130 protein-coding genes, 2 tRNA genes, 1 other RNA gene and 3 pseudogenes (1 of these 136 cut by a window edge) are annotated in these 109873 nt (G+C 54.9%); 25 read left to right on the plus strand and 111 right to left on the minus strand.

Annotation, left to right across the window (positions count from 1 at the left end):
- Positions 1-120: 120 nt before the first annotated feature.
- A pseudogene (locus NQ012_RS01880) lies at positions 121-297 on the plus strand (IS110 family transposase); the annotation flags it as partial.
- Positions 298-352: 55 nt separating this feature from the next.
- Here NQ012_RS01880 and NQ012_RS01885 read toward each other — a convergent pair.
- Together NQ012_RS01885 and uvrB are read right to left on the minus strand one after the other, a co-directional pair.
- A complete protein-coding gene (locus tag NQ012_RS01885) occupies positions 353-1387 on the minus strand; it encodes an FRG domain-containing protein (protein WP_257065813.1) in 1035 nt (344 codons plus the stop codon).
- Positions 1388-1417: 30 nt separating this feature from the next.
- Positions 1418-3448: an excinuclease ABC subunit UvrB gene (gene uvrB, locus NQ012_RS01890; RefSeq protein ID WP_257065815.1), complete on the minus strand. Its 2031-nt coding sequence runs from the start codon at positions 3446-3448 to the stop codon at positions 1418-1420.
- Between the two features lie 125 nt (positions 3449-3573).
- Here uvrB and NQ012_RS01895 point away from each other — a divergent pair, with 125 nt between their 5' ends.
- Complete coding sequence (locus NQ012_RS01895) at positions 3574-3909, plus strand: general secretion pathway protein GspG (protein ID WP_257065816.1); 336 nt, start codon at positions 3574-3576, stop codon at positions 3907-3909.
- Positions 3910-3975: 66 nt separating this feature from the next.
- A complete protein-coding gene (locus NQ012_RS01900) occupies positions 3976-4179 on the plus strand; it encodes a stress responsive alpha-beta barrel (RefSeq protein WP_373566624.1) in 204 nt (67 codons plus the stop codon).
- A 506-nt stretch (positions 4180-4685) separates the two neighbouring features.
- Here the strand turns inward: NQ012_RS01900 and NQ012_RS01905 are convergent.
- The 34 genes and pseudogenes from NQ012_RS01905 to NQ012_RS02070 form a co-directional block, all read right to left on the minus strand.
- A complete protein-coding gene (locus NQ012_RS01905; protein ID WP_257065817.1) occupies positions 4686-5216 on the minus strand; it encodes a hypothetical protein in 531 nt (176 codons plus the stop codon).
- 96 nt (positions 5217-5312) lie between these two features.
- Positions 5313-5477 (minus strand): hypothetical protein, encoded by a 165-nt coding sequence (locus NQ012_RS01910; RefSeq protein ID WP_257065819.1) that lies wholly within the window; start codon positions 5475-5477, stop codon positions 5313-5315.
- 58 nt (positions 5478-5535) lie between these two features.
- A complete protein-coding gene (locus tag NQ012_RS01915) occupies positions 5536-7461 on the minus strand; it encodes an ATP-binding cassette domain-containing protein (RefSeq protein WP_257065820.1) in 1926 nt (641 codons plus the stop codon).
- A gap of 124 nt (positions 7462-7585) precedes the next feature.
- Positions 7586-9067, minus strand: coding sequence for an anion permease (locus NQ012_RS01920; RefSeq protein ID WP_257065822.1), 1482 nt, complete (start codon positions 9065-9067; stop codon positions 7586-7588).
- On the minus strand, positions 9064-10455 hold the full coding sequence (gene citX / locus NQ012_RS01925; RefSeq protein WP_257065824.1) for a citrate lyase holo-[acyl-carrier protein] synthase: 1392 nt from the start codon (positions 10453-10455) through the stop codon (positions 9064-9066). Before citX ends, NQ012_RS01920 begins: the two co-directional genes overlap by 4 nt.
- A 3-nt stretch (positions 10456-10458) precedes the next feature.
- Positions 10459-11982 (minus strand): citrate lyase subunit alpha, encoded by a 1524-nt coding sequence (citF, locus tag NQ012_RS01930; RefSeq protein ID WP_257065825.1) that lies wholly within the window; start codon positions 11980-11982, stop codon positions 10459-10461.
- A gap of 3 nt (positions 11983-11985) precedes the next feature.
- A complete protein-coding gene (locus tag NQ012_RS01935) occupies positions 11986-12864 on the minus strand; it encodes an aldolase/citrate lyase family protein (protein WP_257065827.1) in 879 nt (292 codons plus the stop codon).
- Positions 12861-13154 (minus strand): citrate lyase acyl carrier protein, encoded by a 294-nt coding sequence (gene citD / locus NQ012_RS01940; protein ID WP_085366362.1) that lies wholly within the window; start codon positions 13152-13154, stop codon positions 12861-12863. Before citD ends, NQ012_RS01935 begins: the two co-directional genes overlap by 4 nt.
- A complete protein-coding gene (gene citC / locus NQ012_RS01945) occupies positions 13151-14185 on the minus strand; it encodes a [citrate (pro-3S)-lyase] ligase (protein ID WP_257065832.1) in 1035 nt (344 codons plus the stop codon). The genes citD and citC overlap by 4 nt, the downstream gene beginning before the upstream one ends.
- A gap of 289 nt (positions 14186-14474) precedes the next feature.
- Positions 14475-15680, minus strand: a complete 1206-nt coding sequence (locus tag NQ012_RS01950) for a beta-ketoacyl-ACP synthase (RefSeq protein ID WP_257065833.1) — start codon at positions 15678-15680, stop codon at positions 14475-14477.
- A gap of 73 nt (positions 15681-15753) precedes the next feature.
- The gene (locus NQ012_RS01955) at positions 15754-16248 is read right to left on the minus strand and encodes a hypothetical protein (protein WP_257065834.1); all 495 of its coding nucleotides are present in this window, start codon (positions 16246-16248) and stop codon (positions 15754-15756) included.
- Positions 16249-16313: 65 nt separating this feature from the next.
- Positions 16314-17558: an NAD(P)/FAD-dependent oxidoreductase gene (locus tag NQ012_RS01960; RefSeq protein ID WP_257065835.1), complete on the minus strand. Its 1245-nt coding sequence runs from the start codon at positions 17556-17558 to the stop codon at positions 16314-16316.
- Positions 17559-17572: 14 nt separating this feature from the next.
- The gene (locus NQ012_RS01965; protein WP_257065836.1) at positions 17573-18244 is read right to left on the minus strand and encodes an Abi family protein; all 672 of its coding nucleotides are present in this window, start codon (positions 18242-18244) and stop codon (positions 17573-17575) included.
- Positions 18245-18475: 231 nt separating this feature from the next.
- Positions 18476-20821 (minus strand): MMPL family transporter, encoded by a 2346-nt coding sequence (locus NQ012_RS01970; protein WP_257065839.1) that lies wholly within the window; start codon positions 20819-20821, stop codon positions 18476-18478.
- 16 nt (positions 20822-20837) lie between these two features.
- Positions 20838-21479, minus strand: a complete 642-nt coding sequence (locus NQ012_RS01975) for a hypothetical protein (RefSeq protein ID WP_373566625.1) — start codon at positions 21477-21479, stop codon at positions 20838-20840.
- Positions 21467-22501, minus strand: a complete 1035-nt coding sequence (locus NQ012_RS01980) for a beta-ketoacyl synthase N-terminal-like domain-containing protein (protein ID WP_257065843.1) — start codon at positions 22499-22501, stop codon at positions 21467-21469. The genes NQ012_RS01975 and NQ012_RS01980 overlap by 13 nt, the downstream gene beginning before the upstream one ends.
- Entirely contained in the window at positions 22498-22788 is a 291-nt protein-coding gene (locus NQ012_RS01985; RefSeq protein WP_257065845.1) for a phosphopantetheine-binding protein, read from the minus strand. Before NQ012_RS01985 ends, NQ012_RS01980 begins: the two co-directional genes overlap by 4 nt.
- Before the next feature lie 36 nt (positions 22789-22824).
- On the minus strand, positions 22825-24078 hold the full coding sequence (locus NQ012_RS01990; protein ID WP_257065846.1) for an ABC transporter permease: 1254 nt from the start codon (positions 24076-24078) through the stop codon (positions 22825-22827).
- Positions 24075-24965, minus strand: a complete 891-nt coding sequence (locus NQ012_RS01995) for an ABC transporter ATP-binding protein (protein WP_257065847.1) — start codon at positions 24963-24965, stop codon at positions 24075-24077. The genes NQ012_RS01990 and NQ012_RS01995 overlap by 4 nt, the downstream gene beginning before the upstream one ends.
- 4 nt (positions 24966-24969) lie before the next feature.
- A complete protein-coding gene (locus NQ012_RS02000; protein ID WP_257065848.1) occupies positions 24970-25965 on the minus strand; it encodes a BtrH N-terminal domain-containing protein in 996 nt (331 codons plus the stop codon).
- A gap of 84 nt (positions 25966-26049) precedes the next feature.
- Positions 26050-26463, minus strand: a complete 414-nt coding sequence (locus tag NQ012_RS02005) for a hypothetical protein (RefSeq protein ID WP_257065849.1) — start codon at positions 26461-26463, stop codon at positions 26050-26052.
- Positions 26464-26465: 2 nt separating this feature from the next.
- Positions 26466-27635 carry a beta-ketoacyl-ACP synthase III gene (locus NQ012_RS02010; protein ID WP_257065850.1) on the minus strand — a complete coding sequence of 390 codons (1170 nt, stop codon included), beginning with the start codon at positions 27633-27635 and terminating at the stop codon, positions 26466-26468.
- A gap of 15 nt (positions 27636-27650) precedes the next feature.
- Positions 27651-27809: pseudogene (locus tag NQ012_RS02015) on the minus strand (lipoprotein signal peptidase).
- 5 nt (positions 27810-27814) lie between these two features.
- Positions 27815-28738: a dialkylrecorsinol condensing enzyme gene (locus NQ012_RS02020; RefSeq protein WP_257065851.1), complete on the minus strand. Its 924-nt coding sequence runs from the start codon at positions 28736-28738 to the stop codon at positions 27815-27817.
- A 168-nt stretch (positions 28739-28906) separates the two neighbouring features.
- On the minus strand, positions 28907-29500 hold the full coding sequence (locus tag NQ012_RS02025) for a LolA family protein (protein WP_257065852.1): 594 nt from the start codon (positions 29498-29500) through the stop codon (positions 28907-28909).
- 111 nt (positions 29501-29611) lie between these two features.
- Complete coding sequence (locus NQ012_RS02030; protein ID WP_257065853.1) at positions 29612-30049, minus strand: acyl-CoA thioesterase; 438 nt, start codon at positions 30047-30049, stop codon at positions 29612-29614.
- On the minus strand, positions 30042-30980 hold the full coding sequence (locus NQ012_RS02035) for an LpxL/LpxP family acyltransferase (protein WP_257065854.1): 939 nt from the start codon (positions 30978-30980) through the stop codon (positions 30042-30044). The genes NQ012_RS02030 and NQ012_RS02035 overlap by 8 nt, the downstream gene beginning before the upstream one ends.
- 16 nt (positions 30981-30996) lie before the next feature.
- Complete coding sequence (locus NQ012_RS02040) at positions 30997-31713, minus strand: glycosyltransferase family 2 protein (RefSeq protein ID WP_257066019.1); 717 nt, start codon at positions 31711-31713, stop codon at positions 30997-30999.
- Positions 31714-32191: 478 nt separating this feature from the next.
- The gene (locus NQ012_RS02045) at positions 32192-33907 is read right to left on the minus strand and encodes an AMP-binding protein (RefSeq protein ID WP_257065857.1); all 1716 of its coding nucleotides are present in this window, start codon (positions 33905-33907) and stop codon (positions 32192-32194) included.
- A gap of 143 nt (positions 33908-34050) precedes the next feature.
- The gene (locus NQ012_RS02050) at positions 34051-34590 is read right to left on the minus strand and encodes a hypothetical protein (protein WP_257065859.1); all 540 of its coding nucleotides are present in this window, start codon (positions 34588-34590) and stop codon (positions 34051-34053) included.
- A gap of 165 nt (positions 34591-34755) precedes the next feature.
- On the minus strand, positions 34756-35007 hold the full coding sequence (locus NQ012_RS02055) for an acyl carrier protein (protein ID WP_257065861.1): 252 nt from the start codon (positions 35005-35007) through the stop codon (positions 34756-34758).
- A gap of 11 nt (positions 35008-35018) precedes the next feature.
- Positions 35019-35276 carry a phosphopantetheine-binding protein gene (locus NQ012_RS02060; RefSeq protein WP_257065862.1) on the minus strand — a complete coding sequence of 86 codons (258 nt, stop codon included), beginning with the start codon at positions 35274-35276 and terminating at the stop codon, positions 35019-35021.
- A complete protein-coding gene (locus NQ012_RS02065) occupies positions 35273-36031 on the minus strand; it encodes a lysophospholipid acyltransferase family protein (RefSeq protein ID WP_257065864.1) in 759 nt (252 codons plus the stop codon). The genes NQ012_RS02060 and NQ012_RS02065 overlap by 4 nt, the downstream gene beginning before the upstream one ends.
- The gene (locus tag NQ012_RS02070; protein ID WP_257065865.1) at positions 36028-36774 is read right to left on the minus strand and encodes a beta-ketoacyl synthase chain length factor; all 747 of its coding nucleotides are present in this window, start codon (positions 36772-36774) and stop codon (positions 36028-36030) included. The genes NQ012_RS02065 and NQ012_RS02070 overlap by 4 nt, the downstream gene beginning before the upstream one ends.
- A gap of 123 nt (positions 36775-36897) precedes the next feature.
- Here NQ012_RS02070 and NQ012_RS02075 point away from each other — a divergent pair, with 123 nt between their 5' ends.
- From NQ012_RS02075 to NQ012_RS02085, 3 genes are read left to right on the plus strand one after another with little or no spacing between them, the layout of a single operon-like run.
- Positions 36898-37389 carry an ApeP family dehydratase gene (locus NQ012_RS02075; protein ID WP_257065867.1) on the plus strand — a complete coding sequence of 164 codons (492 nt, stop codon included), beginning with the start codon at positions 36898-36900 and terminating at the stop codon, positions 37387-37389.
- Positions 37390-37439: 50 nt separating this feature from the next.
- On the plus strand, positions 37440-38168 hold the full coding sequence (gene fabG / locus NQ012_RS02080) for a 3-oxoacyl-ACP reductase FabG (protein ID WP_257065868.1): 729 nt from the start codon (positions 37440-37442) through the stop codon (positions 38166-38168).
- Positions 38162-39391: a beta-ketoacyl-ACP synthase gene (locus tag NQ012_RS02085; RefSeq protein ID WP_257065869.1), complete on the plus strand. Its 1230-nt coding sequence runs from the start codon at positions 38162-38164 to the stop codon at positions 39389-39391. The genes fabG and NQ012_RS02085 overlap by 7 nt, the downstream gene beginning before the upstream one ends.
- Positions 39392-39583: 192 nt before the next feature.
- Here the strand turns inward: NQ012_RS02085 and lolD are convergent, their stop codons facing one another.
- The 4 genes from lolD to NQ012_RS02105 form a co-directional block, all read right to left on the minus strand.
- Positions 39584-40267 carry a lipoprotein-releasing ABC transporter ATP-binding protein LolD gene (gene lolD / locus NQ012_RS02090; protein WP_257065870.1) on the minus strand — a complete coding sequence of 228 codons (684 nt, stop codon included), beginning with the start codon at positions 40265-40267 and terminating at the stop codon, positions 39584-39586.
- Positions 40260-41510: a lipoprotein-releasing ABC transporter permease subunit gene (locus tag NQ012_RS02095; RefSeq protein WP_257065872.1), complete on the minus strand. Its 1251-nt coding sequence runs from the start codon at positions 41508-41510 to the stop codon at positions 40260-40262. Before NQ012_RS02095 ends, lolD begins: the two co-directional genes overlap by 8 nt.
- 816 nt (positions 41511-42326) lie before the next feature.
- Complete coding sequence (gene greA, locus NQ012_RS02100) at positions 42327-42803, minus strand: transcription elongation factor GreA (protein ID WP_085364923.1); 477 nt, start codon at positions 42801-42803, stop codon at positions 42327-42329.
- A gap of 328 nt (positions 42804-43131) precedes the next feature.
- Entirely contained in the window at positions 43132-44391 is a 1260-nt protein-coding gene (locus NQ012_RS02105; RefSeq protein ID WP_257065874.1) for a glutamate-5-semialdehyde dehydrogenase, read from the minus strand.
- Positions 44392-44628: 237 nt separating this feature from the next.
- Here NQ012_RS02105 and xseA point away from each other — a divergent pair, with 237 nt between their 5' ends.
- Positions 44629-45984: an exodeoxyribonuclease VII large subunit gene (xseA, locus tag NQ012_RS02110; protein ID WP_257065875.1), complete on the plus strand. Its 1356-nt coding sequence runs from the start codon at positions 44629-44631 to the stop codon at positions 45982-45984.
- A gap of 204 nt (positions 45985-46188) precedes the next feature.
- Here the strand turns inward: xseA and NQ012_RS02115 are convergent.
- The 6 genes from NQ012_RS02115 to hemF form a co-directional block, all read right to left on the minus strand.
- Positions 46189-46263: transfer RNA gene (locus NQ012_RS02115), tRNA-Glu, on the minus strand.
- Positions 46264-46278: 15 nt separating this feature from the next.
- Positions 46279-46355 (minus strand) — tRNA-Arg (locus NQ012_RS02120).
- Positions 46356-46537: 182 nt separating this feature from the next.
- On the minus strand, positions 46538-47575 hold the full coding sequence (pyrC, locus tag NQ012_RS02125; protein ID WP_257065876.1) for a dihydroorotase: 1038 nt from the start codon (positions 47573-47575) through the stop codon (positions 46538-46540).
- Positions 47576-47719: 144 nt separating this feature from the next.
- On the minus strand, positions 47720-48316 hold the full coding sequence (locus NQ012_RS02130; RefSeq protein WP_257065878.1) for an NMCC_0638 family (lipo)protein: 597 nt from the start codon (positions 48314-48316) through the stop codon (positions 47720-47722).
- 11 nt (positions 48317-48327) lie between these two features.
- Entirely contained in the window at positions 48328-48552 is a 225-nt protein-coding gene (locus NQ012_RS02135; protein ID WP_085364758.1) for a sulfurtransferase TusA family protein, read from the minus strand.
- Positions 48553-48730: 178 nt separating this feature from the next.
- Positions 48731-49636, minus strand: coding sequence for an oxygen-dependent coproporphyrinogen oxidase (gene hemF, locus NQ012_RS02140; protein ID WP_257065881.1), 906 nt, complete (start codon positions 49634-49636; stop codon positions 48731-48733).
- Positions 49637-49935: 299 nt separating this feature from the next.
- Here hemF and gap point away from each other — a divergent pair, with 299 nt between their 5' ends.
- Positions 49936-50964, plus strand: a complete 1029-nt coding sequence (gap, locus tag NQ012_RS02145; protein ID WP_085365542.1) for a type I glyceraldehyde-3-phosphate dehydrogenase — start codon at positions 49936-49938, stop codon at positions 50962-50964.
- Positions 50965-51415: 451 nt separating this feature from the next.
- Here gap and bfr (NQ012_RS02150) read toward each other — a convergent pair whose 3' ends face one another.
- A complete protein-coding gene (gene bfr / locus NQ012_RS02150) occupies positions 51416-51889 on the minus strand; it encodes a bacterioferritin (protein WP_257065884.1) in 474 nt (157 codons plus the stop codon).
- A 24-nt stretch (positions 51890-51913) separates the two neighbouring features.
- Positions 51914-52378, minus strand: a complete 465-nt coding sequence (gene bfr, locus NQ012_RS02155) for a bacterioferritin (protein ID WP_257065886.1) — start codon at positions 52376-52378, stop codon at positions 51914-51916.
- 443 nt (positions 52379-52821) lie between these two features.
- Here bfr (NQ012_RS02155) and typA point away from each other — a divergent pair, with 443 nt between their 5' ends.
- Together typA and NQ012_RS02165 are read left to right on the plus strand one after the other, a co-directional pair.
- Entirely contained in the window at positions 52822-54633 is a 1812-nt protein-coding gene (gene typA, locus NQ012_RS02160) for a translational GTPase TypA (protein WP_257065888.1), read from the plus strand.
- Between the two features lie 502 nt (positions 54634-55135).
- Positions 55136-55588, plus strand: a complete 453-nt coding sequence (locus NQ012_RS02165; protein WP_257065890.1) for a hypothetical protein — start codon at positions 55136-55138, stop codon at positions 55586-55588.
- A gap of 51 nt (positions 55589-55639) precedes the next feature.
- On the opposite strand, the gene NQ012_RS02170 is transcribed toward NQ012_RS02165, so the two are convergent.
- The 29 genes from NQ012_RS02170 to terL form a co-directional block, all read right to left on the minus strand.
- On the minus strand, positions 55640-55897 hold the full coding sequence (locus tag NQ012_RS02170; RefSeq protein ID WP_257065892.1) for a hypothetical protein: 258 nt from the start codon (positions 55895-55897) through the stop codon (positions 55640-55642).
- 39 nt (positions 55898-55936) lie between these two features.
- Positions 55937-56479: a hypothetical protein gene (locus NQ012_RS02175; protein ID WP_257065894.1), complete on the minus strand. Its 543-nt coding sequence runs from the start codon at positions 56477-56479 to the stop codon at positions 55937-55939.
- 81 nt (positions 56480-56560) lie between these two features.
- Positions 56561-56674 (minus strand): zinc finger domain-containing protein, encoded by a 114-nt coding sequence (locus NQ012_RS02180; RefSeq protein WP_082815492.1) that lies wholly within the window; start codon positions 56672-56674, stop codon positions 56561-56563.
- A gap of 149 nt (positions 56675-56823) precedes the next feature.
- Positions 56824-57312 (minus strand): hypothetical protein, encoded by a 489-nt coding sequence (locus tag NQ012_RS02185; RefSeq protein WP_257065898.1) that lies wholly within the window; start codon positions 57310-57312, stop codon positions 56824-56826.
- 1 nt (position 57313) lies between these two features.
- A complete protein-coding gene (locus NQ012_RS02190; protein WP_257065899.1) occupies positions 57314-57907 on the minus strand; it encodes a hypothetical protein in 594 nt (197 codons plus the stop codon).
- A gap of 10 nt (positions 57908-57917) precedes the next feature.
- A complete protein-coding gene (locus NQ012_RS02195; RefSeq protein WP_257065901.1) occupies positions 57918-59816 on the minus strand; it encodes a hypothetical protein in 1899 nt (632 codons plus the stop codon).
- A 2-nt stretch (positions 59817-59818) separates the two neighbouring features.
- Positions 59819-60385, minus strand: coding sequence for a YmfQ family protein (locus NQ012_RS02200; RefSeq protein ID WP_257065904.1), 567 nt, complete (start codon positions 60383-60385; stop codon positions 59819-59821).
- Positions 60382-61449 (minus strand): baseplate J/gp47 family protein, encoded by a 1068-nt coding sequence (locus NQ012_RS02205; RefSeq protein ID WP_257065905.1) that lies wholly within the window; start codon positions 61447-61449, stop codon positions 60382-60384. Before NQ012_RS02205 ends, NQ012_RS02200 begins: the two co-directional genes overlap by 4 nt.
- Complete coding sequence (locus NQ012_RS02210; protein WP_257065907.1) at positions 61446-61799, minus strand: phage GP46 family protein; 354 nt, start codon at positions 61797-61799, stop codon at positions 61446-61448. Before NQ012_RS02210 ends, NQ012_RS02205 begins: the two co-directional genes overlap by 4 nt.
- Before the next feature lie 73 nt (positions 61800-61872).
- Positions 61873-62502 (minus strand): phage baseplate assembly protein V, encoded by a 630-nt coding sequence (locus tag NQ012_RS02215; RefSeq protein ID WP_257065908.1) that lies wholly within the window; start codon positions 62500-62502, stop codon positions 61873-61875.
- On the minus strand, positions 62503-63642 hold the full coding sequence (locus NQ012_RS02220; protein WP_257065910.1) for a phage baseplate assembly protein: 1140 nt from the start codon (positions 63640-63642) through the stop codon (positions 62503-62505).
- The gene (locus NQ012_RS02225) at positions 63626-64993 is read right to left on the minus strand and encodes a DNA circularization protein (protein ID WP_257065912.1); all 1368 of its coding nucleotides are present in this window, start codon (positions 64991-64993) and stop codon (positions 63626-63628) included. Before NQ012_RS02225 ends, NQ012_RS02220 begins: the two co-directional genes overlap by 17 nt.
- A complete protein-coding gene (locus NQ012_RS02230; protein WP_257065914.1) occupies positions 64993-67137 on the minus strand; it encodes a phage tail tape measure protein in 2145 nt (714 codons plus the stop codon). The genes NQ012_RS02225 and NQ012_RS02230 overlap by 1 nt, the downstream gene beginning before the upstream one ends.
- Entirely contained in the window at positions 67134-67382 is a 249-nt protein-coding gene (locus NQ012_RS02235) for a hypothetical protein (RefSeq protein ID WP_002212743.1), read from the minus strand. The genes NQ012_RS02230 and NQ012_RS02235 overlap by 4 nt, the downstream gene beginning before the upstream one ends.
- Entirely contained in the window at positions 67340-67729 is a 390-nt protein-coding gene (locus tag NQ012_RS02240; RefSeq protein ID WP_257065917.1) for a hypothetical protein, read from the minus strand. The genes NQ012_RS02235 and NQ012_RS02240 overlap by 43 nt, the downstream gene beginning before the upstream one ends.
- A gap of 95 nt (positions 67730-67824) precedes the next feature.
- A complete protein-coding gene (locus NQ012_RS02245) occupies positions 67825-68268 on the minus strand; it encodes a hypothetical protein (protein ID WP_257065918.1) in 444 nt (147 codons plus the stop codon).
- Positions 68261-69148 carry a hypothetical protein gene (locus tag NQ012_RS02250; protein ID WP_257065919.1) on the minus strand — a complete coding sequence of 296 codons (888 nt, stop codon included), beginning with the start codon at positions 69146-69148 and terminating at the stop codon, positions 68261-68263. The genes NQ012_RS02245 and NQ012_RS02250 overlap by 8 nt, the downstream gene beginning before the upstream one ends.
- A 64-nt stretch (positions 69149-69212) precedes the next feature.
- Entirely contained in the window at positions 69213-69587 is a 375-nt protein-coding gene (locus NQ012_RS02255; RefSeq protein ID WP_002212737.1) for a hypothetical protein, read from the minus strand.
- Positions 69588-69600: 13 nt separating this feature from the next.
- Positions 69601-71028 carry a phage tail sheath C-terminal domain-containing protein gene (locus tag NQ012_RS02260; RefSeq protein WP_257065920.1) on the minus strand — a complete coding sequence of 476 codons (1428 nt, stop codon included), beginning with the start codon at positions 71026-71028 and terminating at the stop codon, positions 69601-69603.
- The gene (locus NQ012_RS02265; protein ID WP_002212735.1) at positions 71028-71216 is read right to left on the minus strand and encodes a DUF2635 domain-containing protein; all 189 of its coding nucleotides are present in this window, start codon (positions 71214-71216) and stop codon (positions 71028-71030) included. The genes NQ012_RS02260 and NQ012_RS02265 overlap by 1 nt, the downstream gene beginning before the upstream one ends.
- Positions 71213-71881, minus strand: a complete 669-nt coding sequence (locus tag NQ012_RS02270; RefSeq protein WP_257065921.1) for a DUF1834 family protein — start codon at positions 71879-71881, stop codon at positions 71213-71215. The genes NQ012_RS02265 and NQ012_RS02270 overlap by 4 nt, the downstream gene beginning before the upstream one ends.
- Complete coding sequence (locus tag NQ012_RS02275; RefSeq protein ID WP_002212733.1) at positions 71865-72290, minus strand: gp436 family protein; 426 nt, start codon at positions 72288-72290, stop codon at positions 71865-71867. The genes NQ012_RS02270 and NQ012_RS02275 overlap by 17 nt, the downstream gene beginning before the upstream one ends.
- Positions 72287-72760 carry a hypothetical protein gene (locus NQ012_RS02280; protein ID WP_257065922.1) on the minus strand — a complete coding sequence of 158 codons (474 nt, stop codon included), beginning with the start codon at positions 72758-72760 and terminating at the stop codon, positions 72287-72289. The genes NQ012_RS02275 and NQ012_RS02280 overlap by 4 nt, the downstream gene beginning before the upstream one ends.
- A gap of 37 nt (positions 72761-72797) precedes the next feature.
- Positions 72798-73700, minus strand: a complete 903-nt coding sequence (locus NQ012_RS02285; protein ID WP_002212731.1) for a Mu-like prophage major head subunit gpT family protein — start codon at positions 73698-73700, stop codon at positions 72798-72800.
- Between the two features lie 21 nt (positions 73701-73721).
- Complete coding sequence (locus NQ012_RS02290; protein ID WP_306440774.1) at positions 73722-74786, minus strand: phage protease; 1065 nt, start codon at positions 74784-74786, stop codon at positions 73722-73724.
- A gap of 208 nt (positions 74787-74994) precedes the next feature.
- Positions 74995-75492: a phage virion morphogenesis protein gene (locus NQ012_RS02295; RefSeq protein ID WP_257065924.1), complete on the minus strand. Its 498-nt coding sequence runs from the start codon at positions 75490-75492 to the stop codon at positions 74995-74997.
- 102 nt (positions 75493-75594) lie between these two features.
- On the minus strand, positions 75595-76941 hold the full coding sequence (locus NQ012_RS02300) for a phage head morphogenesis protein (protein WP_257065925.1): 1347 nt from the start codon (positions 76939-76941) through the stop codon (positions 75595-75597).
- Entirely contained in the window at positions 76934-78493 is a 1560-nt protein-coding gene (locus NQ012_RS02305) for a DUF935 domain-containing protein (RefSeq protein WP_306440775.1), read from the minus strand. The genes NQ012_RS02300 and NQ012_RS02305 overlap by 8 nt, the downstream gene beginning before the upstream one ends.
- Positions 78494-78571: 78 nt before the next feature.
- On the minus strand, positions 78572-80191 hold the full coding sequence (gene terL / locus NQ012_RS02310; protein WP_257065929.1) for a phage terminase large subunit: 1620 nt from the start codon (positions 80189-80191) through the stop codon (positions 78572-78574).
- Between the two features lie 12 nt (positions 80192-80203).
- On the opposite strand from terL, the gene NQ012_RS02315 reads away from it, so the two are divergent.
- Complete coding sequence (locus tag NQ012_RS02315; RefSeq protein WP_257065931.1) at positions 80204-80473, plus strand: hypothetical protein; 270 nt, start codon at positions 80204-80206, stop codon at positions 80471-80473.
- On the opposite strand, the gene NQ012_RS02320 is transcribed toward NQ012_RS02315, so the two are convergent.
- From NQ012_RS02320 to NQ012_RS02340, 5 genes are read right to left on the minus strand one after another with little or no spacing between them, the layout of a single operon-like run.
- Positions 80470-80976: a DUF1804 family protein gene (locus NQ012_RS02320; protein ID WP_257065933.1), complete on the minus strand. Its 507-nt coding sequence runs from the start codon at positions 80974-80976 to the stop codon at positions 80470-80472. The two genes, NQ012_RS02315 and NQ012_RS02320, sit on opposite strands and share 4 nt — an antisense overlap.
- 2 nt (positions 80977-80978) lie before the next feature.
- Entirely contained in the window at positions 80979-81194 is a 216-nt protein-coding gene (locus NQ012_RS02325) for a hypothetical protein (RefSeq protein ID WP_002212722.1), read from the minus strand.
- Positions 81194-81475, minus strand: coding sequence for a hypothetical protein (locus NQ012_RS02330; RefSeq protein WP_257065934.1), 282 nt, complete (start codon positions 81473-81475; stop codon positions 81194-81196). Before NQ012_RS02330 ends, NQ012_RS02325 begins: the two co-directional genes overlap by 1 nt.
- Positions 81472-81816 carry a hypothetical protein gene (locus tag NQ012_RS02335; RefSeq protein WP_257065935.1) on the minus strand — a complete coding sequence of 115 codons (345 nt, stop codon included), beginning with the start codon at positions 81814-81816 and terminating at the stop codon, positions 81472-81474. The genes NQ012_RS02330 and NQ012_RS02335 overlap by 4 nt, the downstream gene beginning before the upstream one ends.
- A complete protein-coding gene (locus NQ012_RS02340) occupies positions 81813-82031 on the minus strand; it encodes a hypothetical protein (RefSeq protein ID WP_257065936.1) in 219 nt (72 codons plus the stop codon). The genes NQ012_RS02335 and NQ012_RS02340 overlap by 4 nt, the downstream gene beginning before the upstream one ends.
- Before the next feature lie 12 nt (positions 82032-82043).
- Here NQ012_RS02340 and NQ012_RS02345 point away from each other — a divergent pair, with 12 nt between their 5' ends.
- Entirely contained in the window at positions 82044-82214 is a 171-nt protein-coding gene (locus NQ012_RS02345; RefSeq protein WP_002215844.1) for a YegP family protein, read from the plus strand.
- 45 nt (positions 82215-82259) lie between these two features.
- Here the strand turns inward: NQ012_RS02345 and NQ012_RS13120 are convergent, their stop codons facing one another.
- From NQ012_RS13120 to NQ012_RS02460, 23 genes are all read right to left on the minus strand, one after another.
- The gene (locus NQ012_RS13120; RefSeq protein ID WP_257065937.1) at positions 82260-82442 is read right to left on the minus strand and encodes a hypothetical protein; all 183 of its coding nucleotides are present in this window, start codon (positions 82440-82442) and stop codon (positions 82260-82262) included.
- Between the two features lie 19 nt (positions 82443-82461).
- Positions 82462-82878 carry a hypothetical protein gene (locus NQ012_RS02355; RefSeq protein ID WP_257065938.1) on the minus strand — a complete coding sequence of 139 codons (417 nt, stop codon included), beginning with the start codon at positions 82876-82878 and terminating at the stop codon, positions 82462-82464.
- Positions 82859-83092, minus strand: coding sequence for a hypothetical protein (locus NQ012_RS02360; RefSeq protein ID WP_257066020.1), 234 nt, complete (start codon positions 83090-83092; stop codon positions 82859-82861). The genes NQ012_RS02355 and NQ012_RS02360 overlap by 20 nt, the downstream gene beginning before the upstream one ends.
- A 41-nt stretch (positions 83093-83133) precedes the next feature.
- Positions 83134-83322, minus strand: coding sequence for a hypothetical protein (locus NQ012_RS02365; protein WP_083774568.1), 189 nt, complete (start codon positions 83320-83322; stop codon positions 83134-83136).
- On the minus strand, positions 83319-83864 hold the full coding sequence (locus tag NQ012_RS02370; protein ID WP_257065939.1) for an N-acetylmuramoyl-L-alanine amidase: 546 nt from the start codon (positions 83862-83864) through the stop codon (positions 83319-83321). Before NQ012_RS02370 ends, NQ012_RS02365 begins: the two co-directional genes overlap by 4 nt.
- 131 nt (positions 83865-83995) lie before the next feature.
- The gene (locus NQ012_RS02375) at positions 83996-84673 is read right to left on the minus strand and encodes a hypothetical protein (protein WP_257065940.1); all 678 of its coding nucleotides are present in this window, start codon (positions 84671-84673) and stop codon (positions 83996-83998) included.
- Positions 84674-84684: 11 nt separating this feature from the next.
- Positions 84685-85131 carry a Mor transcription activator family protein gene (locus NQ012_RS02380; RefSeq protein WP_002237250.1) on the minus strand — a complete coding sequence of 149 codons (447 nt, stop codon included), beginning with the start codon at positions 85129-85131 and terminating at the stop codon, positions 84685-84687.
- Positions 85128-85562 carry a gp16 family protein gene (locus NQ012_RS02385; protein ID WP_257065941.1) on the minus strand — a complete coding sequence of 145 codons (435 nt, stop codon included), beginning with the start codon at positions 85560-85562 and terminating at the stop codon, positions 85128-85130. The genes NQ012_RS02380 and NQ012_RS02385 overlap by 4 nt, the downstream gene beginning before the upstream one ends.
- A gap of 75 nt (positions 85563-85637) precedes the next feature.
- Positions 85638-85946, minus strand: coding sequence for an HU family DNA-binding protein (locus tag NQ012_RS02390; RefSeq protein WP_257066022.1), 309 nt, complete (start codon positions 85944-85946; stop codon positions 85638-85640).
- Between the two features lie 40 nt (positions 85947-85986).
- Positions 85987-86163, minus strand: coding sequence for a hypothetical protein (locus NQ012_RS02395; protein WP_009173217.1), 177 nt, complete (start codon positions 86161-86163; stop codon positions 85987-85989).
- Positions 86164-86799 (minus strand): hypothetical protein, encoded by a 636-nt coding sequence (locus NQ012_RS02400; RefSeq protein WP_257065942.1) that lies wholly within the window; start codon positions 86797-86799, stop codon positions 86164-86166. It abuts the gene before it with no gap.
- A 20-nt stretch (positions 86800-86819) separates the two neighbouring features.
- On the minus strand, positions 86820-87431 hold the full coding sequence (locus NQ012_RS02405) for a DUF3164 family protein (RefSeq protein ID WP_257065943.1): 612 nt from the start codon (positions 87429-87431) through the stop codon (positions 86820-86822).
- On the minus strand, positions 87428-87886 hold the full coding sequence (locus NQ012_RS02410) for a hypothetical protein (protein WP_257065944.1): 459 nt from the start codon (positions 87884-87886) through the stop codon (positions 87428-87430). The genes NQ012_RS02405 and NQ012_RS02410 overlap by 4 nt, the downstream gene beginning before the upstream one ends.
- The gene (locus tag NQ012_RS02415) at positions 87870-88370 is read right to left on the minus strand and encodes a hypothetical protein (RefSeq protein WP_306440781.1); all 501 of its coding nucleotides are present in this window, start codon (positions 88368-88370) and stop codon (positions 87870-87872) included. Before NQ012_RS02415 ends, NQ012_RS02410 begins: the two co-directional genes overlap by 17 nt.
- On the minus strand, positions 88367-88654 hold the full coding sequence (locus NQ012_RS02420) for a hypothetical protein (protein WP_257065946.1): 288 nt from the start codon (positions 88652-88654) through the stop codon (positions 88367-88369). The genes NQ012_RS02415 and NQ012_RS02420 overlap by 4 nt, the downstream gene beginning before the upstream one ends.
- Positions 88651-88830 (minus strand): hypothetical protein, encoded by a 180-nt coding sequence (locus tag NQ012_RS02425; RefSeq protein ID WP_257065947.1) that lies wholly within the window; start codon positions 88828-88830, stop codon positions 88651-88653. Before NQ012_RS02425 ends, NQ012_RS02420 begins: the two co-directional genes overlap by 4 nt.
- A complete protein-coding gene (locus NQ012_RS02430; protein WP_257065948.1) occupies positions 88830-89303 on the minus strand; it encodes a hypothetical protein in 474 nt (157 codons plus the stop codon). The genes NQ012_RS02425 and NQ012_RS02430 overlap by 1 nt, the downstream gene beginning before the upstream one ends.
- Positions 89304-89319: 16 nt before the next feature.
- Positions 89320-89484 carry a hypothetical protein gene (locus NQ012_RS02435; protein ID WP_002212708.1) on the minus strand — a complete coding sequence of 55 codons (165 nt, stop codon included), beginning with the start codon at positions 89482-89484 and terminating at the stop codon, positions 89320-89322.
- A 170-nt stretch (positions 89485-89654) separates the two neighbouring features.
- Positions 89655-89954, minus strand: coding sequence for a hypothetical protein (locus NQ012_RS02440; RefSeq protein WP_009173207.1), 300 nt, complete (start codon positions 89952-89954; stop codon positions 89655-89657).
- The gene (locus NQ012_RS02445; protein WP_002212705.1) at positions 89944-90186 is read right to left on the minus strand and encodes a hypothetical protein; all 243 of its coding nucleotides are present in this window, start codon (positions 90184-90186) and stop codon (positions 89944-89946) included. Before NQ012_RS02445 ends, NQ012_RS02440 begins: the two co-directional genes overlap by 11 nt.
- A gap of 75 nt (positions 90187-90261) precedes the next feature.
- A complete protein-coding gene (locus NQ012_RS02450; protein ID WP_257065949.1) occupies positions 90262-91176 on the minus strand; it encodes an AAA family ATPase in 915 nt (304 codons plus the stop codon).
- Positions 91177-91217: 41 nt separating this feature from the next.
- Entirely contained in the window at positions 91218-93263 is a 2046-nt protein-coding gene (locus NQ012_RS02455; RefSeq protein WP_257065950.1) for a Mu transposase C-terminal domain-containing protein, read from the minus strand.
- A gap of 77 nt (positions 93264-93340) precedes the next feature.
- Positions 93341-93604 (minus strand): helix-turn-helix domain-containing protein, encoded by a 264-nt coding sequence (locus NQ012_RS02460; RefSeq protein WP_002212702.1) that lies wholly within the window; start codon positions 93602-93604, stop codon positions 93341-93343.
- A 216-nt stretch (positions 93605-93820) separates the two neighbouring features.
- Here NQ012_RS02460 and NQ012_RS02465 point away from each other — a divergent pair, with 216 nt between their 5' ends.
- The 7 genes from NQ012_RS02465 to NQ012_RS02495 all read left to right on the plus strand — a co-directional run bounded on the left by NQ012_RS02465 (position 93821) and on the right by NQ012_RS02495 (position 100348).
- On the plus strand, positions 93821-94525 hold the full coding sequence (locus NQ012_RS02465; protein WP_002212701.1) for a LexA family transcriptional regulator: 705 nt from the start codon (positions 93821-93823) through the stop codon (positions 94523-94525).
- 241 nt (positions 94526-94766) lie between these two features.
- Positions 94767-95141 (plus strand): hypothetical protein, encoded by a 375-nt coding sequence (locus NQ012_RS02470; protein ID WP_257065951.1) that lies wholly within the window; start codon positions 94767-94769, stop codon positions 95139-95141.
- A 61-nt stretch (positions 95142-95202) separates the two neighbouring features.
- A complete protein-coding gene (locus NQ012_RS02475; RefSeq protein ID WP_257065952.1) occupies positions 95203-95772 on the plus strand; it encodes a ubiquinone biosynthesis accessory factor UbiJ in 570 nt (189 codons plus the stop codon).
- Positions 95773-96035: 263 nt separating this feature from the next.
- Positions 96036-96665, plus strand: coding sequence for a phosphoribosylglycinamide formyltransferase (gene purN / locus NQ012_RS02480; protein ID WP_257065953.1), 630 nt, complete (start codon positions 96036-96038; stop codon positions 96663-96665).
- A gap of 41 nt (positions 96666-96706) precedes the next feature.
- Complete coding sequence (locus tag NQ012_RS02485; protein ID WP_257065954.1) at positions 96707-97372, plus strand: DUF3108 domain-containing protein; 666 nt, start codon at positions 96707-96709, stop codon at positions 97370-97372.
- A gap of 141 nt (positions 97373-97513) precedes the next feature.
- Positions 97514-98611: a tRNA 2-thiouridine(34) synthase MnmA gene (mnmA, locus tag NQ012_RS02490; protein ID WP_257065955.1), complete on the plus strand. Its 1098-nt coding sequence runs from the start codon at positions 97514-97516 to the stop codon at positions 98609-98611.
- Positions 98612-98671: 60 nt separating this feature from the next.
- Positions 98672-100348 carry an AMP-binding protein gene (locus NQ012_RS02495; protein WP_257065956.1) on the plus strand — a complete coding sequence of 559 codons (1677 nt, stop codon included), beginning with the start codon at positions 98672-98674 and terminating at the stop codon, positions 100346-100348.
- A gap of 167 nt (positions 100349-100515) precedes the next feature.
- Here NQ012_RS02495 and NQ012_RS02500 read toward each other — a convergent pair whose 3' ends face one another.
- Together NQ012_RS02500 and ssrA are read right to left on the minus strand one after the other, a co-directional pair.
- Positions 100516-100722 (minus strand): (2Fe-2S)-binding protein, encoded by a 207-nt coding sequence (locus NQ012_RS02500; RefSeq protein WP_085365983.1) that lies wholly within the window; start codon positions 100720-100722, stop codon positions 100516-100518.
- A gap of 213 nt (positions 100723-100935) precedes the next feature.
- Positions 100936-101299: a transfer-messenger RNA gene (gene ssrA / locus NQ012_RS02505) on the minus strand.
- Between the two features lie 272 nt (positions 101300-101571).
- Here ssrA and NQ012_RS02510 point away from each other — a divergent pair.
- The 4 genes from NQ012_RS02510 to NQ012_RS02525 all read left to right on the plus strand — a co-directional run bounded on the left by NQ012_RS02510 (position 101572) and on the right by NQ012_RS02525 (position 105484).
- Positions 101572-102072 carry a DUF1841 family protein gene (locus NQ012_RS02510; protein WP_257065958.1) on the plus strand — a complete coding sequence of 167 codons (501 nt, stop codon included), beginning with the start codon at positions 101572-101574 and terminating at the stop codon, positions 102070-102072.
- A gap of 182 nt (positions 102073-102254) precedes the next feature.
- Positions 102255-102746: a DUF456 domain-containing protein gene (locus NQ012_RS02515; RefSeq protein WP_257065960.1), complete on the plus strand. Its 492-nt coding sequence runs from the start codon at positions 102255-102257 to the stop codon at positions 102744-102746.
- 393 nt (positions 102747-103139) lie between these two features.
- Positions 103140-104486, plus strand: coding sequence for a cytochrome ubiquinol oxidase subunit I (locus tag NQ012_RS02520; protein WP_257065961.1), 1347 nt, complete (start codon positions 103140-103142; stop codon positions 104484-104486).
- A gap of 2 nt (positions 104487-104488) precedes the next feature.
- Positions 104489-105484 (plus strand): cytochrome d ubiquinol oxidase subunit II, encoded by a 996-nt coding sequence (locus NQ012_RS02525; RefSeq protein ID WP_257065962.1) that lies wholly within the window; start codon positions 104489-104491, stop codon positions 105482-105484.
- Positions 105485-105580: 96 nt separating this feature from the next.
- On the opposite strand, the gene NQ012_RS02530 is transcribed toward NQ012_RS02525, so the two are convergent.
- The 3 genes from NQ012_RS02530 to ispF all read right to left on the minus strand — a co-directional run bounded on the left by NQ012_RS02530 (position 105581) and on the right by ispF (position 108225).
- Complete coding sequence (locus tag NQ012_RS02530) at positions 105581-106774, minus strand: amino acid aminotransferase (RefSeq protein WP_257065963.1); 1194 nt, start codon at positions 106772-106774, stop codon at positions 105581-105583.
- 219 nt (positions 106775-106993) lie between these two features.
- Entirely contained in the window at positions 106994-107659 is a 666-nt protein-coding gene (gene rpiA / locus NQ012_RS02535; protein WP_257065965.1) for a ribose-5-phosphate isomerase RpiA, read from the minus strand.
- Between the two features lie 86 nt (positions 107660-107745).
- A complete protein-coding gene (ispF, locus tag NQ012_RS02540) occupies positions 107746-108225 on the minus strand; it encodes a 2-C-methyl-D-erythritol 2,4-cyclodiphosphate synthase (RefSeq protein WP_257065966.1) in 480 nt (159 codons plus the stop codon).
- A 100-nt stretch (positions 108226-108325) separates the two neighbouring features.
- Between ispF and NQ012_RS13040 the strand changes: the two are divergent.
- A pseudogene (locus tag NQ012_RS13040) lies at positions 108326-108456 on the plus strand (lipoprotein signal peptidase).
- Between the two features lie 38 nt (positions 108457-108494).
- Here NQ012_RS13040 and NQ012_RS02545 read toward each other — a convergent pair.
- Positions 108495-109277 carry a formate/nitrite transporter family protein gene (locus NQ012_RS02545; protein ID WP_257065968.1) on the minus strand — a complete coding sequence of 261 codons (783 nt, stop codon included), beginning with the start codon at positions 109275-109277 and terminating at the stop codon, positions 108495-108497.
- 480 nt (positions 109278-109757) lie between these two features.
- Here NQ012_RS02545 and NQ012_RS02550 point away from each other — a divergent pair, with 480 nt between their 5' ends.
- A protein-coding gene (locus NQ012_RS02550) for a sugar porter family MFS transporter (protein WP_257065970.1) crosses the window boundary here: on the plus strand, positions 109758-109873 show its 5' portion. The gene runs 1231 nt beyond the window's last position; only the first 116 of its 1347 coding nucleotides appear in the window; it begins with the start codon at positions 109758-109760; the stop codon falls past the right edge of the window.

Here is a 109873-nt window from a genome sequence, read left to right on the forward strand (position 1 = left end):
TGTATGCACAAACTGCTGAGAATACTGAACGCACGGGTACGCGACTATCTGTGTTCAGACGGCCTGCAATGCGCTTGATTAACCGTGTTTGATGTTGCTGACTGACGAGTTGGCAACACAGTTGCTACCCTGACCGCCAGCCGTTTTGAGCCGAAAATCAAAGCATTTTACGAACGGCTTACCGGCAAAGGAAAACCGTTCAAAGTAGCCATCAATGCGTGTATGCACAAACTGCTGAGAATACTGAACGCACGGGTACGCGACTATCTGTGTTCAGACGGCCTGCAATGCGCTTGATTAACCGTGTTTGATGTTGCTGACTGACGAGTCGGCAACACAGTTGCTACGCTTGCTAACCCAACCTACGCTTGCTTGTTGTATCATTAATAATATATTTTTCCTTAACATAGTTTGCTTGTGCTTCCAGCTCAGGAAATAATGTCTGCCTAGATATTCCCAATTGAGTTAGCTCCTTTAATATTTTTTGCTTCGATTCTTTATCAATGATTAATCTATTTTTTTCGGAAGCAATCCATTTACTAGGAATTCTTGCCGGTTCTATTTTATTATTATCTATACCAAATAGTAAAAAACTACCATGTTGACGTTCGACTCTTCGATTATTTAACTTTCCTCGAACAGCAATTACCTTTCCAAGATCCTTATAATCAATAATAGGAGAAAAATAAGGTTTATCTGCCCTAATGATGTGTATCAACCTTCTAATTTCATTAAAGTCATTAAATAATCTTATTTCTTCTTTAGGAGCCAGATGCTTTTCAACCAAATCATTGGTTGTTTCTGCACTGCTAGCTAAAGCGAAATTTCGGATCATTTCCAAGCCATGCAATCTCCCTTGAAGATCTTTTGTGATTTGGGTTTTTAAAATAATTTCTTGATATATTTCCCTATATTCCTTCGATTGTTTTACCATTTCATTTAAATCTTGAAATTCACTATCATGAAATGCTAATGCTGAGAGAATTGATACTTTATCACTATCTTCATATTTTACATCATTATATGGAATATCAAAGACTATGACTTCTCCATCCTCTCCTTTTTCTTTATCTGACTGAACAGAAAAATAAAGAGCAACCAAAGCATTGCTAGTTAAATCCAGCAACCTAGTTGGATAACCATAATGTTGTAATTTAACTAGTTTCAAAAAATTTGAATTTTCATGATTAAAATCACTAGGGCAATATGTTAAAGCATCACGAATAATTTTATATTCATTACTAATTAACCCATTATTTCTATAAATGCTAGGCTTAAGCAAATATTTACAATCTGAATGTCCACGAAAGAACCTTATACTTTCATTTTCATTATTTAATTTACCTAATTCTTTTAAGAAATTACTAACTGATTTAATTTTTAACATAATACTCTCCAGATATTTAAATGGTTTACCTCACTCCGCCCCAAACAATAACCCTTCCTTAATCCCCCGAATCTTATCCCTTAACACCGCAGCTTCTTCAAACTGCAAATCGCGGGCGGCGGCCTGCATGGCTTTTTCCAAGCGGGCGATTTCTTTAATCGCGTCTTCTTCGGTGTGGATTTCGCCCACTTTCACTTTGCCCTTGCCTTTCAGACGGCCTTTGCCGCTGCCTGCATCGTCGTGGTACACGCCGTCGATGATGTCTTTGACTTTTTTATTGATCTGCTGCGGCACGATGCCGTGTTCTTGGTTGAATTTAATCTGTTTTTCGCGGCGGCGTTCGGTTTCGTCGATGGCGGCTTTCATCGAGTCGGTGATTTTGTCGGCGTAGAGTATGGCGACGCCGTTTACGTTGCGGGCGGCGCGGCCTATGGTTTGGATCAGGCTGCGGTGGCTGCGCAGGAAGCCTTCTTTGTCGGCGTCGAGTATGGCCACCAGCGATACTTCGGGGATGTCCAAACCTTCGCGCAGCAGGTTGATGCCGACGAGTACGTCGAACAAGCCGAGGCGCAAATCGCGGATGATTTCGACGCGCTCGACGGTGTCGATGTCGCTGTGCAGGTAGCGCACTTTTATGCCCAGTTCGCTGTAATAATCGGTGAGCTGTTCGGCCATGCGTTTGGTGAGCGTGGTTACCAGCACGCGCTCGCCTTTGCCGATGCGCTCGTTGATTTCGCTTAATAAATCGTCCACTTGGGTGGCGACGGGGCGGATGATGATTTGCGGATCGACCAGGCCTGTGGGGCGGACGACTTGCTCGACCACTTGGCCGGCGTGTTCTTCTTCGTATTTGGCGGGGGTGGCGGAAACAAAGATGGTTTGCGGCATGATTTTTTCAAATTCGTGGAATTTGAGCGGGCGGTTGTCGCGGGCAGAAGGCAGGCGGAAGCCGTAGTCGACCAGATTTTGTTTGCGGCTGGCGTCGCCTTTGTACATGCCGCCGATTTGGGTAACGGTAACGTGGCTTTCGTCGATAAACATAATGGCGTTGTCGGGCAGATAGTCCATTAAGGTGGGCGGGGGTTCGCCTTCTTTTTTGCCGGAAAAGTGGCGCGAGTAGTTTTCGATGCCTTTGCAAAAGCCCATTTCGTAGAGCATTTCCAAATCGAAGCGGGTGCGCTGCTCGATGCGTTGGGTTTCCACCGGGCGGTTTTCTTGGGTGAAAAAAGCGATGCGTTCGCGCAATTCTTGTTTAATCGATTCGCAGGCGCGCAATACGGTGTCGCGCGGGGTAACATAGTGGCTGCTGGGGAACACGGTGTAGCGGCCGACGCGTTGCAGGCTGCCGCCGGTGAGCGGGTCAAAGAGATCGAGGCGGTCGATTTCGTCGTCGAACAGGCTGATGCGCAGGGCGTTGTCGGAGCTTTCGGCGGGGTAAACGTCGATGACGTCGCCGCGCACGCGGAACGAGCCGCGTTTGAAATCCATTTCGCCGCGCTCGTATTGCATGGAAACGAGGGTGGAAATGATGTCGCGCTGGCTGAGGGTGTCGCCTTCTTTAACGGATAACACCATTTGTTGGTATTCGGTGGGGTCGCCGATACCGTAAATGGCGGAAACGGTGGCGACGATAATCACATCGTTACGCGTCATCAGGTTTTTGGTGGCGGAAAGCCGCATCTGCTCGATGTGTTCGTTAATCGCCGAATCTTTTTCGATAAATAAATCGCGGCTGGGCACATAGGCTTCGGGCTGGTAGTAATCGTAGTAAGACACGAAATATTCCACCGCGTTTTCGGGGAAAAACTCGCGCATCTCGGCATAAAGCTGCGCCGCCAGCGTTTTGTTGTGCGCCATGATGATGGCGGGGCGGCCGCTCTGCGCAATCACGTTGGCCATGGTGTAGGTTTTGCCGGAGCCGGTTACGCCTAACAGGGTTTGGTAGGAAAGGCCGTCTGAAAGCCCTTCGAGCAGGCCGGCGATGGCGGTGGGCTGGTCGCCGGCGGGCGGGAAAGGCTGGTGCAGTTTGAAAGGGGAATTTTCGTATTGGATGATTTGCATTTCAGACGGCCTTAAGGTTCGGGAAGCAAAAGAGTTATTATAGCAAAGGCCGTCTGAAAGACGTTTTACTGGTTTCAGACGGCCTTTGCTATAATGCGTGCCGATATTGTTTTAAGGTTACGCAAATGAACACCCTGCCCTTTCAAGCCGAAATCGCCGAGCGCATGCTGGTGAACACCGAAAACGAAAGCATCCACCCCGATGCCCGCTTTCTGCAAACCGCCAACGGCTACTGGCTGGCCTGGCACAACGGCACCGCCGCCCTGCTCGCCCCAAACACCCCGCCCGACATCCCCTGCTTTTGGGTGGAAGGCGCGCATGATTTGGAAGAATTGGCAGCGATGGTAGAAAACGGCGACTTCGACGAAGTGGAAGAATTCGACGGCGACGACGAAGCCTGGCACCAAGCCGCCGCCGCTTGCCGCGAAGAGCACGAACATGATGAAAACTGCACCCACTAACCGACAGGACAGCCCAATGAATCCCATCAAACTCACCGCGCTGGCCGCCTGCTGCTTAACGGCTGCGTGGTTGCCGCTGCCGCCGATTTGGCCGCCACCACCGTTTTAACCGTAGGCAAAGTGGCCGTAAAAGGCACCGGCGCCGTGGTGCGCGCGGCCATCCCCGACGGCGACAGCGACGAAGAAAAAGCGCAAAAAGAAAAGAAAAAACGGCAGCAGGAATTGGAAAAAGCGGGCTACCGCGCCGAAGATTACCAACGGGTAGAATAGATTCGGCGGTTTGCAAAATCCGATTCAGGCCGTCTGAAATATTTATCCGCCGTTATTCCGATATGCGGGAATAACGGCGGATAAATATTTCAGACGGCATAGGTTTTTTGCAAGCCATACCGGCATCTCAAAACAACTGTGTTATGCTCGGGCTTGACCCGGGCATCTTTTTGTTTCAAAAGAAATAACAGATACCCGGGTTGAGCACGGGTATGACGGAACGGTTACCGGTATGACTATCCGGCTGAGACCTTTGCAAAATTTGTTAGACTGTCTGAAACATCTAATTATCGTCATTCCCGCGTAGGCGGGAATCCAGTCATTTTTTTCATAAGTTATTGAAATAAAATAATTGATGGTTTTAAGGCTGGATTCCCGCCTACGCGGGAATGACGGGGTTTAAACATTTCAGACAGTCTCAAGGTAGTTTTGCAAAGATCTTTACCCGACCAAAAATATTTCAGACGGCCTGAAAAGGCCGTCTGAAATATTTTCTAACGCACAACCTACATACGCCCCAGCTCACGCTGCAATGCTTGGATATTCTGCTGGCGGTCAAGCACATGGCCTTGCAGTTGGGTAATCTGCTGCTGGTCGATGGTGCCGCCTTTGGCCGCGCGGGCGGAAGTGAGCGACTGCTGCGCTTCGGAAAGCGCTTTGCGTTCGTTGGCCAGCTCTTGTTCGAGTATGCTGCGGCGGCTGTTGCTGCCGGAAAGTTTGGGTGCGGCGGCTGCCGGCGGCGGCGTGTATTTCGCCGGCACGGCGACGGCCTGATTGGGTTTGGGCGCGCGTTTGACCGCAACCTGTTTTTTCGCTTCGGGCTTCGGCGCGCTCGGCGTGTAAGCCTGCGGCTCGTCGTAGCGGGTGCTGCTGTAACGTCCGATGGGCGGCAGGTCGGCAGCCTGGCAGTTGCCTGTGTGGCGCGAGGTGTAGGTTACTTCGCCGTTAATCACGCAGGTGTAGATTTTGGCCGAGGCCGTTTGAATATTGATGGTGTTCAACCCGATTAATGCGACTATCCCGATGATTTTTTTCATATTGTGTTTCATATTGAGAAAAGACCGACAAGCCCGCAAAAGCGTGCTGAAATGATATTGGGCAAGCGGCCTGCCGGGCTGCGGCAGGCCGGTGTGTTAATGCGTTTCGACCGCGGCCAGCGATGCCGCATCGGCGGCGGGCAAATCGGCGGGCAGAACCGGTGCACTCTCGGCGCTGATTTGTGCTTTGGCTTGTGCGCTCAGCAAGAGTTCGCTGGCGGCAAGCAGCAGGATGGCCTGTTTGAATGATGAATAAGACATATTGAATCCCCGTATTTTAATGAAGTTATGAAAACAGCAAACCTGTTAAACCCGAAGGCTAGAGCGTATCGGCGAACTGCGCTTCGATTTCTCGCCCGATTTGTTCGAGCGTTTCCTGCCAGCCCAACCAATCCTCTTCAAGTTTACTTAATTTTACCTTGGTTTCCGCCAAATTAGCGAGCGTTTTCTGAAGCTTTACTTTATTTGCATCCGAATAGGCATCTTCCTGTGCCAAAAATGTTTCACAGGCCGTCTGAATATCGTTTAAGGCGGCCATTTCTTTTTCGGCACGCTCGATTTTCTGCTGTATCGGCTTCATGCGGCGGGCTTTTTCCTGCCGCATCTGCGCTTCCTGCCGTTTGGTGTCTTTGCGGCTTTGCGCCTGCGCGGAAACGGCGGGCGCGGCGGCGGCATTTTCCTGCGCCAGCCGCCACAGGCGGTAATCGTTCAAATCGCCCTCGAACGGTTTCAGACGGCCTTGGTCGATTAGCAGGAAGCTGTCGGTGGTGGCTTCCAGCAGGCTGCGGTCGTGCGACACCACAATCAGCGCGCCCTGGAAGCTCTGCAAGGCCAGCGTGAGGGCGTGGCGCATATCCAAATCGAGATGGTTGGTCGGCTCGTCGAGCAGCAGCAGGTTGGGCTTCTGCCACACTATCATCGCCAGCGCCAGCCGCGCTTTTTCGCCGCCGGAAAAGGGGGCGATTTTTTGCAGGGCGGTGTCGCCGATAAAGTTGAAACTGCCGAGAAAATTGCGGATTTCCTGCTCGCGCACCTCGGGCGAAAGCTGCTGGATGTGCCACAGCGGGCTTTGGTCTTCGCGCAGGGTGTCGAGCTGGTGTTGGGCGAAATAGCCGATATTGAGTTTGTCGGATTTCACCATCTGCCCGTCCTGCAAAGCCAGTTCGCCCGCCAAGGCTTTGATGAAGGTGGATTTGCCGCTGCCGTTTACGCCCAACAAGCCGTAGCGCGCGCCGCTTTCGAGCGAGAGGCTGATGCCGTGCAAAACGGTGGTGCTACCGTAGCCCAAGTCGGCCCGATCCAGTTTTAACAAGGGGTTGGGCAGATGGGCGGGGCTTTCGAATTCGAAACTGAATTCGCTGTCGAGATGCGCGGGGGCGATGCGTTCGAGTTTGGCCAGGGCTTTCATACGGCTTTGCGCCTGCACGGCTTTGGTGGCTTTGGCTTTGAAACGGTCGATAAACGATTGCAAGTGTTTGATGTGCGCCTGCTGTTTGGTATAGGCGGCCTGCTGCTGCGCCAGGCGTTGGGCACGCTCGTTTTGGTAGAAATCGTAGTTGCCGCCGTAGAGCGTGAGTTTTTGGCCGGACAATTCAACCGTGTGGCTGGCAGTGGCGTTGAGAAAATCGCGGTCGTGGGAAATGATAATCTGCGTGCAAGGCAGGCTTGCCAAGTGGTTTTCGAGCCACAACACGGTTTCCAAATCGAGGTGGTTGGTCGGCTCGTCGAGCAGCAGCAAATCGGCGCGGCACATCAGCGCCTGCGCGAGATTCAGGCGCATCCGCCAGCCGCCGGAAAAGGCTTTGACGCTTTTGCCGTGTTCTTCCTGCGAAAAGCCCAAGCCGCTTAACAGTTTGGCGGCGCGTGCGGGCGCGGTGTAGGCATCGATTTCTTCCAGCCTGGCGTGGTATTCGGCGATGCTCATGCCGTCGTTTTGCGCTTCGGCTTGCGCCAAGGCCGTCTGAAAAGCCTGCAATTCGGCATCGCCCTGCAACACATAATCGAGCGCGGAAATATCCAGCGCAGGCGTTTCCTGCGCCACCGCCGCCGTTTTCCAATGTTTGGGCACCAGCACGTCGCCGCCATCCTGCGTGATTTCGCCTTTAATCAGGGCAAACAGGCTGGATTTGCCGGTGCCGTTTTTGCCGATTAAACCGACGCGCCAGCCGGGGTTGACGGTGAGACTGGCTTTGTCGAGCAGCACTTTCAGGCCGCGTTGCAGGGTGAGGTTTTTCAGTTCGATCATGGGGAAGCGGTGGGGCAAAAGGCGGTATTGTAGCGGAAATATCGTGAAACAAACGGCAAACCATACAGGCCGTCTGAAACATTTTTTCAGACGGCCTGTATATACGGTTAACAAATCAGGCGGTTTATCCGATCAACCCCATGCCGTTAAGCAGTTTCCACCAAGCTACGCCGAGGGTGAGGTGCACAATCAGCGAGCCGAAGGCAATCACCGCGCCGGCCGTCCACCATTGTTTGGTGGTGGCATAGCCGGTGCCGTAGATAATCGGGGCGGGGCCGGAACCGTAGTGGGTGAGCATGCCGCCGTATGAGTTGGAGAACAGCAGGCCGAAGGTGAGCAGCATCGGGTCGACGTTGGTTACCGCGCCCACGGTGGCAAACACGGGCATCATCGCGGCGATGTAGGCGCCGCCAGAGGCGAACATATAACGGATGGCCACGCTCACGGTGAGAATCAGCGCCAGCATACCGTAGCCGCCCTGCAATTGGCCGCCGCCGAGTATGTTGGAGAAGAATTCCGCCATCCATTTGAAGAAGTCGGCCTTGGTGAGGGCAGACGACAAGCCGATGATGCCGCCGTACCAAATCAGGGTGTTCCAGCCGCCTTTGTTTTGCAGGATGTTGTCCCAGTTGATCACGTTAACGATGATGCAGCCCACCATTGCGGCCAGCGCCACGGCGGCATCGTCGATGCCGGTGAAGTCGCCGGTTACCCAGCCCAACAGCGCGCAGATGAAAATCACCAACAGCCATTTTTCGCTCTTCTTCATCGGCCCCATTTCTTCCAGGCCTTTCACGACGATGCCTTCGCGGTCGACTTTGGTTACTTCGGGCTTATAGAGGAAATACAGCACCAGCGGGGTGGCAAAAGTAACCAGCAGGCCGGGCACGGCGGCGGCGAGGAACCATTGCGTCCAGCTTACGTCAACGCCCAAAATCGGCAGAATCAGGCTCAAGGCCAGCGCGTTCGGCGCCATGGCAGTCAGGAAAATCAAACCGGTGTTTTTTACCGTGAAATAGGTGTTCAGCAACAGGAACAGGCCGCCTTTTTTCGGGCTGGTTTCGGGGTCGGAGCCGATGGCTTTGGCCACGCTGTTCATAATCGGCATCATGATGCCGCCGCCACGCGCGGTAACCGAGGGCATACCCGGGGCAATCAGCAGGTCGAGCACGGTGTTGATATAGCCCAGCCGCAAGGTGGTGCCGCCGAAACTGCGTATCATCAGATAGGCGATGCGCTTGCCCAAACCGGTGGACACAAAGGCCGTGCTCAACGCAAAGGCGGTGAATACCAGCCAAGTGGTGGTGGACGAATAACCGGCCAGCACGTTTTTCATTTCCAGCTCTTGCGTGTTGGGCGTAAAGCCGACAGCAACCGCCGAGCCGGTTACGGCGGCCAGCAATACAATCGGCATGCCCCACGGTTTGGCCACCAAACCGAAAATGGCGGAGATATACCAGCCGAACAGGCGCCAGCCCACCACAGACAAACCTTCGGGCGGCGGGCAGTAGAAAATTAAAACGGGGATCGCGAAAAACACGATCTGCTTCCAATATTTTTTCCAAGCGGGAGCCGGAGCGGCTCCGCCGCCGTCAGAGCGGTTCATGATGTTACTCCTGTTTCATTGAAATATAGGGTCAGCCAAATCGTTAACGCCAGCAAATCCGCGCTGCCGCCGGTGCTGAGGTTGCGCGCCGTGCACCAGCCGTCGAACTGCTTCAAGGCTGCGCACAAGGCTTCAGGCCGTCTGAAAACCTGCGTGTCGGCCAAAATTTCATGTGCTTTCGCCTGCAACAGGCCGAGCGCTTCGATGCCGCCGCGTTTCACTACGTTGGTGTCGCGGTTGTGCGCCAGCAGTTTGAGCAGCGCGTAGCGCAGGGCGTGGTCGCGGTTGCCGGTGGCGGCAAAGGCTTGCCGATAGGCGGGTAGCGCGATGCCGGTTACGGTGGCGAAACCGGAGAGTGCTTCGCCGCGCGCGCCGCCCAGGCCGTATTCGCGGTAGAAACGCGCGCCGGCGGTGTCGCCCTGCCCTTGTTCGTGCTGCAAACCGGCGCAAACGGCTTGGATATCGCCGGAAAGCGCCGCCCAACCGGGCTGTTCGCCGCGCGCTATCCGCCGCCCCAGCACCGCCGCCAGAATGCCGAAGGCAAACAGCGCGCCTTTGTGGGTATTGGCTCCGCCGGTGGCATTCAGCATGGCCTGTTCGGCCTGCAAACCGACGGGGCGCACGGCGGCCAGCACGGCTTCGTCGGGCGGCTGCTGAGCGAAACCGCTGCCGGTGATGGCGCAGCGGGTGAGAAACGGTGCCAAGGCGTGTGCGCTGGCGCGGAACATGGGCAAGGTCATGTCGGGGTGCGGCCCCTGATTGTCGGCATCGACCAGCCCGGGCTTGGGGGTCAGCTCGGCTTCGGCGCACAAAGCGGCGCTCATGCTGCCGCCCAGCGCCACGATTTCGCGGTAGCGGCGGTAATGGCCGCGCATGGCCGTCTGAAGCTCGTCCAAACTGTGGCGGCGGCTGCGGGCGCACGCTTTGGCGGGTTCGCCGCAACACAGGCAGGCGCGCGGCGGCAGGCCGAAACGGCTGCGGGACAGCGGTTGGCCGTCGCCGCCGATGATGTCGATATCCCACAAACGTCCCAGCGGGTGCTGTTGTTCCAGTTCCATCATCAGGGGTTTCAAGGCATCGGCAGCGCAATCGGCCGCCAGCAGCAGGCTCTCGCCGCCTTTCAAATCCAGATGTTGTTCGGCGCTAATGACAATCTGCCTTTCGGCCAGCATCTGTTTCAGACAGGCATGGCCTGTCTGAAAGATTTCGTCTAGAAACGGGCTGCGTTTCACCCCGCCCGGCGCCAATACGCTGAAACTCACCAAAGAGGCCGCCCCGCCCGCCAGCAGCGCCTGCTGCGCGGCATAGCGCAAATCACGCGCGGCCAGCACGCTTTCCAGCGGGGCTTCGCTGCCGATGAGAGGCGGGAAATAGGGGGCGGAATACATGGTTTAACCTTCCGTGGCGGCGGCGATTTGGTAAACGGTGTCGATCACGCTGCCGTCACGGTAGCGGATCATCGCCACCGGCCGCTCGGTGAAGCGGATGGCGTCGGGTTCGCCCGTCAGCATCACGGCGCGTTGGTAAAGCGCTTCGATCGGCACGGTTTCGATGCCGGCTTCGTGCAGCCGCGCCGCCAGTTTGGGGCGTTTGGGGTTGACGGCGATGCCGTGGTCGGTAACCAGAATGTCGATGTGTTCACCGGGTGTTACCGTGGTCAGCACGTCTTTCACCACGGTGGGGATGCGGCCGCGCACCAGCGGCGCCACAATCATCGCCAACCGCGCGCCCGATGCGGTGTCGCTGTGGCCGCCCGATGCACCGCGGATGATGCCGTCTGAACCGGTGATAACGTTAACGTTGAATTCGGTGTCGATTTCGAGCGCGCTCAACACCACCACGTCCAGCCGTTCCACCGATGCGCCTTTGGAACCGAAATTGGCGTATTGGTTGGCGCTGATTTCGATATGGCCGGGATTGCGCTCGAGCGAGGCGGCGGCCACGCTGTCGAAGCTTTGCACGTCGATCAGTTTTTCAATCAGCCCTTTTTCGTGCAAATCCACCATACTGGCGGTGATGCCGCCGAGTGCGAACGAGGCGCGGATGTTTTGGCGGCGCATTTTGTCTTCCAAAAAGCGGGTAACCGCCAGCGAAGCGCCGCCCGAGCCGGTTTGCAGCGAAAAACCGTCGTGGAAATAGCCCGATTTTTCAATCACGTCGGCGGCGCGGCGCGCAATCAGCAGCTCGCGCGGATTGGTGGTCATGCGGGTGGAGCCTGCACCGATTTTGCTGGAATCGCCCACCGCGTCCACCACCACGATGTAGTCCACCTGGTCTTGGTAAATGCCGGCGGGGCTGTGCGGATAGGGTTTCACCGCTTCGGTTACCAGCACCACTTTGCGGGCGAACTGTGCGTCGGCTTTGGCATAACCGAGCGAGCCGCAGATGTTGTTGCCGATATAGCCGCAGGCATTGCCGAAACTGTCGCAGCTGGGCACCGCCAGAAACGCCACGTCCGGCACCAGCTCGCCGCTCTGCATCAGCTGCACGCGGCCGCCGTGCGAGTGAATCTGCACCGGTTCCTGCATATGCCCCTGCGAAATAAATTCGCCGAGCTTGCCGCGCAGGCCGGAAGTGTAGATTTTGCGCACCACGCCGTTGCGGATATGGGCAATCATCGGGTCGTGGCAGCCCGAAAGCGAGCTGGCGGCCACGGTGAGGTTGTGGAAACCCATGCCGGCCAGCACGTCCATCACCATATTCAGCACGAAATCGCCGCCGCGGTAGGAGTGGTGGAACGAAACCGTCATACCGTCTTCCAAGCCGCAGGCTCTGACGGCGGCTTCAATGCTGGGGCAGATTTTGCGCGACAGGTATTCGTCGGAAAGTTTCACTTTTTTCACCACCGGCTCGAAAGCGCGGTACGGGCTGTTGGCGGTGCCTTTGGCAACGCGTTGTTCTCTGCTTTTGCTCATGATTTATTCCTCGCGTATGCCTGAAGTTTGCGCGCGCTGCAAAATCAGGCGCGAACGTTCGATAATCGGGGTATCGACCATTTTGCCGTTGAGCGACACCACGCCGATGCCCGCCTGCGCGGCCTCTTCGGCGGCGCGGATAATGCGCTCGGCCTGCTCGACTTCTTTCTGGGTGGGGGCGAACAGGTTGTGGATCAGGGCGATTTGCGAAGGATTGATCAGCGATTTGCCGTCGAAGCCCATCTGCTTGATTAAGGCGGCTTCGCGCAAAAAGCCCTCTTCGTTGCGCACGTCGGAATACACCGTATCAAACGTCATCAGGCCGTTGGCGCGGGCGGCGTGCAGAATGGTGGAGCGGGCGAACATCAGTTCGATGCCTTCGGGCGAGCGCTCGGTTTTCATGGCGCGCACATAGTCTTCCGCCCCCAAAGCAATGCCGATCAAGCGTTTCGAGGCTTGGGCGATTTCGTTGGCGGCCAAAATCCCCTGCGGCGATTCGATGGCGGCCAGCATCAGCGTGCTGCCTATTTCGCGGCCGCAGGCGCGCTCGATTTTTTCGATTTCGGCTTCCATATCGGCGATATCCTGCGGGCCGTCGGTTTTGGGCAGACGGATGCCGCTGGCGCCGCCGCGCACCGCCGCATTCAAGTCGGCCAAGCCGTATTCTGAAGAGAGCGGGTTCACGCGCACCAGCGTTTCCATTTCGCGGTAGAGCGGGTGTTGCAGCGCGTGCGCCACCATCATGCGGGCGGTGTCTTTTTCAGACAGGGCAACCGAATCTTCCAAGTCAAACATAATAGTGTCGGGCCGATAGATAAACGATGTGCTGACCATCGCGGCGTTAGCACCCGGCACAAACAGCATGGAGCGGCGCAGTTTCATAGCAGTTCCTCCCAATCCGCCTGCGCGCCGGCGCGCAGCAGTGCGGCTTTCACCCGTGCCTGCAACACGCAGTCGAGCGCGCCTTTGTCTTCGATTTGCAGCGCGGCTTCTTCGATATTCAAACGGTTCAGCACCGCTTCCACACTCGCCCTGATCTGCGGGGCAAACTGCTGGCCGACCGAGCTGTTGATGGTAATCAGCCTGCCGCCGCCGGGGTTGGGGCTGGCATAAACCATCACGTCGCTCGATTCCAACGTGCCGGCCACGCTGTCTTTGGTAATCGCGTTCATACACTGGCCTTTTCATATTTGTTGATTAAAAAACGGTAGGTGCTGTCGGGCACATAATGCCGCAGCTTTTCAAAATCGCCCTCGCCCAGCCATTTGCGCACTTTGGTGGCCGAAATCACGTCGTTTTGGTATTCCAAACGCTGAATCTGCACCACTTCTATCGGCGGTGCGTTGATTTCGGGGGATTTCAGCCAGATGCGCATCTGTTTGTTGTAGTAATTGGTAATCACGCAATTGGGCTCGTTGCCCACGAAACGGTGGGTGATGCCCAGCGGCGGCGCGATATAGATGCGGAAAATGCTTAAGTCCAATTCCATATGGCATTGGTGGACGATGCTTTCCTGTTTCAGGAAATAACAGGGGAAGGTGGCGCGGGAAATGATATAGGGAGAGCCTTCGTGCACCGTTAAGCGCGAAAGGTGGGCCGTGCCTGCCTTAATCAGCGCCAAACGGTCGGTGTAGGAAAACTGCGATTTGTCTTCGCCCACCACAAACAGGTGCAGCCAGTCGCATTGTTCCAGCGCGCTTTCGATCAGATAGAGATGGCCGTTGGTGAACGGGTTGGCGTTCATCACGATGGAGCCGATGCGCTCACCGGGCTGCTTCAACGCCGCCAGCTTGGCCTGATACTGCTTCAGGCGGACGGGGCTGTTTTCCAGCAGCACCACCCTACCCGGCACGGTGGCAATCGGATAGAAACCGCAATCGGTAAAAAACGGCTCGTTTTCGGGTTTGGTGTAGATAAAGAGATGATGGTAGCCGAGTTCGGCGGCAAGTTGGATCAGCGAAGAGGCCAACGTGAGCGCGATGCCCTGCCCGCGGCAGCTGTCGTCTATCGCCACACACTTAATCACCCCCGGCGCGATGCCGCCGCAGACGATGATTTCGCCTTTGCCGTTACGCAGCACCAGAAACACTTCGATGAAATCGTCTATATTGAGATCGTTGCGGTGTAAAAAATCCGTAACTTCGCGGATACCTTCAAGGTTGCCGGCATAAATCCGCTCGAAGTCGTATTGTGCCGAATCCATAACCTGCCCCATATCTTGTTAGTAAATTACAAATTTCAGGCAGATTTTAGGCTCGACACACACACACCGTTATGACTTTAATCAATAAAAATGTAGTTTGTTGAAAGATATAAAAATATCTTGTAGTTAAATTACTATTTCACCGCAAGCATAACTCCGGAAAGCCTCTGTTCTCTCCGCCATAGATTCGCCGCCGATAGCGGCATAAACCCGTGATTGGGCTTTTGCAAAAAATGAGGCCGTCTGAATATTTTCAGACGGCCTCATTTATATTTACCACGCTCAAGCATCATTCGCCGATAACCAGCACCGCATTGCTGCCGCCGAAAGCAAACGACGAACTGGCGCCTATGCGGCGGCCGTGCGGCCAGCGGCTTTCGCGGCCGGTCAGGCCGATGCACGGCAGGGCTTCGTCGGCCGTGCCGTCCCACAATTGCGGCGGCAGCCTGCCCTCGGGGTTGTATTCGCGGCTGACCATACCCCAGAGAAAGGCGGCCTCAATCGCGCCGGCGGCGCCTAGAGTGTGGCCGGTAAGCGGTTTGGTGGAGGTGCAGGGCGTGGCGCTGCCGAACACTTCGCTCACGGCGATGCTTTCCATGCTGTCGTTATGCTGCGTGCCGGTGCCGTGCAGGTTGATCCAACCGATGTCGGCCGCACGCACACCGGCATGGGTTAAGGCCGTCTGAAACGCCTGCACCGCACCCAAACCGTCGGGACGGGGCGACGACATATGATAGGCATCGCTGCTGGCGCCGTAACCGAGCAGCGGCAGGCCGTTAGAAAAACCTGCTTCGCGCGTCATCACGAATATGGCGGCGGCTTCGCCGATATTGATGCCGTCGCGGTTGGCTGAAAACGGATTGGCCAGCCCGCCCGAGAGCACTTCCAGCGAAGCGAAGCCGTTGATGGTTAACGGCGACAGCGTATCCGCCCCGCCGCACACCACGGCATCGCACAAACCCGCACGCAGCAGGCGGGCGGCGCTGATCAGGGCACGCGCCCCCGATGTGCAGGCTGTGGAAACCACATAATTCAGGTTTTTCAGACCGTACACTTCGGCCACGAATTCCGCAGGCGCATCCATTCGCTGCTGCGCCTGCTTGAACGTTACTTCCTGCCACGCCGCACCCTGCGACACCTGCCGGAACATTTCGATGTTTTCATCTACGCCGCTGGTTGAGGTGCCCAACACCACGGCTACCCGACCCGCGCCGAAACGTGCTTTGGCTGCTTCGATTTGCGGTTCGATTTGCGCCAGCGCGTGCCAAAGCAACTGGTTGTTGCGGCTGCAAAACAAGGCGGGCAAATCTTGCGGAAACGGCCGCAGCCCGTGTTGAACCGCCCCGAAAGCATAGGTTTTACCGTTAACCCATCGGTCGGAAAACGTTAACGGCGAACCGGCGGCAGGGTTCAACAGGGCATCGATATGCCCGGCCAAGCCGTCGCCCAATGCGCTGGTAACGGCGGGAGGTGAGAGATAAACGGGTGTGTTCATATATATATTTTTAATTGGTCAGATAATCGTCCGGCACGGTGCGGCGCATAACGGCCGCCGTGCAAACGGCGGGTTAGTCCCGAATCGGCACCACCGACCATTTCGTTTGGCCGGGAAACGTTACCAGCCAGCCGTTGTCGGTTTGCGCGCTACACCACAATGTGCGGCCTTTCTGGCTGAAACATTCGCCGTTTTCGGCACGGCTGCGCTGCAAGCCCGGGTAAACCGCCGCGCCGTCGGCGGCAAACAGCGGCAGTATGGCGGCAAACAGACGGCGGGCGGAGGCATTGGGCATCACAAAGCCGTCGTTGCGCCAGCCTTTTTTGCCTAACACCTGCCGCGACAACGGCGCACCCAGCGGATCGGTCTGCACGAAGCGCACGCCTTCCGCGCCCTGCTCTACCGCCAGCAGACTGCTTTGAACGGCATTGCCTTCGGCGTCGCGCTGCTCGAGCTGGAACCAACCGCCGCCGCTCTGAAGCTGCGGCAGCGTTTGCGGTTTGGGCACGCCGCTGCTGCACGCGGCAAGCACGAATGCGGAGGTTAAGGCAATCAGGTGTTTGTTCATATCCAATTCCTTTTTCAGACGGCCTGAAACGGTTTTCAAGCCGCGGCCCGGTTAAACAAAGCGCATCAAACCAACGCCTGCCTGCCCACCATCGCGGCGAGCGCATCCAAACGGCGGGCGTGTTTTTCTACGAACGGGTTGGCCGTATCCCACGCATAACCCGCCAGAATCGACGAAATCATGCGGCTGATGTCGGTGCTGCGGTCAGGCGCGTAAATGGCATCTTGGAAGCGGGTATCATACCAGCCCGTTACATAAGTGCGGAACGTATCCACGCCCTGCATCAGCGGTTCGGCAAACTCGCGCTGCCAGTCGGCTTCGCCGCCGTTTAGCTGTTTGGCCAGCAGGTCGGCCGCCAGTTTGGCCGAGTGCATGGCAATGGTTACGCCCGACGAAAACACCGGATCAAGAAACTCGGAAGCGTTGCCCAGCAGCGCAAAACGCTTACCGTATAAAGATTTCACGTTGGCCGAATAGCCCTGTATGCTGCGGAACGGAAATTCGTTTTCCCACACCGCGTTTTCCAGCACTTCGGCCAGCATCGGGCATTCGAGCGCGAATTTTTTCAACACGGTTTCCGAATCGCCGGCCAGTTTGTCGGGCGTGCCGACCACGCCGATGGAACAGCGGTTGTCGCCGAACGGAATCGTCCACAGCCACACGTCGCGGTGCTGCGGGTGGGTGGTGATCAGGATTTTGTTGCGGTCGAATTTCGGATTGGTGATGTTGTCTTCAATGTGGGTGAAGTGGGCGATGCGCGGCGGCAGCTCGGAAGGGGTTTCCAAGTCCAACAAGCGCGGCAGCACGCGGCCGTAGCCGCTGGCATCGAGCACGAAACGGGCGTTGAGGCGGTAGGTTTCGCCGCCGTCGGTTTCCACGCTCAACACCGCTTCTTCGCCGCTGTCGTCAAACGCGGTGACGCCGTGGCCGAAACGTACTTCCACCCCCTGTTTGGCCGCTTCGTCAATCAGAATCTTGTCAAACAACGCACGGCGTACCTGAAACGTGGTGCCCGGGCCGTCTGAAAACTTATCGGTGAAATCGAAATAAGTGTAGCGGCTGCCCCAAGTGAACGCCGCACCGTTTTTAAACTGAAACGAAGGCTCAGCTTCTACCGCTGCTAAAAATCCCGCTTCTTCAAGCATTTCCATGCAGTGCGGCAACAGGCTCTCACCGATAACGAAACGCGGAAAATGCTGCTTTTCCAGCACGCACACTTTGAAGCCTTTTTTGTTGAGCAAGGCCGCCGCCACCGAGCCGGAGGGGCCTGCGCCGATTACGGCGATATCGAATTGATGAGATAATGACATGATATTTCTTTCAATTATGGTTTATTGCTTAAGAAAAATTCTAACAATGGTTGCCGACCCACCTGTTGGCCCTGTTTAAGCCAATCAATAAATTCCTGTGAATGACATATACCAATCAGTTTAATAATATTTTGATAATCATCCTTCAAATTACGATTGAATATAGGTTCGTGATGTGCAATACGGTTTCTCAACTCTCTAATTTTATCGACACACTGATATATAGTCTCACGATTGTCTCTAACACTTAAAGTACGATCCAAATTGGGAAAAGCAGTAAATAGATATCCGTTCCATAAAGGCCGTTCCTGATTTGCCTTCAACATTTGCTGCCAAAAAGCGAACTTTAAATCGGCAATGACTTTCCCAGTTTGGTCTGTATCGTATCCTCTTCTACTGTGCTGCAACTCTTCAACTGGATTAAAACCTTGTCTTCGCTGTGGTAATGTCCGCTCAAAACCCATACTCCACGGCCATTCAGATCCATGTACTTGACTTAAAGCTAAATGTATTCTATTCCGCAACACCACTTCCGCCACACTCAACCACGGAAAAAATGCGCTACTGATCTGCATATTCCAAAGATAAAGCGTACATGCTTTCTCGACATTATTACTACACGCAGTTAAATATCTACCAAACCGTTCATCAGATAAAGCTTGCCGTATTTCTGATTGTAATTCCATGTTTTCCCCTTTATTAAGCCTGAATATTAATTATCTATTCCGATATAATTTTAAAATGATCAAGCCAAATTTTCCTGATATTTTGTAAACACTTCATCAATCGTTGACAAAGTATGGCCAGCCACATAAAATAATCTCCGTTAGTTTGATTGGATCGATGGACTGGAAACAGTGTTATACCCTTTCAAACGCGAGCTTACCGCCCCGCCGAGCAATCTGCGGGGCTTTTCGTTATTCTCTTTCCAACAGCCACCCAGCCAGCCACAGGTTCAACACCGTGCCCACCGCCACGGTGATGCCGAACGCTGCCACGGCTGGCGTGCTGCTCATGCCCAGCAATACAAACGAAATGCCGGTGGTAAGCGCCGCCAGCAGCATGCCGCCCAAACGGGCGGGGGCGCTGTGTTTGGCGGCAACGGCGTACACGGCGTAATCGACGCCGATGGCGGAAACCAGCAGCAGGCCGAACATGGCAAACAGGCTGACGGGAATGCCTGCCCAGCCCAACACCGCCACCGTGGCCACGGCGGCGGCCAGCGGCACCGCCAGCACCGTGATGCCGCGCCTGATGCCGAACATACGCCATAACAGCAGCAAGGCCAAGGCATAAGAAGCCAGTTTCAGCCAGGCGGCCTGATTGCGGGTGTGGTGGAACAATTCGTTCAGATGGCTGCGCTTGTCTGCCCAATGCACGCCTGCCAAGCCTTTGATACCCGCCTGAACCGCCGCCGCGTCGTTTAAGCCGTTCAGGCGGATAACCGAGGCGAAACGGCCGGGGGCGGCCTCACCCAAATAAAGCGGCCGCCAGGCTTCGGCCAAAGCTGGTTTGAGGCCGTCTGAAAGTGTGAGCGGCGGCGCGACGGCGGCTTGGTTCAAAGCATTGCGCACGGTTTGGCGCGGCACGCCGATTTCGCGCATCGGCTGCCAGTTTTCCGGCAGCTTCGCCAATTCGCGCAGGCGGTTTTGCAGTTTCTGCTGCTCTGCCGCCGGCAGCAGCCATTGGTCGAGCGACTGGATGCCGGCCAGTTTCTGCTGCGCCGCCAACGGCTGCAAAACGCGGCCGACTTCGGCGTTTTTCCGCAACAATTCATCTTCGCTGCCGGCTTCCACCACCAGATAACGGCTGCCGAAATCGGTGCCGGAAAGCTCGCCGATTTTCTGCGCTTCGGCCAGCATCGCCGGCGGCATGTTCACCCATTGGCGGATATCGTCGTGCCAGTTGCTGCGCCACAGCCCCACTGCCAGCAATATGCCGCCCACCAGCCACCAGCCGCGGCGGTGCAGGCGGATTTTCATGCGTGCCGACAAGGCATACAGCCGTTCCACCAAGCCGGTAAACGGCACGCTTTTAGCTTGGTAGCGCGCAAACAGCGGCGGCAGCCACAACACGGTGGCGCCGAACGCACCCAGCAGCGCAAAACCGGAAAACACCGCCGTCTGCCGCAATACCGGCAAAGGCGTGAACCACAGAAACGCATAACCCGCCACCGTAATCAGCAGGCTCACGGCAAACGTGGGCAGCACATGGCGCATGGCGGGTTCGGCCTGCCAGTCGGGGCCGTCTGAACGCGCATAACGGTGCGCCGCCGTGCCGAACACCGAAGGCGCCAGCCAATGCAGCGGAAAATCTACCAACATCCCCACCAAACTGGTGCCGATTACGATGGTGAGGATATGCACTTCGCCGAACACCAGCAAAGCCGCCGCCAATCCGGTGAGCATACCCGCCGCCAGCGGCAGCGTCAGCCAAAACACCCGCACGCTGCGGAACACCCACAACAACAGTGCAAAGGTAAGCAGCAAACCGGCCGCACTCATCAGCTGGCTTTCGCGCTCGGCCGCCGCTTTCGAGGCGGCGGCAAACACCGCCCCGCCCGCGCTTAACGTTTCCACACCGTTTTTCGCGGCCAGTCCGCGGCTTTGATGCAACAGCGGCAACAGGTTATCGCTGCCGTTGGCGAGATTGTTGGTTTCGGGCAGTTTGCCGCGCAGCCACACCCAGGTTTTGCCGCTATCGTCTTCGGTGAACAGCATGCCGTTGTCGGCGTTCCACTGCAAACGGCTCTGCGGTTGGGCGCGTTCGGTGACGAAACGGCCGAAACCCAGCCAATCCTGCTCCAGCGGCAAAGGCGAAGGCGCGGCGAAAGGGTTCACCGCCGCTTCGGCACGTTCTTGAAAATAACGCTTCGGCTCTTCAAACAACAGCTGCCGCTGCTCGGGCGGCAGCACCGCCAGCCCCAAACGCCGCACGTCGGTGCGTACCGCTTCCAAATCGGGTGAAACGCTGCTGTCTACCGCGGCAAACACTTGGCTTTTACGCCATAAAGCGGCGATTTCCGAGGCCGTCTGAAATGCTTTTTCCGCATCGGCGCTGCCCGCCAGCAAAACCACCTGCGTATTCAACTGCGCTTCCACCGCCCTATCCGCCGCCTGCAACAACACATCGGGCCGCTCTTCCTGCGGCAGCAGGGCGGTGAGGTCGGTTTGCAGCCATTGCGTGGCGGCCACGCTGTAAACCGCAAAACCGAGCAGTAACACCATCAATGCGGTGTAAATACGGCGTATGGTAAGGTGCATGGGCTTCCTCCTGTTTTCAGACGGCCTCAAGCCGTTGCAGCCAATCGGCAACGCCTTGCCAGTATGCGCTGTTTGCGCTCGGGGTTTGCGTGATGTGTAACGGGTCGGCAAATCCCTGTTTACCCTGCCCGCGGGCATATTCCAACAAAACCCATATGCTGCCCTCCCAGCCGCCCTGCGCTTGTGGTTGTTCGTAACACCAGCCCACGGCGATTTGGTGTTCTGCGTGCAAGCTGTCTGCGGCAAGGCGCAGGATTTGCGTCCACGATTCGGGGCGGTTGTCTGCCGCCAGCACCAGCGACGCACCGCGGCTGCCGAGCGCCTGTGCGGCGTGGAAAGCGGGGGCGTTATGCAGGTTGGCAATAAAATCAAACGGCATGGCGGCATGGTGGTTGAGCACATTATCGGTCATCTTTTCAAATAGCGAAGGCGACGAAAACGGCGTAGCCACATAAACCGCGCAGTCTTCGCGCACAGCAGCACGGCTGCGCAGATTGCTGGCACCGAGCGCGGCGAGCAAGCTCAAGCGGCTGAAACGGCGGGTGTCGGTGCCGGTTTGCTGCTGCAAGGCTTGTTTGAGCGTTTTGCCGCTAACCGACGGATCGCTGTCGAAACGGGCGGTGGCGGTGATGTTTACGTTGCGGGTTACCGTGTCCATTGCCATACCATGGCGGTGTTGCTGCCGCCGAATCCGAAGTGGTTGCTTAAATAAAGGCCGTCTGAAAACCCAATGCGCTGTCCGTTGCTGTCTGCGCCTTCCCCCTTATTCAGGGCTTCGGCCAGCAAGGCGGTTTCGATTGCGGCGGCCGCGCCGAGGGTGTGGCCGGTTTGCGGTTTGAATGCCAACAGGGGCGGCGGTGTGCCGAACACACGGTTGAGGGCTTGCCATTCGGCCGCGTCGCTGTCGGCGGTGCCGATACCGTGGGTTTTGACGGCGCGCACGGCGGCGGCATCGGTTTGTGCGTCGGCCAACACCCGCCGGATCAGCGCTTCCTGCGCCCCGCTGTCGCTCTGCACCAAACTGCCGCTGCCGGTGTTGGCCGCGCAGGAAAGCAGGCGCAGATTGGAACCGGCGGGCTTGTCGGCACACAACGCCAGCGCGGCCATGCCTTCGCCCAAAATCAGGCCGTTGCCGCCGAAGGGCCGGTAGTGCGCGGCAAACAGGTTCAGACTGTGAAAATGCAGCAGGGTCAGGCGGTTGAGGCTTTCCAAACCGAGCACGAACGCGCGCCGAGAGCCGGGCGCCGAAAGCCGGTTATGTGCCTGAATCAGGGCGTGCGCCGACGATGTGCAGGCGGTGGCGATGCTGAAAATATCGGGATTGCCGCTGCGCGCCTGCAAATCGCGGGCAAGATAAAGCAGATTATGGCCGGATGCGCTTTGGTCGGGATAAAGGTTTTCGCACTCCGACATCAAATACGAACTCGAGCCGATAAACACCGGTGCATGGTGCCAGCTTTCAGACGGCCAGCCGGCGCTCTCTGCGGCGCGGCGCAAATGCGCTTCGGCCAAATCGGCAACGTCGGCGCGGCTCAGGCTGGTTTCGGCAAAGGCACGGTAATATTTCGCCTGCTGCGCCTGATGCAGAAAGGTGAAGTCAAGCGTTTCGGGCTGTTGCCGTGCACAGCCGCTTTGCGGATTGAGCGCGCACGTAACCGCCTGCCCGCAAAGGTAAGTCATGCGCCGTGCTCCGAACGCACGAAGGCGGCCAAATCACGCACCGTCATCATGTGTTTGCGCACCATGCGGTCGCCTTGAAGCCGCACTTGGAAATACTGCTGCAAGGCCACGGCGATTTGCAGCGCGTCGAGCGAATCCAAGCCGACGGGGCTGCCGTCGCCGAACAAAACCGCATCGTCGGCAAAATCGGCCAGGGCGATTTCGTCGGCTTTGCCCGAGGTTTCCAAAATCAGCTTTTTCAATTCGCTTTCCAGCGCTTCAGGCGCCAGCGTAAAGGTGTACGACATAATGTTTTCCGTTTTTTTCAGACAGGCCTTGTTAATTTAAAACCGCACCTGCGTCTGCAACTGCCGCCGGTACAGCCACACCGCCAAGAGCAGCGTTACGGCGGCAAACCCTGCCAATAATTGCAGATAGAGCACGATGCCGTTTAAACCGCTGCGGTTGAGCAGCAGTTCCTGAAAGGCTTTCAGCCCCCACGACATCGGCGAAAACCAAGTTGCCTGCTGCATGGCCTCGGGCATCACATGGGCGGGCACCATAATGCCGCCGACAGCCGCCATCAGAATCACGCCGCCGCCGCCCAGCACCACGGCGTGTTCGGTAGATTTCGCCGCCACGCTCACCAACAGCGCATAGCCCAAAGCAGCGGCGCTTACGGCGGCGGAAAGCAGCGCATAAAGCGGCCAGCCGCCGTTTAACAGCAGCGCCGGCACACCGATTTCGGGCAGCAGGTAGCGGCCGAGCAGCAGCATACCGGCAAACTGCAACTGGTTAATCAGAAAATACGGCAGCAGCTTGGCGGCCACCAGCCCCGCCGCACCAGCACGGGCAAGGCGCAGACGGGTGATGGTGTTGGTTTGCCGCTCCAGCGCCATCACGTTCGACAACGGTATCATAATGAAAAACATACCGAAAATCAGCCAGGCCGGCACACTGTGCTGCACGGCGTTCGGTTTGGCCACCGCCGCGCCCGCCGCGCTCAGATAATGCTCCCGCAGCATGGTCTGCTTCAAAAAGGCCGACACGGCATCGAACTGCCCGGCGTTTTTTTCATCGACTTTTTTCTGGATATCGTCGCGCACCCGTTTCGGTAACTGCCGGTTGTCGATACTGATGCCGCTGTTGCCGTCAAAATAGGCGTTCAGGCGCGTTTCGGTGTAATGCTGCCGCAGCACACCTTTTACCGCCGCCAGCCAGGAAGGATCGGTATCGGGCGGCACATAAATATCCATCGGCAGGCTCTCGGCCAGTTTTCCGCCCGCCTGATTGGGGTTGTGCAGCACCAACTGGAAGCGCTTTTCATGCAGCCCCTGCTGTGCTTCTTTGAGTTTTTCAGGCGGCATCAGGCTCACTGCCATCTGCTCTTTTTGCAGGGCGGCGGCAAAAGCGGTGTTGACACTGTCGCCCGCTTTGCCCACCAGCGCGATGCGGCTGCCGCTTTGCGGGTCTTCGTCGCGGCTCAACGCCAGCGACATAATCAGCATAAAGGCGATGGGCATCACAAACAGCACCGCCAAGCCGTGCAGATCACGGCTTAACAGCTTGATTTCTTTCAACAGCGAGGCGGCGATCATGCGGCCTCCCGGCGCAAAAAGTCGAGATAAAAGGCTTCCAGCGTACCGTGCCCCTGCTGGAAATAACGGATCTGCACGCCGCTGCGCTGCAACGCGGCATACACTTCGGCCGCATCGAGCGCGGTTTCCATCATGCCGAGGCCGTCGGCCGGTTGTGCCTGCAACACAGCCAGCTGCTCGGGCGGCAGCGCCGGTTCGGTGATAAAGCGCACACGCTGCGTTTGCGAGGCCAAGAGTTCGCCCAAACCGCCCTGATACACCAACCGCCCCTGCTGCAACAGGGCGATTTTGCTGCAAAGCTGCTCGATTTCGGGCAGGTAGTGCGAGGTGTAAACCACGGTAACGCCGCTGCGGGTGAGCACTTCCACGCTGTCGAGAATAAAACGGCGCGATTGCGGGTCGATGCCTACGGTAATTTCGTCGAGAAACACCAATTCGGGCGCGTTAATCAGGCCGATGGCAAAGTTCAGACGGCGTTTCAGCCCGCCGGAAAGGTGTTTGGCGGCTTTGTGTTTGTGTGCGGTGAGATCGGTTTGCGCCAGCAAGGCGTTCAGGCGGCCTTTGTCGCGCATTTTGTAGAGCGAGGCGAAAAACAGCAGGTTGTCCCACACGCTCAGCTGCGGGTAAAACGCAAAATCCTGCGGCACAAGGCCGATTTTCTGCCGCTCGGCGCGGCTCATGCGGCGCATGGGTTTGCCATCAAACAGAATATTGCCATGCTGCACTTCCTGCAAACCGGCCAACAGCGACATCAGCGTGGTTTTGCCCGCGCCGTTGTGCCCAAGCAGCCCCCAGCATTCGCCTTTTGCTATATCGAGCGACACGCCGCTTAACGCATCGGCGTCTGCCCCGGGATAGCGGTGGGAAAGTGATTGGATTTGAATCATGGTTTCAGACAGCCTTCAAACTTTTCCACAGCGCCTCTTCTTTATCGGCAATCATGCGCAAAAAAGAGGCGATTTCGCGGCAGCCGTTTTCAGACGGCTGTTTGCACTGCTTCACGCACAGGCTGGCGAAGGTGCGCCATTCGTCGCCGATGGCGGTCATTTGTTCGGAGGCCGTCTGAAAGCGCGGTTCGCGGCAGATTTCGGCGGCCTGTTCGAGAAAATAGGCGTAGATATAGCGGAAGCCCGCGCCGCCGGTGCCGATTTCTTCCTGCATGCGCACCAAATGGCCGAGAAACAGTTTCTGATATTTGGCGGATTGCTTTTCGGGCAGCGATTCGATTTTCGCCGCCACCGTGCGTATGCCTTTCACGCCCGCGAAAAACACCGGCGCGAGCATATGTTTGGCGTTTTTGCGCACGGCGGCGCGGATTAAGGCGGGCAACTCGGCGGCAATGCTTTCAGACGGCCTGTTGCCCGAGAGCGTGTACATCATGCCTTTGGCCGCCAGCGCGCCTTTGGCAAAACGCGCCCGCTGCAAATCTTCGGCGGCGCAGCGCTGCACGGTTTCAAACACGGGGTCGCTAAGCAGGTAGTCGCCGCCTTCTTTGCCGTACACCACCAGATTGTGGGCATTGAAATGAAAGCGCATATGCGGCGGAAAATAAGGCAGCCAAAACACCGAAGCCTGCAAGCCTGCCGGCTGCCCCGCCGCAATCGCTTCGTCCAGCGCTGCCTGCCCCGAATGCTCGTCGGCGAATTTGCGGATATCGAGTTTCAGGCCGAGCGTTTTGCAGGTGTTTTTGATGATGCCGCGCGGCGCAATGCGGTAAGACACCAACGGCATACCGGCGAGCTTGATCAGCGGCATATACACAAAAGTCAGCCCGCGGGCGAGTCCGAAAACCAGGGCTTCGTTCAACGCGTGCCCGTGGTAGTTCAGCAGGGCGGACATCACGCCGCTTTCGCAATGGGCGGTGTGTTGGTGGGGGAAGTCGTTCATGATATTGGTTAAGGCCTTGAGGCCTGTCTGAAAGCGAAATATTGCGTTAAACCGTTGTTTACCGGTTTTCAGACGGCCTGTTCGTTATTCTTCAATCGGCGAGCCGGCATCGGTGCGCTTGAGTTCGCTTATGCTGATTCGCAGCGCACCGGCGTATTTCTGCAAGGTTTTTTCGGGCAGCTTGGCGAATATTTCGGGGCGCAGGTGGCGGCGCAGCTGCCATTTCCATACGCCGGCGGCCATTGCCAGGCTGGTTTCGTCGTGGCGGAAACGGAACATATGGTAATACAGCGGCGAATAAGCGCCGGCGGCCACGGCTTCGCGGGCGGCGCGGGTTTGCCCGTCAAGCTCGGCCACGGCCATTTCGGTGGCGTAGGATTCGTCTTGCCAGCCGGTGCTGGTGGCGGCTTCGTAATGCCCGTCACGCGTGCCGTAGATGATTTTGCGCTGCCCGTGATAAGACTTGCTGTTGTCTTGCGGAATGTCTTTTACGTCCATTTTCAGACGGCCTCTACTGCTTCCAAAAGCATAAAACAGGTGGAAAAACGCCCGCTCTCGGGAATGTAGCACAAGATTTTCTGGCCGTTTTCCAACTTAAACGTGCGCATAAACTCTTCTAAAATAATATAAATCGATGCCGAACCGGTGTTGCCTTTGTTGGCCAGGTTGGTAAACCATTTTTCCTGCCCGATACCGAAACCGATGTTCTCCAGCCCTGCGGCCACTTTGTCGCGGAAAAAGCCCGACGAATAATGCGGCAGAAACCAATCGATATCCTCTGCTTTCAAACCGTGTTTGGCGGCGATTTGCGCAAGCGGTTTTTCCACCGTATAGCGGATAATGTTTTCGTTGAGCAGCTTTACGTCCTGCTTCACCGCCATCAGGCTGTGCCGGCGGCAATAGTCGCTATCAAACGTTTTCCAGCCCTTAAAGAGGCCGTCTGAAATTTCGGCGCCGGCATACATGCAGGCAGGCATTTCGTGGGCATAGGAAAGCAGCTCGATCCAATGGATTTTCAAACTCACGCCGCTTTCGTTGGGCCGGCTGCTCAAATGCACCGCGCCCGCGCCGTCGGAAAGCATCCAGCGCAAAAAGTCTTTCTCAAAGCCGATTTCGGGCTTGGCGTCGGCCAGCTTTTGATAATCGGTTTCGCTTTGGAACACTTCGCCGCGCATAATAGCCGACGCGGCTTCGGAAGCAACGGCCACGGCATGGGCGTGCTCGCCCGTGCGCACGGCATGGTAGGCGTGTTTCATCGCCGCCATGCCCGCCACGCACACGCCCGCGGCGCTCACCACTTCGCAGGCGCCCGTTTCGGGCAACAGGCCGTGCACCATCACACCGTGGCCGGGCATGGTTTGGTCGGGATACGACGTGGCACAAGCCAAACTGCCCACTCGGGCGGGATCGGTGCCTTGCGAAAATAACTGTTTCACCGCCTCCGCCGCCAGCTCGGCGCAGCTGTGCGTGGCTTCGCACGTAACCGGGTCGATGGCGTAATAGCGCGTTTCGATGGCGTTGGAGCGCAAAATCATTTTGCGCACGCGCGAAGGCAGCCCGCCGGCCATGCCGAGCACGGCTTCCATATCGTCGTTGCCTACCGCTGCGTTGGGCAGAAAGGCAGCAGCACGGTTGATATAAACGTTTCGCAGTGTGTGGTTTGGATTCATATTTTATCTTTAAAATCAATATGGTTTCAGACAGGCCAGAGACCTTTGCAAAAGAGTCAGATGTGGATGCAGTTCAAGGCGTAGCAGCGCAGCGAGCGCAGACATAACATAGAGTTAGGCAAGCGAGCGAGCAGCACACAACGCAGAAATGCGCCGCAGATGGCTTTTTTGCAAAGGTTTCATTCTCCCGAAGGCAAGCTGTAATACCGTTTCTGCCTGCTCAACCAGCCGCGCAGCCACGGTTTGAGTAATTGTTTGATAACGGCGCTCACGGGTATCACGGTTAAAATCAGCGTAATCAGAAAAACGATGTAAAACGCCAGCAGCGCCCGGCGCAGCAGCGGCGACACCCGCCCGGCCGCCATCAGCAGTTTGCCCCACAGGTAAAAACTGCGCCCGGCCGCTTTTTCGCTGAAAATCAGTTTTTCGTTTACCTTGGCGGCACCCATATTCTGAAACACGGTTTCGTCTAAGGTTTGGCCCGAAACCAGCGCATCACGCAGCTTTGCACCGAAACGCGCACCGTCGGCCAATTCTTCGGGGGCAATGCCCGCCGCAGGCAAAGTGCGGAAATATTGTTTGTTGCCCGTTAACAGCCATGCCGGCGTGGTGATAAAGCTGGCCGCGCTGTTACAGGCGTCGATTTTCACGATATTGCCGATTAGTTTGGCGCCGTTTTGCGCCAACAGGTTTTTCATTTTTTCCTGTGCCGTCAGCCACATATTGCGACAGCCGATTAAAGTGACCACGGGTTTGCCGTCTAACAGCTTTTTTGTTTCGGCACGCTGCAAAAAGGCGGTAACCGGCTGCGCGGGCGACAGAAACCACACGGTATAGGCAACCACCACCGCATCGTAATCTTCATCGGGAATTTCCGGCGCCTCGATCGGCTCAGGCTGCAAGTGCACGGTTTCGGGAAATGTGTTGAAAAAACGCCAAAACGGCCACGGAAACGGATAAGGCCGCTGCGGCCGGATATTGACGCAGTCCAAACGGATGCCCGCGCTTTGCTGCAACGGCTCGGTAAAATATTGCGCCAAGCGGCCCAATTGGCCGGTTTGCGAATAATACACCAGCAAAACTTTTTTCACGTCGGCTTCCATCTCAACTTTTTTCAGGTATTGTCTTAAAATTTAGAAACTTATTTTAACCGAATTAACGCAATCATGCCGTCTGAAAAGCTATTTTTTCAGACGGCATCCGACAATGGCAAAACAACATTTTTACATTTCAACAATCCGAAAACCAACGGCGCGGTGTTGCCGCCCGCTTCACAAAGCCTGCTTGGCAAACGCATCCAACTCTTGGCCTGTCTGAACCTGATTGAAACGCATCACGGTGCGGTCGCCCTGTTTTTCGCTCAATTCGATGCGGCGCACCACGCTGTCGCCGCTGATGTCGATGTGGTTGAAAATCTGCTTCATCAGCGCGGTTTTCGGGTTCAGGCGCAGCGTCCATTTTTGCGGGCTACCGGAAAGCTGCAAATCAAACTGCTTTTCCAAGCCCTGCGTGTTGCCGCCGAGCAGGTCGAGAAACAGGCTGATTTGGCGGTTTTGGCCGCTCATTTTGCTCTGGTTGGGCTGAACCCAGCTTTTGCCGTTCCACTGCATAATGCCGTCGGCACGCACGCGCAGGCGGTTGTCAAACGGTTTTTGCATATGCCACAACAGCCCTTTTTTGGGCACCAGCACGAACTGGCCGGTGGTGGTCATCGGCTTGGTAAGCGATTTCAGATGGCGCTCTTGGGTAAACGCGCCCTGCACGTTGGCGGGTTTTTGCAGGGTTTGCGACAACTCGGCGGTGGAAAATGCCCATAAAAGCGGGCTGGATAAGGTTAAAGCAGCGGTAAACAGCAGTTTTTTCATCGGTTGCCTTTTCACTAAAACGGTTAAATTTCAGAAACGGTTGAATTTCTCGGTAGCTTTCTTCAAACGGCAGGAAACATTCTTCAAATCATGCGCCGTCCGAATGCTTTTTCAGACGGCCTCAAACGTAGGATGGCGTTGCACGGCGGAGAGCCAGCTTTCCGGCGTTTGAAACTGCATTTCGCCGTTTTCGAGCGACACCGCCACTTGGGTGGTGGAGGCTTTGGTGAGCTTCGCGCCGCTTTCGATATCTGTAATGGTGTAGTCGATACGCAGGCAGCTTTCGATTTCCACCACCGCCACTTCCACGCGGATATGCTGGCCGAAGCGCGCGGGCTTCACATATTTCAGGTTCATCTGCACCACCGGCCAGCTGAAACCCTGCCTGCCCATTTCGTTGTAGTCGTAGCCGATGGCGCTTAAGAAGGCGCAGCGCGCCACTTCGAGGTATTTCACATAATGGCCGTGCCACACGATGTGCATCGCGTCAACGTCGAAAAAAGGCACTTCCAATTCTATATTGTGGCGGCAATAAATATGTTTAGCCATTGTTTGCGTCGTTCCAAAAATCGTAAAAGTTAAACCATTGCAGCGGGTTTTGCACGCATTCCTGTGCCAGAATATCGGCAAAGCGCTGTGCGGCGGCGGCCACAGCAGTGTTGCGCTCGCCCCGCTTCCAGTCGGTTGCATCTAAAAAACGGCGCAGTTTCAAATGGTAGCGGCCGTTTTGCTTGATGCAGAACAGCGTGTGCACGCGGGTTTTCAGCAGCCCCGCCAAAAGCCATGCGCCCTGCGGCATATCGGCTGGCTGGCCGAGAAAGGATACCGGTACGGTTTTTTCGCCGCGCACAGGTACGCGGTCGGCGGCCACCGCCAACCATTCGCCCGCATCGATGCGGCGGTGCAGTTCCATCATCAGCGCCGCGTCCAAATCGGTTACCTGTATCATCTGGATGCGGTCGGCGCCGGCTTTTTGCAGCGCTTCGTTAAAGGCTTCGGCGTGGCGGCTGTGTACCAGCACGTTGAGCTTGAAGCCCTGATGATGCGACACCAGCGCGCGGCACACTTCCACATTGCCTACGTGCGAGCACACGAAAATCTGCCCGCGCAGGCTGCGGTCGCCAATCAGCGCATACACATTATCCGGGTCTTCCAACACCAAATCTTCGTAGCGGATTTTGCGCTGCCACACGGCAAAGCGGTCGCACACCGCCACACCGAACGCCACAAACTGTTTGAACACGGGCAGCCGCTGCGGCAGCACGGTATCGGGAAAGGCCGCCTGAAGCCTTGCCTGGTAACGCGCGATATTGCGCCGCGGCTTGGGCGCGGTGGCGTAAAAATACAGCACCACAAACCAGATGCACGGGTTCATCAGCCACGCGGGCAGATGACGTACCATCAGCGTGGTGATGTCCAAAAACAAACGGCTGCCGCGTTCGTTTTGCGCCGCCCAGTGTTCGGAAGTTTTTTTATTCATGGTTTTCAGACGGCCTTCACAACTTCCCCCGCAAACGCCGCCACACCATACCGCAAAACAGGCGGGCGTGCATTTTGCTGATTAACACATTGTCTTCAAAAGCGCGGAAATGCGACACGCCGCCTTCGGCATATTGCACCGGCGTTTTCACCCACACCGGTTTTACCCCGCGCCAATAGAGGCGGATTAAGATTTCAGTGTCGAAATCCATACGCTCGCCCACATGCTCTTCGCGCACCACGGCCAGCGCGGCAGCAAGCGGATACAGGCGGAAACCGCACATGCCGTCTTTGATGTCGGTGGACCAAGTATGCACCATATTCCAAAAATCAGTGATTTTACGGCCGTAAAGCCGTGCCTTGGGCGCATCGGCACCGTATTGCGGCCAGCCGCACACCACCGCTTCGGGGTTTTGCGCCGCGGCAGCCAGCAGCTTGGCGGTATCGTCCAAACAATGCTGCGCATCGGCATCCACCTGCAACACATGGGTGTAGCCGTGTTGTTCGGCATAAGCCAAACCGTCTTTCACCGCCGCCCCCTTACCGCCGTTGGCTGCGCGGTACAACACCGCCACACCTTGCCGCCGCGCCGTTTCTTCCAACACCGACTTACAGTCCGCACGCGAGCCGTCGTCAACAATCAATACGTCCAAACCGAAAGTGCGCATTGCTTCGGCCACCCGGGCGACGGTGGCAGGATGGTTGTAGTGGGGGATGAGGGCTAGGGTTTTTATATCCATTTTTTGTTTATCTACAATGCCTGTCTGAAAAATACATTATTTATAGGGTTATGGGAAAGGCTTACCGACAGTCGGAAACGGCATGATCAAAACAGCTACCGTTTTACCCTCTCCCCAACCCTCCCCCACAGTTTCCGTAGGTCGGGCATTTATGCCCGACTTTAATTCCCTTGCGAAGCTAAAATGTGCGCAAGATGTCCAATCTTGCCGTATTTTTTGCTTGTATCTGCGGATTTTCCTCAAAAAACCGCTTCGCAAGCATTCTGACTACACGCCCCAGTTTCCGTAGGTCGGGCATTTATGCCCGACTTTTGCTTGACTGCGGGTTGTGTCGGGCATAAATGCCCGACCTACTGCTTGCTTATCAATCGGAAACGGCATGATCAAAACAACAATCGTTTTGCCCTCTCCCCAACCACCCCCACTGGGGAAGGAGTAGATTTGCAGAACATCATATTGTTCAGAATATTGTTCAGACGGCCTCAAATTCCCCAAACACAATCCGTCCCGAAGCGCATGCCGCTTCGCCGTTTTCCAGCTTAAACGTTAATTTGCCTTTTTCGGCATCGTATTTCAGCTCGGCAGACACGGTGTCGTTCGGGCGCACGAACTGCTGGTATTTCAGGTTTTCCACACGCACGATGCTGCGGCGGCCCCAGTCGAAGCACGCGGCCAAATCGCGCACCCACTGCAATTCGATTACACCGGGCACCAGCGGAAAATTGGCGAAGTGGCCGCCGAAATACGCCAAGTCCAGCGGCACGCGGCCTTCGAAGCGGTAAACAGCGGGGTTTTCAGACAGGCATTCCCGCCATTCGGGCGCGGTTTGCGCCTGCGTGAAGGCCGTCTGAAAATCGACGGCGGTGATTTTCGATTGTGCGTTGCGCGGCAGCTCGGCGGCAAACCGCCAGTAGCGCGGCAGGGCGACGGTGTCCTGCGTGGCGGCCAAGTGCGTTTTCAGCGCGGCGGCCACCTGCGCCCGACCCTTGTCCCGCAAAGCTTCGATGCCTGCGGCATTCAGCGCCGCCCACACGGCCACCCGCTTATGCTGCGGGTGCGGGGCGCAGAAAGCGTCGGCCACCCATTCGTGGGCGAGCAGGTCGTGTTCGATTTGGTTGAGCGACACGCGTTTGTCTTCGAATTTGATGATGCGGTCGCGGCGGCCGAGCAATAAAAAGCCGTCCGCCTGCCGCTCGATTAAATCGGCGGTTTGGAAGCGGCCCGCCGTCCACGGCGATTCGGCCCACAAGGCGCCCTCTTCGCTTTGGCCGACGGCAACGGCGGCAAACGGCCGCCATTCCCGCCCAAACCGTCGCGAGGCGATCACGCCGGTTTCGGTGCTGCCGTAGATTTCAAAGGGGCGCACAGCATGTTGTTCCAACAAATCGGCAGTGGCTTCGGGCAGCACGCCGCCGGCCGACACGATGCCCGCCACCCGGCCCTGCAATGCCTGCCAGTTGCGCGCTTCGCCCAAACGGTTCAGCACCGCCGGGCTGGCGATCCACAGCGTTTTTTCATAAGCGGCGGCCGCGGCCAGCAGGGTTTCGGGATATACGTTCTGCGGCCGGTCGAGCGTCCAGCCCATCGTGAGCGGCAGCGCGAAACGGAAAGTGAAGCCGTACATATGCTGCGGGCTGACGCTGCCGATAACAACGGGGTTTTCGCGCGCAAACGGCACGGCTTCGGCCAGCGCCGCCGCTTCGGCCTCCATCTGCGCGGCGGTTTTCACCATAATCTGCGCTTCGCCGCTGGAGCCGGAGGTTTTCAAGCAGGCTTCTGCACCTGCGGCAATCTGCCAATCGGACGGCGTTTCGGCTTCGGGCGGCACGGCTTCCAACAAGGTGCGGATAGCCCAAAACTTGTTTTCGAGGCCGTCTGAAAACGCTTTTTCATGCGGTGCATCGGTCAGCCAGATATCCGCCGTGCCGCCCCAAGCCGCGTTTTCCCGTGCCAGATTCGGCGGCAGCAACACCCGCGCACCCGCGTGCCACGCAGCCAGCACCGCGCAGGCGAATAGCGCGGCGTCTTCGCACCACAAGGCGGCGGTTTGCACGCGCTGAGCTTTCAGACGGCCTGAAATATAAAACACCGCACGGTTGAAATCGGCGCGCGTCCAAGCGGGGTTGGCGGCGGTTAAGTCGGTTTGGGGTAAGGTTGGGGATAGGATTTGGGTTAATCGGTGTATCATTTTTTAAATTTTTCGTTATGGGCCGAAGCCCCGGCCCGATATATTCGGCAGTTTTTTCAGACGACCCGGTGTTTTTTATATTCAATTTTAGCTTCAAACGGTTGGCTGTTTCTGCAAGCAGCCTGCAATCTTTTCAGACGGCCTCAAACCTTCAGCACAGTTTTGCGGTAAATCCACTCCCCCGCAAACAGCACACCCATCAAAATATACGAAACGATGCCGGTATAAAGCGCCCACCAGTCGTGCCTGCCCGACCATGCCAGCAGCGCGGCAGCGGCGGCGTTGAAGATAAAAAAGCCGCACCAGATTCGGGTAACGCGGCGGGTATGGCGCACGCCTTCCGGCGGCAGGTCGGGGTGTTGCAGGCGGGCGAGGCGCTCGATCAGGGTTTGCTCGGCAAACAGGCTGGCGCCGAACACGGCGAGCATCAGCAGGGAAACGGCCACGGGATACCAATACATGGAATCAGGCCGTCTGAAAACGATAACGGCGGCGAAAAAAGCGGCCAACAGCAGCGACACGGCGCGCTGGGCGCGGGTTTTCTGCAATACGGCGCGCACCAGCCACAGGCCGCACATGATGGCGGCCAGCCATAAAAAGATACCGTTGTCGCGGCCGTAATACCACAACAACGGGTAGAAAATGCTGACAAGCGCCAAAAAAATCCGACCGAAGGCTTTCATTTCAGACGGCCTCATAATGTATCGTTAAACTTGTTAAGCTTCGGCAATATGAGATACCCGGGTCAAGCCCGAGTATGCCGTATATAATTTTTCTTAAGTTGGCTGGCTATAAAAAATCTGGCCGCCTGAAAAGCGGTTGGGTTCAAACGGCCGCCGGTTTTGCTGTTATGCCGAACCCGCATCTTTGCGCAACACGGCCTGCACCACGTCTTCCACGGTGCGCACGCTGCGGAAATCGTCGGCTTGCAGTTTGCGGCCGGTTTCGCGTTTGATGTGGTCGATTAAGTCGATGGCGTCGATGCTGTCGATTTCCAAATCTTCATAAAGATTGGTTTCAGGCGTGATGCGTTCGGGTTCGATTTCAAACAGGTTCACCAAGGCATCGGTAAGGATTTTGCGAATTTCTTGTTCGGTCATCATCATTCCTTTCAGGCTTGGCGGCTGCGCACGAAATCGGCCAGAGTTTTCACGCTGGTGAAATGCTCGCGCAATTTGTCTTTTTCGCCGTCGAGCTGGAGATTGAAAGTTTTTTGTACCGCCAAGCCCAACTCCAGCGCATCTACCGAATCCAGCCCCAAGCCGTCGTCGCCGAACAGGGGGGCATCGGTATCGATATCTTCGGCAGTGATGTCTTCCAAGCCGAGGCTGTCGATAATCATTTGTTTGATTTGTGTTTCCAGGGTCATGTTGTTTCTCGCATGAAATAGTCTTGTAAATAAGCATTCAACCGCCGTGCGGCGATGGGCAGCGGCTTTTCGGCCAGCCAGTCCTGCGGGTTGATGTCGTCGCCGACGGTAATTTCGTAATGAATGGTACGGGGTGGGATTTTATACCACGGCTGGCCTTTTTTGAAATTCGGCGGGTTCATTTTGATGCAAACGGGGGTAATGATGTCGGCGCTGCGCAATCCGATGGATACGGCGCCGCGGTGCAGCTTAATCTGCCCGTCCCAGCCCGTGCGCGTGCCCTCGGGAAAAATCAGCAGGCTTTGGCCGCTTTTGAAAACGGCATCCACCTCTTCCATCATTTCCAGCGATTCGTCGTTGGGAATGTAACCGGTGGAGAGAATCTGGCTTTTCATCGAGGGATTGCCCAGCAAATCTTTTTTCACGATGCAGTTGATTTCGGGCACATGGCCGACCAACAGCACCACGTCGAGCAGCGAAGGGTGGTTGGCCAGCACCAGCTGACCCGGCCTGCCGAGTTTTTCCAAGCCGTTGAAGTTCACGCTCAACACACGCGACCACACCAGATAACCGACAAACCATTTCCATACGCCGCCGATCAGCCGCCGCGCCTGCATCTGTCGGGCAGTATCGTTGCGGGTGCTTTTCAGGGTGTAGGGCAGCAACACGATTTTAAACAGCACGCCGACCACGCCGAACAACACGAACCCGAACAGCGTGGCGAAAAAACGGCGGTAATAATCCAATGTTTTCATAAGGTTTTCTGCCACAACCAGCGGCGCGTTCCGAAACGTCTGGTTTCTTCACGGCTGTTTGAAAGCATAAAACGTATCCAGTCTAATGCGCCCCAATACGGTTCGCCGCCGGCTTCCGGCGCATTGTCGGAAAAAAGCGACAACGTATATTGCCGGCCGGGCCGCACCACCATGGCCAGCGCATAAGGCATGGGGGCACGGTCGGCGGCTACGGCGTATTCCTCGAGCAACGGGTCGTCTGCCAACACCAGTAAAACATGCTCCGCACCCTCTTGCAGCATGGCGCTGGTTTCGGCCAGCGCGGTTTCCAAGCCGTCGAGGCCCACCGCCAGCGCGGTGCTCTCGGCCATATCCTTACGCAGCATAGACCACTGCCCTGCCTGGGCGTTGTGCACCGACAGGCCGAACGAAGTAGGCGATACGGTTTGGGTTTTCATCAATTCCAACCACAACTCGAAACTGCGGTTCAACTCGCCGTCGTGCGAGGCGAACACCAGCGGAGCGGCGGGATATTGTTCGGCCAGACTCCACGCTGCATCGCACATCAGGCGCGCGGCCTTGCCCAAACGCCGGCGCTGCATAGCAGGCAAAAAAGCCAGCTCGGGTTTATAATCGGGCAGGCCGTCTGAAAAAGCAGTGTCTGCCGCCCATTGCCTCCAGGCATCCAAGCCCGCCACACGGCCCGACGAAGCCTGCCATGCGGCAATATCAAAAGAAAAACGGCAATGTTCGGTGGAATCCATCACAATTTCCGGCAAATGAAATGCCGTCCATTTTAGCCTAAGGGATTACCAAAAAACAGCAATGCAATATAATCGGCTTTATCCTGTTTTTAAAATGATGTTGTCCTAACACGCAAAACCCTTATGAACACACCTCTCGCCTGTCCCATTACCGCCGTCGCCCCGCTGCTGCCGCACAGCGGCCGCATGATGCTGCTCGACTGCATCACCGACTACGGCGAGTGCCACCTCACCGCCACCGCCGCGGTGGGTGCAGACCATATCCTGTTGCAAAACAACCGCCTGCCTTGCCTTTTAGGCATGGAAATCATGGCGCAGGGCATAGGCGCACTCGTAGGCTGCCATGCCCGCAACGCCGGTCAACCGATACGGCTGGGTTTTCTGCTGGGCACGCGCAAGCTGAACCTGTTTGCCGACAGCATTCCCATACACACCGAGCTGCTGGTCAAAGTGCAGGAATCGGTGATGGACGCCACCGGCTTCGGCGTGTTCGACTGCGCGCTCTACTGGACCGATGCGCCCGAACACGAAAAGCACACGCTGCCGGCCGACGGCCTGCTGGTGCAGGCGTCGCTAAACGTTTACAGCCCGCATCAAAACAATCAGGCCGTCTGAAACGTTTACATTTTTTTCAGACAGCCTCGAACAAAACCGAAGGAAAACGCATGAACGAAACCATTCTGATTACCGGCTCCAACCGCGGCATCGGCAAAGCCGTCGCGCTGGCGCTGGCGGCCGACGGCTACGACATCGTGGTACACTGCCGCAGCCGCCGCAGCGAAGCCGAAGCCGTGGCCGAAGCCGTCCGTGCGCAAGGCCGCCAAGCGCGCGTATTGCAGTTCGACATTGCCGACCGCGCCGCCTGCCGCGAAGCACTGGGTGCCGACATCGAACAGCACGGCGCCTATTACGGCGTGGTGCTCAACGCCGGCCTCACCCGCGACAATGCCTTTCCCGCCTTTGAAGACGACGATTGGGACACCGTGCTGCGCACCAATCTCGACGGCTTCTACAACGTGCTGCACCCGTTGGTGATGCCGATGATACGCCGCCGCAAAGCCGGCCGCATCGTGTGCATGGCCTCCGTTTCCGGCCTCAACGGCAACCGCGGCCAAGTGAACTACAGTGCCTCGAAAGCCGGCGTTATCGGCGCGGCCAAAGCGCTGGCGGTGGAGCTTGCCAAACGCAAAATCACCGTCAACTGCGTGGCACCCGGCCTGATTGATACCGAGATTGTGGATGACAACGTGCCGGTAGAAGAAATTTTAAAAGCCACCCCCGCCGCCCGCATGGGCACGCCCGAAGAAGTGGCGCACGCAGTACGGTTTCTGATGGACGAAAAAGCCGCCTATATCACGCGGCAGGTGATTGCAGTGAACGGAGGTTTGTGTTGAGACGGGTTGTCGTAACAGGCATAGGAGCCATCACCACCTTCGGGCGCGATTGGGAAAGCGTGCAGGCGGGCTTCGCGCGCGGCCGCAACGCCGTGAAACTCATGGATTGGGCGGAACAGTTCCCCGAATTGGAAGCACGCTTGGGCGCGCCGGTGGAAGGCTACCGCGCCCCCGAACACTGGACGCGCAAACAATTGCGCGGCATGGGGCGCGGCACCCAAATGGCCGTCGATGCCGCCGAGCAGGCGCTAACCGATGCCGGCCTTTTGGGCGACGAGCGCATCAAAGACGGCCGCATGGGTGTTGCCGCCGGCTCGTCGGTGGGCAGCACCAAAGATGTGGGCGTGATGGGCGATTTGGTGTTGCACGGCAATTCGCGCAATTTCAACGCCAACACCTATGTGCGCATGATGCCGCACACCATCGCCGCCAACATCGGCATCTTTTTCGGCCTCACCGGCCGCATCATCCCCACCTCCAGTGCCTGCTCTTCGGGCAGCCAGGGCATAGGCTACTCCTACGAAGCCATCAAATACGGCCTGATCGACATGATGCTGGGCGGCGGCAGCGAAGAATTCTGCCCCTCGGAAGTTTATGTGTTCGACTCGCTCTATGCCGCCAGCCGCCGCAACCACGAACCCGGCCTGACCCCGCGCCCCTACGACACCGCCCGCGACGGGCTGGTGATCGGCGAAGGCGCAGGCATACTGGTGTTGGAAGAGCTGCAACACGCCCTTGCGCGCGGCGCCAAAATCTACGCCGAAATCGTCGGCTACGGTGCTAACAGCGACGGTGCCCACATCACCCAGCCGCAAAAAATCACCATGCAGCGCTGCATGGAAAACGCCTTGAAAGATGCCGGCATCACACCCGATCAGGTCGGCTATGTCAACGGCCACGGCACCGCCACCGAAAAGGGCGACATCGCCGAAACCCAAGCCACCGCCGCCTTGTTCGGCCGCGTGCCCATGAGCTCGCAGAAAAGCTACTTCGGCCACACCCTCGGTGCCTGCGGCGCACTGGAATCGTGGTTTTCCATCGAAATGATGAACAGCGGCTGGTTCGCCCCCACCGTCAATCTCGACAACATCGACCCGTTGTGCGGCGGCGTGGACTACATCCGCGGCGAAGGGCGGGAAATCCGCACCGATTACGTGGTCAACAACAACTTCGCTTTCGGCGGCGTGAATACTTCGCTGGTGTTCAAACGCTGGCGCGGTTGATTACTTTTATAAAGGTTGCAGGCCGTCTGAAAAATTATTTTCAGACGGCCTCTTTTAATCAATGAGTCCGGCCGGCCAAAACCGACACGCAACCTAAAATTTTTGCAACATTCAAAAAAATCCGCCCTGCCTGAAACCGTTTCAAGCAAGACGGAATCATTAGCCGAGACCTTTGGCCGTTTTGCCGCGCCGTTATAATTTATCCGCCAAACGGCCGTCGGTCATGGTCATCACGCGGTCGAAGCGGGCGGCCAATTCGTCGTCGTGGGTAACCACAACCAAACTGGTGCCCAGCTCGCTTTTCAACGCCAACATCATATCCAGCACGTTTTGTGCGTTTTTGCGGTCGAGATTGCCGGTCGGCTCGTCGGCCAGCAGGCACTTGGGACGGGTAACCAGTGCGCGGGCGATGGCGGCGCGCTGGCGCTCGCCGCCGGAAAGTTCGCTCGGACGGTGCAGCATACGCGCTTTCAAGCCGACTTTTTCCAACATTTCCGCCGCCTGCGCTTCGGCTTCGGCTTTCGGTTTTTTACCGATTAAAAGCGGCATCATCACGTTTTCCAACGCCGAAAATTCGGGCAGCAAATGATGGAACTGATACACAAAACCCAAATAACGGTTGCGCAAATCGCCCAACTGTTTCTGATTCAGCTTGCCCAAATCGTTGCCCATCAGGTTCACGCTGCCCGAGGTGGGCATATCTAAACCGCCGAGTATGTGCAGCAGCGTTGATTTACCGCTGCCCGAAGCACCGATAATACTCACGCTTTGTCCCTCGCCCACTTGCAGATTGAGGCCGTTGAGCACCTGTACGTTTAATGCACCGTCGTTATAGCTTTTAGCCACCCCGTTGCAGCTCAACACAATATTATTCATAACGCAAAGCCTCCGCAGGTTGGGTTTTCGCTGCCCGCCAGCTCGGATACAGCGTGGCGATAAAGGCCAGCGCCAGCGAAATGGCGGCAATCACCAGCACATCGTCGGGGTTGACGTCGCTGGGCAGGTAGTCGATAAAATAAATCTGCGAGTTAATCAGCTGCATACCGAACAAATCTTCAAAAAACGCCACGATGCGCCCCACGTTCATACCCAGCAGCACACCGCAAACCACGCCGATCAGGGTGCCGAAAAAGCCGGCAAACGCACCCTGCACCATAAAGATTTTCATCACACCCGCAGGCGGCAGGCCCAACGTGCGCAAAATGGCGATATCGGCCTGTTTCTCGGTAACGGCCATCACCAGCGACGACACCAAATTAAACGCCGCCACGGCGATAATCAGCGTTAAGATGATGAACATCATACGTTTTTCCAGCTCCACCGCTTCAAAATAGCTGCGGTTGGAAAACGTCCAGTCGCGTGCCCACACTTTGTCTTTCTGTGCCTGCGGAACTAAATTGCGGGTAAACGCGGGCGCATTCTGCGGGTCGGCAAGTTTGATACGCAAACCGCCCACGCCGTCGCCCAAACGGTAGAGCACTTGGGCATCTTTGATGTGCGTCATCGCCAGCGAGTTGTCCACTTCATACACGCCCGTTTTCACGATGCCCACCACGTTGAACTGCTTCAAGCGCGGCACCACGCCGGCGGGGGTAACGTTGCCTTCCGGCGTAATCACGGTAACTTTGCCGCCTTTTTCCGCACCGAGCGCCTCGGCCAAACCTTCACCGAGAATAATATCGAATTCACCCGGCTTCAAATCGTTGAAACTGCCCACCGGCATATCTTTGCCGTAATCCACCACGTTTTTTTCTTCCTCGGGCAACACGCCGCGAAGCTGCACGCCGCGCACTTCGCCCGAGTTGGCCAGCAACGCCTGATCGGCAACATAAGGGGCGGTTGCCAAAACTTCTTTGCGCCCGTTCACAAACCCGCGCAGACTCTGCCAGCTCTCGCCGTTGCCGGTGTCGTAATAACCGATTTCGGCGTGCGGCGCCACATTCAGAAGCTGGCCGCGGATTTCTTTCTGAAAGCCGTTCATCACCGACAGCACCACAATCAGCGCGGTTACGCCCAACGCAATGCCCGCAATCGAAATCATGGTAATAAACGACATAAAACCGTTGCGCTTTTTGGCCCTGAGGTAACGCAAGCCGATCCAAGTTTCTAAAGAAGCCATGTGCAAAAGCACCCTTTATCCAATTAAAATAAGCGCGCATTGTACCTTATTTACCGCTAAACTTCTTTAGGGAGTGTAGTCAGAAAGCATTGCGGCGGTATTTTTGGTTAAAATCCGCAGCTGCTACGTTAAAAATGCTCGCAAGATGTTCAATCTTGCTGTGCTTTTTGCCTTGCATCTGCGGATTTTTCCTCAAAAAACCGCTTCGCAAGCCTTCTGACTATACTCCCTAAGAAGGGTAGGCGCTTTGCCAATAAACGCACGATTGCGCTAAAGCGGGGGCTGCAAACCCCGACCGAATACCGCTCAAAAACGAAGCCTTTGCAAGGTTTTCCCAAGGCCGTCTGAAACATCCGATTATCGTCATTCCCGCGTAGGCGGGAATCCAGCCTTAAAGCTACTAATTATTTTATTTCAATAACTTACAAAAAAAACGACTGGATTCCCGCCTATGTGGGGGAAGCGCAGCGGGCTTGCGAAGCTAATGACGGAATTTAAGCATTTCAGACGGTCTGGAAGATATTTTTGCAAAGGCCTCAGCTCACGAAAACACTTGCGTCATGCCCGGGCTTGGCTCGGGCATCTTTTTGCTTCAAAAGAAATACCAGATACTCGGGTCAAGCCCGAGTATGACGACGGTTGGATATTTCGGATGGCCGTAATGCCGTCTGAAACATTTAAACCCCGTCATCAGCTTTTTTAGACGGTAATTTGAATTTTGCAAAGGCTTCAGGCCGTCTGAAAACCACCGCCGCCCGGTTTCGGAACGGCTTGTTTTTCAGACGGCCTGAGTGCAACCCAAAAGTTTCTGCCGGCTCAGATATATTCCACCTGCACGATATCATACTCGCGCACGCCGCCCGGAGCCTGCACTTCGGCTACGTCGCCCTCTTCCTTGCCGATCAAGGCGCGGGCGATAGGCGAGCCTACATAGATTTTGTTTTCTTTGATGTCGGCCTCGTCTTCGCCGACGATTTGGTAGCGCACACGCTCTTCGGTGTCCAAATCTTCCAGCGTTACCGTCGCGCCGAACACCACTTTGCCTTCGGCGTGGATTTCGGCGGGGTTGATGATGTGGGCGATGGAAAGTTTGTGTTCCACTTCCGAAATACGGCCTTCGATAAAGCCTTGGCGTTCTTTGGCCGCTTCGTATTCGGCGTTTTCCGACAAATCGCCGTGCGAGCGTGCCTCGGCAATCGCTTCAATCACTTCGGGGCGGGCAACGCTTTTCAGATGCTGCAATTCTGCTTTTAATAATTCTGCACCGCGCACGGTTAACGGAATTTTCTGCATGGATCTATTCTCCGTAAAACGGCTGTTCAGCCGTAGAAATACTGACCGGAAAACAACGGCATAATCTTTCAACATAACCGCTGTTTCCTCAAATAAAAATACAAGCCGCCAAAAAACGGCGGCTTGCTCGAAAATCATTTGTGAAAGCGTGATTGTATCTAAAAACAACCGCGCGGGCAAAGTTTTCCTCGTTTGCCGGGAAAATGTGTTGCACGGTTTGAAACGCCCGCGCAAAAAGGCATTTCCGAAATACGGCGCAAGCATTTTAAAGCCCGCAAGGGCTTTGGCCGCGCAGGCCGTCTGAAACCTGTGCGGCAGCCCGTTAGCTTTATCCGCGAATCTGGCCGTTGCCCAGCACCACCCATTTTTGCGAGGTCAGCCCGTGCAGACCGACGGGGCCGCGTACGTGGATTTTATCGGTGGAAATGCCGATTTCCGCGCCCAAGCCGTATTCGAAACCGTCGGCAAAGCGGGTGCTGGCGTTCACCATCACGCTGGCGCTGTCAACCGTGCGCAGAAAGGTTTGCGCGTCGGTGTAGGATTCGGTAACGATGCTGTCGGTGTGGTGGCTGCCGTGGGTGTTGATGTGGGCAATGGCTTCGGCCAAGCTGTCCACCACTTTAACCGCCAGTATGGGGGCGAGGTATTCTGTGTCCCAGTCTTCGTTTGAGGCCGTCTGAATGCCGGGCAGGATGGCTCTCGTGCGGGCACAGCCGCGAAGTTCCACGCCTTTTCCGGCGTATTTTTCGGCCAGCGGCGGCAGGATTTCGGCGGCGCGGCTTTCATGCACCAGCAGCGTTTCCATGGTGTTGCAGGTGCCGTAGCGCGAGGTTTTGGCATTGAAGGCAATGTCCAGCGCTTTTTGTACATCGGCGGCGCGGTCGATATACACGTGGCAGATGCCGTCGAGATGCTTGATCACGGGCACGCGCGCTTCTGCGCTGATGCGCGCCACCAGCGATTTGCCGCCGCGCGGGATAATCACGTCGATTAAGTCGGGGCTTTGCAGCATCGCGCCCACGCTTTCGCGGCTGGTGTTTTCAATCAGGCGCACGGCGTCGGCGGGCAGGCCGTTTTCACGCAGGGCTTGGGTGATCAGTTTGGCAATGGCCATATTGCTGTGAAAAGCCTCGCTGCCGCCGCGCAACACGCAGGCGTTGCCCGACTTCAGGCATAAGGCGGCGGCGTCGATGGTAACGTTGGGGCGCGATTCGTAAATCATGCCGATTACGCCCAAAGGCACGCGCATTTTGCCGATTTGCAGGCCGTTGGGGCGCAGGCGGAATTCGTCCATCTCGCCCACGGGGTCGGGTAAGGCGGCCACTTGGCGCAATCCTTCGCACATATTTTCAACGGCGTTTTCGGTCAGCTTCAAACGGTCGAGCAGCGCCGGTTCCAAGCCTTTGGCGGCGGCCTGCTCCATATCTTGCGCGTTGGCAGCGATAATTTCCGCGCTGTGCAGCCGGATCAATTCGGCCATGCGCAGCAGCGCGGCGTTTTTCTGCGCCGTGGTAGCGGCGGCCATGTCATAAAAAGCCTGTTTGGCGGCGGCGGCGGTTTGACGGACGTAATCGTGAATGTTCTGCATAATGGCTCGGCGTTAACGGTAAAGTTGCGGTGGCACGGCTTAGGGCGTATTGTCGATGGGCCCAAATCTTTGCCAAACCGGTTGCGAACGGCAGTTTGGCGGGGTTTCACTATAAGGCCGTCTGAACGCGATTTCAAGCGGTATTATTTTTTGCTGCACCGCCTCATCTGCCTCCCGGTATAGAAAAAAACCGATTCGCTATATAATGCCGCCCTAACTTTTTCAAAACGCCCCACCATGTCCGAACTGTTCGCCCCTGCCGCCGTTTCCGTATCCGAATTGAACGCCCTAGCCAAAAGCCTGCTGGAAGAAAACCTGTTCGGCCTGTGGGTGGCGGGCGAAGTATCCAATCTCACCCGCGCAGCCAGCGGACATTATTATTTTTCGCTGAAAGACAGCCGCGCACAGGTGCGTTGCGCCATGTTTAAAGGCACGGCGGCGAAACTGCCCGCCCCGCTGAAAGAAGGCGACCACATCGAGCTGACCGGCCGTATCGGCATTTATGAGGCACGCGGCGAATTTCAGATTACTGTTAACGAAGTGCGGCTAAAAGGCTTGGGGCAACTGTATGAAGCCTATGAAAAACTGAAAGCAAAATTGCAGGCCGAAGGGGTATTTGCGGCGGAACGCAAAAAGCCGCTGCCCACCCATCCGCGTGTTATCGGCATTGTAACCAGCTTGGCGGCCGCTGCCCTGCGCGATGTGGTGTCCACCCTGAAACGGCGTGCGCCGGAAATCCCCGTTATTATTTATCCTACCGCCGTACAGGGTTCAGGCAGCGAATTGCAGATTGCCCAAGCCATTCAAACGGCCGGCCAACGCAATGAAGCCGATGTGTTGATTGTATGCCGCGGCGGCGGCAGCATTGAAGATTTATGGTCATTTAACGAAGAGGCCGTGGTACGCGCCATCGAAGGCTGCCCGATTCCGGTAGTCAGCGGTGTCGGACATGAAACCGATTTCACGCTGGCCGACTTCGTTGCCGACGTACGCGCCCCCACGCCCACCGGGGCGGCCGAGCTGGTCAGCCCCAACCGCTTGGAATCACTGCACAAACTGGCGCAGGCACAAGGCCGTCTGAAAACCGCTTTGCAGCAACGTTATTACGATGCCAGCCAGAAAACCGACTGGTTCGCCCGCCAAATCCGCCACCCTCAACAGAAATTGAACGAGCAGCGCACCCAACTGCACACACTGGCGCAATCGATGCGCTTTGCCATGCAAAACAGCCACCGTTTCCACGCTCAACGGTTGGCCCGCCAACAGCAGCAACTGGCCTACCTGCGCCCCAATACTTCCGGCGCTGCGCGTAATGTGCAAAGTTTTCAGACAGCCTTAAAGCAGCATTGGCACAACCTGCTCGCCAACCGGCGGCAACTGTTGGAAAAACAGGCCGCCCTGCTCGAAGCGGTATCGCCGCAGCATATTCTCGAACGCGGCTTTTCGGTGGTGAAAAACAGCCGCGGCCAAGTGATCCGCAGCGCAGCGGTGTTGAAACAGGGGCAGAAGCTGCACATCACGTTTGCCGACGGTGAAACCGATGTACGCGTTACCAGTGAAACGGCACAGCCGGATTTGTTTGATTATTCGTAAATCTGTTCATTGTTTCGAAAAAATAGAGATATTCGGGCCAAGCCCGGGTATGACGACGGCTGGATATTTCAGACGGCCTGAAACTTTTGCAAGTCGTCGAGGCCGTCTGAAACTTCCAATTATCGTCATCAGCTTCGCAAGCCTACCGCACAACGGAAATGCAAAAACCAAGCCCTTCGGATATTCCGAAGGGCTTGGAAAATATGGCACGCCCACGGGGAATCGAACCCCGGTTACCGCCGTGAAAGGGCGATGTCCTAACCGCTAGACGATGGGCGCGGATAAAATAATTTGTGGCGCACCCGGAGCGATTCGAACGCCCGACCCTCTGGTTCGTAGCCAGATACTCTATCCAACTGAGCTACGGGTGCGTGCTTCACCGCTTCGTGTTTGCCGTGAATCAAGAACGCGAATAATATGGCAACACGGTTTGTTTGTCCAGCGTTTTTTCTAAAAAAAAATCTATTTTTTTGATTTTATATCGAATTTAATTTGCTTCAATAAAAGTTTTTCAGACGGCCCCAACTGTAGCTTGAGGCCGTCTGAAAACTTTTTAATATTCCACCGTCCAGCTTACGCTTTCTCCGCCCCGCATCGGCACCAGCGCATCACCGTTGCCGAACGGCACTTTGGGTGCAACCTGCTGGGGGCGTTTCACCAGCGTGATGGTGCGCTGATTTTCGGGCAGGCCGTAGAAGCGGGCGCCGTTTTTCGAGGCGAAGGCTTCGAGTTTGTTTAACGCGCCGGCGTTTTCAAAAATTTCGGCGTATAGCTCGATGGCGGTGGCGGCGCTGAACATGCCCGCGCAACCGCAGGCGTTTTCTTTGGCGGATTGGGCGTGCGGCGCGGAATCGGTGCCCAAAAAGAATTTGTGCGATTTTTCGCCGGTTACGGCCGCCACCAATGCCTTGCGGTGGCTTTCGCGCTTGAGCACGGGCAGGCAGTAGTGGTGCGGGCGCACGCCGCCCACCAGCAAATCGTTGCGGTTGAGCAGCAGGTGCTGCGGGGTAACGCTGGCGGCTACGTTGTCGCCCGCCTCCATAACCAGGCGGGCGGCGTCGGCGGTGGTGATGTGTTCGAACACCACTTTCAGGCCGGGCACTTTTTCCAACACGGGCTTCATCACGCGCTCGATAAACACCGCTTCGCGGTCGAAAATGTCGATTTCGGGGTCGGTAACTTCGCCGTGTACCAGAAACAGAATGTTCTGCGCGGCCATTTCTTCCAAAACGGGAATCAGTTTGAACAAGTCGGTTACGCCCGAATCGGAATTGGTGGTGGCGCCTGCGGGATAGAGTTTGAACGCGACAATACCGGCGGCTTTGGCTTCGCGCACAAGCTCGGGCGTGGATTTGTCGGTGAGATAGAGCGTCATCAGCGGCTCGAACGTGCTGGCCTCGGGCAGGGCGGCCAGAATGCGCTGCTTATAGGCCAGCGCGTCGGCCACGCTGACTACCGGCGGTTTCAGGTTGGGCATAATCACGGCGCGCCCCATCTGGCGGGCGGTAAACGGCAGCACGGCTTTGAGGGCTTCGCCGTCGCGCAGGTGCAGGTGCATATCGTCGGGCTGGATTATCGTTAGGGTTTGCATACTCTTCCTTTGCTTTATAGTGAATGAACACAAAAATCTACGGCGTTGGCCCACCTTGTACCTTTTTGTGTCCGTTTGCCATATTCAATCAAACTAATCATCGGCATCAGGCCGTCTGAAACTTTTTCAGACGGCCTGATGCCGTTACGGATTCACAACCGGGTTTAACCCCAGCGGTCGGCGGCTGAGATGGAGCGCCAGTTGCGCGGGCACATGCCCGGAAGGCGATGTGTTGGCAGTCAGCAGGATTTCTTCGCTGCTGCCGGAATCCAAACGGGCATAAACCAATTGGCGGAACGGAAACGGCGAGGAAACGCTGTTTTCCGAACGGAACCGCGCCGCCGCCCCTTCCCCGCCCTGCTCTGCCATCGCCACAAAATCGCGGCGGGCGGCGGCTTCGTCGGCAACGGCGGTTTTAACGCTGCACGAAGCGGGCGCGGTGCTGAGGTAAAACACGGCACCGTTGTGCTCTGTTTGCCACACGGCTTGCACGTCCGGCTCCATCATGCCCGCCGGCAGTTTTTTCACGGCTTCGGCACTTAAAGGCTGCAAGTTGTGCTGCCGCGCCCATGCCGCCGTGCGCTGCGCATTGCCGCCGTGCGCGACACAGCCTTGTGCAAACAGCCGCACGGCTTCGGCGGAATAAGCGGCCGCCTGCTCCGGCGCAACGCCGCTCTGCCCGCAGGCGGCCAGCAAAACCGCAAACACGGGCGGCAGCAGGCGGAAAACAACGGTGTTCATTTCAGACGGCCTTATTTGTGTTTGACAACCAGCTTGAACACGCCGCCGGATTCGGAAGATTCCAGCAGCACATGGCCGGTTTGGCGGCAAAAGGCGGCGAAATCGTCGGGCGCGCCGCCGTCGGTGGCCAATACGGTAAGAATGTCTTCGGCCTGCATCTGCGCCAGCGCTTTTTTAGCGCGCAGAATCGGCAGCGGGCATTTCAATCCGGTTACGTCTAAAGTTTGTGCGTTCATAATGGGAAACTTGTTTTCGGTCGGGCATTATTATACGCCGCACAAGGTGTTTGCTTAAACTTTAATAGCGGCTTAAATTCAAAATAGGACAGGGCGCCAAGCCGCAGGCGGTACAGGCGGTACGGCAAGGCGGGGCAACGCTGCACGTGTTGAATTTAAACCACTATAAATATCGGATTTAAGCCAGCTCGGCCAGCCAGTTGCGCGGCTTTAAAAAGTCGTTCAAACGCGCTTCGGGCGAGCCTGCTTCAGGCGTATAGGCATATTCGAAACGCACCAGCGGCGGCATCGACATCAAAATGCTCTCCGTGCGCCCGCCGCTTTGCAGGCCGAACAGCGTGCCCCTGTCCCACACCAGATTAAACTCCACATAACGGCCCCGGCGGTAAAGCTGGAAATTGCGCTCGCGCTCACCGAATGCCGTATGCTTGCGGCGCGCCACAATCGGCAGATAGGCTTTTATGTAGCCTTCGCCGACGGCGCGGATAAAGTTCAGGCAGGTGTCGAACGGCCAGCGGTTCAAATCGTCGAAAAACAAGCCGCCCACACCGCGTGTTTCGCCCCGGTGTTTCAGATAAAAATATTCGTCGCACCATTGTTTGTATTGCGGATAAACTTCGCCGCCGAACGGAGCGCACACGGCGGCTGCGGTTCGGTGCCAATGCAGAATATCCTCTTCAAACGGATAAAACGGCGTTAAATCGAAGCCGCCGCCGAACCACCACACCGGCTCCCTGCCTTCAGGATAAGCAATAAAAAAGCGCACGTTGGCATGGCTGGTGGGCACATAGGGATTTTTCGGGTGAATCACCAGCGACACGCCCGCCGCCTCAAACGGCGCGCCCGCCAGCTCGGGGCGGTGGGCGGTGGCCGAAGCAGGCATGGCGCTGCCTTTCACGTGCGAAAAATTCACCCCCGCCTGCTCGAATACCGCGCCGTTTTTCATCACCCTGCTCTCGCCCGTACCGAGCTTGCTCTGCCAGCGGTCTGCAATAAAACGCGCCCCGCCGTCTTCTTCTTCGAGCGCCGCGCAGATTTGGTGTTGCAGGTTTTGCAACAAGGGCAATACCGATTCCGTGTGCATGATGGTTCCTTAAATTATTTTCAGACGGCCTATTATAGCGGTGAAGGCGCATCCGCCACAAAGCGGGCAGGTTTTAAGCATTCCGCTTCCGGCCACCTTTCCGGCCTGCCCCGCTCCGGCCGGAAACAGCACAAAAACGCCCGCAAACGGCGGTTTTAAGCGGGAGTTATGATTGTAGTTGCCTGTAATTTTGCCTTGACTACACCGCACTACAACGCGGTATAATCCGCGTTTTCCGCAGCAGCGTTTCAGACGGCCTGCATATTTTCCAACACCGCTATTCACAAAAGGACTAAAAAATGGGCATTAAGATTGCCATCAACGGCTACGGCCGCATCGGACGACAAGTATTGCGCGCAATCTATGATTACAAACTGGAAAAACAACTCGAAGTCGTGGCGGTAAACGCCAGCGGCAGCCTCGAAACCAATGCCCATCTCACCAAGTTCGACACCGTTCACGGCCGCTTTGCCGCCGATGTTTCCTACGATGAAAACCACCTGATTATCAACGGCCGCAAAATCCCATTCTTTTCCACCCGCAACCCCGCCGAACTGCCGTGGGAACTCTTGGGTGTGGATTTGGTGATGGAATGCACCGGCGCGTTTACCAGCAAAGCCGCCGCCAAAGTCCATCTCGAATCGGGTGCAAAAAAAGTGCTGATTTCGGCACCTGCCGACGAAGACGTTGACGCCACCGTGGTTTACGGCGTAAACCATGATGTGCTCACGCCCGAAATGACCGTGGTTTCCAACGCATCGTGCACCACCAACTGCCTGGCTCCCGTTGCCAAAGCCCTGCACGAAGGCATCGGCATCAACAAAGGCCTGATGACCACCATCCACGCCCTCACCAACGACCAAACCGTTACCGACGTGCGCCACAAAGACCTGCGCCGCGCCCGCAGCGGCGTGGAAAACATGATTCCCACCAAAACCGGCGCGGCCAAAGCGGTGGGCTTGGTGCTGCCCGAATTGAAAGGCCGTTTGGACGGCCTGGCCATCCGCGTGCCCACGGTAAACGTTTCTTTGGTTGATTTGAGTTTCGAAGCAGGCCGCGACACCAGCGTGGCGGAAATCAACAGCATCGTGAAAGCCGCTTCCGAAGGCGCGATGAAAGGCGTGCTCGGTTACAACACCCTGCCGCTGGTTTCTATGGATTTCAACCACACCACCCAAGCCAGCAATTTCGACAGCACGCTCACCAAAGTAACTGCGGGCAATATGGTGAAAGTGTTCTCGTGGTACGACAACGAATGGGGCTTCAGCTGCCAGATGCTCAACACCGCCCGCGCGATGTTCGGCCTGGAAGTAACCCCTTTCGAGTGAACGCATTTCTCAGCCACTATAAAAAAACCTTGCGGTATTTCCGCAAGGTTTTTTTATTTGAAGGTTGAGACCTTTGAACATCCGCAATGTTTTTTTCAAACGGCCAAAAACCTTTACAAGCTGAGACCTTTGCAAAAAATATTTTCAGGCCGAGGCCTTTGCAAAATTAAAAACCCATCACAAAAAATTTATTTCCCGTCATTCCCGCGCAGGCGGGAATCCAGTCGTTTTTTTTCATAAGTTATTGAAATAAAATACTTGATAATTTTAAGGCTGGATTCCCGCCTGCGCGGGAATGACGGAATCTAAGTATTTCAGACGGCCTTAAGTATTTTTGTAAAGACCTCAGGCCGTCTGAAAACAAACCCGAAAGAAAAACGGCATACCCGAAAGTATGCCGTTTGTTTGGCGGTGCTCAATCAGACTGCTGTATTTGGCAGTGGTTTGTGTGTCAGTCCTCTTGCGCCCCGGTTTGCAGATAATTGGGCAAGCCCACGCCGGCAATCAGCTCCTGCTGGGTTTCCAGCCAGTCGATATGCTCTTCGTTGGTGTCTTTCAGCTTTTCGAGCAAATCGCGCGAAACATAATCCTGCTTCTCTTCGCACAATGCAATCGCTTCCACCAGCGCGGCGTGTTTTTCCTGCTCTTTGGTCAAATCGCACTGAATGATTTCTTCGGTGCTCTCGCCGATTAACAGCTTACCCAAATCTTGCAGGTTGGGCAGCCCTTCGAGCAGCAAAACGCGCTCGATGATATCGTCGGCGGCTTTCATTTCCACGATAGACTGTTTGTAGAAATGTTCGCCCAACTCTTCCAAACCCCAGTTTTTCAAAATGCGGGCGTGCAGAAAATATTGGTTGATGGTAACCAGCAGCAAGCCCAAGTTTTTGTTTAACTCGCGGATAACCAAACGGTCGCCTTGCATGATAATCTCCTTTCAGACGGCCTGTTACAGCTGGCTTTGCAGGTAGTTTTGGATACCCACCAAATCAATCAGGCGCAACTGCTGCTCGAGCCAGTGGGCGTGATCCTCTTCGGTGTCTTTCAATTGCGCCACCATCAGTTCGCGGGTAACGTAGTCCTGCTTTTCTTCGCACAACTTGATGCCTTTTTTCAGCGCTGCTTGAACTTCCAGCTCGGTGTTCAAGTCGGCTTTGAGCATGGCCACCACGTCGGCGCCCACATTGATTTTGGCCGGAACCATATTGGGCGTGCCGCCCAGCATCAGAATGCGGCGGATAAACGCCTCGGCGTGGCCGGTTTCGTCTTCCATTTCATGACCGATGCGCTCGAACAGTTTGTTGTAGCCCCATTCGGCATACATACGCGAGTGGATGAAATATTGGTCGCGCGCGGCCAATTCGCCTGCCAGCAACTCGTTCATATAATCAATAACAGCTTTATCGCCTTGCATGATGTGTCCTTTCGTTTGTGTTTCGGTTTGTGTATCTGCTTGATTCAAATTGTAGGCAACAAACCCGATTTATACAAACTTTCCATTTAAAATACAAACAATTATCAAAGATAATGCCACAGCCGTAAAACCGATTAAAAAATTAACGGCTTGTTTCCTTTTGATTTTTGTTGCGTCTAATATTGATAATTTATTGCAATACGATTTTTTATTTACAAAATTTAACCACAACAAGCCGGCCGAAGTGCAACAAAAGCATCCCGTCCCGGTTCGTTCAAACCCGGATTTTTCTTTTTACCTTTTATTTTCAAACAGGTTATAAATTTTTTCTTTTCATTCACTAATATTATTTATCACTCCGGCCACACAAACAACCGCACGGAATCCGGCAAATAGCGTGTTATAATGCACGGTTATTTTTTAGCTATCAGGCTGTTTGAACCATGAAACAAATCCGCAATATCGCCATCATCGCCCACGTCGACCACGGCAAAACCACGCTGGTCGACCAACTTTTGCGCCAATCCGGCACCTTCCGCGCCAACCAGCAGGTTGACGAGCGAGTGATGGACAGCAACGACCTCGAAAAAGAACGCGGCATCACCATTCTCGCCAAAAACACCGCCATCGAATACGAAGGCTATCACATCAACATCGTCGACACCCCCGGACACGCCGACTTCGGCGGCGAGGTGGAGCGCGTGTTGGGCATGGTTGATTGCGTGGTGCTGCTGGTCGATGCCCAAGAAGGCCCGATGCCGCAAACCCGCTTCGTTACCAAAAAAGCCTTGGCGCTCGGCCTGCGCCCGATTGTGGTGATCAACAAAATCGACAAACCTTCCGCCCGCCCGAGCTGGGTAATCGACCAAACTTTCGAACTGTTCGACAAACTCGGCGCCACCGACGAACAGCTCGACTTCCCCATCGTTTACGCATCCGGCCTTTCCGGCTTTGCCAAACTGGAAGAGGGCGACGAGAGCAGCGACATGCGTCCGCTGTTTGAAACCATTCTGAAACACACCCCGCCCCCTTCCGGCAGCGCCGACGAAACCCTGCAACTGCAAATTTCGCAGCTCGACTACGACAACTACACCGGCCGCCTCGGCATCGGCCGCATTCTCAACGGCCGCATCAAACCCGGCCAGGTGGTTGCCGTGATGAACCACGAAAAACAGGTGGCGCAAGGCCGCATCAACCAACTGCTGGGCTTCAAGGGCCTCGAGCGCGTGCCGCTGGAAGAAGCCGAAGCCGGCGACATCGTGATTATTTCCGGCCTCGACGACATCGGCATCGGCGTAACCATTTCCGATAAAGACAACCCCGTCGGCCTGCCCATGCTCAGCGTGGACGAACCTACTTTAACGATGGACTTTATGGTCAACACCAGCCCCTTGGCCGGCACCGAAGGCAAATTCGTTACCTCGCGCCAAATCCGCGACCGCCTCAACAAAGAGCTGCTTACCAACGTGGCCCTGCGCGTGGAAGACACCGCAGACGCCGATATTTTCCGCGTGTCCGGCCGCGGCGAGCTGCACCTGACCATCCTGTTGGAAAACATGCGCCGCGAAGGCTACGAATTGGCCGTGGGCAAACCGCGCGTGGTGTTCCGCGAAATCGACGGTCAAAAATGCGAACCTTATGAAAACCTCACCGTCGACGTGCCCGACGACAACCAAGGCGCGGTGATGGAAGAACTCGGCCGCCGCCGCGGCGAATTAACCAATATGGAAAGCGACGGCCACGGCCGCACCCGCCTCGAATACCACATTCCCGCCCGCGGCCTGATCGGTTTCCAAGGCGAATTCATGACGCTCACCCGCGGTGTCGGCCTGATGAGCCACGTTTTCGACGACTACGCCCCCGTGAAGCCCGATATGCCCGGCCGCCACAACGGCGTGCTGGTATCGCAAGAGCAAGGCGAAGCCGTCGCCTACGCGCTGTGGAACCTTGAAGACCGCGGCCGTATGTTCGTATCGCCCGGCGAAAAAATCTACGAAGGCATGATTATCGGCATCCACAGCCGCGACAACGACTTGGTGGTCAACCCCTTAAAAGGCAAAAAGCTCACCAACGTGCGCGCCAGCGGCACCGACGAAGCCGTGCGCCTGACCACGCCCATCAAGCTCACGCTGGAGAGCGCGGTCGAGTTTATCGACGACGACGAGTTGGTGGAAATCACCCCGCAATCCATCCGCCTGCGCAAGCGCTATTTGCAGGAACACGAGCGCCGCAAGCATTTTAAAAAGCTGGATTAAACCAGCGGTTTGATTGAAGCCGTTTAAAGCAGCAGGCCGTCTGAAAATGTTTTTTCAGACGGCCTGAGACCTTTGCAAAATAACCAATTCAAACCTGAAAACGTTCGTATCCCGTCATTCCCGCGCAGGCGGGAATCCAGCCTTAAAACCATCAAGTATTTTATTTCAATAACTTATGAAAAAACGACTGGATTCCCGCCTGCGCGGGAATGACGATAATCGGATGTTTCAGACGGCCTAAAAGAATTTTGCAAAGGTCTCGGCCTGAAACTTTTGCAACACCTAAGGGCCGTCGATACAACCATCGTCATACTCGGGCTTGACCCGAGTATCTGCTATTTCTTTCGAAACAATAAAATACTCGGATCAAGCCCGAGCATAACGAAACTTTTTGCCAAATAATTGGTTGGACTGCCGCGGCAGCCGAAAACCTACCCCGTATCGGAAAATATTTATCGGCTATATACTGTTTACCCTTTCCACACACGAGGCCGTCTGAAAAATGCACACACCCGATTGCGCCATACTCGGCATGGGTTATCTGGGCAGGCCGCTGGCCGAAAAAATGTTTGAGGGCGGCAGCCGCGTATCGGCGCTCAAACGAAGAATCACTTCCGACGACATCAACCTGCCGGTAAACCTGCACGCTGCCGATTTAAACGATGAGCGGGTTTTTCAGGCGGATTTCTGGCAAACATGGGCAGACAAATCCGTGTGGTTCTGCCTGCTGCCGCCTTCCGCCGTGGCCGACTACCCCGCCGTACTGGCGGGCTGGCTGCAACTTGCGCGGCATTTCGACATCGGCCATATCGTTTATGCAAGCAGCACTTCGGTTTATGGCGACGCCGTGCGCGAATGCGGCGAACACACCCCACCCGACCCGCAAACCGAAAGCGCCCGCAAATATAAGGCGGCGCGAACTTTAGCACCTTTTCGGAAAATCTTTGACACCTAGTTAGGCCGCGCTATAAGGTGGAACTTTGATACCGCCCGCCGTTTAGGCGGGTTAATCTATTTTATAAATCATATTGTCCTGATACTCGATGCCTTTGCCCATCTTGGCATCTAGTGAAACGATATTGTAGCCGCTGAAGCGCCGGTATTTGTCCGGTTCGCACTCTTGCAAAAATTGGAAGTAGTCCAGCGCCTCGCTACGGGTGGAGCTAAATAGGATAAACGGTGGGCGCATATACTGAATCATACGCAGGAAGCTAACCATATTAAAGTATTTATCAGCGGCATACGCACCCTGAGCAGTGGACACATAAGGCGGGTCTAATACCAGCAGAGTATTGGGGTTATGCTAATGCTCAGCCATCAAAAGATTATAGTCTTGCTGGGTGATTTCGAGGCCGTCTAAATAGTCGGCAGCGATGGAGTATGGGGATTGGCGTACCTTATTGTAAAACTCAAACCCCAGCAATTGTTCAAGCGAATTTGCTTGTTTGGCACTAAATAAAAGCCATGATGAAAGTACGCGCACATCAATGTGGCCTTGGAAATTAGTGATTGTTTGTTGCACCGATCGGGTACGTTCAGGGTCTAGCCTTGAGCCTTTGGGGATGCCGCCAACTATCTGCGCGATTTGTTCACGCAAACGGTTGTAATCTGGGATGTGCCGCAGGCGGTCTGAGTAGTTGTCATAGTCGTTGTAAATTACCCGCGCCTGTGGTTTGATACGTTTTGCAACGTGTGCCAACAAGCCGCTTCCGCCGAATACGTCTACAATTGTCCAATGTTTGCCGTCAGCTGGAATTTGCGACAATACTTTAGTGAAGTGTTTAATGAAATATCGCTTTTGTCCGACGAATGGCAGGGGAGCCGTTGAGTGGTATTTTTGCATCATTTTACTTACTCTCCGACACTCTCGCTGGTGTTCTGAAATCAGTTTAAAATGATGCTCGACGGCATTCTTAGTAATGGTTGTCTAGCTGAAAGTATTAACCGTTTTACAACGGTTACACTTGATTTGTACGTTACCGCTGCCTTTGGCCAACAGTTTTTTGCAGTAGGTACAACGTAATTCACGATAATAAACCATGTCGCATTAACTCCGTTTAGGTTAGAATTACCGCCGCCTAGCTAGGCAAAGCGGCCTTGAAGTCAATGCAGGGGACATCTGCTTGACTGGCGTGTCGGTGCTCGCAACACAGACACGTCGCCGCTCCTCTTTATTTAAAACTTTCTAAATTACTTTATTCTCTCCATTTTCTCAGACAGCCTATTTTTAGTTAATGCCGCAGCATACAGGGTTTGCGGGGTGTACCGGTGCGGGCTGGTGCAGCCTATTACATATGCGCACCATTCGCTGCAAAACCAGCGGCTTTTGCTGTGTGGTGATTTGAGTACCACGCCAATCGCACCTAGCCAGTCGTAACCTGCCCCGTGTGTACGGCGGAATAAGCGGCTTACTGACAGTGCAACCGCCGGCGGCAGTTCGATTAAATCCCATTTGTCGGCAGGCAGAGGCATGGTTTTAACGCGCACCCCGCCGTCTCTCGCGCTGGACGAATAACAATCAAACAGGCCGTCGCGCGGATGCTCTACCGCGATTTCGCAATGGCTGTAAGGGCTGCGGGTTACAGTGCGTACAACCCAGTCTGCGATTCGTGCCGCCCAAACTTTGACACCTCGCCCGTCTTTCCGTCCCTTGTACATAGCCAGATAGACTTTGCTCATTTCAGACAGCCTCCAGTGCGGTAAATGTGATCACAATCTTATCCAGCGCAGCCTGCGTCTTGGCAGTTTCGATTTTACTTTGCAGCGCCTGACGCTGTCCCGCGATATGTGCTGTCAGCTTTTCGTAGGCCAACGTTTTACGCAGCGCGGCGGCCTTGAGCTTGTCTGCATCAATGCCGCGGCTTGCCGCGATTTGGTCTAACACCGGGGTAAGGGCGTTTTTATCCGCTGCCCATGCCGTCGCTTCTGCCGCTTGAATTGTCCACATCCGCACCTCGAAATCCGGCACTTTATCGGTCTCGGCAGCTCGGTCGATATAGGCTTGGGCAGCAGCGTTAAGCTGTTGCAGCTTGTCAGCCTTGTAGGCCTTGAGTTGCTGAGCAGCCACGCTATCGGGCAAAATCCATTTGCCGTTTTGCAAAATATGCAAATACGACGGCGGCGGGGTGGTTGCTTTATAAGCCTGCTGCCCGTCTGACCAAAAAAAACCATCAATACCATCACCAGGCAAAACAAAATAACCGTCCCCAACTTCTGAAGGCGCTTTTTCGCAAATCAGCTCACAATGCCCAAAATTGTTAAAAATCATGTACATAATCAAATCCTTAAACAATCACCCAATTATTATTCCGACGCACCCTCACCGTGCCGGTAAGTTTGTCGATAATCGTCGAGCCGTTTTTAGCCTCCGGTGAGTAACCTATCCAAGGTATCCGAGCATTGTAGTAAGCGTCGCCCTTACCCGGAATAACTGGAGTGGCACCGCTGGCCAAGCCGTTTTCATAGTCAAAGTCAAAGTATAGGTTTTCATACTCTATTGCGTCTGCGGTGCGGATCGCGGCCATACCACCACGCAGGTTAACACCTGTAAAAATAACGTTTTTTACCGTTCCGCTGCCCGTTACTTCAGATGCAGTGTTGACATCAAAAAAGACAACAGGGGCGTTTTGATTATGGCTGTTTTGATAGCTCCCACCATTGACAAATAGGCCATCAAGCAGACCATCCCATCCCGGGAACTGGTTATAAACGGCAGACACGACACGGATACCCTGCCGCTGGAAATCTCTCATCAAACCGCCGTTTAAAGATATATTGGTAACAGATTCGATTGACACTGCATCCCAACAGGCGTATTGCCCATTGCGGTTTTTTCCGAGCGTACACCCGTTAAGAGTTACGCCGTCCACCACCGAAAATAAATAACCAGCAAAATTACCAGCACCGCCTCCAGCCATGTTCACATCCTCAACATGGCAGCCAGTGAATTTAAAGTTTTTATGCCGATGACCTGCCGCGCTAGTTGCACCCAACACCTTAAATCCACATCCCCCGCTTGACTTACCACCGTGATTCCCCGACATCTTTGACGTACACGCTACAAACGACACATCCCTAATACCGAGCTGGCCGCCGAAACGGTAGCTATGCTCGGCAGCGTCTGAAACTAACCAATTGGAAAAAGTCAAATCATGAGAGGCATAGTCGCCGCTGATGCTTTCGACAAGCAGGCCGTTCTGACCGGGTGCACCTTCCGCGTTTGGCGATTTTTCAGATATTCTGGCACCGTTAAAATTGCAGTTTCCAGCGTCGCGCAGATAAACACCAGTTCTATAACACTTAATATTAATGTCTGACACATCGCCATCATCGATGCCAAAAAGCAACAAGGCCGCGTCGTAGTTGACAATATCTACCCCGCTGATTTTTATATTTTTCAGCTTTTTCCCAGTCGATGACTGCACATGCACACCGTAGTTTGAGCCTTTGGTACCCGACTTAAGTACAACCCTGCCTATATCCACGTCACTACCCAGCACCCGCACGCCGCAATCTGTTGCACTACCGGGCGAGCTGACCGACAAAACATCAATCGACACATTGCTATTAATATTGATACACGGCTGTTCAGACGCCGCCATTTTTTTAAACACCGCGCCAGCGGCCGAAATCTGCGAAAACTGCGGAATACTGATTTGAGTAATCCCATAGTTTTTGCCAGCCGCAAAACTAATGGGCTTTTTTTCGGTGGCGCACGCATTTAAGGCCGTTTGAATTTTATCGGTCTCGTCGCTGCCGTTACCTAATATGCCAAAATCGGCAGCATGCAGCTGCTCAGCAACCCGCCGCCAGCGCGTGCCGTCTGTACTTACAATTACCGAGCCACCGTTATCAACGGTGGTTTTATCTTTGTTATCAGCCACAAACACTCCGCCGCCGATGCCGGGAGTGGTATCGTAGTAGCCATTGACATTAACATAACCCGCGCCGCTGTATTGGCGCAGGGCTGCGATGCTGGACACTTGTGAGGCGGCCTCGGCCAAGGTTTTGATGGCGCTCAAAACTTGTTTATGATCTGCCTTATCCGGCTCGATGCCAGCCGCCTGCAAAATGCTAAACAACTCGCCTTGCAATTGATTGAGCCACCAAGCCGGAACAGGCGTACCCGGCGTGCGGCGGTCACCGTCGACAAACCGGTTGTCAGGGGTTTCTATTAAATTCATTTTTATACCTCTTTCGAATATTCAAAGCGGCAGTAAGTCCATGCCGGTTTTAATTCGCTAAACATGGTTTCGATGATGGGGTCGGTGTATACGCTGATGCGGTCGCCTGCACGACCTTGCCCTGCGCGGAAGATATAGGCGGTAGCGTTGCCGTCGGCAATATCGACGCACCAACGCCAAATGGCATCTTCGGTATTTAAACAATCGCCCGCACAGCTTTCTCCCGCGCGGAATTGGTCTTCCTCGTAGATTTTGACCGTATAACCCGCAGATTCTGCGATGGCGGTAAAGTAGGCGATGCTCAAACCACCAAGTGCATTAAGTTTGGCCAACACGGCATCGGTGCGTTGTTGGGTGTTCGCTCCGGCAGGAGGGATAATCGCCAACAATTCTTCCCAGCGGTATAAGTAATCATTGTCTTCACCTGGAAAGGGTGCTTCACCAATGCCCTGTGCGCGGGCTTGTGCATGATCAAACACAGCTGCTTCTGCCCGTATTTCAGCCGCTTCGGCTGCTGCGTCGTAGCTGACAGGCGGGCGTAATGCGGATAGCAGGTCTTGATAACTCACGACGTGTACTCCACCGTGATGCTGCCCGGTCGAATCCAATAAATATCATTGCCGCTTTCAGACGGCCTGATATTGCCCGCGGGCGCGGTCAACACCCGGTCGATAACACCGTGTACTTCGCTAATCAGCGTTTCAAGCTGACTTTTGATTAAGGTATCTCCCGGCTTGAGCGTACCGAAATAAGCATTAACGGCAGACTTAATAGCAACGGTTGACGCATCTTTGTCCGCATTGGCTGTCAAGGTAACAGTAACCGCCACATCAGCCGCCTGAATGGTGGGTGCGAGGGCTAGAAAGCCGTTTTTACGGGTAACGGGGCGCACGGCATCAACATGGGTTTGCACGGCAGCCAGCGTTTCTTCGCTGGGAATGCCGTTTTCGCCCAAAATCACGGCATCGACAAAGCCGTTGCCACGGCGCAGCGGGTAAATAAAGGCATCAACCACACCAGGCACCTCCAAGCACCAATTACGGAAATCGTATTGGTTACCGCCTGCAGCAGGTCGTCGCAGGCGTTCTTCATAGCGCGCCAACAAGCTTTCGTCGGTTTCGGCATCGGTGCCGCCGACCATTTCCAGCAGCACGGCGGTGCCGTCTACACCGGCAGGTACACTCTGCAACACGGCGCTGGTTTGTGTGGCTTGGTTTTGGTTGCTACCCGCCGCCGCGGCCATCACAGGCACATCGACGCTGCCATCTGCGCCGATTACAGCAGCGGCAACGGTTAAATACACTTGCTCGCCGACATTGATTTGCTGACCTATCGGAACTGTGGCGCCGATTGCACCGTTAATCCGCACTTTGCCGGCTGCGAAAGTAGCAGCCTTACGGTAAATGCCGTATTTTGCAGCGTGCTTTTCCAAAAAGGCTGAATCCGCCGTATCGGCAAAAGCTTGGCGCAAAATCCACTCTTGATGTTGGTATTGACCTTCCCCTACTGCGGCAATGGCGGTGGCACGCACATGGTTGTCGCTGCCCGCGTGTACGTGGGCGGCGGGGTTTTGGTTTTGCAGGTCGCGCAGATATTTGGCGCGGATTTGCTCTAAATTAAGCGCTTGCGTCATATCACGGCCACCTTGTGTATAAGGGTTACGGTATCGCCTGCGGCATCGACGGCTTCAATGTGCAATTTCAGCCAGCCGTGCTGCAGCGCAGATGCGGTTACTTGGATGGATTGGGCACGTTTAAACTTAACCACAGGCTGCAATGCCTGCTCGGCATACTGCTTGGCCAACACGGCTATGCGCGGCAAATGTTTTTGGCGGCGCAATTCGTGCAGGCGGCTGCCGAGCGTACGGTCTGCCCAGTAACTGCCCAAGGGCGTAACCAAGCGGATATACAGCTCGTTTTCGATGGATTGGGCGGATTGGTTGACCATATAGCCGCCCGTTTGGGGATTAAGTAAAGCGTCCATACCTGTATTTTCAGATAAGGACGCTTGGATGTTGGTTTGATGGATGTCAGGCGTGATGCCTGTCTGAAAGACTTTACACCACCTCGCCTGTTTCGCTGCCGTTGGTTTCGGTGTGTTTGTGGTCTGAACCCACATTCTTGCCGTTATTCACCAGCTTGCCGGTGGTTGTCACATCTCCCACCAGTTTGACATCGCCGGTAAAGCTGGCACCGCTGCCGCCTTGTACGGCCATGCCGCCGTTGCCGTTGATTTGACCTTCTGCAGTTACCTGTGCCGAACATTTCACATTATTGGCGGTAATATTCACGCCGCTCGGTGCTTTGATATTCAGCGTTTCGCAGTCGATTTCGATAATACGGCCTTTCTTTAACACTATTTGAGCACCATCAGCGTTATAAACCGCCGTTTCGCCTTCCGATAAGCCCGTGATGCGGTAGTCTCCGTTGGTGGTGGTAACGATAATGCCGTGACTGGTTTTGCCGCCCAGCGGCACCACCACGCAATCGCTGCCGGCGGGCGGGTGGCTGGTGAAGCCGAAGTTTTCGGCGTGTTCCAAATCCTGTACGGTTTCGCCTTCCAATCCTTCCACTTGGATTTTCTGCACGCCGCCTCCCGATTTCACACGAGCGATTTTGCCGCGAAAGGCTTGGCGCACACCGTTAAAAGCCTGTCTGATACGTTTATCGATGGTTTTAATATCCATTTAAATAACCTGTAACTCCTGCTTGGGCTTCTTGGCTTGGCGGCGTTTTTTCGGCTTGGCCGTTGCTTGGCCGTTGGCCTTGCGGTTTTCAGACGGCCTTTTCGCCTTGCCTGATTTTTTCGGCGGGTCGGCATCCAATACCCATGCGCCGTCTTCTTTCAGGGTAAGCACGGTTTCAGTGGGTTGGCCGCGCCCACCTGTAAACGTGCGCGCCATCAGAAAATACACTGCATCGATGCCGTCCGGTTCGCTCAATACGTTGATACGCTGGCCGGGCTGCCATAAAGTGCCGTTATCGGTGCGGTGGCCTTGCACGGTTGCGGTAATGGTTAAGCCCGCCAGCCTGCTGTCCGCCAGCCGCTTTTTGGCTTTGCGCTGCGCTTCCGCCTGGCTGTCGATGTCCGGCTCGGTCACAATCAAGGGGCGGTGCAGCTTCAAGGAATCGTCTTTAGCCGTAGCTTTGATGTTGTTTTTACCGCTGTGGCTTTGCGCCAATACGGTAACCTCGCTGTAGCGCGCCGCCATATCGCGGCTCACTTCCAGCCGCTTGATGTTGTTGTTTTGGCCGTTGCTGCGCAAAACCAGCTCGGCTACCGGTTCGGCGGTGTAATCGGGGCCGCCTACCACCAGCGTGCCGTCCGGCTCCAGCCACGGCCATAGGCCGTTGGCATCGGCGTACTCCAGTAGCGCATCCCACGCGCGGCAGCTCGGCTCGATCTGCACTTTGTGGGCTTTGTCGGTTTTGGCGGCATCAATACAGATTTTGACCAAGCCCAAAGGCTTAACGATTTTCTCAATGATTTGGTGTAAATCCATATCCTGCGCGTTAAACAGCGGCGCGGAACAGTCCAGTAACACGCCTGCATCATCGCGGCCTTGTATCATTAGGGTTTTATGACCCTTTTCGGTAATGGTTTGCACGCGGTCGATCCGCCCGCTCAATACCGTATCATTACCAACGCGCACTTCTACTTTATCACCCGGTTGTACCGCATCGGGTTTGGCATCAACAGGCCGCCCGAGCGTTACTGAAAAATCATCGGCGGGCGTGAGCAGATCGGAAACAATATCGTAATCCGTCCATTGACCGTGCGTTTTACCGTTAATCAGCAGGGTAACGGTGTTATCGGGCGTAGGCATTGAGCACCTCCCCTTTGGCGATAAAATTCGGATGACGGATATGCGGATTTAGGCGCAATAATTCGGCAAAGCGGCTGTAATCGCCATACCACTCAAAAGCCAGCAGATGCAGGCCGGTATCACGGGTAACGGTTTTCTGCACCAACGGCGGGCGCAGATTGATCACCGAACATGCCTGTTTTTGCAGTTTGTGCGCCGTATCGCGCAAGCTTTCGGTAAGTGCGGCGGCAGTTTCCAAATAAGGCGTTTTCGGCAACAACCCCGCAGCCTCAATGCGCCGATACACATCATCGGCACTGTCGGCAGGTGTTTGGTAGAGCCGCAGCAGGCAGTAGGCCAACTGGTCGGCTTTAACCTCATCGGAAAGCATCATGGCCAAGATACGCTGGGCGGCCAAAGCACGCTGCAAAGCGGCGCGGGTGTCGGCTAACAAGCGCGAGATTTCCACGGGTGTTAAAGTCGGGCCGTCTAACTGCACCGCTAAAATATCGGCGGCCTGCTCGGCCAAAGCACATGCGCCCACAGTGGCAGTAAGCGCGGTTAAAGCAGCCACATCTTCGGGCTTGGCGCGCTGAATCAAATCCACGGCTGCCGCACTGCCTTCCGTTCCGCGGCTGACATGCCACGGCGTCGCGGCGGCTTTGGACACGCCGCCCACCATATCGCGCCAGCCGTCCAGCCCGCTCTTGCCGACATTGTGCATATTGGCCAACGCCCCGAACACCGATTGCAGCTCCGCCATTAATACGTGCGGGCTGTCGAGTAGGTTTAAACTGCCTTTAAACACGCCGTTAACCTGCCCGTATAGTACGCCCACAGCAATCAACACCGTGCCGTGAAAGGCATTCCAACGGCTTTGCGCTTTTTTTATTTTGCTTAAGGCCGTCTGAAATACCTCAAACCCCTGCCAAGCGGCCACATCAGCCAAGAAGTCTACCTCGTCGGCCAACGCCACCGGCAAATCGCGGTCAAAAAACGGCGCAGCTTTGACACTTTGCTTAAACGTCATCCGCACCGTGCAGTAATCGGGGCTTTCCTCGTTGTGCGCCACCTCAAAATCCGCCACCACACAGTCGGGCACGCTGCCGTAAATCGGGTGGATCAATTCGCCCGCGCCCGTTTCGCGCAATACGTTCAGCAGGTTTTGCAGGCGGCCTTCGTAATCTTCACCCCACAATACGGCGGTCAAAGCCATATCCATCGCAGATACGCCCGTATCTTCGATGTCCGCGCCCTGTACGAACGGGTATTCGTGTTCCGCCAGCGCGTGGGTGCCGCGCAGTGTGTCGTCGATGACGTCAAAGGTAACGCCCTTGAAGCTCGCATCCAGTAAAGTGTCTTTCCAAGCCATTAATTTTTCCTACTGTTGCGTTCTACCGCCTGATTCACATAGGCCATAATGTTGCCGTTTTGCACGGTAACGGTAATCGGAATCGGCTTGCCTGCCGCCGCCTGCATTTGTGCGGCAGCAGCCGTCATCTGTGCCGCCGCGCCGGTAATCTGCGCTGTTGCCGCCTGATTCTCCGCCGCAGCCTGCACATACTGCTGGCTTGCCTGCTGGTTGGTTTGTGCAGATTGGTTAAGCTGCGCCATACTCTCTTTTAAAACAGGGCTGTCGAGCGGAGCATTGTTGCCGCCCAGTTCTTCACGTTTGCGCAGATATTCGGCTTTCGCCCCCGCTGAAAAATCAGGCAGGATACTTTCCAGCCAAGACGATAATTTAGCAAACGGTTTTGACCATTCCGCATATTTGTCGCGCTGCCCCGCCAAATGGGTTGCCCCGCCCATTACGGCCAACGGTGCCGCACCGAGCGCGACGGGTCCTAGCGAGGAGGCCGAGGGCATCAGACGGCCCGCCTGTAAGGTTCTGCTGCTTCCACCGAACAGTTTGGAAAGCAGGCCGCCGCCCCCAAACATAGAGCTTGTACCGGCCGCCGCCGATGCAGCCGCCGCGCCGTATCCTACCTGCGTGGCGGTTTGCGCCTGTTCGGGATGCCCGCGCATCCATTGTGCGGCCGACTGCATCCAGCCTCCGATGCGGTCGCTGAATTTTTCAAATGCGCCATATTCGGCTTCTGATTTGGCGAGGGAGAATTGGGATTTTTTAAACCCCGAACCTTCGGCGACGAATCCGTATGCACCGTCCACCGCACCCGCCGCATTTGTCTGGCCTACTTGCAGGCGGGTGAGTTCCTGTTTGTTGTTGACCAATGCCAGCAATGCCATCAATGCCTGACGGTCGGAAACCAGCTTCCCGATGGCAGTGCCGTCTACCAAGGCCTTTTGGTTTTCCAGCAAAGCCAGCTTGGCTTCATCGCCTTGCGCGGCATTAATCTGTTTCATCAGAGCGGCGGACTTCTTATCCTTGGCCGTGATTTCTCCGACAATGTCCACCAGCGCATCAAGCGAGTTCATGCCTGCTGCCTGCCGTTTGTTCATGCTGGCGGTGAAATCGAAACCTTCTTTGCCGTTGATGGTAATTTTTTTGGCTTTGGTCACAATATCCTGACTGTTGATTTTTGCCAGCAGGTTGACTAGGTTGTTCCCAGCTTCATCGGTATTGCCCGCGGTCATAAACGACAATTGGTTGGCATTGAGCAGGCTGGAAAAATTATCCAGCGTCGCGCCCATACCGGCGTTTTTCATTGCAGCCAACTGCTGCGGCAGCCAGCGCGACATGTCTTTCAATTCAAAACCGCCGTCCGCGCCCGATTGCAACGCACGGTCAAGCAGCGACGGAATATCCGCCTCTTTAAACCCCGCCTGCAACGCCTTGGTTACGATGTTGGCAATATCGTTTCCTTCCGTATTGGCGGCGGTGGCGGTTTTCATAACGGTCGGCAGCAGTTTTTTCACGGCTTCGTCGCTCATCGCTCCGCTGGCCACCATTGTATTCATGGCTTCCAAAGCGGTATCACGCGTCGTTCCGCCTACATAGGCGGCATCCATGACCGATTTCTTAATTTCCGCCATACCTGCGCGCTTCTCGGCCATACTCTTGCCTGCATACATGGTATTGGCGGCATGACGCAATGATGTGTCAAAGTCCATCGTCCGGTTGACCGGCTGCGCCAACACATAAGCCCCTGCCGCCGCACCCGCCGCCACGCCGGCCACACCGCGCCCGATTGTCCGGACTCCCGAACCTATACGTTGCAAACGGCTTGCACCGCCGTTGATTTCGGCAGTCAGCTCGCGTACGCGGCTGCGCGTTACCTGTGCAGCCCTCGCCAGTTCGCGTTGCGAAGCCATGCCGCTTTTGGCCAAACGGTTGTAAGCCGCCTGCGTTTGTTGGATTTCACGGCGGATTTGGTGTTCAGTACGGATGCCCAAACGGGCGGTAGCGCTGTACATCTCTTGATGTTTCAGCTTGACCGCTGCGGCTTTCTGCAACTGCCGGCTGCCTGTTTTTTCCGCTTCTGCCGCCAAACGGCGGAGGCCGGGCGTGGCGTTGTCCTTAAACTTAGCAACCAGTTCTACACTATGCTGGCTCATTTTTTCTTACGCTTGCTGATAAAGGTTTGGGTCTGCCCGCCCGTGGCGGCGGATGGTTTGACGTTCGCAGGAATAAACCACGGCATCACTACCGGCGCGGCGCGGCCGCGCTCGATTAAGTCGGCCTGTTTTAACCAGCCTTCCAGTTCGGGTTGGGTCATGCCGTCGATTTGGGCGGGCGTGATGCCGTATCGGCCGAGTTTTAAGACGGCGTATCGGTAACGGTCGGCGCGGGGTGCGGGCAAAGCCGCTTTTTTTGCAGCAGCTCTTGCGCCCAGTACAGCGCGTCAAAGTCAGCAGCAGCCATCTCATCAAGCAGCAAATCAGGTGTCAAAGATTCGGCTGTTAAGCCACCCAATTTATCCAGTGACGCGGCATAGGCGGCCACCAGCCGCGGCTGGCCTTCAAGTTGCGGATCAATTGCCATGTCCTCGCGCACGGTTAAAAGGTGCATGGAAAAATCATGGTGCATTTCGCCGTCAATCACACCAATGCCGTATTTCAGACGGCCGGTAACGGTTTTCAGGTCGGGAGAAATGCGCAATTCGTAATCTTCGATGGCGCGGGTGAGTTCGGGGGGAAATTCAGACATAAAAAAGCCCTTAAACGGTGGTTAAACCTTGTATAAATCAAGGCTTAATTGTCGCTTAAGGGTTGTTTACTGACTGTTTAACAGATGTCAGAAAGTTATTGATAAAATTCTAAAACAGCTTTAGCAGTGTCATACAATATAAACAATGCATAAATAAATACTGTTAATAACAAAATTTCCAAACTGATATTAATAATAGTTGGATTCCAAGACCAATCTATTTTTTTCGATAAAATAGAAAGAATTAGACCGCTGCCTATCAAAGCAATTTGTTCACGGATAGACAACAACATTTGTGATTTGGTAGCACCAAAGATTTCATTAACTTTTTTTTGATGCTCACGACTGATTTCATACATTTTCGACAAAATAACAGCTATTGTTGCAGTGTTGATCGCCATCAAAGTAACCAGAATATTGAGCAAATTGTCCTGCATGAATTCTCTGACAAAAGAAATCCCAAATAATGCTTGAATGGCACAAATAACCACAGCAATGACAAAAGATTTGGCAAAGGTGTCAGCAATAGTTTTAATCATTTTCTCTACAAGAATCTTGAATTCTGTCAACAAGGTTATAAGGGTGATATTCAATAGTAATCTCATCAACCGTTAAACTAGACTGTTCAGTTTTGACGTTGGTGATTGCTTTAACACCTTTACACTTTACTCTAATATTTCCACCTCCTTTACTGCTGTAATCTACCAGTTCAGGAAGTTGCGGCATACTGGGTGAAATATTCAAAGTACCATTTTCGGGAGCAGTCAAAGCCAATTCTGTTGTAGCAGAATTAGACATTTTAGCTATGGCTTTTAATTCTTCACTTAATGACTGAGAAATAGAAGCCATGTTAGGAGTAACTATTTTGAAGATAACCTTTTCTAAGTTGCGACCTTCAATAAATTCCCAAAAGGATTTCTTATCAAATATCGGATTGATTTGCACATTTAAATTATGAATAGCAAGTATTTCATTTAAACGTTTTTCCAAGGTTGCTGCCAATGAATTAGTACTATGAAAGGCTATTGGTCGATATTCAATAGCAATAATTTGTTGCTCTGGGTCATTCCAAATAAGCACAAACGCACTTGGCCAATTTTCTTCAGAAACCGATTCAAAATTTTCTGTTTCTCTCTTTATTCGCTTACGTGTAGCAACTTTAAATACAAAAAGTTGCTCACTTTCATCTGCGTGGTTATTTGGGAAAATTTGCTTAATTCTTATCTTTCTAGCCGTTTCTTCATATGAATTCAAATCACTATGCAGGATAAGATTGTTAAAGGCTTCGATAAAAAATGCATTTTTATTTTGGATTACTTCTTCAACTGTCATATCTCCAACATGTAAAGGCAGGCGTTCTTGAATACGTTCATTCGGAATAATTTGATAGCGATATAGGTGAAAAAGACGGTTAGCCATAATTGATTGAACCCAGTAATAAAACTGGGTTCAATCATAACACGATTTAATATAGAAACAATGGTTACTCCAACACCTTCCGAATCGCAAAACCGGTCACATCCACCACCAGCTCATTATCTACGGTATAGCTGTCACCCGCTTCGGTGGCGCAGAAGCCGAGGTACGATGTCGGGCGCGCGCCTTCCACGTCGGGAACTAGGCTGATTTTGGCGTCGTCGATCTTTGCCCAGTCCACCGCCGTGCCGTCGGTCGGCACCACGGCGGTAAAGGTAATGTCGTATTGGCCAACGCCGCGGGTAAAGCCTTTGACGCGGCGGGTGCGGTTCATGGTTTTTACGGGCTTTTTGCCGGTGTTGTCTTTCACGTCGATTTTGGTTACTTCGACTTCGTTCGCGCCCAGATAGAGGATGACGCTGCCAACGTATTCGGTACTCATGTTTCAGCCTTTCTTACAAATATAAATCTACAACCATACCTACTACATGCAGGCCGTTGACGACATCGCTGGGAATGCGGCAGTTCAACATGCCGGTGTTTTGCAGGTCGCGTTCCACAATCAGTTTCGGCAGGTTTTCTTCCACGCGCTCCAAAATTTCCAGCTCTTCGCAGCGCATCAATACGTCAATCAGTTCGCTGCGCACGCGCGGCGGGGTGCGGTCGCTCAATTTGTCGCGCGGGAATCTTAGGGCGATGCGGTCGACGCAGGCGCGGCTTACATAAATCAGGGTGCGCACGGTGGTTACGTCCAGCAGGCTTTCGTCTGCCGTGCCGTTGGCGGTTTTGGTGTAGGTGGTGATGGCGCGCACGATTTGCGCCTGCGTACCGGCCGGACTGGTTTCAATCGGGGTAACACCGTTATACAGGGCGTTTTCCTGCTCGGTGCGCATGGTTTTGTCTTTGCTTTCGCACACGCCGATGCTGTTTAATGCCAGCGTGTTCAACGGGCGGGCGGGGTCTTCTTCGCTCGCCATCACAGCGGCAAAGGCGGCGGCCAGCTCGCAAGGCAGGCTGGGGGTGCCGCGATACCACGCGCTGACGATATGGCCGTGGTTCAGACGGCCTGCCAAGGTGGTGGCTTGCGCCAGCGTACCGGTTTGGCCGTATACGCAGATTGCCCAGCGTTTTTCCATCGGGCTGGCTACGGTATCCAAATGGGCACGCAGTTTCAGCAGGTTGGTTTCGTCGTTGATACCGCAGGCGATGATGTGGTGGCCTTCGGCGACTACGGCATTGAGCGCGGCGGCAATATCGGGGTTGGCATCGCCGCCCGTCATGGCGGTAACGGCGGCGGTAATGCCTTCGGCGGTATTGCTGGTTTTGATGCGGATGGCGTTGCCGGCCGTACCTTTGTTTTTGGCGGTAAGCGTCACCACTGCTTCGGCAACGGTGGCGGTAACCGGCAAATCGGGCACGGCATCGATGGCGGCTTTGACGGCGGCGGCAACGGTGGCTGCGGTGTCTTCGGCGCCGATGCCGATGGTTAAAGTGTCGGCATTGGCAATGCTCACACGCAACACGCCTTGGGTATTGGCAGTACCGCTTAAGGTGATTTTACCGCCGGCGGCCACTCCGGCCTTGTTGTCGGCTACGGTAATCAGGCTTAAATCGGCATAGGCATAGGCTTTAATCGCGGCGGTAACCATCAGGTGCGCCATGCTGCCTGCGCCGTATTTGGCGGCCGCATCGGCGGCGGAAAACACGTTTTCCAGCTCGGTAAGCTCACCCAAAGCGGGATTGTTGTGTTGCGCCACAATCAACACGCGCTGTTTGTTGGTGGGCAGGTTGCGCACGGCCAGCTTGGTGTTCCACTCGGCGTACACGCCCGGCTTGCGGGTGCTGGCGGGGATTTTTTCGAAATTGATGTTTGCGGATGCCATTATTTGCTGCCTTTCGCGGGTTGGGTGTCTTCGGTTACGACCACAAGGTCGCCGTATTCGATACAGCGGCGGTAATAGGCGGCATCGGGTACGGTAACGGTTTCTTGGTCGGTAATGTATTCATGTGGTTTACCGGCCAGCGGCACTTGCAGGCCGTCGGCGGCGCGTACTTTAATGGTTTCGTTCATGGTTTCACCTTGGTTTCAACGGTGGCCGCCATATCGGCGGGTTGGTCGGGGGTTTTCGGCGGGATACGCAATTCAAGGTTCACGCCTTTAAAGTCGGGATGTTCGGGTTCGGTGCGGCCTTGGTATTCGGATACGTCGGCATATACTTTCGCCTGTTGGCCGTCTGAAACCGCAGGCCGCGGCCAATCGCCGTCTTGCAGCGCGTCTTCAAACCAATACGTTTCAAATTCCAGCGCAAACACACTAACGGCGTCTTGCTCCATTTGGCGGCTGAACAGGCTTTTGGCCGCCCCCGGTTGCAGACGGTCTATCTGTAAGCCCAGCGATTGATTGGTCAGCAGGTGGCGGCAGGTCTGCATCAGGCGGTAGGTGCCGACATCATGGCGGTGCAGGCCGCCGAAACGGCTGTCTGCTTCGCTGCCGCTGGCACGGTCTCCCACCAATACCGTGAATTGGCCAATCGCTTTAAAACGGCTGCCGCGCGTATCGTGGCGGACGGTGTCTTTGATGCCGGCAAACATGACCCACACGGCGGGGAACTGGTTGACCACCTGCGCCAAACCTTCGCCGTCGAACTCGCCGCCGTAAGTAAAGACACCCGTTACCATTTGGCCGAGGCCGTCTGAAAGCCGCTGCCTGATGGCTTGTTCAATAGACGCTATCACGACCGAACACCTTTTCCTGTGTGGTAAACATCACGCCGTTGCCTTGTACGGCGGGCTTTTCGCCTGCGGGTTCGGTAACGCCCAAGCCGACTTTCCCCGCCGCCACCAGTTGCAGGAATTTCACTGCCGCTTCATAGCGGTGCACAATGTCTTCGGTAAGCTGCCGTTTGCCGGTACACAGGCGGTACACCGCAATATCGCAGCAATACACGGTTAAGATGCGCAGCGGCTTGGGCAGAGGCAGGGTATAGCGGTTCATCAGATAGCCGTCGATTTCGGCGGCGGCATCATCCAAAGCCTGCTGTGCGACGGTTTCGTCCACCGCGCCCTTGCGGGACAAGTCGGTCAGGCCGGTGATGGTGGCTTCGCCGAAACGCGCCACCAAATCGGCAACGGCGGCGTAGCTCATGATGCGTCCGTCGGCAGGGCTTCGCGCGCTTCAACCATACGGTCGCCAATCAGGCGCTCAAAGTCGGCGGGTTCGAAGTCGGCACGGCGCACAAACGTCCAGTTCGGCTGTACATGGTAGCCGGCGCGGAAAAACGCATGGCCGTGTTTGCTCTTAATCGCCACCACTTCGGCATCTGCGGCGGGTGCTCCGCTGCCGGTGTAAAAGGCGGCTTCCGCTTCAGGTGTCAAAGTTTCGCCGTCTGAAATGCCGCCGGGTGCAAGGCCGGCTTCAAGCAGTCTTTCCAATTTGGCATTGCGCTCTTGCTCGGCGGCCAACTCTGCCTGCGCTACCTGAATTTCGGCATTGGCTTTGTCTAATTCGGCTCTCAAGGCTTCAATCTCGGCCTGTAAGGCAGCGGTTACGGTTACCTCTTCCGGTTGGACATCGACGGTCGCGCCAACTTCCTGTCCGTTTTTTTCTTTTGCCATTTTCTATCCCTTCCGGCGGGCGGTGCCCGCCTGTTCGTTACAGCAACCAAGGCGATACGATGACTTTCGCCTTGCCTTTGTTCGGGTTGTACGCGCCGTTGGCCAGGCGGTCGCCTTCCACCAGCTCTTTGGCCGCATTTTCCAAAGCAGGCGGTACCAGCAGCACATTCGGGCGGATGGCCAGCGGTCTGCCGCCGTCGCCTTTCAGGCTCACCATCGCGTTGTAGGCTTTCTCGAAACCGGCAGCGTCCAGTTTCTCTTGCGATTTCGCCGCCATCTGCCAGAAGCCCAAGCCCACGTTGCAACGGCCGTCCACGCCGTAGCGGTATTCGTTGCGCATGAATACGCCTTCGTCGGTATCGGCGGTCATGGCGGTAAACTGCTTCGCTTTACGCTCTTGGTAAATCAACGGTTTCAGGGCGCGGGTAGTGTCCAGCAGATACCAGGCCGCTTCGCTGCCGGCGAAAATATTGGATACGGTACTGGCTTGACCGGTGCCGTCCACTTTTTCATACACGGGATGGTCGGTATCAAAGAAGTTCTGACCGTCGTAACACAACGTGGCGTGTGCATTTTTCAGCAAGGCAAACACCAATTCGTCGGGATGTACCGCCGAAGCGCGGCCCATCTCGGTCATCATCGGCGCGTAAATGCCGACGTTGTCGTCTTCGATGTCGTTGCGGTTGACCTTGACCGAGCTTTCAAAATGTTTGTTGGTGATGGCATAGCCGTGCGCCTTCATATCTTGGAATACGCGGTCGCCCACCCATTCGCGGAAAGCGGGCCATTGGCCGAGCCAGCCGTAAGTATTGGACGCAGTGGAAGACGGAATGACGGTGGCGATTTCCTTGTATTGGCTTTCCGCCATTTTCAGGCCGTCTTGGAAATTCTTTTTAAAGCCGGTGAACAGGGCTTTTAAGGTGTCTGGTGTGATAATCATGTTGTCTTTTCCTTTATCGGATTACTTGGCCTTCGCATAATCTTCGGCAGAGATGCCCAATTGCGCGGCGACGGCTGCTTCTTCGGCGGTCAGCGCGGACGTACCGTCTGCGCCGCCTTTGCCGCCGGTCTGCGTTTTGCTCAAAGCGGCCAGTGCCAAGCTGCCGTCAATCAGGGCTTTAAACGCTTCAGGGTCTTTGGCGGCCAGTTGGCGCGCCGATGCTTCTTGATGCGGCAACAGGCGGCCGTCTGAAAGCGCGGCACGGATCAGGCCGTCTGAAGTGCCGCCCACTTCCATTGCAATCACTTTCTTGCTCAACGCGGCCACTTGCGCTTTGAGTTCGGCTACCTCGCCGTCGTCGGCATTGCCGCCTTGCGGCTTGTCTTCGGGCTTGCCGGCATCGCCTTTACCACCTTCGCCGCCTTGCGGTTCTTCTTTGGGTGCGGCCAGTGCTTCGGCGAGCGTTTTACCGCCCAGCTTTTCCTGTGCTTCGGCCAAAGCCGCTTCGATGGCTTTGTCGTCGGCATCCGCCGCCAAGCCCAAGAGCTTGATTAAAGCTTCCTTGTTCATACTTGTTTCCTGTTTGGGGTTGATAGAGTTTTGGCGGCTCAATGCAGCCAGAGCCATGCCGTCCAGTGCGGGCGAATTGGTCAACGCCACACTGTGCAGCCCGCGTACATTGCCCAGCGTGTCGTATTCGAGTACCGGCGACAGATAGCGGTATTCGCCGCTGTCTATCATGTCTTTGGCGCGCTGCGTCCATTTCACTTCGCCCATCAGGCCGCGCTCGTCATCCCACACATATTTGCTGATCCAGCCGGCGGCAGGGTTTTGCTGCCCCGTTTCGGCGGCTTTCAGCGTGGCGTGTTCGTAGTCGACCACAAGGTCGGTTTGCGCGGCGTCAAAGGCGGCAATGATTTGCTGTGCCAAATCGGCAGACATCGTCCAGTGCGGCACACCCGTATCGGTGCGGCCGTCAACCGGTGCGAATTGGCCTTTGGGTACGATTTTGATTAAGCCGTCCGAACCGCCGACATGGGCGGCGGATAAGGCGGCAAGAAGGGTTTTGGTGTCCATAGCCCGCATTGTGCGGCAGCCGCGCCCTCGTCAAAGCTTGGCCTATGTCAGACAGATGAATTTCTAGGGAAGGGAAATGTACTTGCAGAGATACGCGCGGGATAGTGTTCAAAAGGTGTTCAAACGCGCGCAGGATTGATTTTCAGGCGATGGGTAGGGGTAAGTATGGGTTAGGGCGTTTTCGGGCTGTTTTTCGGCATTTTTCAGACAGGCATGATTACCGCCCCTGAATGGCCTGTGCCAGATATTCCGCCACCGCATCGGATAGGGCCTTTTCGTCCTCCGGTTGCAGGGTCATAAACGGGCGTGCGGGAATATTGCTGCCAGGGTGGTTAACCTGCTTAGCAAAGCGGCCGCCGAATTTCAACGCTTTGCCTTTTTTCGGTCTAATCAAGTGTGGCGAGGTTTTCCCACCGAAGTTATGGATAGCCGCATATTCCACATTGGTGCCGACCACCGCCGTATCGTTGGTACTGCTCGGCGTAATCGAATTGCACAGGCGGCCGCTGGCTTGCAACAGCCCCGAACCTTCACGCGCGGCCGGATATTTGCGCGGCGCCCAAGCGGGACGGCCTCCGGCGGCGAAATTCTCCAGTACGGCGTTGCGCATGATGCGGGCAAGCCGCGTCATCAAAGGCTTGGTGTGGGAGGTACGCCGCGCCGCAGCGTTTAAGCTGTTTTGCAGGGTGTCTGTGTTGATTTTTATCTCAATCATGGTATATTGGTTCCAACAGCCATAAAACTCGGGTTTCCTACTGGAAAGGTTACGGCCACGTTACCGTGTCGCGTATTATCCTGTTCGAATCAGGCAAAGAGTTTATGGCTTTTTCCATATTGTTTCATACCCGTACAGTAAGCTATTCACCTGTTTATCCGTTTCAGCAATCATGCCGGTGTTGACCATATTCAAGGTCAGATGTTCTTTCTTACCTGTCAACGGATGTCGGGTTTTCACATCATAGTCCAGCGTTACCACCAGCTTCCCCTTGCCTGCCGGCAGCGGATACACAAATGCCAAAAACTGTTTGGCATCGTCATTTCGCCCCGCCTTGCCTAATAAAATCTGCTCCGGTTCTTGCAGCAGTTCGGGTATCCTCTCCCAAAACGATACCGGCAGCGGCTTGACCTTCTTGTCGCGCAAAGCGTGCAATACCCGCTCGTCGCTTATGGCAATCACGGCGGATTGCGGGTAAATTTTCCTTGCCGCCAATGCGTCCAACACGGGCAGGGCCAATGCGCCCACATACAGCGTTTTCCCGCGCGCTACTTTTTCCGCATCCACCCGCCGCACCATTTGCGCCGCCTGTTGCGACACCGCCCGCATCAAATCGGGCTGTTTTAAGGCCGTCTGAATCGATACGCTCGCCAGTTTCGGCGGCAGTTCCACTGCACGCTGCATCTGCAACTGCCCCAAGTTGGCCAAATGGCTTTTACCGACATTGTGCTGAAAGCCAGCATCGGTATAAAAACGGCGGCCGTCCGGCAACTTTACCGCTTTGGCAGGGCGGGTATCGCCCTTGCGGTTGACCACCACTTCCGTATCTTCAAGCTGTGCTTTTTGCGGCAGCAGATTGCGCCGTTTCAAATCACTGTCTGAAAGCGCCCGCACGGTACAGCGGCAATTGAAGCCGTTGGGCGGGTAGAAGTAATCCCAAAACGGGTCGTCGATGTGATACACCGCACCATGCGCCGCCGCATGGCTTTGGCGTGTGCGGCTGTCCAAAATGGCCGAGTATTGCAGCCACGGCGCATCATCCCGACCTTCTTCAAACGCCTGCCAATGACCGGCCATGTAAGCCGATTGCATCTGCGTGCGGAAAATCGTTTCCATGCGGTGTTTGGTAATGCCGCGTCCGAGGACTTCGCCGGTGTCTCCGTCCACAATATCGCCGTCTTTGAGCAGATGCCAGTCATGTGCTTTCAGACGGCCTTGCACTTCATCGCGCCAAGCCTCAAACGATTTGCCCGATTTCGCCGCTTCATACATTGCCGCGTGAAACTCGCCGACAATATCCTGCCTGTGTATGCCTGCAATCATCCGCGCCTTGGCCTGCGCCTCATTCCATTTCACATCCCAGTCGGGCGGGATATGGTAGCCCAAACCTTCAAAATATTTGACCGCCGCTTCCGGCTCCAAACCGAAGGTAAAACCCAAATCAGCCATTGAGCCGCCCCCACAGGTCGGAGATGAAAATCACCCGCGCCAAGGCCGTCTGAAATTCGGTGCTGTCCAAATGCGGATAAGCACGCAACAGCCGCTCCTGCACCTCTTCATAGCTGTCGCCCTCGGCCAAAGCCTGACCCAACCCGCGCAAAAACGGCTCGATATGCTCGGGCAGGGCGATTTTGCCCAAACCTGCGTTATCGATGGCCGCCTGCCCCATATCCAAGATTTCGCCCTGCCTGCTCAAGGCCACGCGGCGGTAACTTAACGGCGCAACTTTGACACCTTCGCTTTCAGCCGTCTGCAAAGCCAATACCGGCTCGTCGTCCGAAGCCAGCGGAATCGCCAGTTTTTCCTGCGCCCACGCCAGCGGAATCTTCATGCCCATCTCTACCAGCCTAGGCAAAGATTCGGCGTAAACCGCCATATCTTCGGGCAACTGCGTATCAAACTGGAAACGCGGCAGGCGGGTTTCATCCACATTGCCTTTATTCAGCTGCAGCAGGGGCAGAATCAGTTGCTGCGTTATCGTACCGGCAAGCTGCTTGGCATCCGACACCAGCAAATCATGGCGCACCTCGTTATGCACCTGACCCAGCGCGTTGGTACTGGTTTTACCGTCGGCCATACTGGTAAGCGTACCGCCCAGAATCGCTTTCGATGATGTTTTATCCGCCCAGTCGATCATCGCCATAAACGGCTCGCTGCTGCCGTTGGCGGCATTAAGCAATTCGATATTCATGGTTTCGGGGATAATGCCCGCGGCGTTATGGCCGATTTCCTTTACCGCCCGCAGCAGCGTGGTTTTATCGGTTTCGTCCGCCCCCACCGCATATTTGCCCAAGCGCGTCGGCAGACCGTAGATTTCCAGAAACTCGGCCAAATCGCGCACCGAATAATTCTTAAACAGATACGGCCAAACCAGTGTGCGCATCAGCCCGCCGCGTACCAGCAAACCCGAACGGCTGCGGTGTTTGTGTACCAGCCAGCCGAACGCCCACAGCTCTTCCCCGTCCGGATTATCCTGTTTGGCCAACCGCACATTATCGGCACCGTCCACCTTAAACCAGCCTTGCGGACGGTGGATAAAGTTTTTCGGCAGCCACAGGCCGCCTATTTGCTGCCATTCGATTTCCACACAGGCAAAGCCGTGGCCGACCGCATCCAAAAGGTCGAACATCATGTCTTCGAAATCGGGCAGACGCTCAATCCATCCCTTGACTTCTTCGGCCAGCCGCCGTTCGGCGTCGGTGCTGTCCGGCGGCGGCATCACGCGCCAATCCAGCCCGATGACCGCCCGCTTGCGCTTGCTCATCTCGGAAAAGATATGGCCGTCTTTCTCTTCGATGTCGGCAAAGAGTTCCGACTGCGCCTTCATATCGCCGCGCTCAGCAGCTTCCAAAATGCCGTGCAGCTTCTGCGGTGTCAAACCTTTGCTCGGGTGTTCGTGAGTCTGGGTGTTTTGGGTAATTTCCGCCGTTTGCGGGGTGGATTTCGGTGTATAGCGGCCCGGCAGAATTTTGCTCAATGCACTGCTGAAAATGTTTTTCATAAATAAAAAAAGGGCAAGTTAAACTTGCCCCAATTCTCTGCTGCCTGCATTAATCGTAAGCCCTGCCCGGTGTCAGTTTCACCATGCGCCGCTGCCGAAGCCGCCGTCCGACCCATGTTTCGGCACCGCCATATATTCCACCGGCGCACTGTTGGCCGTTGCTCCCGACCACAGCATATGCACCGCGTCGGGGCCGTCGTCATGGTCTGCCTTGGGAAAATGGCGAAACTGTTGGATTAAGGTTTGCTGATTGGCATTAAGCAAAATCAACCCATTGGCCATGTGCGGCTGCAAAGTCTCAATCCGTAGCAGCTTGTCGGCAATCGGTTTGACCGCCCGCGCCGGCACGGGAATGCCTTTTGCCGCACTTCGTTTTACCAGCTCGTCTTTCAGGAACTCCTGAAACTGCACCGTTTCCACAAACCACAGCTTGCACTTATATTGCGCGTGCAAGCGGATAACGTCCTCAATAATCAAATCGGGCAAACGCTTCTTAATTTGCGCTTCCACGATAAACAGCTTGCCGCTGCTTCTTTGATACCCGCCCACGATAATCGCACTCGGGTCGCGGCTGGCCCCCGCTTTGCCGAGCGAAGGGTCGAGCGCGCCGAAATACACCAAATCGGCGGGCAGCTCCGCCCAAAACTGCATGGATTGGGCAAACGGTGCATCTTCACCGCTCACCGGATCATTCTGATATTCCGAATCGAAAGCCGCGTGTCCGTCGCGGGCGCGGATTTTCATCAAGGCCAGCACGCCGCGCGCCGCCCAAGAGGTTTCCGCCCCTCGTTCCATTTCCGCTTTGTTCGTTTGATAGAACGCATCGGCCACCAACTCACCTTCATTGCGGTACAACTCTTCCCATCTGTCCCACAAATCCATGCGGTCGGGCCATTTCAACATGGCTTTAAACTTGATGCCTTTCCAAAACGGATTATTGAGCGTTCGGTTCAACACACTGTCGTAATGCAAAATCGTGCCGATATAAATCACATCGTATTTTTGCCCCACGCCGCCGAGCGGCAGTACGGTTTTCGTCAGCCACGCATTGAGCTTGTCGCGCTGTTCGGGATTTCGGACTTGTTCGTCGTTTTCAATATCGTCCAAAATAGTCAGGTCGGGGCGGTAAGGACCGTGGCGCAATCCGCGCAGCTTTTTGCCGCTGCCCGCTACCTGCACCTTGATGTCGTTGGCCGTTACGATGGTACCTGCCTGCCACACGCGGCCTTGGCCGCAGACATCCGCAAAATCGGTTTTCAGGCGGGGATTAAACTCCAATTCCGCTTTGATGGCTTCAAGCATCGGGTATGCTTGGTCTATGCTGTCCATCACAATCACGCAGTAATGCTTGCGTCCCGTTACAATGCACCACAAAGTAAACAACTGCGTAACCTGCGTCGATTTACCCTCGCCGCGCGGCGCGCCAACCGCTTCGTTCTCGCCTTCCGGGGATTCGACGATTTCCGGTAAACGCCTGAATAAGAAGCGGTGCAGGTCGGATTTTTCAGGCGAACGGATATAATGCGGGAAGTAGGTGTTGACGAAATACTCGTAACCGCCTACCGGGTCAAATACCTTCGCCCGCCGCTCGGCCACCGCCGTCGGCGAAGCATCGAAACCGTCTACTTCGGCCTCGATGACTTGACGCAGATTGGCGGCAAGGGCGGACAGGGATTTAAGGAAATCTTTATTTTTCATAAGGATATTAAAATGCCGGAAGCATTAAAAGACATTATTTATCAGGTGATTGAAGCCTACTATGAGTTTGAGAAAGAAAATCGTATCAAAATAAATGAACCTTTACATTATCCATTTTGTGGTATCGATGTAGCTAATATGCAGCCTAAAATTCTTCACAACCTAGGCATAAGTGCAGGCTATTTAGATATCGAAAATTGCGCTATCGAGCTTGTCCAAGAAGGAAGAGCTAAATATGTACCAATTTATAATGCTTATACTTCAGTAAAAGCACCCAACTAACCAAACTTCCTCTCCACCTCCACCCCGAACGGCTCCAACACCTCCACAAAGGCAGCCAAATGTTTGGGGTGTTTTTCTTGCACGAATACCATCAAAAACTGCAACAACTCCAAAGCCGTCGCCAGTTGCGAGGTTTCTGGCAACACCCGCTTGTTCGCCGCCACCGTTTTGGTAAACGCATCGGCCAAACTCGCCAGCAGCTGCACCCGTTTGCTCGGCGGCAAATCTTCCACTTCCGCATCCTGCAACATCGTCATCGTCGCCTGATACTGCACCAGAAACGACGTCATCATCGCCCGCGCGATTTCGTCTATGCTGCCGCCGGCCAGCGTGTGGGCCGCGCGCAGCTTGTTCCAGTCGTCGCCCTGCGCCTTGGCCTCATCGCGCCAGCGGCGGGCGGTGCCGAGCGATACGCCGCATAAAGCCGCCGCCGTCTCAAGGCTCTGCTCGCCGTTGCAGTAGAGTGCCCGCAGCTTGTCGCGGGTCGCCTTCGGATGCGCCATCGTTACAGCCCCAACTTGGCGCGGGCAAATGCGATGCCCGTAGCCACAATGCCGCCCGAAATCGCGCCCGCGGCCGCGCCGGTGGTTGCCGACGTGCGGCGGCAATCGGCATGGATTTTCTTGATTTCCGCATCCATGCGTTCCTGATTTTGTAACAATTTGTCCTGCTTGCCGTTGATTTCTGCCAACGCTCTTAAAATAGGGTCTTGGTTTTGCATTATTTGTCTGCCTTCCGTTCGATTTTCTGGCCGACTTCTTTCAAATCAGCCTTGATTTCACGCAACAAGTTTAAGATTTCGTTCCTGTTGTCTTTTGCTTCCGCTTTCGTCTGATAAGATGTTTCTACGCTGTGCAACCTGCCGAGCAGTTCATCACGATCTTTGCGGGCTTCTTTCAGGCCGTCTGAAATGCTTTTTACCCAATACCACAATAAAGCAATCAGAAACGACACCAACGTGCCGAACACATATTCCACGGTAATCGGTGTATCTCCGTTCATAACACGTCTCCGAACACCACCCGGCAGGCCGCAATACCATAGGGCAGGCGGTCGGATTCGACAGTCAGCGCATCCCCATCGGCTTCCACCTCGAATTTTTCCTTCAGCGCCTGTTTGACCGCAGTGAATTGATGCTCGAAGGCTACATAGCCCAAATCTACGATAAACGTAACTTCAAACCGCGCATCCATCCGCATCACATAGCCCCACATCGTGCGGCTTAAAGTTTCGGCCACCGCCGCGATGAACGGCTCTTGCTCGTTGGCCTTTTGCAGCCCGATTTGCAAACCCGCTTGGCGCACCGCCAACTGACGTTCAATTAATTCACGGTATACGGTCATTCTTTGATACCCATTAAATATTTTATCCGCTTGTACAATTTATTAACCAATGAAATATTTACAAATGTACAAACCTTTGCTATAACTTCACCGTCATACTGCGCATTTTCCCGGGCCGCCCGAAATTTTGCCCGGGCTTCTTCGGGGCTGTCCGCCCAAATGCTCAATGACCAGGACTTGCCGTTAAAGCGGTAAGAAAACGTGTACTCATTCATAGGAGAAACCTTATGTATTTTGAAATCTATAAAGACGCAAAAGGCGAATACCGTTGGCGTTTGAAAGCAGCCAACCATGAAATCATCGCTCAGGGCGAAGGCTACACCAGCAAGCAAAACTGCCAGCACGCAGTCGATTTGCTGAAAAGCACCACCGCCGCCACCCCTGTAAAAGAGGTATAAAATCCGCTTTCACCCTCAGCCCGCGCCCTACGCGGGCTTTTTTTGTCAGTCGCCGACTTTGCGGGAGTGGTTGTCCGACCAATCGCGCCATGCCGCGTTTTGATTTTCAAGTTCGGCAACATAGCCACCAAACTCCACAGCGTGTTCAAGCAAAGCGCGGGTACTGCCGCTTTCCGGAGGAGTAGGGCGTACCGGCGGTACCATCAAGGCCGCAGGTGGCGCGGGCATAACCGGTACCTCGACCGTTTTAATCGGCACCGTATCCGAGGGCTTGGCGGTATTGGCGCAGCCCGTGAGCGCCCAAGCCGTCAATACAAGCATTGCCGGCAATGCTTTTATCCTGTTCGATTGCATGGTGAATCCCTTTCCTGTATTGCTGTTTCAGACGGCCTATTTCAGCATTGGCTGCCGCCAGCTTAATGCCTGCCTGTTTCGTTTTTTCCACCTGCTCCTGCTGCCGCGCATTGGCCCGTTCCAATTCCGCGGCAAATGCCCGGCTGGATGCCAAGAGCGCGGCGGATTTTTCTTTTTCCGCTTGTTCGATAATGACCTGCTGTTCGTTATAGGCCGTCTGAAAGCCCGCACGGTAGGCCAACCCCAACGCCGCCGCCAGCAGCAATGCCGCGACCAAATGGGGCAGGTATTTAATCAGTTTCACGGGCATGGTCGCTCTCCAATTCTTGCCGCTTCACGCTGACAAACGAGCGCGCCACAGCATAGCCGCCGACGATTCCCAAATACACCGCCCAAATCTCTGCCGACGGGTCAGGCAGCATCACAAATTTAAACGTCCCCGCCGCGCAGGCGATGTTCGCCCACAGCTTCGAATGCGACACATTGCCCGTCGCGGGGTTTTTGAAAATATCAAAGATACGCATCTTAATATCCATCCCAGCCGTCATTCATATTTCTTACCTCGTCATTTTTTTCCTGCTTTACGCTTACGCGCAGCCCGTTTGGCTGCGGCCACGCCTGACTTACCTGTGCGCACACTCGAATGTTGGCGCACTTGATACGCAGGGGTAGGCGTAATCTGAAATTCTGATATTGCAGGACGACGCATACCGGATACCGCAGCAATCGCCAACGCAATCAAACCTTTTTTCATACCCGTGCTGCTCCCACTTCCATCGCAATGGCCGTCGCAATCGCGCGGCAAATAGCCCACTTGCGTTCCTTAAAGAACTTGAGGTCGGCATCATTGCTGATAAAAAACGGCTCGAACACAATGCCGCCCGCCTGCGCATAAGCCAAACGGCTGTGCTGACCCGCATTGTCCGGTTTAAACCCGCCGTCGCCGCGCAGCTTCCAGCCGGTCGCATCGGCCACGGCACGGCTCAACACCTGACACCAACGCTTGTTTTTCGGCGTACTCAATGCCTCGACGCCCGTTGCCGCTTTGCTGGCGGCAGCGTTGGTGTGGAACTCAACCGCCACATCCGAGCCGCGAATCAGTTTGACCGCCTCACGCAGCGGCATATTGCCTTTGCCTGTGCCGTCGGTTTTAACCGTCAAGCCGTAGTCATCGCGCAAAATAGATGCCACGATATTGCGCATATCCTGCGCCAAGTCCGCCTCGCGGTCGCTGCCGTTCACCGCACCCGGATCGGTGTTGCTGTGGCCTGCGGTCAGCACAATAATCTTGCTCATAGATTCGTCCTGCTTAGTCTGTTATCGAGCCTTGATTATCCCGTCCGCTTATTTTGCACCGCGCCTGCCCCATGTCAGACAGGCAGCAAAAAGCCCGAGGGCTTTTGCTCTCGGGCTGGGTTTCAGACGGCCTATTTTACTTCCATCGGGCAGGTGTAGGTATCAAATTCTTCATCTCCGGCCAATACCGGCAAACAATTATTCAACGGCAGCTTGATACCTTTACGCGCATACACTGTCGCTTGGGCGGCTGGCGGGGTGCGGATTTGCCCTTGGCAGGCAGCTATGTTGTCCGTGTATTGTTGACGGTAATTTTCGGTCAGCGCATCCTTCCTCTGCCGGGCGAAAAAATAATCGTAAGCCGCATTGGCCGCAGCGGTACATTGATAAAGCCCCGCTTTATCCGCAAGAAAAGGGCCGCCGAAAGATTCCTCGGCAGATTTTGCCACCACCGCAAAAGCCGCATTGAATTCTTTGATTTTGGCTGCATCGCCGGGCAAAACCCATACACGGCTTTCCTTGTCGGCCTGCGCCAATAAAGACAGCAGCTTTTGAGCGCGCTCTTTCAAATTGGCGTGCAGACGGATTTGTTCCAAATTGTTTTCTCCGATGAAATATTCTTCATCGGCCAAACGTGCGGCAATCTGCTTTTGCTGATTCTGATATTGCTGCGCCCGATTATCGGTTTGACTTTCGCCGGCAGCAGGCTTGTTTTCTTGTCCGCCGCAAGCCGCAAGCATTGCGGCCAACATCAGAACATAAAACGTCTTCATCTTGATTTCCCATAAAAAATGCCGTGTTATCCCCACGGCATTATAATTTAAAACAACCCGCCTTGCTCACACTCATTATCCGGCTTCTTCAGAATCCGCCAGATATGGCGGTCGGTCAGCGCGTGCGCCAAAGCCAAATCGTTCACTGCCTCATAAGCTGGTACGCCTTTACCCGTCTGCGCGTCGAAGCGGCGGCGGATATGGCGGTCGCGCAATTCCAGCAAAGCCTGTTCGCATTTCGGGATAAACAGATCGCAGGGGGCCAGTGCTTCCACCATTTTTTCCATCGCCGCACCGCCGACGATTTCCTCCAAATAAGCCAGCCGCGATTCGCTGCCTTTGGTGCGTCCCTGCCGCAACGGGTAGGTCGTGCCGCCTAAGTTTTTCACCAGCTCCACCGTTTCTGTCAGCCCGATGATCGTAATCAATGCCAGCACACTTTCGGGCAGCAGGTGGCGCACCGCCTCAAAATCTTCTTCATCCACCCTGATCATTGCTCTGCCGCCTTTTTCGCTTTGTTGATATGGATTTGCAGCGCCTGCACCAGTTTGTATAGCTGCTCGGGTGTCAAAAATCGTACCAAATCCTTGCCGAACATCCTTTTGGCCATCCCGTCGGCGTATTGCCAGCTTTTATCGCCCACCGTCAACAGCGCTTCCAGCTTGTTCAGCAGGGCTTCGCGGTCGGGTGTCAAATGCGGGCGGATACCTTTGCCCTTCGGTGCGGTCTGCTTAAAGCCCATCCGCTTCATTTCCGCCGCCACCGCCTGCAATTCGGCCAGATTCATTTGCGTGCAGGATGTTTTGCCGCACACACGCGCCAGCATCGCACGGTAAACATCATCTTCCATAGCAAGCTGGTTTTGCGCGATTTTGATTTTCGCAATCAGCCCCTTGCGTTTGTACTGTTCGTTTGTGTTCATCATGGTTTTCCTCGTCGCTAAAACTTCAAACTGAAGCGGACTTTTCAAAAATCCGCTTGGATTTGGGGTTTCAGACGTTTAACCGTTTACCGCATCTTTTAACGCCTTGCCCGGGCGGAACTTGGGTGTTTTGCGCGCCGCGATGGTCAGCGGTTCGCCCGTTTTCGGATTGCGTCCCTGACACTCGGCGGATTGGGCGGCGTGGAACGTGCCGAAGCCGACCAGCGTAACGTCGTTTCCGTCTTTCAGTTCTTGCGTTACCACGCTGACAAACGCATTGACAAACTCCGCCGCAGCGCGTTTGCTCAATTCCGCCTCGTCGGCGATGGCTTGGATTAATTCGGATTTATTCACTTTTTGACTCCTATTTAGATTTAAATGCGGCAGACCGTGCCGCGCGGGTTATGGATTTGCAGTCTCAGACGGCCTAATGTTTACGGATGGGCGATGCCATCATCTGCGCCGCCTGAATCATCTTGCTGATTAACACAGCCGTTTGCTGCGCACCTGTTTTGTCTTTTGCATCCGCCGCCGGAAGGTCGCCCTTAAAATTAATGTCGGTGCCCTCGGGCAGGTCTTCGATTTCAATAATGATTTTTGCCATTTAAGCCTCCTGTTCTTCGGCATCATTCCGCGTTTCCTGCCATTTCCCAACCAAGTAATCCCACTCATACCGAGGAATGACACGGCAGCCCGGTAACAGATTCTGCCAATCAAAATCTTCGGGCGGCTGCATCGTACAGCCGTTTCTGATTCTCTTAGCCCCTTCTCTAAGCTCGTAGGCATAATCAGGAGTTACCACGCCCTTTGGCGCGTCCTCCTCCAATCCCGCCCAAACGAACTGAACAGGATTAAAGAAATTACCGATACCCCAAGATGCCCAAGTCTCTCCGTCGTTATTCTTTTCAAAAATCATTGTTGGTGCGGTGATGCCAACTTCTTCCAAATACTCTTCAGGGCGTTTAAATCTTTTGTTGAGTGGCATGGTTTTTAGGATTGGGTTGTTTTTCCGTGGCCAACAAGTTCCGTTCTTATTGGGCTTTTTCCATCCATCGGGTATGCCAGAAGGGAACGCAAACCCTGCCACTTGCCCATCGCTCCATTCCCGCATTAGCGCGTCTGACGGCAAGTGTTCGCGCGCCCAATCAAGCCACGCCTGTCGCATTGCGTCCTTGTCCTGCTGAAAACTTCGCAGTGCTTTTGCAACCGGCCCATCATTAACTTCAATCAAATAAATCATTATATTTGCGTTCATTTTTCCTACACCTTCGCCACATCCAAATTCATTAACTGATACTCCCCATCCTCGCCGCGCTGATACACCCGCACAAACGGCTTGCTGATATGCACCTGCAAACTGTCGGAGAGCGCATCCATCGCCCGTTGCCATTTTTCATCCGTGATTTGCAGGCGGCGCAGGCCGAGGACGCGGGCGGTGCTGATATTGCCTTCTTTGTCCACTTGGAAGGCCGCGTTAATCAGTGTTTTCAATTCCGTGCGGCTGCCTTCCGTCCATTCGTTGATGCACTCGTCAATCAGAGCCTTGGCCGCCAGCAGTCCCTCGTCGAATACCAGTGTGTCCTGCATGGCGAGGTTGACGCGGTACGCGCCGTCAAAGCTGTGCAGGCTGATATTGCCTTTCTTACCGCCGACATTCACGTCGTATCGGTCGGCACTCAACTGTACAAACGCCGCAATATCGTCCATAGCTTCGCGTTTGAAGGCGATTAAGTTATCCTGTACCGCGCGGGCTTTTGCAGCGATTTCCTGCACCAGCTCGTCGCGCAGCAGGTCAATTTCGCGGATATTGGCCAGCGGCACGAGATTGCCTTTGGCATCCTGTTTGTATTGGCTTACATCTAAATTACTCATTTTGTTTTACCTTTCTGCCTTTCGGCATAAATCCTTTTACACTCATCCACCGTACGGTGGCGTTGCCCGTGTATCCAGTCCCTGTCCATACAGGGCGCGTTTTCCAATCTGCCGACAATCTTTTTCAGTTCGGCGGCCTGCGCTTTGCCGTATTCCGTCGGGCGGTGCTTCTTTTCCAGCCTCGGCACCATCCTGATTTCGGGCGGCGGCAGGTGTTTGATAAGGTCGGCAGGGTTTGGCCACTCTGACGAGGATGCCGCGATAGCCCTAAAGGCTGCCTGTATCCTGATTCCGTCCTGTTCCGGTTGCCACGACCGGCCGCTTAGTATGCCTAACCAAAGTTCGGCGACTGCCGTCAAATCCGCCGAGGCAGGGCGGCCTTTGAGGTTTAGGGCGGCGAGCATCATAAAACCCTGCGCGATTGCTTTTTTAATCCAGCTATTGTTGTCCTCCATTCGACCACTCCATCAAATCGCCCAAACCGCTCCTCAATTTGGTACTTACTCCCTCTCCCGCGGGAGAGGGTTGGGGAGAAGGCAAAACCGCCGTTCCCGCCGTCTTTTCAGGCGACCAAAACGTGATGTTTTCCAACAAATAACCGTGGCTGGTCAGCGGCGGCGTCAACTTTCCCGCGTCCCGTGCCTCAAGGCATCGCGTTACCGCCCAAATCCAAGCCTCGCGCGGGGCCGGGTAAGTTTTGCGGTTGCGGACAATCTTTCGGTCCCGTATCATCGGCGCAATCTCGCCGACGAGCTTTGAAACACGGTTAAAACTTAAATCCTTTTCGGCGGGGCGAAACAGCGTCAGATACCGCAATACCGCCTTAAAAAGGTCGTCTGAAATGCCTGTCAGGGCAATCAGAGCTTCGCGTGCATCATCATGGGCGATTAATACATCTAAGCTCATCACTGCACCGCAAGTAGGGCAGCGCACTTTCATGTTCTCGCCTCCATCAGACTTTTAAGGCCGCAGTAAACCGAGTCAGAAAAATCAATAGCTGCATCACATGCCTGCTCCCCGTCTTCTACGTCCACCGGCGGACAATAAAACAACCCGTTTTTCCAAGATGTATTTGCGGCGACAACCGCATAAGCCTCCTCAAGCGTACAGCCCTCGTTCAGCTCTTTACTCAGATAATCCGTATCGCCTTCTCGGTCGCCCAAAGCATTATCTTGGGTAATTTTGATAATGCCGTCGCGGGCGATATTCAGATAAATCGTCATTTCAACACCCCCATCACCCTTGCCGCCGACACCGCCACCGCAAAAGCCGAACACATCACACCCAACAGCCCCGTTATCAGGCCGTATGGTGATTCCGAGTGATAAGTCTCTTTAGCAGCACGGACAAAACAGACCAGCCCAACCAACCCCAAAAACAACGTGAACACCATATTCATCACATTTCCTCCCATACTTTCATCGCATCATCCAACGCTTCGCGGTAGTTGTTTCCATACCCGATGACATCATGCTCAGGTAAGAAACAGCATTTTCTTCCGTCATATGTGCATGAAAATTCAACAGATTCAACATCGAACAAAAAGTCTAACCTTTCTGCGTCCTTCATAGCCTGTTTAAATTTCGGTGAGAAATCCAAAACATCAGATTCTTGGTCAATAATGTTGTTATTTTCGGAAATCAGGGTGTCCAATACACACATAATCCAAGGCAAATTGGCATCATCAGTCAAAGATTCCAAAGCTTCAAACACCGTATCAGCAGGCGCGGCGGACAGGTATTCGAAATCGTCTTCGTCCTCCGGATCGGCAGGCTGATAAGTCGGATTCAAGCCCTGCGCTATTTTGTTTAAAAACGCGACCAGTTCCCATACTGCTTCAAGGTCTTCTTTTCTTGGTTTGGCAATATTCATCACATTTCCTCCTGTATCATTCCTGCCACCCGTCATCCGGTCGGCACGCCTTATCCAGCAGTTTCCCCAACCGTTCCTTAACCCGTTGCTCGACCAATATCTCGACCAACACAGTCATTACCGCCGCCAGCAATATGGCAATAACCAACAAAGCCGCTACCGCATTCATTTCATTCATCATTTTCTTACTCCTTGTTTAATCAGTCTGTTTGTTGTCTGTTGAGGCAAGCCGTATCGCTTTCTCGCCCCACCGTGCCCGAATCTTCTCGACCGCCTGTTTCAGGGCGAACGCTTTAACCCGTTTCAATTCGTGTTTCGGCATCTTCCGTCGTGCCAACCGTTTACTCATGGTTAAAGTCCTTTTAATGGTCTTCTATAATCCGTTTTTGTAACGGTCCAGTATTTGTTTTTCATAAATTCAGGTTCTTCAGGAAATTCCATATGCGTTTTCCCTCCATTTATGCTGATGCCTTTAGAGATAATCTTTCTTTCCGCCATACTGTCTCGGACTGCCTTCAGTTCCTTTGCTCTGGCGTTTAAACACTCGTAACATACAGGCCTATACCCGCCTACATAGGCATCGTCTTTTTTGAAACGGAACAACGGCCTCTCTTCTCCGCATTTTTTGCAGATTTTCGTCTCAGTTTTCATAAACCACCCCTTTCATCCGCTCTTTATCGCTCATCCGTTCATAGGCTTTTTCTGCCTGCAATACCGCAAAGTCAGCCGCATTCTGTTTTTCCCGCATCAGCCGCTGCTGACTGGTCTCGTTCTGATACAGGCTCCACGCCGGCACCGGCTCGGTGCAGCGGTTCGCACACGCCGTTACCGCAATCACAATCGCCGGTATGGCGAGCAGATGCCTCATTTTCAAATTTTCCATTTTTAGTTTTCCTTTAATTTCAATAACTTAACAAAATAACAAGGTAAAAAAATTATTGCCTTATCTGTCAAAGGTTTAGTGGATTAAATAGGTTTCCGCGTGTTCGATTACATCATCATCCAAATCAACATCAGGGTTAACCTGCAACAAATAGTCCACAATCAGCAGCAGCTTCGACAGTTTCCGCGCATTGCCTTTGGCCGTTTTCACCACCTTCTGCAATACCGCTTCATCGTTCGTCTTCAACACTGCCGCCGCAATCTGTTTTAAATCCGCTTCCGGCAGCATCTCGCCCAATTCCATCTTGACCGATACCCTTGAAAACAACTGCTTAAATTCACTGTTCGGCCCCTTCAGATTCAGCAGCAGCTTGGGCATCCCCACCAACGCCACCGCCACGCCCGATTTATCATGTATCCGCCGCAGGCTCTCCAGTGCGCGTGTCGGTAACTGTTCTGCCTCGTCAATCAGCAAAATACGGTGTGCATCACGCGGGCTGCGGCTCTTCTTATCACGCTTCAGGCAGTTGATAATCCGCTCCGTCAGCTCATGGATATTGCCTCTCTCGCTTAAATCCAGTGCATGACAGATTTCCTGCAACAACACCTTTGCCGTATAGCCTGTATCCGGCTCAATCAACAAAGCCAGCGGGTTAGTGGCCGCATATTGTTTCAATACCGTGGTTTTACCCAAGCCCGCGCCGCCATACACAATACCGAGCTGCCCCAGCCATGCCGCCAAACCCAGCCAACCTTTCATCTTCTTGGCCGTGCCCGTTTCAACATAGGGAATATCCAGCTTTTTCAATTCCACCCGGTCGCCTTCCTGTTCAAGAAACAGCGCGGCTTTCTTATCCATCCCCGCAATATCGCCGTCGTATTTGCCGTTCAAATAGCCCGACAATGCACTTCTCGATACGCCCATGCGGTCGGCCGCCTTGTTTTGGCTCATGCCGCTGGTTTCCAGAAATTGTCTTAATTTCTCAATCATTTTTCGTTTTCCTTAAAAAGTGTCAAAGATGTGCCGTCATACTAACCGGCGTCTTCCCATAAAAAATCGCGTAACTTCTTCTTACCTTTGCCGCTTTCAGACGGCCTGTTTTCCACCTCTACCAATCCGCCGCTTTCCGTTTCCAGCTTCAAAAATTCGCCGAAATCAGGCTGCTGCTCGATAATCGGCGTGGCCGATTGGCGTTGCGCCTCGATTAAATCCATCTTGTCTTGCAGACGTTTGGCTTGGCCTTTGCGGCGGCGTTCGGCCAGTTGTTCCATCCGCGTTTCCGCAAATGCCGCCCGTTTGTTGCCGTTGAATACCGCTTTGCAAATCACCTTGCCCTGCATATCCTTCACAATCACATGGTCGGCATCGTGGATGTCGTAAGCCACCCGTACCTTCTGACCGCTGTAATCCAGCAATCCTTGGTGGAAGTAAGTATTGTTGTGCAGAGACACCGCTCCGCGGTCGGGGATGCGTTCTTCCTCCGGACGGTACATAAAATCCAACTCCAGCGGGCTTAATACATCCGTTTTCACCCTCATGCCGTCTGTTTTCATCCGGTATTCGTAATATTTCATCGGCGTAAAATGCCGTCCCGTTTCCGGATTTTTCGGCAGGCTGCGATGCTCGTGTTCAAAGTTGTATCGGCGTACCGCTTCTTCCAAATCCGCCATAAACTGCGCCCAAGTCGGTGCTGCCGCCAGCACCGCTTCCTGCGCCTTGCTCAGTTCCTTACCCTTTTTCTGCACTTTCTGCGCACTCGCCAGCGCATTCGATACCTTTCTCAGTGTTTCGGCATCAGCATCCTTGCCCTGATAAGTCGCATACTGCTTGGCTAAAGGAATTGTGATGGTCTGCCATAATCGTTCAATCTTGCCGCGCCCCTGCGGATTGCCCGGAATGCCCGTAAAATGCTCGATACCGATACGCGGCAAAATACCCGTCGTTTCCTTATCCAACATATCGCCCGTTTCGCCCGAGCCGTTATCCGAGTAATAACCCAAGGGCGGCGGGAAATGCGTCATCCCGTGGCGCAAAGCATCCGCCACCGCTACCGCCGTTTCCGACAGCGCCACACTCCAACCCACGACCGCACCGCTGCAACCGTCCACAATCATCGTCACTTCCGGCGTAAACAGATACCCCATCGGATGCCGGATTTTTGCTTTAAAGCTGTGGCCGTCGCCCACCCAGACATCGTTCGGTTTCAACGCCGTCCAATCTCTGTCAATGTAAGGCAGCAAAGCCTTATAAGCCGACCCCGTGCGCCTGCCGCGCTCCTTCATATGTTCCGGCAGCCGTTTCATCACTGTTTGAATCTGGTCATAGCTCGGCATCTGCTCGATTTTTCCCTGTTCCAGATACCATTGCGCCAGTTTCTTCGCCGCCGCCATCATCGTCGGCTTGTTCGGCCGCTGATAAAACATCAAGAAGTAAGGCAGCCAGTCAATCGCCAGCAGCGGCGTCTTTTCCCGTGTTTTCACCGGCGCAAGCGCCAAGAGGCGGCTCATGCTGTCCGGTGCCGCACGGTAAGCCCGCACCCATCGGTATAAAGTCGGTTCGCTTAAACTGCGTTCGCCGTTGTTCCGCGCATTCGCCAACGGAATCAGCTTGGCCACATCCTCCGGCAACCTGCCCGCCGTCGCTTCAGCTGCCACAAACGCCACCGCCTTCTTAATCGGCATACCCGCCAATTCATGCAGCGGCAATACATAGGCGACAATCGCACAACGCGCGTGGGCCGTTTCCGTCTGCCTGTCGTCCAACCGCGCCAAACCTTCCTCGCACGGTATCAAACCCAACTGCCGCATCTTCTTATTTTGCCGAAGCGGTTTTTTTACTTCTGCCGGCAACATCGGCACCTTGGCTAACAATGTTGCCGCCTGTTTTTCCTGTATGGCCGCCTGAATCTCCGAAGGGAGGGCGGAAACCAAATATTTCTTAAGCTTGCCGCCTCGAGCCTGTCCTACAACCTCTTCAAACGGCCAATTATTCTTTTTGGCGTGGTACTCGATGCCTTGTCTACTGTTCGGCAGCTTTGGAAGTTGCAAGCCCGCCAACTCAACCGCTGAAATCAACATTTTGCTATTTCTTTCTTTTTGTGTTTTACTTAAATGCGTATAACCTTTAGCATTTAAGGAACTAAATCGAAAACCACTTATCCATTAACTACTCTTTTGGGGAAAACAGGTTTTAAATTCCGATCTGCATACCGTTCGGGCCAAATCTCTTCCGGTTCCACTCCGATTGCAGCGGCAATAATCCTTTCTCCCTTAAGATAAGGGGCGGCCAGTGCGCTTCTAAGCGTATTCGGCGACAACCCCGCTTCTATTGAAAGTGCTCGAAGCGACCAGCCTTTCTTTTTCAAAGCAGCAACAATATCCGCGCGGTGCCAGTTTTTCGGCGTTGCGTTTTTTTGCATAATTGACTTACTCCATTCAGTAATGTGATTTACTTCGTTAATTGATTAAGTGAGTGAATAATACTAAGCAAAAAAGGTTATTACAACTCTTTTGCTTAGAAATATAACGCAAAAAAGCAAAATATTAGACATCTATTTGATTATTTGACGAATTAATTTTAAGCAAAAGAAGTGAATTTTTTGCTTAAATGCGAAATTCTAAGCAAAAGGACAATCATGGACTTTTTAGAGCGTTTGAAATCTTTGTGGCCGGACAATGCCAAACCCGCCGACTTCTACAATAAGATTGATATGTCTGCCTCCGGTTTTAGCCGCGTCTGGAAAGACGGTGCCATTCCAACAGCAGACTATCTGATTAAAATTCAAGAAGTAACCGGTTGCGATTTAAACTGGCTTCTTACCGGACAAGGCTCGCCATACATGAATAAAGGCCAAGCGGTCGAAGTCCGTACCCATACCGACGGTACGGCTACCGATACCCTCGGCAACCCCATCAACTTAGACGAGTTCGTCTTTATCCCGCGTTACGACGTCTACGCCGCCGCAGGGCACGGCTATCCCGCAGAAGACGACAAGCCCTTATTCTGCATGGCATTCAGGCGTTACTGGATAGAAAACTACGTTACCCGCCAGCTCGACAAACTGTCCGTCATCGCCGTAAAGGGCGATTCGATGGAGGGCGTACTCAACCACGGCGACAACATCCTAGTGAATCACGCCGAAACCACCCCGCGCGACGGACTGTACGTTATCCGCATCGATAATCACCTGTTTGTCAAACAAATCCAAAAACTACCCGGCAAGCTGCTCGTCAAATCAGCCAATCCGGTTTATGAGCCTTTCGAAATAGATTTAACCGACGACAACCAAAATGTAGCCATCATCGGACGCGTAGAATGGTATGGCCGTACCGTCAACTAAAAAACGGCGTTTGGATATTCCAAACGCCGTTCAATTCAAATAAAACCAAAATCAATCCAAAACCTCATCAAAACCGTGCAAAAAAGGTATCAAAGTTATATCACTTTCTACCTACTTTGTACCTAAAGGTGTCAAAGCCGCTTTTTCCTAAATTTCCGTTCAAATTTTTGTTTCCTTTAAAATTTTCGCCTTCTTTTGCTTTCTTTCTAAAGGTGTCAAAATAATACCTACCCCATACAAAGTGCGCCAAGCCGAAGAACTGTTCTTAAACAGCGGCATCGCCAATATCGATATTCTGCGTTTGGGCGGCCTCTATTGCGCCGAGCGCCACCCTTTGCACAGCCTGCTGAAGCACAAGCATCTTGCCGGCGCGCACCAACCCGTGAATATGCTGCACCGCAGCCGCGCCGTTGCCGCCCTGCACCGCGCCGCCGCCACGCCCGCCGGTTTGCGGATACGCAATATCGTCGAGCCGCAACACCCGCCCAAACACGAATTCTACCGCGCCGAAGCCGCCAAACTCGGCCTGCCCGAACCCGAGTTCGACACAACCGACCGGCGCGGCGGCAAAACCGTACATACGGTTTATGATGATTTCGCAGCTATATTATTGTGATATAAAGGCCGTCTGAAATCCCCATGCCGTTTTCAGACGGCCTTCCAGAAAGAAGATTTGCATGAGCGCCCTACTCCCCGTTATCAACCACCTTATCCAGCAAAACCGCGAAACCCAAGCCGCCTTGGGCGCTTTTGCAGGCAAAACCCTCGGCCTGCACGCCGCCGGCGTGCAGATTACCGGCACGTTTAACGCGCAGGGCTTTTTGGAATGCGCCCGAAACACGGCCGACACCGAAATCCGCTTTAACGCCGGCGCGGTGCAGAAAGTGCTGCAAGGGCAAACGCCCGGCGTGGGCGATGTGTCCATCAGCGGCGACACCGGCTTAGGAGTGGCCCTGCTGCCGCTTATCGGCGGCCTGCGCTACCACGCCAACGACGACTTAAGCCGCCTGTTCGGCGATGCGGCGGCAGGCGGCATCAGCATGCGCGCCGAAAAAGCCGGCCACACCGCCAAGCAAATCGGCCTGAGCATACTCGAACAGCTCGGCGATTTCGCCAAAGAGCCTGAAGCGCCCGTGGTCGACAAACACACGCTGTCGGCATGGTCGCGCGAAGTCGATACCCTGCGCGACGACACCGCCCGCTTCGAGGCTCGGCTGGCAAAACTGGAAGAGCGGAACAAGGTTTGACGCAGCCGAAATGCGTGCAGAGTCCGTATCGGTTTCTACCGCACCTTCCGCCAAGCCCGGGCTTGACCGGGTATGGCGCGCGTAATTGTGATTAAGTTGACTCACCATAAAAGCCCGCAACGGTACCGGCCCCCTATTCCCACATTTGCTACAATACATACTGATTCCTTTAAAAGCCGTTAAACTGCGCCAAAGCGCTTGCCTGTGCGCCGCAACGGCACTACCTTTATCCCGACCACTCCGATTAAAAGGCCGTCTGAAACATGAAAAACATCGTTATCCTGATTTCCGGCAGGGGCAGCAATATGCAGGCCATCGTGGAAGCACAGATTCCCGATGCCCGCATCGCCGCCGTGTTGAGCAACAACGAAGCCGCCGCCGGTTTGGCCTGGGCGGCGGAACGCAACATCGCCACCGACAGTCTCAACCATAAAAGTTTCGACAGCCGCTTGGCATTCGACGAAGCCATGATGCGGAAAATCGACGCCCACCAACCCGATTTGGTCGTATTGGCGGGCTTTATGCGCATACTCACGCCCGAATTCTGCCGGCATTACGAAGGCCGCCTGATCAACATCCACCCCTCGCTGCTGCCCGCCTTCACCGGCCTGCACACCCACGAACGGGCCATCGAGGCAGGCTGCCGCATCGCAGGCTGCACCGTGCATTTCGTTACCCCCGAGCTGGACTGCGGCCCCGTTATCGCGCAGGGCGCGGTGCCGGTGTTCGACAACGACACCGCCGACACGCTCGCCGCGCGCGTGTTGGAAGCGGAACACCTGATTTTCCCGCAGGCCGTGGCCGATTTCGTTGCAGGCCGTCTGAAAATATCGGGCAACCGCGTTATCCGCAGCCCGGATTCAACGGTGCAAAATGCCCGCCTGCTGGCCTGAACGCAAACAGATAAAGCAGCCGATTCAAGAAAGGAAGCCTTATGAAAAAATTCAGTTTGACCATATTGGCCCTTGCCTTAACCGCCCCCGCGCTGGCCGCACCACTGCCGCAGTCGGCCGAATTGCGGTATTCGAGCAGCTACGGCATTCCCGCCACCATGACTTTCACCCGCAGCGGCAACCGCTACAAAGTGGTGTCCAGCATCAAAGTGCCGCTCTACAGCATACGCTTCGAATCGGGCGGCACCATTTCGGGCAACCGCCTGATTCCGTCCTACTACAAAGACGTGCGCGGCGGCAAAACCTATGCCGAAGCCAAATTCGGCGGCGGCAGCGTAACCTACGGCAAAGCGGGCGAACAGAAAACCGAAGCCGCCTCCGGCCCCACGATGGATTTGTTCACCCTCGCCTGGCAGCTTGCCGCCAGCGACGGCAAACTGCCCGCCGGCCTCACCGTTACCAACGGCAAAAAAATCTACCCCGTCAGCGGCCTCAACCGCACCGGCAGCGGCAAGTATAAAATCGGCAAAAACACCACCACCGTCAACAAATACCGCTTGCAGCGCGGCGACAGCACCGTCAACTACGCCTTCGCCCCCGGGCTAAACAACATTCCCACCCAAATCAGCTACAGCGACGACGGCAAAACCTACGATTTGCAGCTCACCCGCGTGAAAATCAACGGCAAAGAAGTGCGCCCGCAATAAGTGCTGCCGGTATAACAGGCCGTCTGAAAATATTTTTCAGACGGCCTGTTATCTTTTACCCCCCAACCATTTTTCAGCCCCTGCCTAAAAATGCTAGAATCAACACTTTTGTAACCCCCGCACCGCCCCCATATCCGCGCCATGCAAGCAAACATCCCCCAAAACATCATCGTCGGCCTTTCCGGCGGCGTCGATTCCTCCGTAACCGCCGCCCTGCTCAAAGAGCAGGGGCATCAGGTGCGCGGCGTGTTTATGCAAAACTGGGAAGACGATGACAACGACGAATATTGCAGCATCAAGCAGGATTCGTTCGACGCCATCGCCGTGGCCGATATTCTCAATATCGACATCGACATCGTCAATTTCGCCGCCCAATACAAAGACAACGTATTCGCCTATTTCTTAAAAGAATATTCCGCCGGCCGCACCCCCAACCCCGACGTATTGTGCAACGCCGAAATCAAATTCAAATGCTTTCTCGACTACGCCGTCGAACAAGGCGCCGACGCGATTGCCACCGGCCATTACGCCCGCAAAGAAGTGCGCGACGGCGTGCACTACCTGCTCAAAGGGCGGGACGCCAACAAAGACCAAAGCTATTTTCTCTACCGCCTGCAACCGCATCAGCTCGAGCGCGCCATTTTCCCGCTCGGCGGTTTAGAAAAACCCGAAGTGCGCCGGCTGGCTGCCGAAGCCAAGCTGCCCACCGCAGCAAAAAAAGACAGCACCGGCATCTGCTTTATCGGCGAGCGGCCTTTCCGCGAATTTTTGCAGCAATACCTACCCACCGACAACGGCGACATGGTTACGCCCGAAGGCAAAAAAGTGGGCGTACACGTCGGCCTCATGTTCTACACCATCGGCCAGCGCAAAGGCTTGGGCATAGGCGGCGCGGGCGAACCGTGGTTTGTGGCCGGCAAAGATTTGGGCAAAAACCGGCTGATTGTGGTGCAAGGCCACGACCACCCGCTGCTCTATACCAACAGTTTAATAATGAACGACTTAAGCTGGACATTGCCCGAAAGGCCGTCTGAAGGCCGCTACACCTGCAAAACCCGCTACCGCATGGCCGATGCCCCGTGCGAACTGCGCTACCTCGACAACGAAACCGCAGAGCTGCTGTTCGACGAACCCCAATGGGCGGTTACCCCCGGCCAATCCGCCGTGTTATACAGCGGCGACATCTGCCTGGGCGGCGGCATCATCACCGCAACCGACAAGCCCGTTATCATTGCCTGATAAAACCACAGGCCGTCTGAAAAGCTTTCAGACGGCCTGCACAACACAAGGAAACACATCATGGAAAAAATCTGGCTCAACAGCTACGAAGAGGGCGTAAACGCCGAAATCGACCCCACGCGCTACCAATCGGTGATTCAGGTATTCCAAGAAAGCGCCAAAAAATACGGCCACCGCCCCGCCTTCCAAAACCTCGGCAAAACCATCAGCTATGCCGAAACCGCCAAGCTGGTTAACGACTTCGCCTCGTTCCTGCAAAACACCCTCAAACTGCCGCGTGGCGAGCGCGTGGCGATTATGATGCCCAACCTGATGCAATACCCCGTCGCCCTCTTCGGCGCCCTTCAGGCCGGCCTCACCGTGGTGAACACCAACCCGCTTTACACCCCGCGCGAACTCGAACACCAGCTCAACGACAGCGGCGCCACCACCATCGTCGTGCTCGAAAACTTCGCCAACACGCTCGAACTGGTGCTGCCGCGCACCAAAATCAAAAACGTTATCGTTGCCACCGTCGGCGATATGTTCGGTTTCTTCAAAGGCAGCCTGATTAATTTCGTGCTGCGCAAAATCAAAAAAATGGTGCCCGAATACCGCATCGCCAACACCATTTCCTTTCAGACAGCCTTAAAACAAGGCGCATCGCAACCCTTTACCCCCGTCGGCATTACCCGCGACGACACCGCCTTCCTGCAATACACCGGCGGCACCACCGGCGTGGCCAAAGGCGCCGTCCTCACCCACGGCAACATCTGCGCCAATATGCAGCAGGCCGCCGAATGGATTAAAAACAAACTCGTGCCCGGCGAAGAAGTGGTGATTGCCGCGCTGCCGCTCTACCATATTTTCGCGCTCACCGTAAACCTGATGATTTTCACCCAGGCCGCCGCCAAAATCATGCTGATTACCAACCCGCGCGATATGAAAGCCTTTATCGGCGACATGAAAAAAGAAAAAATCAGCGTGTTTATCGGCGTGAACACCCTGTTTAACGCCATGGTCAACCGCCCCGATTTCGCCGAAGTCGATTTCTCCGCCCTCAAGCTCACCCTCGGCGGCGGCATGGCCACCCAAAAAGCCGTGGCCGAAAAATGGAAAAACATCACCGGCACCCCCATCGTCGAAGCCTACGGCCTCACCGAAGCCAGCCCCGGCGTGTGCTGCAACCCGCTGAACATCCCCGCCTACAGCGGCGGCATCGGACTGCCCGTGCCCTCCACCGAAGTCGAACTGCGCAGTGCCGACGGCAAAGAAGTGCCGATAGGCCAGCCCGGTGAAATGTGGATACGCGGCCCGCAAGTGATGAAAGGCTATTGGAACCGCCCCGAAGAAACCGCCAAAGCCATCGACGGACGCGGCTTTCTCGAAACCGGCGACATCGCCGTGATGGACGAAAAAGGCTGGTTCAAACTGGTAGACCGCAAAAAAGATTTGATTGTGGTTTCGGGTTTCAACGTTTATCCCAACGAAATCGAAGAAGTGGTGGCGCACCACGACAAAGTGCTCGAAGTGGCCTGCATCGGCGTGTCCAGCGAAAAAACAGGCGAAGCGCTGAAACTGTTTGTGGTGAAAAAAGACCCGTCGCTCACCGCCGAAGAGCTGATTGCCTTCTGCCGCACCGAGCTGACCGCCTACAAAGTGCCCAAAGACATCGAATTCCGCGACGAGTTGCCCAAATCGAACGTGGGCAAAATCCTGCGCCGCGAGCTGCGCAACGAAGCACAAGGGAAAGCTTGAGGCTCTTGCAAAATTCACGCAGCCATCTTCCCCCTCCCCCGCGTCATACTCGGGCTTGACCCGAGTATGACGTGAAAAGTTTGAAAATGCAGGAACATTGTACAAAAGCAAACAGGCCGTCTGAAAATATTTTCAGACGGCCTGTTATCAGAATAAAACCAATAAAATCAACTTTGCACGTTAATGCCCGCAGTAACCGTGCTCTGGCCTTGGGCGCTGCTGCCGGTTAAATAAGAGGCGGCCAAATCGCTGCAACAACCGCAACAAGTGGCGACGCCCAACTGCGCCTGCAAATCGCTCAGGCTGCTGGCACCGGCGGCAACGGTTTCTTGGATTTGGCGGTCGGTAATGGCGTTGCAGATGCAGACAAACATTTTCGTGCTCCTTGTTTTGTGCTTCTCGAATGAGAGTTAGTTTTATTATTAGGTGCAAATATAAATAAAAACGGTTCGCATTGCAAGCATAGCAATTGTAAATTACCGAAATAGTGAAAATATTGGTTGGCAAAAACAGAAATAACGCCCTAACCGAATGAACGAAAAAGAAAAAGCCCGAAAACCGAAGTGTGGTTTCCAGGCCGGACATACTGGTGGAGGCGGGGGGAATTGAACCCCCGTCCGAAAGCCCTCTACAAAGCGTTCTACATACTTAGTCTTGCCTATTTGGAATCTTGCCCCCATTCCGCCGGCAGACGGGCTGTTTGGAAGCCAGTTACCTTAAATCTTATTTCCTGCCAAGTAACCCGACAGAAAACCAGCCAATGTAAGATGACGTTGCCGTAGGTGTTACCCTACACAGCCCATCGGCCGACTGCTGCAACGGCTAGCCTTAAGCGGCTAAAGCGTAAGTTTCGTCGTTTGCGACTATTTTGGTTCAGTGTTTTACGGGAATCTGAGACCCCGGTATGCCCGCATCTGCTTCGCAACCCCCGTCGAAACCAAGATCGCCCCCAGATAGGAAAGGCGGATTATACGCAGTTAAGGCATAAATTGCCAGCGCCGCTTTTTCTTTTCAGACGGCCTTATCGGTTATATAGTGAATCCACTTAACTTTCGTTACAGCGTTGCTGCGCCTTAGCTCAAAGAGAACGATTTTGTAAGCCGCTAAAGCGGCAACAGAATCGGTTCCGTACTATCCGTACTGTCTGCGGCTTGCTGCCTCGTACCGAAAATTAATTGAATCCACTATAATGGCCGTCTGAAAAACAATACGGGCAAAATTTTATGTATGACGTCAACACACACGATGTGCGCCGCTTTTTTGCCGAAGTGTGGCGGCAGCGCCTGCTTCCCTTACAGCTGGATGCCTTGCAGCAGAAAGCGTTGCGGATTATCGAAGCACACCCCGAATACCACCGCTATTTGGAAAATATCGACGACTACCTCGACAAAAACTGGACGCCCGCAGAAGGCGAAAGCAACCCGTTTCTGCATATGTCGCTGCACCTTTCGCTGCAAGAGCAGGCCGCCATCGACCAGCCGCCCGGTATCCGCGCGATACACGAGCAGTTGTGCGCCAAACACGGCGACTGGGTGCGGGCCGAACACGAAATGGCCGACGCGCTGGCGGAAACGATTTGGGAGGCGCAGCGTTTCGGCCGCGGGCTGGACGTTAACGCCTATATGATGCGCCTGCGCAAGCTGGTGGGTCTGGGCCAGGAAGATCAGGCGCGCATCAATCCGCACGAAGTGGGGTTGTCCGACAAAATCAGCGAACGCGGTTAATCGCTGAAAGGTTTTCAGACGGCCTCACAGATTATGCCGTTTCCGGCTTGATTATCTGCATGATTGCGGCCATATTGTCCGCGCCGCCATCGGAAACCAAGCCGTCTGAAAAAACCGAACCCGCCCGTATTTCAGACGGCCTGCTTATTTTTTACTTATCTCTTTGTTTAAGAAAGAACTTCATGACCGCTATTTTAATCACGCTCGGTTTGATTGCCCTGCTCGTCGGCCTGCTCGGCACGATTTATCCCGCCATTCCCGGCCTCGGGCTGATGTTTGCCGGTGCGTGGCTGCTGGCCCATGCCGACGGTTATCAAATCATCGGCACCAACACGCTGATTTTTCTCGGCATCGTTGCCGCCTTGGGCATGGCCACCGACTATGTAGCCGGTATGCTGGGCGCGAAATTCACCGGCGCCAGCAAAACCGCCATTTGGGGCGCACTGATCGGCGGCATCGTCGGAGCGTTTTTCTCGCTGCCCGGCTTGCTGCTCGGCCCCTTAATCGGCGCGGGCGTAGGCGAATTTTGGGCGCGCAAGGATTTGTGGTCGGCCGGAAAAGTGAGCTTGGGCACGTTTGCCGGCTTTATCGTGGGCGTGATTGCCAAAGTGGGCTGTGCACTCACCATCGTGTTCACGTTAGCGGTGATGGGCATAATCAGCCTGTTCCAATAAGTGCCGGACAGAGATAAAAAGAACACACGTCATACTCGGGCTTGGCCCGAGTATCTTTTTTGGGTTTCAGAAATTTTTAAGAAAAGGAGATATTCGGGTCAAGCCCGGGTATGGCACAACGGTTACTAAGTGGGCGGGTTAGCTATAGGCGCGCAGCAGCGGTTTTACATTTGCTTTGATTTATACCGCGAACGGGCGGATGTACAATCCGCCCTTGCACACGCCTGCTTCCGATTCGGCCTGCTTTTCGGCAGGCTGTTTTCTGCAACTTATCCGGTTTGAGGCCGTCTGAAATGATTTGGTTGTTTGGCGCGGCAACCTTGACAACGTCTGCCTACATCTATTTAATACACGGTACAAAACATATTTTGTACTAATACATAGAGAATTTTTATGGACGCTTTAATCCTCAGCCGCATACAGTTTGCGGTGAACATCAGTTTCCACATCCTCTTTCCGGTGATCAATATCGCACTGGCTTGGTTTGTGGTGTATTTCCGTTACAAAGCCGGCAAAACGGGGGATGCGGGCTGGCTGGCCGCCTACCGTTTTTGGACGAAAGTTTTCGCCATTACCTTTGCGCTCGGCGTGGTATCGGGTGTAACCATGAGCTTCCAGTTCGGCACCAACTGGCCGGGCTTTATGGAAAAGGCGGGCAATATCGCCGGCCCCCTGCTCGGCTATGAAGTGCTGACCGCTTTCTTTTTGGAAGCGGGCTTTCTCGGCATCATGCTGTTCGGCCGCGAACGGGTCAGCCAAAAGGTGCACATGACCGCCTCCACCATCGTTGCCATCGGCACGTCGATTTCGGCGTTTTGGATTCTGGCGCTGGATTCGTGGATGCAGACGCCGCAGGGCCATTGGATAGACGCCGAAGGCGTGATTCATGTGAAAAACTGGCTCGAAGTGATTTTCAACCCTTCGTTCCCCTACCGTTTGTCCCACAAGCTGCTGGCTTCGGCGCTGACCGCTTCGTTTTTGATTATCGGTTTGTCGGCTTGGCAGATATTGAAAAAAACCGCCAACAGCGCCACGCCGAAAGTGTTGAAAACCGGCCTCACCGTTGCCGCCGTCGCCATTGTGCTGCAAGTGTTTGCCGGCGACGCACACGGTTTGAACACGCATAAATACCAGCCGGCCAAACTGGCCGCCATCGAAGCGGTGTGGCATACCGAAAAACCGGTGCCGCTCACCTTAATCGGCTGGCCGAACGAAGAAACCCAAGAAACCGATTATGCGGTGAAAGTGCCTTATCTCGGCTCGCTGATTCTCACCCACACTATGGACGGCGAAATCAAAGGCTTGAGCGAATTTGCCGACAAACCGCCCGTTGCGCCGGTGTTTTTCGCCTTCCGCGTGATGGTGGGCGTGGGCGTGCTGATGCTGCTGGTGAGCTGGTACGGCTGGTACCGTTTTCGCAAAACCCGCTGGCAGCCGCAGCAGTTGCCCAAATGGCTGCTCTACACCTTTGCCGGCATGACGTTTTCGGGCTGGCTGGCCACGCTTGCGGGCTGGTATGTTACCGAAATCGGCCGCCAACCGTTTCTGGTATACGGCGTGCTGCGCACCGAAGATGCGGTAACCAAAATGGTGCCGTCTGAAAACATCGGTCTCACGTTGGTGATGTATCTGGTGTTATACAGCGCCATGCTGCTCTCTTATATCATGGTTTTGAAATATATGGCCGAACACCCCGAGCATGATGCGCACGAAACAGGCCGTCTGAAAGCGGAGAAATGATAATGGACTGGAATTACTGGCTGCCCCTCGTATTTTTGGGCTTACTCGGTTTCGTGATGACCGTGTATGTGGTGCTCGACGGTTTCGACCTGGGCGTGGGTATGCTGATGCCGCGCGCCAAGGCCGACGAGCAAAACGTGATGGTCGGCTCGATCGGCCCGTTTTGGGATGCCAACGAAACCTGGCTGGTGCTGGGCGTGGGCGTGCTGTTTATCGTGTTCCCCAAAGCGCACAACATCATTTTGGGCCATCTCTACCTGCCCGTTACCTTTATGCTGTTTTCCGTGATTGTGCGCGGCGCTGCGTTCGACTTCCGCGTAAAGGCCGACGACAACCATAAAGATTTGTGGAACATCGCCTTTATGCTCGGCTCGGCCGGCATGGCGCTCACGCAAGGCTGGATGCTCGGCCGTTACGTTACCGCCTTCGGCACGCATCCTGTGGATTATCTGTTTTCGCTCGGCATCATGGCCACCGTGCCGGCGGTTTATGTGCTGCTTGCCGCCTGCTGGCTGATTGCCAAAACCGAAGGTGAGTTGCAGCAAAAAGCGCGCAAATGGGCCAACCAGGCCTGGTGGCCGGTGGTGGGCTGCCTGCTGCTGATTTCGCTGGCCACGCCGTTTGTGAGCGGCAGCATTTTCCAGCGCTGGTTCACCCTGCCCAACCTGTTTTGGCTGGCGCCGATTCCGCTGTTGAGTGCATTCTGCCTGATCCGCACCAAGCTGCTGCTCAGCCGTGAAAGCGTGTTGCAGCAGGGTGTGTGGCAGCCGTTTGCCCTTTCAACCGCCACTTTGATACTGTGCGCCCTCGGCTTGGGCATCAGCGTATTCCCCTATGCCGTTATCGGCCAGCTCACTGTTTGGGAGGCCGCCGCCAGCGTGCCCACTCTGGTGGTTACCCTGATCGGCGTCGGCATCACCGTGCCGTGCATCATTGCCTACAGCATCTTCTCCTACTGGGCGTTCAGGGGCAAAGCCACCACGCTTACCTACGGCTGATACAGCAGGCAAACCAACCATTTATCAATGGTCAATAAACCGAGGCCGTCTGAAAAAGATTTTCAGACGGCCTGTTATATTGCAAGCGAAACAGGTTTACAGCACTTTCACAATGCTTTCGCACAGATAGCGGATATTGTCGGCCGTGATGCCCGCCACGTTGATGCGGCCGCTGCGCACGGCGTAGATGGCGAATTCGTCTTTCAGGCGGTCAACCTGTTCGGGGCTTAAGCCCGAAAACGAAAACATGCCGTTTTGTTTCACGATAAAGCTGAAATCCTGTTCTGCACCGTATTCTTTCAGCAAATCCACAAACTGCTGGCGCATTTCTTTGATTCGCGCGCGCATTTCGTCGAGCTCGGCAATCCATTGCGCTTTCAGGGCTTCGTCTTTCAGCACCAGCGCCACGGTGGCGCCGCCGTGCGAGGCGGGATTGGAATACAGGGTGCGGATAATGGATTTCACCTGGCTGAAGGCACGGTTGGCGGTTTCGGTATCGGCGGCCACGATGGTAAACGCACCCACGCGCTCGTTATACATGCCGAAGTTTTTGGAATAAGAGCTGGCCACCAGCAGCTCTTTATTCAGTTTGGCAAAGGCGCGCAGGCCGTAGGCATCTTCTTCCAAGCCGTTGGCAAAGCCCTGATAGGCGAAGTCGAACAGCGGCAGCCAGCCTTTTTCGGCCGACATTTTGGCCAAAGTTTCCCATTGTTCGGGCGTGGGGTCGATACCGGTGGGGTTGTGGCAGCAGCCGTGCAGCAGCACCACGTCGCCCGCTTCGGCCCGGCCCAAATCTTCAATCAGGCCGTTCCAATCGAGGGCGTGGGTGGTTTTGTCGTAATAGCGGTAGTCGCGGATATTGATGCCCACGGCTTTGAAAATGGCGTTGTGGTTCGGCCAGGTGGGGGCGGAAATCCACACGTTTTTGGCGCCGGTTTGGCGTTTGATGAATTCGGCGGCCACGCGCAAGGCGCCGGTGCCGCCCAGGCTTTGCGCGGTTTTGGCGCGTTTGGAAGCGATGATTTCGCTGCCGGCGCCGAAGAGCAGCACTTGGGTTTGCTCGTTATAGTCGGCCACGCCGTCGATGGTAAGGTAGTTTTTGGTGTTTTCGGTTTCCAGCAGGCGTTTTTCGGCCTCTTTCACGGCCTTCACAATCGGGGTTTTGCCTTGGGCGTCTTTATACACGCCGATGCCCAGATTCACTTTGTTGCTGCGGGTTTCGGCTTTGAATGCTTCGCCCAGACCCAGAATCGGGTCGGCCGGCGCGGCTTCGATTTTGTCGAAAAACATGATGCTACCTTTCTGAAATGTGGAAGGAAAACTACGGAAAAAATCAGGGTTAATCTTACGCTTTTTCACAAAAGATGAAAACCGCAAAACGGCCGGAATCTTGAGAAATATCAGAAGTGCGGCGAAACGCGTGCAATGGCTGCCGGCTTGGCAGGGCAATATGCGAAAGGCCGTCTGAAAACTGTTTTCAGACGGCCTGTTGTTAACAATCTCTGCGTTTTAGTTCGGCGTGATCACTTTGGCGCCCTGCTGAGTGCCCAACACCAGCACGTCGGCGGCGTTGTGGGCGAACAGGCCGTTTTCCACCACGCCGGGAATTTTGTTGATTTCGTCTTCGAGCGTAACCGGCAGGGTGATGTTCAGATCGTGCACATCGACAATCTGGTGGCCGTTAAAGGTGATGAAGCCCATGCGCAGCTCGGGCTGGCCGCCCAAAGCCACCAATTTGCGGGAAACCATGGAACGCGCCATCGGAATCACTTCCACCGGCAGCGGAAACTTGCCCAAACGCGAAACATATTTGCTTTCGTCGGCGATGCACACGAATTTGTCGGCGATGCTGGCCACGATTTTTTCGTTGAGGTGCGCGCCGCCGCCGCCTTTAATCATTTGCAGCGAGTGGTTCACTTCGTCGGCGCCGTCCACATAAAGCGACAGGTGCGACACTTCGTTCATCTGCACTTCGGGGATTTCGTAACGCGCCAGCATTTCGGAAGTACCTTTCGAGGTGGAAACCGCACCTTTGATTTTTTTACCGCTTTTAGCCAATGCTTCGATAAACAAATTAACGGTTGAGCCGGTGCCGATGCCGATGTATTCGTTTTCGTTTACGAATTCCACGGCTTTTTCGGCAGCCATGCGTTTGAGTTCGTCTTGCGATGCCATGCTTTCTCTCTCCATAAAAAATGAAACGGGTTAAACATTACGTAAATATAGTAACAGCTTTTACCAAACCGCGCAGTATCCGCTGTTCAGACGGCCTGCAACAGCACGGCGGCCTGCGCTTCGATGCCTTCCTGCCTGCCTAGATAGCCTAATTTTTCATTGGTTTTGCCTTTGATGTTAACGGCCGTTTCGCTCAAGCCCAAATCGGCGGCGATGTTGGCGCGCATGGCGGGGATATGCGGGGCGAGTTTGGGTTGTTGGGCGATGATGGTGCTGTCCACATTCACCACCCGCCAGCCCGCCGCCTGCACGCTTTTATAGGCTGCGCGCAGCAGCACGCGGCTGTCGGCGTCTTTGAATTCGGCGGCAGTGTCGGGAAAGTGGCTGCCGATGTCGCCCAAACCCGCTGCGCCCAGCAGGGCATCGGTAACGGCGTGCAGCAGCGCATCGGCATCCGAATGGCCGAGCAGCCCTTTTTCAAACGGAATGGCCACGCCGCCGAGAATCAGTTCGCGGCCTTCGACCAGTTGGTGGACATCATAACCCTGCCCGATGCGGATATTCATACACATTCCTTTTTTTGTTTTTCAGACGGCCTGAAAACGGTTAAACAGTAAAGCCGTTATTGTACACAAAACAAGGCTGAGACCTTTGTAAAAACACCATCTGCGGCGCATTTCTGCGTTGTGCGCTGCTCGCTCACTTGCCTATCGTGTGATATGTCTGCGTTCGCTGCGCTGCTACGCCTTGAACTGCATCCACATCTGGTATTTTTACAAAGGTCGCAGGCCGTCTGAAAGTTTCAGACGGCCTGCGAAACGGGCAAAACGGTGCATCAGGCCTTCAAACCGATTTTGCCGCGGTAGGCATAGAAATACACCGCGCCCACAAACACCGCGCCGCCGATGGCGTTGCCCAGATACACCGACACCATGTTCCAGCCGAACTGCGCCCACGAAATATCGGCGCCCGCCCAAATCGCGGCGGGAATCACAAACATATTCGCCACCACGTGCTGAAAGCCCACCAGCACGAAAATCATCACCGGAAACCAAATGCCCAGAATCTTGCCCGAAAAGCTGTGTGCGCCGTAGCAAAGCCACACGCCCATACACACCATCCAGTTGCAGCCTATACCCGACACCAGCGCGCGGCCGAAATCCGCCGCCACCTTGCCCTCGGCCACCGAAATGGTTTTTTCCAACACCGCGCCTTCGGTTAAGCCGACATAATGGCCGAAAAACCACGCCACAAAAAAAGCGCCGACAAGATTGGCCAGCGTAACAATCAGCCAGTTTCGGCCCCATTGCGCCAGCGAAATCCGCTTCGCCAGCCATGCCACCGGCACCACCATCATATTGCCGGTAATCAACTCGCCGCCGCCCATCAGAATGCACACCAGCCCGATGGGGAACACTGCCGCGCCGATAAACACCGCCAGGCTGCCCCAATCGTGCGGCATGCCGCCCACCACGCGGATATAGGCCAAATAGCCCAGCGAAATATACATGCCGCCGAGAAAGCCCAAAATGCTTAAGGTTAACGTGCTCCCTTTTACCTTCGCCACGCCTTTTTCAACCGTTGCCTGCAAAATCTGCTCGGGATACAAATCGCTCATGCTGTTACCTGCAATGCGTAATTAAACAACGTTATTATAGCGGCATTTCAGACGGCCTCATTGATATAGCTCATTTGTTTTGTAAGTTAATTACATTCCGTTCGCCACAACACCTTAGCGCCGCCAACCGTCTGCCCGCCGCTGCAAAACGGAACCTTAACACCCCGCCCTACTCCAATTATGACAGTTTTTTACAGGGTTTTGCCATGAATCAAACTTCAGCCACAAGCCCGCCGCCCGCGCTTGCCTGCCCTTGCGTTTTAAAACATAATAGCCGCCAGTATTTTTGTGTTTTATTACATCGAACATAATAATATTACACACAGGCTCCCTCCGATCACTTACCGGAAAAACAGAAGTTTAAGAAGGTGTTGCTGCCCGGATCTCCGGTTCAGAAGCGCTTTTCACGCACTGCCTGCCCCTTTCAGGCAGTTTTTATCAGAGGCAATTCTTTTAATTTTCAAAAGAAAAGGACGCTTTATGAACCAGTCTAAACTTCTCTTCTGGTCGATAACGGTGGCGCTGGCAGGTTTTCTGTTCGGCTTCGACACCGTGGTGATTTCAGGTGCCGAAAAATCGCTTTCCGAAATGTGGGG

This window comes from Neisseria dentiae, assembly GCF_024580525.1.
Lineage (GTDB): Bacteria > Pseudomonadota > Gammaproteobacteria > Burkholderiales > Neisseriaceae > Neisseria > Neisseria dentiae_A.

Excerpts from the sequence above, each read along its gene's own strand:
- pyrC (WP_257065876.1), bottom strand. The coding sequence starts at position 47,575 with ATGCAAACCCTAACGATAATCCAGCCCGACGATATGCACCTGCACCTG.
- purN (WP_257065953.1), top strand. The coding sequence starts at position 96,036 with ATGAAAAACATCGTTATCCTGATTTCCGGCAGGGGCAGCAATATGCAG.
- NQ012_RS02045 (WP_257065857.1), bottom strand. The coding sequence starts at position 33,907 with ATGATACACCGATTAACCCAAATCCTATCCCCAACCTTACCCCAAACC.
- NQ012_RS02000 (WP_257065848.1), bottom strand. The coding sequence starts at position 25,965 with ATGAACGACTTCCCCCACCAACACACCGCCCATTGCGAAAGCGGCGTG.
- greA (WP_085364923.1), bottom strand. The coding sequence starts at position 42,803 with ATGCAGAAAATTCCGTTAACCGTGCGCGGTGCAGAATTATTAAAAGCA.
- NQ012_RS02060 (WP_257065862.1), bottom strand. The coding sequence starts at position 35,276 with ATGACCCTGGAAACACAAATCAAACAAATGATTATCGACAGCCTCGGC.
- citX (WP_257065824.1), bottom strand. The coding sequence starts at position 10,455 with ATGTATTCCGCCCCCTATTTCCCGCCTCTCATCGGCAGCGAAGCCCCG.
- NQ012_RS01970 (WP_257065839.1), bottom strand. The coding sequence starts at position 20,821 with ATGCACCTTACCATACGCCGTATTTACACCGCATTGATGGTGTTACTG.
- NQ012_RS02300 (WP_257065925.1), bottom strand. The coding sequence starts at position 76,941 with ATGGCTGATTTGGGTTTTACCTTCGGTTTGGAGCCGGAAGCGGCGGTC.
- NQ012_RS02465 (WP_002212701.1), top strand. The coding sequence starts at position 93,821 with ATGGACTTTTTAGAGCGTTTGAAATCTTTGTGGCCGGACAATGCCAAA.
- NQ012_RS02225 (WP_257065912.1), bottom strand. The coding sequence starts at position 64,993 with ATGGCTTGGAAAGACACTTTACTGGATGCGAGCTTCAAGGGCGTTACC.
- NQ012_RS02215 (WP_257065908.1), bottom strand. The coding sequence starts at position 62,502 with ATGGATATTAAAACCATCGATAAACGTATCAGACAGGCTTTTAACGGT.
- NQ012_RS02475 (WP_257065952.1), top strand. The coding sequence starts at position 95,203 with ATGAGCGCCCTACTCCCCGTTATCAACCACCTTATCCAGCAAAACCGC.
- NQ012_RS02240 (WP_257065917.1), bottom strand. The coding sequence starts at position 67,729 with ATGTCTGAATTTCCCCCCGAACTCACCCGCGCCATCGAAGATTACGAA.
- terL (WP_257065929.1), bottom strand. The coding sequence starts at position 80,191 with ATGAAAAATAAAGATTTCCTTAAATCCCTGTCCGCCCTTGCCGCCAAT.
- NQ012_RS02315 (WP_257065931.1), top strand. The coding sequence starts at position 80,204 with ATGCCGGAAGCATTAAAAGACATTATTTATCAGGTGATTGAAGCCTAC.
- NQ012_RS01965 (WP_257065836.1), bottom strand. The coding sequence starts at position 18,244 with ATGGAATTACAATCAGAAATACGGCAAGCTTTATCTGATGAACGGTTT.
- citD (WP_085366362.1), bottom strand. The coding sequence starts at position 13,154 with ATGAACGCGATTACCAAAGACAGCGTGGCCGGCACGTTGGAATCGAGC.
- NQ012_RS02205 (WP_257065905.1), bottom strand. The coding sequence starts at position 61,449 with ATGACGCAAGCGCTTAATTTAGAGCAAATCCGCGCCAAATATCTGCGC.
- NQ012_RS02055 (WP_257065861.1), bottom strand. The coding sequence starts at position 35,007 with ATGACCGAACAAGAAATTCGCAAAATCCTTACCGATGCCTTGGTGAAC.
- NQ012_RS02525 (WP_257065962.1), top strand. The coding sequence starts at position 104,489 with ATGGACTGGAATTACTGGCTGCCCCTCGTATTTTTGGGCTTACTCGGT.
- NQ012_RS01950 (WP_257065833.1), bottom strand. The coding sequence starts at position 15,680 with ATGAACACACCCGTTTATCTCTCACCTCCCGCCGTTACCAGCGCATTG.
- citC (WP_257065832.1), bottom strand. The coding sequence starts at position 14,185 with ATGGATTCGGCACAATACGACTTCGAGCGGATTTATGCCGGCAACCTT.
- NQ012_RS02305 (WP_306440775.1), bottom strand. The coding sequence starts at position 78,493 with ATGAAAAACATTTTCAGCAGTGCATTGAGCAAAATTCTGCCGGGCCGC.
- NQ012_RS02380 (WP_002237250.1), bottom strand. The coding sequence starts at position 85,131 with ATGATCAGGGTGGATGAAGAAGATTTTGAGGCGGTGCGCCACCTGCTG.
- NQ012_RS02285 (WP_002212731.1), bottom strand. The coding sequence starts at position 73,700 with ATGATTATCACACCAGACACCTTAAAAGCCCTGTTCACCGGCTTTAAA.
- ispF (WP_257065966.1), bottom strand. The coding sequence starts at position 108,225 with ATGAATATCCGCATCGGGCAGGGTTATGATGTCCACCAACTGGTCGAA.
- uvrB (WP_257065815.1), bottom strand. The coding sequence starts at position 3,448 with ATGCAAATCATCCAATACGAAAATTCCCCTTTCAAACTGCACCAGCCT.
- NQ012_RS02385 (WP_257065941.1), bottom strand. The coding sequence starts at position 85,562 with ATGATGAACACAAACGAACAGTACAAACGCAAGGGGCTGATTGCGAAA.
- NQ012_RS02430 (WP_257065948.1), bottom strand. The coding sequence starts at position 89,303 with ATGAATATTGCCAAACCAAGAAAAGAAGACCTTGAAGCAGTATGGGAA.
- NQ012_RS01895 (WP_257065816.1), top strand. The coding sequence starts at position 3,574 with ATGAACACCCTGCCCTTTCAAGCCGAAATCGCCGAGCGCATGCTGGTG.
- NQ012_RS02425 (WP_257065947.1), bottom strand. The coding sequence starts at position 88,830 with ATGAATATGGTGTTCACGTTGTTTTTGGGGTTGGTTGGGCTGGTCTGT.
- NQ012_RS02030 (WP_257065853.1), bottom strand. The coding sequence starts at position 30,049 with ATGGCTAAACATATTTATTGCCGCCACAATATAGAATTGGAAGTGCCT.
- fabG (WP_257065868.1), top strand. The coding sequence starts at position 37,440 with ATGAACGAAACCATTCTGATTACCGGCTCCAACCGCGGCATCGGCAAA.
- typA (WP_257065888.1), top strand. The coding sequence starts at position 52,822 with ATGAAACAAATCCGCAATATCGCCATCATCGCCCACGTCGACCACGGC.
- NQ012_RS02420 (WP_257065946.1), bottom strand. The coding sequence starts at position 88,654 with ATGACGATTTATCTGAATATCGCCCGCGACGGCATTATCAAAATTACC.
- NQ012_RS02340 (WP_257065936.1), bottom strand. The coding sequence starts at position 82,031 with ATGAATGAGTACACGTTTTCTTACCGCTTTAACGGCAAGTCCTGGTCA.
- NQ012_RS02095 (WP_257065872.1), bottom strand. The coding sequence starts at position 41,510 with ATGGCTTCTTTAGAAACTTGGATCGGCTTGCGTTACCTCAGGGCCAAA.
- NQ012_RS01915 (WP_257065820.1), bottom strand. The coding sequence starts at position 7,461 with ATGATCGAACTGAAAAACCTCACCCTGCAACGCGGCCTGAAAGTGCTG.
- bfr (WP_257065886.1), bottom strand. The coding sequence starts at position 52,378 with ATGCAAGGCGATAAAGCTGTTATTGATTATATGAACGAGTTGCTGGCA.
- NQ012_RS02195 (WP_257065901.1), bottom strand. The coding sequence starts at position 59,816 with ATGAATTTAATAGAAACCCCTGACAACCGGTTTGTCGACGGTGACCGC.
- NQ012_RS01910 (WP_257065819.1), bottom strand. The coding sequence starts at position 5,477 with ATGTCTTATTCATCATTCAAACAGGCCATCCTGCTGCTTGCCGCCAGC.
- NQ012_RS01955 (WP_257065834.1), bottom strand. The coding sequence starts at position 16,248 with ATGAACAAACACCTGATTGCCTTAACCTCCGCATTCGTGCTTGCCGCG.
- NQ012_RS02250 (WP_257065919.1), bottom strand. The coding sequence starts at position 69,148 with ATGGCTAACCGTCTTTTTCACCTATATCGCTATCAAATTATTCCGAAT.
- NQ012_RS02135 (WP_085364758.1), bottom strand. The coding sequence starts at position 48,552 with ATGAACGCACAAACTTTAGACGTAACCGGATTGAAATGCCCGCTGCCG.
- NQ012_RS02265 (WP_002212735.1), bottom strand. The coding sequence starts at position 71,216 with ATGAACGAAACCATTAAAGTACGCGCCGCCGACGGCCTGCAAGTGCCG.
- NQ012_RS01885 (WP_257065813.1), bottom strand. The coding sequence starts at position 1,387 with ATGTTAAAAATTAAATCAGTTAGTAATTTCTTAAAAGAATTAGGTAAA.
- NQ012_RS02275 (WP_002212733.1), bottom strand. The coding sequence starts at position 72,290 with ATGAGCTACGCCGCCGTTGCCGATTTGGTGGCGCGTTTCGGCGAAGCC.
- NQ012_RS02400 (WP_257065942.1), bottom strand. The coding sequence starts at position 86,799 with ATGATTTATTTGATTGAAGTTAATGATGGGCCGGTTGCAAAAGCACTG.
- NQ012_RS02415 (WP_306440781.1), bottom strand. The coding sequence starts at position 88,370 with ATGAAAGTGCGCTGCCCTACTTGCGGTGCAGTGATGAGCTTAGATGTA.
- hemF (WP_257065881.1), bottom strand. The coding sequence starts at position 49,636 with ATGCACACGGAATCGGTATTGCCCTTGTTGCAAAACCTGCAACACCAA.
- gap (WP_085365542.1), top strand. The coding sequence starts at position 49,936 with ATGGGCATTAAGATTGCCATCAACGGCTACGGCCGCATCGGACGACAA.
- NQ012_RS02365 (WP_083774568.1), bottom strand. The coding sequence starts at position 83,322 with ATGAAAAAAGGTTTGATTGCGTTGGCGATTGCTGCGGTATCCGGTATG.
- NQ012_RS02370 (WP_257065939.1), bottom strand. The coding sequence starts at position 83,864 with ATGAGCAAGATTATTGTGCTGACCGCAGGCCACAGCAACACCGATCCG.
- NQ012_RS02345 (WP_002215844.1), top strand. The coding sequence starts at position 82,044 with ATGTATTTTGAAATCTATAAAGACGCAAAAGGCGAATACCGTTGGCGT.
- NQ012_RS01985 (WP_257065845.1), bottom strand. The coding sequence starts at position 22,788 with ATGTCGTACACCTTTACGCTGGCGCCTGAAGCGCTGGAAAGCGAATTG.
- NQ012_RS13120 (WP_257065937.1), bottom strand. The coding sequence starts at position 82,442 with ATGCCCGCGCCACCTGCGGCCTTGATGGTACCGCCGGTACGCCCTACT.
- NQ012_RS02255 (WP_002212737.1), bottom strand. The coding sequence starts at position 69,587 with ATGAGTACCGAATACGTTGGCAGCGTCATCCTCTATCTGGGCGCGAAC.
- NQ012_RS02295 (WP_257065924.1), bottom strand. The coding sequence starts at position 75,492 with ATGATTGAGATAAAAATCAACACAGACACCCTGCAAAACAGCTTAAAC.
- NQ012_RS02010 (WP_257065850.1), bottom strand. The coding sequence starts at position 27,635 with ATGAATCCAAACCACACACTGCGAAACGTTTATATCAACCGTGCTGCT.
- NQ012_RS01995 (WP_257065847.1), bottom strand. The coding sequence starts at position 24,965 with ATGATTCAAATCCAATCACTTTCCCACCGCTATCCCGGGGCAGACGCC.
- NQ012_RS02450 (WP_257065949.1), bottom strand. The coding sequence starts at position 91,176 with ATGATTGAGAAATTAAGACAATTTCTGGAAACCAGCGGCATGAGCCAA.
- NQ012_RS02325 (WP_002212722.1), bottom strand. The coding sequence starts at position 81,194 with ATGCAAAACCAAGACCCTATTTTAAGAGCGTTGGCAGAAATCAACGGC.
- NQ012_RS02005 (WP_257065849.1), bottom strand. The coding sequence starts at position 26,463 with ATGGACGTAAAAGACATTCCGCAAGACAACAGCAAGTCTTATCACGGG.
- NQ012_RS02485 (WP_257065954.1), top strand. The coding sequence starts at position 96,707 with ATGAAAAAATTCAGTTTGACCATATTGGCCCTTGCCTTAACCGCCCCC.
- NQ012_RS02075 (WP_257065867.1), top strand. The coding sequence starts at position 36,898 with ATGAACACACCTCTCGCCTGTCCCATTACCGCCGTCGCCCCGCTGCTG.
- NQ012_RS02435 (WP_002212708.1), bottom strand. The coding sequence starts at position 89,484 with ATGATGAATGAAATGAATGCGGTAGCGGCTTTGTTGGTTATTGCCATA.
- NQ012_RS02545 (WP_257065968.1), bottom strand. The coding sequence starts at position 109,277 with ATGAGCGATTTGTATCCCGAGCAGATTTTGCAGGCAACGGTTGAAAAA.
- NQ012_RS02290 (WP_306440774.1), bottom strand. The coding sequence starts at position 74,786 with ATGCGGGCTATGGACACCAAAACCCTTCTTGCCGCCTTATCCGCCGCC.
- NQ012_RS02320 (WP_257065933.1), bottom strand. The coding sequence starts at position 80,976 with ATGGCGCATCCGAAGGCGACCCGCGACAAGCTGCGGGCACTCTACTGC.
- NQ012_RS02500 (WP_085365983.1), bottom strand. The coding sequence starts at position 100,722 with ATGTTTGTCTGCATCTGCAACGCCATTACCGACCGCCAAATCCAAGAA.
- NQ012_RS02520 (WP_257065961.1), top strand. The coding sequence starts at position 103,140 with ATGGACGCTTTAATCCTCAGCCGCATACAGTTTGCGGTGAACATCAGT.
- NQ012_RS02245 (WP_257065918.1), bottom strand. The coding sequence starts at position 68,268 with ATGATTAAAACTATTGCTGACACCTTTGCCAAATCTTTTGTCATTGCT.
- NQ012_RS02280 (WP_257065922.1), bottom strand. The coding sequence starts at position 72,760 with ATGGCAAAAGAAAAAAACGGACAGGAAGTTGGCGCGACCGTCGATGTC.
- NQ012_RS02330 (WP_257065934.1), bottom strand. The coding sequence starts at position 81,475 with ATGAACGGAGATACACCGATTACCGTGGAATATGTGTTCGGCACGTTG.
- citF (WP_257065825.1), bottom strand. The coding sequence starts at position 11,982 with ATGAGCAAAAGCAGAGAACAACGCGTTGCCAAAGGCACCGCCAACAGC.
- NQ012_RS02105 (WP_257065874.1), bottom strand. The coding sequence starts at position 44,391 with ATGCAGAACATTCACGATTACGTCCGTCAAACCGCCGCCGCCGCCAAA.
- NQ012_RS02035 (WP_257065854.1), bottom strand. The coding sequence starts at position 30,980 with ATGAATAAAAAAACTTCCGAACACTGGGCGGCGCAAAACGAACGCGGC.
- lolD (WP_257065870.1), bottom strand. The coding sequence starts at position 40,267 with ATGAATAATATTGTGTTGAGCTGCAACGGGGTGGCTAAAAGCTATAAC.
- NQ012_RS01960 (WP_257065835.1), bottom strand. The coding sequence starts at position 17,558 with ATGTCATTATCTCATCAATTCGATATCGCCGTAATCGGCGCAGGCCCC.
- mnmA (WP_257065955.1), top strand. The coding sequence starts at position 97,514 with ATGCAAGCAAACATCCCCCAAAACATCATCGTCGGCCTTTCCGGCGGC.
- NQ012_RS02515 (WP_257065960.1), top strand. The coding sequence starts at position 102,255 with ATGACCGCTATTTTAATCACGCTCGGTTTGATTGCCCTGCTCGTCGGC.
- NQ012_RS02355 (WP_257065938.1), bottom strand. The coding sequence starts at position 82,878 with ATGCCCGTGAAACTGATTAAATACCTGCCCCATTTGGTCGCGGCATTG.
- NQ012_RS02020 (WP_257065851.1), bottom strand. The coding sequence starts at position 28,738 with ATGGAAGCCGACGTGAAAAAAGTTTTGCTGGTGTATTATTCGCAAACC.
- NQ012_RS02260 (WP_257065920.1), bottom strand. The coding sequence starts at position 71,028 with ATGGCATCCGCAAACATCAATTTCGAAAAAATCCCCGCCAGCACCCGC.
- xseA (WP_257065875.1), top strand. The coding sequence starts at position 44,629 with ATGTCCGAACTGTTCGCCCCTGCCGCCGTTTCCGTATCCGAATTGAAC.
- NQ012_RS02130 (WP_257065878.1), bottom strand. The coding sequence starts at position 48,316 with ATGAACACCGTTGTTTTCCGCCTGCTGCCGCCCGTGTTTGCGGTTTTG.
- NQ012_RS02175 (WP_257065894.1), bottom strand. The coding sequence starts at position 56,479 with ATGATGCAAAAATACCACTCAACGGCTCCCCTGCCATTCGTCGGACAA.
- NQ012_RS02025 (WP_257065852.1), bottom strand. The coding sequence starts at position 29,500 with ATGAAAAAACTGCTGTTTACCGCTGCTTTAACCTTATCCAGCCCGCTT.
- NQ012_RS02445 (WP_002212705.1), bottom strand. The coding sequence starts at position 90,186 with ATGGAAAATTTGAAAATGAGGCATCTGCTCGCCATACCGGCGATTGTG.
- NQ012_RS02050 (WP_257065859.1), bottom strand. The coding sequence starts at position 34,590 with ATGAAAGCCTTCGGTCGGATTTTTTTGGCGCTTGTCAGCATTTTCTAC.
- NQ012_RS02410 (WP_257065944.1), bottom strand. The coding sequence starts at position 87,886 with ATGGAGGACAACAATAGCTGGATTAAAAAAGCAATCGCGCAGGGTTTT.
- NQ012_RS02530 (WP_257065963.1), bottom strand. The coding sequence starts at position 106,774 with ATGTTTTTCGACAAAATCGAAGCCGCGCCGGCCGACCCGATTCTGGGT.
- NQ012_RS02065 (WP_257065864.1), bottom strand. The coding sequence starts at position 36,031 with ATGAAAACATTGGATTATTACCGCCGTTTTTTCGCCACGCTGTTCGGG.
- NQ012_RS02360 (WP_257066020.1), bottom strand. The coding sequence starts at position 83,092 with ATGCGTATCTTTGATATTTTCAAAAACCCCGCGACGGGCAATGTGTCG.
- NQ012_RS01935 (WP_257065827.1), bottom strand. The coding sequence starts at position 12,864 with ATGAAACTGCGCCGCTCCATGCTGTTTGTGCCGGGTGCTAACGCCGCG.
- NQ012_RS02395 (WP_009173217.1), bottom strand. The coding sequence starts at position 86,163 with ATGGCAAAAATCATTATTGAAATCGAAGACCTGCCCGAGGGCACCGAC.
- NQ012_RS01975 (WP_373566625.1), bottom strand. The coding sequence starts at position 21,479 with ATGGACACGGTAACCCGCAACGTAAACATCACCGCCACCGCCCGTTTC.
- NQ012_RS02510 (WP_257065958.1), top strand. The coding sequence starts at position 101,572 with ATGTATGACGTCAACACACACGATGTGCGCCGCTTTTTTGCCGAAGTG.
- NQ012_RS02070 (WP_257065865.1), bottom strand. The coding sequence starts at position 36,774 with ATGGATTCCACCGAACATTGCCGTTTTTCTTTTGATATTGCCGCATGG.
- NQ012_RS02220 (WP_257065910.1), bottom strand. The coding sequence starts at position 63,642 with ATGCCTACGCCCGATAACACCGTTACCCTGCTGATTAACGGTAAAACG.
- NQ012_RS02180 (WP_082815492.1), bottom strand. The coding sequence starts at position 56,674 with ATGGTTTATTATCGTGAATTACGTTGTACCTACTGCAAAAAACTGTTG.
- NQ012_RS02210 (WP_257065907.1), bottom strand. The coding sequence starts at position 61,799 with ATGGACGCTTTACTTAATCCCCAAACGGGCGGCTATATGGTCAACCAA.
- NQ012_RS01990 (WP_257065846.1), bottom strand. The coding sequence starts at position 24,078 with ATGATCGCCGCCTCGCTGTTGAAAGAAATCAAGCTGTTAAGCCGTGAT.
- NQ012_RS02165 (WP_257065890.1), top strand. The coding sequence starts at position 55,136 with ATGCACACACCCGATTGCGCCATACTCGGCATGGGTTATCTGGGCAGG.
- NQ012_RS02190 (WP_257065899.1), bottom strand. The coding sequence starts at position 57,907 with ATGTACATGATTTTTAACAATTTTGGGCATTGTGAGCTGATTTGCGAA.
- NQ012_RS01980 (WP_257065843.1), bottom strand. The coding sequence starts at position 22,501 with ATGACTTACCTTTGCGGGCAGGCGGTTACGTGCGCGCTCAATCCGCAA.
- NQ012_RS02185 (WP_257065898.1), bottom strand. The coding sequence starts at position 57,312 with ATGAGCAAAGTCTATCTGGCTATGTACAAGGGACGGAAAGACGGGCGA.
- bfr (WP_257065884.1), bottom strand. The coding sequence starts at position 51,889 with ATGCAAGGCGACCGTTTGGTTATCCGCGAGTTAAACAAAAACTTGGGC.
- NQ012_RS02455 (WP_257065950.1), bottom strand. The coding sequence starts at position 93,263 with ATGTTGATTTCAGCGGTTGAGTTGGCGGGCTTGCAACTTCCAAAGCTG.
- NQ012_RS02440 (WP_009173207.1), bottom strand. The coding sequence starts at position 89,954 with ATGAAAACTGAGACGAAAATCTGCAAAAAATGCGGAGAAGAGAGGCCG.
- NQ012_RS02405 (WP_257065943.1), bottom strand. The coding sequence starts at position 87,431 with ATGAGTAATTTAGATGTAAGCCAATACAAACAGGATGCCAAAGGCAAT.
- NQ012_RS02230 (WP_257065914.1), bottom strand. The coding sequence starts at position 67,137 with ATGAGCCAGCATAGTGTAGAACTGGTTGCTAAGTTTAAGGACAACGCC.
- NQ012_RS01905 (WP_257065817.1), bottom strand. The coding sequence starts at position 5,216 with ATGAAAAAAATCATCGGGATAGTCGCATTAATCGGGTTGAACACCATC.
- NQ012_RS02495 (WP_257065956.1), top strand. The coding sequence starts at position 98,672 with ATGGAAAAAATCTGGCTCAACAGCTACGAAGAGGGCGTAAACGCCGAA.
- NQ012_RS02460 (WP_002212702.1), bottom strand. The coding sequence starts at position 93,604 with ATGCAAAAAAACGCAACGCCGAAAAACTGGCACCGCGCGGATATTGTT.
- rpiA (WP_257065965.1), bottom strand. The coding sequence starts at position 107,659 with ATGGCATCGCAAGACGAACTCAAACGCATGGCTGCCGAAAAAGCCGTG.
- NQ012_RS02335 (WP_257065935.1), bottom strand. The coding sequence starts at position 81,816 with ATGACCGTATACCGTGAATTAATTGAACGTCAGTTGGCGGTGCGCCAA.
- NQ012_RS01920 (WP_257065822.1), bottom strand. The coding sequence starts at position 9,067 with ATGAACCGCTCTGACGGCGGCGGAGCCGCTCCGGCTCCCGCTTGGAAA.